Below are 112,444 nucleotides of genomic sequence, written 5' to 3' on the forward strand. Positions count from 1 at the left end.
TTTGTTGCAAACTGTTCTTATTGGCAGCGCATGCTACTGGGGTTAACGCCGCAAACATGTGACAAATGGTTTGCTGTGCATCGCTTTGCAAGCAAGCCAATTGACAACAGCGCTCGAATTGTCAAAGGTCAGTGCGGCAGCCATGCAGGCGGAGTTCTCGCACCAGGGAAGGGGAGGGGGTATTTCGAAGCGCGGCTGGTGTGAGGCGCACCGAGAAGGCACAGAAGGTTAGGCATATCGTTCCGCGCTATGCTTGTCCAGGTGATCTTCTTCAAGAATGAAAAAGCATGAGTACCTACAAAGAACTCCTTGAACAGAAAAATGCTCTGGATCAACAAATTGCTTTGGCGCGTAAGGCAGAAGCGAATCAGGCTCTGGCTACCGTTCACAAATTGATTGCGGAGTTTGGGTTCACCGCGCAACAAGTCTTTCCATGGAGACCTGCGGCCAAAAAGGTGGAAGCTAAGTACCGAGATCCAGAAACGGGGTTGACCTGGAGCGGTAGGGGCAGGGCGCCGAAATGGATAGAAGGCAGGAATCGCGAAGAATTTTCGGTTTGACTCATTCCTCGAACTCTTTGATATGGCAGCTTTAGGCTGGTTGCCGACGCTCGGTGGAAAAACTCAGACGGCAGCTGTGCAACGTTTGCCGTCATTCGTCCCGTACTATCGTCCGGGAGCGAACGTTCACTTTAGTTACGTCGCCGGGTCGTCGGATCGTTCAAAGAGCCTGTCCGCACCGTCCTCCAAAGGGATTTCCTGAGTGACGCGGACGCTGTGCCCGTCGGCAGAGGTGGTCCAGAAGCTTGCGCGCTCAGGCATGCCTTCCAGCAGCCTGTCAATGGAGGTTCTATCACCGCCGAATGCGAGGACCCGAAGAGATTGATTCCACTCCACCGCAAACGACCAAATCTCGGATGTAGTGCACTTGCGGATATAAATCTTGAAGTAACCGTCGGCGCCAATGCCGTGAAACCGTAGATCCCAACTGCTCACCTGCTGAGCGAACCACGTCGCCTCTACGCAACCCCAGTTCCCGCGCCCGTAAGCGCCTAAATGCAGATACTCCCCAAGGAGAAACCCGCCCCGGGCCGTGGTGTCGTCGTAGGTGCAGAAATAGAAGAACGCCCGGAAATGAAGTTCAGCTAGATGATGAATCCGATCGTGATTGATTTGTGGTTGTCCAGCAAAGGTGAATGAGGCAAAAAGACCCGGACTCTGCTGGAGGATTTCAATTTCCTCGTGGCTATTTGCCACTGATTTGCCAGTCCGTCGGCTGCCTGTCTTGCTGGCTCGACGTGCCACTTCTGCCGCAAGCTGCTGCTCAATCGCGGCATCTCTGGGTACAGGCGTCGGCAGCATGGTGATCACGGAAATGTCATTTTCCAGGGCGGCCTTCAGGTTGTTGCACGGACCACAGGCATTGAGTATGAGGTTCCATTGCGCTTCGAGCGACCCCTTTGGCACGAACCTGCGACCAATCACATGTTCTTTGGTCGGGCCGAGCGACGCACCTAAAACACATCCGCAGTACGGACAGTTTCGGTTGTTCAAGAGCAGTGGGCGTTCTGGTCTAAGCTCTTCGTACCCATTCATTGCTTCTCCTTATCGAGATTAAGTCACTGCTAGGTCTTACGGCTCAGACCGCGGCTGGCACGCTCTCGGCGCATCGGCTGTCAGACGTGAACGGGGACCCGTACCGGCAACTGCTGGCGCACCCAGTTCGATTGGACCAGAGAGCGCACTCCATCTGAATGGACCTGGGCATTGCCATCCAACGAACGCAGGCTCACGATCAGCGCGACGTTCACGGGCTCGGCCAAAGGCGGTTCATTGGCGCGAAGCAAGGTATCCAGCTGGATTGCCCACTGATCCCCCGCGACACCTTGTGGGAAACGTTTTCGATGCAATTTGACAGGTGACCATTTGCCTCCATGTTCGATTTGCGCAGCTTCGTAGCCTGTGGTTCCGGCCTCCCCCTCCATGGGCACCTTCCCCGAGATACGATTGCCATTCAGAACGCCAAAACTGACGTTCACGTTGGCGCGGACATACTCCGCGCCAGCGTTGGGATCCAAAGGTGGCGAGTAGGCAGCCGTGATGATCACCTCAGCCCTGAGCTTGCCGTTGTGCAGCAGCGAAGCCGGAATGGGGTATGGCGCCTTCCTCCACTTGAAACCCGGAACGACCAGGGCCTCGAACATCAAGGTGAAGCAATCGTCGCTGTCGTATAGGGCAGATAGCGCGTCCTTGGGGATGCCGCAGCCGAAGTAGCGGCGTTCCACTGCTCCATAGTCGGGAGAGGCAAGCCGCGCTGCATGAATCATCAATGCCTTGACCATGTGTGGTGCTACGGCAAGATCAGCGTGGCCTTCCAGGCTTTGCCAAAGATGCCCAGCAACAGAGGTAACGATAGGCGTCGCAAAACTTGTGCCGAAGCTCCCATACAGTGCATTTGCGGGGCCCAGCATTTGCAGGCTGCTCGCTCCTATGCTCCAGTCCGCATGCACGCCGCCGCCTGCATGGACCACATCTGGCTTCGGGGTGAATACTGGTCCAGGTCCCCTGCGGGAATATGGTGCTGGATGTCCTGCGGCCACCATCGCGCCAGGAGAGTCCACATGAGCGACCGCTCCTACCGTCAGGGCTCGCACAGAATCTCCCGGGCTGCTTAGGCGATCCTGCAGGTCTGCTTCCCCGACCGGCCATCCCCGACGCGGTAAGCCCTTATAGTTGCCAGCCGCCACCACAAAGAGCACCTTGTGCTCATCGCTCAGCGCGTCCAATTGCTGCGCGAAGTAGCTGAATTCGTGGTCCCCAATCTGACCACCGCCCAGCGACAGATTCCAGACCTTCACGTGGGGGGCATTGCGCACGGCGTCGGCGAGGCGAACGATTAAGTCCGTGGTGTTGCCTCCAGCTGCTTCCAATCCACATGTATCGTGAACCTGGCACCGCGTGGGAGGAAGCCAGTCGTGATCTCCATTGATCACCTTGGCGCCCGCGACCAGGGACGCAACTGCGGTCCCGTGAACATAGTCTGTTTCAGGCGGAAGTACGTAAGGAGCTGTGGATGCAATCCATGGACGAAGGCTTGCCGCACTGGCGGCGGTTCCCGTGTCGAAAACCCCCACGATAGGGTGATTGATGCCGGGAGGTGGCGGCGATACCGGCCCGGGAATAAAACCAGGTACGGCAGAGGCGGAGTACATTTTTGGCTCTGGAAAGATAGAGCGCAGACCCGGGAACATGCTGAGCGCTTCGAGTCCCTCATCGCTGATCTGTTCGAGATCTACCCTGAACACAGGGGGGCCCCAGCGCTGGACCATCGCCATGGATGGCATGTTGAATCGCTGCAGCACCGCGCGCAGCGCATCAACGTTTTGTGCCGTAGCGTCGGCCGCGTGGTATCGAAACAAGCTGAGCAGTGCTCTTCCGCGCTCGCGCAGTTCGGGCACCGTGGCGGACAGTCGCCGGTCTTTGTCCCAGGCTTGAATCCGTTCTATGGCAGAAAGATTGGCACGGATTTTTTTGGTCTCGCGGAAGCGAATGAGCCTTGCCAATGAGTCGATGGTCACAGCGTTAGCCGCCACGAGCATTTCTTCAATGCGTCCGACACCCGCAGACAGCAAGCCAGCTTCGGCCACCAAGGTGTTAGGCCGGTGAGATTTGGCGATGGCTTTGTCCCGCAGCTTGAGAATCAGCACCCCTGGGGAATTGGGGTAGCGCGCAATCTCTGGGCGAAGCGCACTTGCCGCTGTCACGAGCGTATCGTGTAACTCTGCCCGGTACTGCCGGGTGACAGTCACCAACTCCTTGGTACCGCCTCCACCGTTTTCTGGCGCCGACAGGTCTGCGCGTTGAAAGGGAATCCGGTGAAACGGATTGGTGTTGCGCGCACTACGCGCTCTCATCTCCTCGGTCGCCATTATCGTTCTCCTCCTCAATCGCGTTTCTGATCTGGCGCTGCGACACCCCATATGCAGCGGCCAGTACCCTCTGAGAAAAGTATTTGGGATACCAATGGCGCAGCCATTGAATCTCTGACTGCACGCTGTGCAGCCGCTGCCCATTGTTCATCGCGACCGTCAAGCCCAGACGGCGGAATACCTCCGTCTCCTCGACATGTGGCTTGGCAGAGAGGATCGCCTTGCGCTTAGCGTCAAGGCACACCTGCTCAATAGCTGCCCCAGAGAGCCCTTCAGACCGCTGTGCCAGCTCCGACAAGCTCAATGGAGACGGTGTATAGGCGCCCAGAAACTGCGCCCACAACTGCTCACGTAGATCCTGATCCGGCAATGGCATGGCTAGCCGGTACGTGAACCGACGCCAGATGGCGTAGTCCAGCAACTGGTCGTGATTTGTCGCTGCCAGCAAAATGGTGTCATCAGGCAGTGCGTCGATGTTCTGCAACAGTGCAATCACGACACGCTGAAGTTCGCCCACATCGCGTTCATTGCCTCGCGCGGTGGCCAGCGCGTCGAACTCATCAAGGAATAGCACGCATGGGACTTCCTGTGCATAGTCGAACACGCGCCGCAGATTCCGGCTAGTTTGGCCCAGCAAACTGCTGATCAAAGTGTCACACCGAACGGTGAGTAGTGGCAACTGGAGCTGTCCCGCGGTCCACCTCGCCGTCTGCGTCTTGCCAGTACCGGGCGGGCCGTGCATGACCAAGCGATTAGGCTGGGACACTCCGGCAGCCAGCAGCTTGTCACGGTGCTGTACGGAAGACAAGAAATCCTGCAGCCGTGCTTGCAAAGCGCTGGGCAACAACAACTGGACCTCCCCAAGAACCGGGTGGCTGACATCAACGGTACTCAACCGGCTGTCTCCATCCACCGGAAGATTGCCCAAAGGAGATCTATGGGCCCCTAGTTGTGCGGACACGAGCGCCGCAGGCACACGCGCCAGGCGCTCGCGAATGGCTGATGCTTCGCGGCGGCTCCCATCACGCTCTAGCTTGTCCGCAAGTAGGCCTGCGTAGTTCGCCGCCATACTCTGATTGGACTTGAGAGCGCCGTCGAGAATTTTAAGGACTTCGGAGAGGTGTTCCACGGGACAAGATCATTAACGATTCAGTTTAGTGGAAAAATGCGTCGAAATACATTAATTTTGATCCGTAAAAGGCGGATTCGGCGCAATATTGTGGCACTTCAATACGCTATCCAGACGATGAGATCCGCTGCTACAGGACGAAGGTAGCCCGGATGGACGCTACAACATCGTGCTGGGTTTTGGCTGCGTTGACGCCGTGGCTCGCGGTGCGAACCGTCCCAACCGTAGCGGGTGTTCCGTCGTACAGTTTTTTTGGAGCAGTGCTAATGTTGTGGGTCTAACAAACAGAGGCGCGATCTTTGATGAAGTCCATTTAGCGGACACGCCAAAGCGGGCTTCGTACACTGCAGCCCGCCGCTGACGTCGAACGTTGAATGCTTGCTCGATTCCGCTAGCGGCGGCTCATGGTCGTCAGTACGCGTTCGATGGCTAGATCTGGATGACGGCCATCGCTGCGAAGCAGCCGCCGATACCATTCGTCAAAGCAGCTTTGCCGCAGGGTTGTCATTGGAAGGGCGGTAGTAGCCCACAACGCTGGCAACGCTCCTGTGTCCTGTCATCGCCATGGTGTCAGCCAGCGGCACCTTCTGCACAGCAGCTTCGGTTACGAACCCTGACCGCAGTGAATGCGCAGAAAACACCTCCGGCAGCCCGGCAAGTTTTGCGCGCTCGCGAACAATATCTCGCACGGCGGCAGGGGAGAGGGGTTCACCAAGGTGACCGCCTTTCCTGACCTGCCTGAATATTGCACCGTCCACGATGCCCGAAGCTGTCAACCAAGCCTGCAGAGCTTCGCCCGCAATGCCCTCCAGCGGTTTGACGTTCTCCGGACGATCCGCTGCAGTCTGGTTGCTTTTGGAATAGGCGAGGGTGTAGGTGAAGCTGCTCGGCCCTACGCGGTGAAGGTTCTTCATCGTCGCCCCCGTCACTTCCGACCGGCGGCGCCCGCCCGATGCCCAGGCAAAGAGGAGGAGGGCGCGGTCACGGATCCCCTTGAGTGAATCATCACAGGTGTCCAGGATGGCCATCAATGGGTCCTTGGTCAGCGCGTCCTTCTTCTGAGGAAGCTCGCCGCGTTTACCGTAGGCTCGGCGAGTCTTGGCCAACAATTCGCGGACTTTGGGATCCTGGCAAGGGTTTTTCAGCTCTCGGAGCTGATGCGCCTTGGACAGCACGGCAATCCGATGGATCAAGGTGTTGAGCGCCATCGGGCCTGGCTTGCCTTTGAATCCCGCATCCACCAGAGCTTGGTCAATTGCTGGCGGTAGCTCGTGAGCCAGGCCATCGGCGGTCGTCCGCTGTGCGTGATCCACGATGAACTGCAGGACGGCGTTCGCAGGCAGCGGCAGCGTGATGCCTTGCCCGTACCGAACGCCAAACCAGGCAGCCCAATAGCGCAGCGCAGAGCGATAGCTGGCCAGCGTGTTCACGGACTCGCCCTCGCGCATCAATTCCTCAACAGCCTTTGCGGTCACTTGCGACAGTGAAGAGGGCTCCAGCGAGGGGCTATTTCTCAGGGACGGCAGGCGCATGGTTGAAACCGAGGTTGTAGACGCGAAATTTCCATAAACGCTACATATGATGTATTGTTTACAACAAATTTTGTTGATGGATAACGATAAGCATCGATTATCGTAGGTAAAAATTAGGTGGAGTAGGGTGATGCAGTCAAAAATTATTCGCGGCCCGCGCGGTGTGCAAATGGAAGAGGTTTGGGCTGCCGCCGACACCGTCCTAGGCCTGGGCGAACGGCCGACGATTGAGCGCGTGCGCCAACAGCTCGGCCGTGGCTCCCCAAATACTGTGGGGCCGATGCTTGATGGCTGGTATGGGTCACTGGCCAAGCGGCTGCAGTCGCCGGTGGATGCAATTGAGCAAGACGATGGCGCCGAAGTCCCCTTGCCCGCCCCTGTTGTCAGGGCTGCAAAAGCCATGTGGGGCAGGGCCCTCCAGCATGCTGATGAGCGTGTGACGGCGCAATTCACCGAAGCTCGCAAAGACCTAAGCGTGCAAGCTGAGGCGCTACGCCAAGCGCAAGACGTGCTAGCACAGGAAACACAGCGCCTAGCCGACCGCAGCGAAGCCTATGACATGGCTATGCAGGCCAGGGATGCGCAGATCGCCGAAATGGGCCGTCTGGTTCAGGAACTGCAGCAGCAGCTTGCGGGAAGCCAGGAAATGCTGGCCGCGTCACGCTCTGAGAGCAAGCAACTTCGCTTGGCAGCGGATGCAGAGCGTCGGCGCCAGGAGGCAAAGGAAGTTGAACACCGGGGCGAACGCACGCGCCTGGAAGAGCGTGCTCAGGCTCAGGAACGCAGACTCAATGCAGAGGTGGATCGGGCGCGCCAAGAATCGAAGCGGCTGGCGCTCAAGTTGGAGGGCGACGCCCGAGCATCTGCCAAGTCTTTGTCGGCCTCGCTGGAGAAAGCGCGGGAGCTGGAGGCCCATGTGGTCACGCTGCAGGCGGAGAAAGCAGGTCTGGTCAAAGACCTGCAGGCCGCCAGAGACGAGACGAAAGACCTGCGAGCAAAGCTTGAGCAGCGCAGCACAGAGATGTTCGCCGTCCTCAGCGAACTGCGCGATCGATTGCCGACGATCCCGACCAGCGATCCGGTGCAGTCCACCTTGAAAACTCGTAAAGCACGAGCTAAAGCGAGCAATCGATCGAACTAGCCAATGTTGGTCCAGCGATTGCGTTGAATCTATCGACCGGCCGTGAGGCTTGACGTTTTCCCTTCATCAGCCTTGACGTTTTCCCTTCAGCGGATGTTTGAGGCAAGACGGAGCGGTTTTTTTCTATGAGTTTTATATTTTACATAATATACATCGTATCAACTATTGATCGTCCTTCACGAACACTCCACAAACCAGCCCAACTGCACCGTCTTTCCCTATGATGTTCCACCTACCGCACCACAAGGCGCCATGAACATCGACACCACGTCTTTGATCCGGGACATGGGCATGAACGCGGGCCTGCTGTGCTTTCTGGCCGCGCTGTACAGCATTGTCCTGAGCGGGCTGCGCCATCCTGATCTGAGCATCCGGAAGGCGCGTCAGCGGTGGTTGCCCTGGATCACGGGGTTCCTGTTTGGGCTGACCGGCATCCTGACCATGCTCGTGCCGCTGCGGTTGGCCGAAGGCGTGATTGTTGATGCCCGGCTGGTGATGGCGGGCCTGGCCGGTGCTTATCTATCGCCCTTGGGGGCTGTCTTGTGCGCGGTGGTGCTGGGGGCCTACCGGCTCAGCCTGGGAGGCATCGGCAGCGGCCCGGCCATGGTGGGGATTGTGCTGACCACGGGCATCGGGTGGCTCTGGCAGCGCCACAGGCCATATTTTTCTCGGCAGCGCTTTGGAGCCTGGTCCGACGGGTTCTGGCTGGTTGGGCTGGGCTTCAGCCTGGCGGCGGGCGGCATGCTGGCGATACAGACCTTGCCGCCGGAGATCGCCCGAGCGGTCACCGCACGGTCCTGGATGGCGGTGGTGGTGATCTATCCCATCGGCACGGTGCTGCTGGGGTTTCTGCTCGACAACACGCAAAAGCTCAACCAGCGCGAAGAAGCCCTGGAGCAGACGGCCGAAACCTTGAAGACCATGCTCGCCGAAGCGCGCCAGGCCGCCAGCGTGTTCGTCAACAGCAAGGACACGATCGCCATCGTGCAGCCGGATGGCACCGTACTGGATGTCAACCCGACCTACACCAACGTGCTGGGCTATTCGCGTGAAGAGCTGATTGGGAAGTCGTCCGCCGTCCTGCGCATTGACGAAGGGGGCGAAGCCACGTTCCTGCGCCGCGTGGCGCATGCTATCGAGCGGGACGGCCGATGGCATGGCGAGCTGGTACGGCGCCGCAAGAATGGCGAGGCTTTTGTCTCTGAAGTCACCATCGAAGGCATCAAGGACCCGGACGGCGTGGTGCGCAAGTGGGTGTCGGTGGGCAAGGATGTGACCGAGCAGCGCCGACTGGAGCAGGCGCTTCAGCAGTTTGGCAACTACGACGCCCTCACCGGCCTGTCCAGCCGCCGCCTGTTTGCCAAGGAACTCAACGCGGCCCTCCAGAAGCACACCGATGCCGCCGGCATCCTGGTTCTGTGTCTGCTGGACATCGACCAGTTCAAGGACCTCAACGAGCAATGGGGCCAGCCGCTGGCGGACCAGTTCCTTCGCGTGTTTGCCCAGCGCCTGCGGGCCGAGGCGGGGCCGGACAACCTCATTGGCCGCATTGGTGGCGACGAGTTTGCCGTGGCACTGAAAGACTGCGCACACACCGAGGCCGCCCTGCAACGGCTGGAAGCCCTGCGCCAGGCACTCGCGCGGACGGCGGTGCTGGACAACGCGCATCTGCGCCTGACCTGCAGCGCCGGGGTCACCTTCTACCCCGACGATGTCGCCGACGCCGACGGCCTGATCCGCCATGCAGACCTGGCGCTGTATGCGGCCAAGGAGCAAGGCAAAGACCGGATCGTGGTGTTCGACATCCAGCAGGGCCAGCGGGTGCAGGCGCGCAGGCACACGGCCAAGCTGGTCGAAGACGCCTTGCTGCAAGGCGAGATGGAGCTGTTCTTCCAGCCCAAGGTCAGGATCTCCGATGGGCAGGTCATCGGGGCGGAATCCCTGATCCGGTGGCACCACCCCGAGCGGGGCCTGCTGGCGCCGGGCGCCTTCATGGATGACATTGTGGGCACCCCTGCGGCCAGCAAGCTTGACTACTGGGTGCTGTCCGCTGCGTTCCAGGCCGGCCTCACCCTCGTCGCCCAGGGCAGCCCCCTGCCCTTGAGCATCAACGTCGCTGTGTCCACGCTCATCGACAGCCGGTTTCAGCAGGAGGTCGGCCGGCTCATCCGGCAGCACCCTTCCCTGCCCCAGCCGTTTCTGGAGGTCGAGTTGCTGGAAACCGAGACCTTCAACGACCTCTCGGCCGTGGCTTATGTCATCCAGGGGCTGGACGAGCTGGGTGTGCAGTGCTCCATCGACGACTTCGGCACGGGCTATTCGTCGCTCACCTACCTGCAGCGCCTGCCCGCGCAGATTGTGAAGATCGACCAGTCCTTCGTGCGCGACATGCTCAATGACGAGCGCGACCGGGCCCTGGTGCGCGGCATCGTGAGCCTGGCCCATGCGTTCCACCGCAACGTGGTGGCAGAAGGTGTGGAAACCCCCGCCCATGCCGAGGCCCTGCGTGACCTGGGCTGTGATGGTTTGCAGGGTTATGGCATTGCCAGGCCCATGCCGCTGCCAGATCTGGTCCACTGGATCCGCGCGTGGCAGCCACCGCCGGAGTGGGGCGGCGCCGGGCAGCCTATGCGCTGACCGCTGAGAGTTGGCCGTCCTGTTCACGCGCTGGCAACAGCGCAAACTGCTGCGTTTCCGGCGCTGCCCTCCTCCCCCAGCCGCTACCATCCACGCCCATGAATCCTTCACGCCCTGCCCCCTCCCTCCCGTCTTCCGTCCACTTTGGCCACACAGGCCGCGTCTGCATCGTCACCGGCGGTGCGCAAGGCATTGGCGAAGCCTGCGTGCGCCGCTTTGCCGCCGAAGGTGCCAAGCCCGTCATCGTGGATGTGGACGATGCCCGTGGCCAGGCCTTGGCTGCCGAACTGGGCGCGCTGTATGTGCGCTGCGATGTGGGCGACAAGGCCCAGGTAGATGCTCTGGTGGCCCAGGTGCTGGCGGCGCATGGGCGCATTGATGTGCTGGTGAACAACGCGGGCATCTTCCGCGCGGCCGATTTTCTGGAGGTGACCGAGGCGGACTTTGACGCAGTGCTGCGGGTCAACCTCAAAGGCGCGTTCCTGGTGGGCCAGGCCGTGGCGCGGGCCATGGTTGCATCGGGTGGCGGCGCCATCGTCAACATGAGTTCGGTCAACGGCGTGCTGGCCATTCCCAACATCGCCAGCTACAACGTGAGCAAAGGCGGCGTGAACCAGCTCACGCGGGTGATGGCACTGGCGTTGGCCGACAGGAACATCCGCGTGAACGCCGTGGCCCCCGGCACCATTGCCACCGAACTGGCCGCCAAGGCGGTGCTGACCAGCGAGGAAGCCAAACACAAGATCATGAGCCGCACGCCGATGAAGCGCCTGGGCGAGCCGTCGGAGATTGCCGATGTGGTGGCCTGGCTGGCCAGTGACGCCGCCAGCTACGTCACGGGCGAGATCGTGACGGTGGACGGCGGGCGTATGACGCTGAACTACACCGTGCCGGTGTAGCTATGCGCTATTGAATTGATAGCTTGAAGGGCAATGCCATCAGGCGGTAGGGCCGGTTTTTATTCGCATTTCAGGCCTGTGCCACGCGCCGCAGCAGCCCCGACATGCTGCGCGGCCAGCCCACCCGGCCAAACCAGGCACCGCCCGCAATGGCCCAGGCGTTGATCAGCCCATACAGCACCAGCGCCCCGCCCTGCGCAGCAAACACGGCCTGCAGCCCGCCGCCCCAGCGCAGGGCCAGCCAGCCCCCGGCCACGGCCACCGCCAGCCGGGCGATGTTGCCGATCACCGGCCACATCAGGCGCCCAGCCCCTTGCGAGGCAAAGTACAGCACCAGGCCCAGGCCAAAGAAGCCATACATCGGGCCAACGGTGCGCAGATAGAGCGCGCCGGATTCGAGCATGGCCGGGTCGCTGTTGAACAGCCGCAGCCAGGTGGCAGGGTAAGCGGCGGCCCAGAGCCCGATGGCCTCGGCCATGGCAAAGGCCATGGCCGCGCCGATCCAGGTGGCGCGCAGCGCCCGCTCGCGCTGGCCTGCGCCAATGCAGGTGCCGACCATGGCCACCAGGGGCGCGCCCAGGCCGAACACCAGCGGCACCAGCAGGTACTCGAGCCGCGACGCCGTGCCATAGCCCGCAATGGCCGCCGTGCCAAAGCCGCCCACCAGCGCCGTTGTCACGCCAATCGCAAGGTTGGTGGCCACGGTGGAGACCGTGCCCACCAGGCCCACGCGCAGGATGTCTTTGAACAGCGCCCAGCGAAAACGGATGTGCGCCAGCGACGGCCGCAGCAGGCTGCGTGGCGACCACAGGTAGGCCGCCAGCACCGCGCTGCCCACCGCGTAGTACGCCATCAGCGCAATGGCGCCGCCCGCAATGCCCAAGCCCGGCAGCGGGCCCCAGCCAAAGATCAGCAGGGGCGACAGCGGCACCAGCACGACCGCGCCCAGCACCGTCACATACGCCGGCACAGCCATGTTGCCCGTGCCACGGATCACGGCCGAGAGGGTGTTGAACAGCCAGACCAGCACCGCGCCCGCAAACACCCAGTTGGAGTAGACCAGCGCCGCCTCCAGCGCCCCGCCCGTGCCGCCCATGCGGGTGTAGAGCCAGCGCCCTCCTCCCACCACGCCCACGGTGAAGACCAGCGCAAACACTGCCGCAATGGCCAGCGCGTGCAGCACCAGCGCATCGGCATCGTCACGCCGCCGTGCGCCCAGCGCGCGCGCAATGGCCGAGGCAATGCCGCCGCCCATGGCACCGGCCGAGGTCATCTGCATGAGCATGACCACCGGGAACACCAGTGCCATGCCCGCCAGCGCGTCGGTGCCCAACTGGCCCACAAAATAGGTTTCGATCAGGCCCACGCCCGCCTGGGCCAGCATGACCAGCACATTGGGCATGGCCAGGCGCAGCAAGGTGGGGGCGATGGGCGCCTCCAGCAGCAGGCGCGTGCGCGGGTCGAGCGCCGGGGTCGCTGCTGCGGTGCTCATGAAGCCGCCCCTGCTGCTGCGGTGGGTGCAGTGAGTGCGGTTGCTGCGCCGGGCCGCCGTGGCACCACGATCCGCACGGTGGACAGCTGCAGCACGTCGCCATGCTGGTTGCGGGTTTCGCTGCGCACCGTGACCATGCCCCGGTCAGGCTTGGATTTGGAAGGCTGGACCTCCATCACTTCGCTCACCACATGCAGCACATCGCTGGCGCGGGTGGGCCGGGGCCAGCTGATCTCGGCCCCGGCGCCGATGATGCCGCCCGCAATCGGCAGCCCCGTGGTCACCTGCAGCCGCATGGTGATGGCCGCCGTGTGCCAGCCGCTGGCGGCCAGCCCGCCAAACAGCGTGGCGCGGCCTGCGGCGTCGTCCAGGTGAAAGGGCTGTGGGTCGAACTGTGCTGCAAATGCCTTGATCTGGGCCTCGTCCATGGCGTGTTCGCCGCTGGTATAGCGGTCGCCCACGGCCATGTCGTCCAGGTACAGCGGGGTGTGCGTTTCGGGCAATGCGGCGGCTGCCGCCAGGGTGGATGTCATGGCAGGTTGCTTTCGATGTCGAAGAAAAATGCGTGGGCGGTCAGGCCGCAGCGGCAGCGGCCCGGCGCGGCAGCGGCGATTCGCGGATGGGCAGGTTCACCAGCGCGGCCCCGGCAGCCAGCGCGATGTCGATGTACCAGACCCAGTCGTAGCTGCCCGTGGCCTGGAAGACGCTGCCACCCAGGTAGGCGCCCAGAAAACCGCCGATCTGGTGCGACAGCATCACGATGCCAAACAGCATCGCCATGTTGGCCGTGCCAAACATCTTGGCCACCAGGCCCGCCGTGGGCGGCACGGTCGAGAGAAAGGTCACGCCCATCACAGCAGCAAACACCAGCACCACGGTGGGCGTTTTGGGTGCTAGCAAAAAGATGAGCACCGCGATGCCCCGTGTGGCGTACAGCAGCGCCAGCAGCGACTTCATGCGCCAGCGGCCTACGGCCCAGCCCATGGCCAGGCTGCCGACGATGTTGAACAGCCCGATCACGGCCAGCGCCCAGCCGCCCACGTCGGGGGCCAGCCCACAGGCGGCGATCACGCCCGGCAGGTGGGTGGCCAGAAAGGCGACATGGAAGCCGCAGACCAGAAAACCCGCCGCCAGATATCGGTAGCTGGGCGTGGCCAGCGCCTGCGCTATGGCCTCGCGCGCAGTCAGCGCCTTCTGGCCCGATGCGGCAGCGGCCTGCGCCGCCAGCGCGTTGGAATTGCCCTTGAGCACCCACACCGCAGGCAGCGCCAGCAGCACCAGCACGCCCAGCCACTGCATGGCGTTGGCCCAGCCCACGGCGGCCGTCAGGCTGATGGCAATGGGCGCCATCACAAACTGACCAAACGAACCACCTGCGTTGACGATGCCGCTGGCTAACCCGCGCTTGTGCGCAGGCACCAGCCGCGCCGTGGCCGCCATCAGCACCGAGGGGCCGGCCATGCCCGCCCCTCCCGCGGCCAGCACGCCAACCGCAAAAATCAGCCCGGCGGTGGTGGTCATGTAGGGGGTGATGAAGGTGCCCAGCGCCACCAGCGCCACGCCCAGCAGGATGACGCGGCCGGTGCCGATGCGGTCGGCCACTGCGCCGGCAAACGGCTGGGTCAGGCCCCACCACAGCTGGCCAAAGGCAAACGCGAGGCTGATGCTGCCAATGCCCAGCGCGGTGGAGGTGTTCAGCGCCGAGAGGAACAGGCCCATGGTCTGGCGTGTGCCCATGGTCAGCGCAAAGGTGCCTGCGGCCGCCAGCAGCACCAGCCACAGGGCGATGGTGGGTGCGGCCGACCTGGTTTGGGTGGGCTGGGTGTCAGTCGTCATGGCCGGTCTCCTGGTTGGGCAGCGCAGCCAGCAACTGCAGTGAATCGTCCACCAGTGCATGCAGTGCCACCACGCGTTCGGCACCCAGGGCGTCGTTCAGGGCCAGCTGGGCGGCTTTCCAGTGGCGCTGGGCCTCGGCGCGTTTGTCGCGGCCCGCGTCGGTGATGTGCACCAGGCGGCTGCGCGCGTCGGTGCCCGCCTCCAGCGTGACCCAGCCTGCGTCCACCAGCGGGCGCAGATTGCGGGTGAGTGTGGAGGCGTCCATCTTCATCTCGGCCGCCAGATCGCCCGGGCGGATCGGCCCGAGCTTGAGCACGTGGGACAACAGCGAATACTGCGTGGTCTTGAGCCCGCAGCGGGCCATTTCCACGTCGTAGTGGTTGGCCACACGGCGCATGAGCTGGCGCAGCTTGAAGTTGGTGCAGCCCTGCGGCACTGCAGTGGTTGCGGCAGAAGCGCCAAGGCGCTGGGGGCTGGTTTCGGCTTGCATGGATTTAATTGTATCTGCAATAATTGCATATGCAAGTCATCGATTTCAACCACGGCAACGACCAGGACACCCCATGACCCAACACAACCACCTCGAACACTGGCTGGCGCAGGAGCGCGACATCCTCGTCACCCTGGACGCAGGCCCCGGCCCGGGTGTGGCCCGGCGCGACCAGATCGCCCACCTGAACGGCCTGCAGCAGATGCAGGCCATGCTGCGCGGCGAGCTGCCCTACGCCGCCATCGCCAAGACGCTGGATTTTTTGATTGTGGAAGTGGGCGACGGCACGGCCGTCTTCCAGGGCACGCCGCGCGCAGAACACCTCAACCCCATGGGCACAGTGCACGGCGGCTGGTTTGCCACCCTGCTCGACTCGGCCCTAGGCTGCGCCGTGCACACGCGCATGGAGCCCGGGCGCGGGTACACCACGGCCGAGCTGGGCATCAACCTCGTCAAGGCAATCACCCCCAAGGTGCAGCGCGTGCGCGCCGAAGGCCGCGTGATCCACAGCGGGCGCCAACTGGCCACGGCCGAAGCTCGCCTGGTGGGGCCGGACGGCACGCTGTATGCCCACGCCACCACCACCTGTCTGGTTTTCGACTTGCCTGCACAATCGAAGGGATGAAATTCCTCCACACGATGCTGCGCGTTGGCAACCTTCAACGCTCGATTGATTTCTATACCAACGTCCTGGGCATGCAGTTGCTGCGCCAGTCCGAAAACCCCGAGTACAAATACTCGCTGGCCTTTCTGGGCTTCGAGGGCGGCAACCCCGGGCAGGCCGAGATTGAACTGACCTACAACTGGGGCGTGGAAAGCTACGAGATGGGCACGGCCTACGGCCACATTGCCTTGGGGGTGCCCGATGCGTATGCCGCGTGCGAGAAGATCAAGGCTTCGGGCGGCAATGTGACGCGCGAAGCGGGCCCGGTGAAAGGCGGCACCACGGTGATCGCGTTTGTGACCGACCCCGATGGCTACAAAATCGAGCTGATCCAGCGCGCCGAGGGCGCCGCTGGCGCAGGCCTGCGTTGATGATTGCTATCAATAATATAGCTGCTTTGGCATGATGGGCGCGCGCAGACGGCTTTTTTGCCCATAAAAAAACCCGGCTTGGCCGGGTTTCTTTATGGAGTGCAGGGGTGCAGTTGTTACAGCGCGCCCAGGCCCACTTCCACGCGGCGGGCTTCGGCATTGCTGCCGCTGGCCGTGGTTTCTTCTGGCTTCTTCAGCTCAATCTTGTCTTCAGCCACACCCAGTGCCTTGAGGGCGTCGCGCACGGCAAAGGCGCGCTGCTTGGCCAGCTCGGCGTTCAGGGCGGCGTCGCCCGTGGCGTCGTGAAAGCCCGAGACCACGGCCTTCTTGCCTTCGGCCACACCCTTGACCACATCGGCCAGGGCCTCGTTGGCACCGCCCGCCAGGTCGGCCTTGGCGGTGGCAAAGTAGAACTTCACCACACCGTTTTCCACCCGCACGCTGGCCTCGTCGGCCGCGGCAGCTGCAGCATCAGCGGCGGGTGCCGCTGGCGCGCTGCTTGCAACAGCAGTGGCCGCAGGCTTGGCCGCGCCCGAAGCGCCGACGCGCTTCACCACCACGGTGCCCACCACGGCCGAAATCACCAGCGCAATCAGCGCAAACAGGAAGCCAAGGGCAAAACGTTGTTGGCTATCGTCGTCAGAACTGGACATGGAAAATCCCCCGAGTGATGAATGAATGGATGAGCGAATGGCCAAGCCTTGGGGCCCGGCCTGCTGAACAAAGCTTTCGATTGTAGAGTGCACCCATGACGAATTTCCCCGTGCCCCTGCGCGATCCGGCCCCGATGCTGGAGCGCGCCCTGCATGAATGGGGCGGCCACCAGGACCTGTGGATCTTTGGCTACGGCTCGCTCATCTGGCGCCCGGATTTCGACTACGCCGAGCGCCGCCCGGCCACGGTGCACGGCTGGCACCGGGCACTCAAGATGTGGAGCCGCATCAACCGGGGCACGCCTGAATGTCCGGGCTTGGTGTTCGGCATGCTCTCGGGCGGCAGCTGCCGGGGCATGGTGTTCCGGGTGGACAAGGCGCATGCCCGCCAGGTGCTCATCAACCTGTGGCAGCGCGAGATGCCCACCGCCGTGTACGACCCGCGCTGGCTCACCTGCCACACGCCCCAGGGCCCCGTGCAAGCGCTGGCCTTCACCCTGTCGCGCAAAAGCCCCAACCACACGGGCGAGCTGCCCGACCACGAATACCGCCGCATTTTTGACGAGGCCTGCGGCCGCTATGGCACCACGCGTGACTATGCCCAGGCCACCTACGATGAGTTGCGCCGCCATGGCATCCATGACCGGGCTCTGGCAAGACTGATTGCGCTGGCCCAAAAAGAGGCATAGTGCACACTTTTGCTGGACGCGTGTGCAGCAGGTGGCGAGACTGTGCCCTTGTGCCGGTTTCAATACCGCGTTCTTTTAGTTATTCATCTGGAGGAGTTGGAGCCATGAAGAAAATCCGTTTTGCTATTGCCCTGTCGTCCCTGGCAGCCGTCGCGCTGGTGGGCTGCGCGTCGCACCTGTCTGGCAATCGCGTAACCGCCAAGCTGGAGCCCACCCGTGGCAACACCACCAGCGGCACTGTGACCTTTGTCCAGACCGGCGATGGGGTGCAAGTGTCTGGCGAGGTGCGCGGTCTCAAGCCGGACTCCGAACACGGCTTCCACATCCATGAAAAAGGCGACTGCTCCAGTGGCGACGGCATGAGCACGGGCGGACACTACAACCCCGGTGGCAAACCGCACGGAGCCCATGGCTCAGGCGAGCACCACACGGGCGACTTGCCCAGCCTCAAGGCTGACAAATACGGCGTGGCCGCATTCAGCTTTGTATCGCGCAGCATCAGTGTGGCAGGCCCTACCAATGACATCACCGGCAAGGGCCTGATCGTCCACCGCGACCCCGACGACTACAAGACCCAGCCCACGGGCAACGCGGGGCCTCGCCTGGCCTGCGCGGTGATCGCCGCCAAGTAACAAATAAATCACGTACCTTTGGGCCTGAACAGCCCCATCTGCAACCCGCCCGCCAGAGATGGTCGGCGGGTTTGTTTTTGACTTCAGGCCGTCTGGCGCATTGCGAGGATGCGCTCAGCCCGCTCCAGGTCCTGCACGGTGTCGATGTCTGTCACCGTGCCTTCATCCTCCACCGCCAGGTTCTGCACCTGCCCCTGTTGCGCAAACTGGCGCACCACGCTGGCCGCGCCTTGCTCGCCCGACAATGCCAGCAGTTCCTGCAGGCATTGCGCGCCAAACCCCACAGGATGGCCGCGCTCGCCATGGAAGAAAGGCACCGTCACCGCACTCTTCGCCACGGCCTGAGCCAACATTTGCAGGGTGTCAGGCCGCACCAGAGGTAGGTCCCCCGGCAACACCAGCCAGCCCGCCGCACCGGCCGTGGCCCGCACCGCCGCAGCAATCGAATCGCCCATTCCCGGGTGGCCCAGGTCCTCCAGGTGCCAGGCCAGCCCACTGGCGCGCACGGCGGCCAGCGTGTGCTGTAGCACGGGCACCCCGGCCAGCAGCGCACGCAGCTTGTGCACCTGCCCGCCCGAAGCCACAAACCGCTCGCCCCGTCCGGAGGCCAGCACCAGCACCACGGGCAGGCCGGGCGGGATCGTGTTAGAGCAAGGGGCGGTAGTGGGCTGGGTAGGCATATCGCACCATGCTAAGCCAACGGCTGGCCCCCTACCCTGTCCAATGCTGCGTCAAGCCAGCGTGTAGCCGCCATCCACCACCAGGTTGTGCCCGCTCACATAGCGGGCCGCCTCCGACAGCAAAAACAGCACCGGCCCCGCCATATCCTCCGGCCGCGCGGGGCGCCCTGCGGGCGATGCCTGCAGAGCGGCGCGCATGTTGTCCTCGCTGCCGAAACCCGCCACCGCCATGGGCGTGACGGTGGGCCCCGGGCTCACGGCATTTACGCGGATGCCCTGCTGAAAATACTCCAGCGCCGCATTGCGCGTCAGGCCCAGCGCCGCATGCTTGCTGGCGGTGTAGGCCGAGATACCCGCAAACGCCACGCCGGACGAGATCGACAGGTTGTTCACGATGGCACCGCCACCAGTGGCCAGCATGGCCGCAATCTGGTGCTTCATCGCGTGGAAGATGCCCATCACGTTGGCCTGCAGCACGGTCTGCACATCGGAGGCTGCCAGCGTGTGCAGCGGCGCGCCCGTGCCCAGCGCCCCCGCGTTGTTGAAAGCGCCGTCCAGCCGACCAAAGCGCTTGATGGCGGCCTCGACGCAGCGCTGCACGCTGGCCTCGTCCGTCACGTCCACAGGCGTCACCCAGGCCTCGCCGCCTGCGGCCCGCACCTGCTCGGCCACGGCTTCGCAGTCGGGCACGCGGCGCGCAGCCAGCACCACCCGGGCGCGCTGCCGCCCCAGGGCCACGGCAGTGGCCGCGCCAATGCCGGACGACGCTCCGGTCACCAGAATGGCCTTGCCGGCCAGATTCCATTCGCTGTTTTGCATGTTGTTTCTCCTTGGATTGTGCAAATCAACGGCTAGCTTATTGACGCATTCATTTCACATAAATAGCCAAAAAATGGATTGTTCGTGAATATGATTCATCAATGAGCCTGGACCTGGCCGATCTCAAACTCCTCAGTACCGTGGCACGGCACCTCAGCTTTCGCATGGCTGCGCAAGAGCTGGACCTGTCGGCCTCGGCCGTGAGCCACGCCGTGCGCTCCATCGAAGAACGGCTGGGCGTGCGCATGTTCAGCCGGACTACCCGCAGCGTGGCCCTCACCCCCGCCGGGCGCCAGCTGCTGGACCGCGTGGGGCCGGCACTGCAGGACATCGCAGCCGCCATCGACGGCATCAACGACTTTCGCGACACCCCGCAGGGCCTGCTGCGCATCAACGCCCCCCGCCCGGCGGGCGAACTGGTGCTGGGCCCTCTGGTGGCGGAGTTTCTGACCCGTCACCCCAAGACCGAGGTGGAGCTGGTGCTGGACGACGGTTTTGTGGACATTGTGGAAGGCGGCTTCGATGCCGGTGTGCGCTATGGAGAGAGCCTGCAGCAGGACATGGTGGCCCTGCCCCTTGGCCCGGCCCAGCGCCTGATGGTGGTGGGCGCGCCCGCATTGCTAGAGCGCGTGGGCACGCCCCACACGCCCCGGGACCTGCTCACCCTGCCCTGCGTGCGCATCCGGTTTCCCAGCGGCGCGCGCTATGCGTGGGAGTTCGAAAAAGCCGGGGAAAAGATCGCAGTCGACGTGGAAGGCCGCCTGACAGTGGGCGAGATGCCGCTCATGCTGCAGGCCGCGCTTGCCGGTGTCGGCTTTGCCTACATGTACGAGCCATACGCTCGTGAGGCCCTGGCCAGCGGCGCGCTGGTCAGCGTGCTGGATGACTGGTGCCCGCCGATTCCAGGTTTCTATCTGTACTACCCCAGCCGCAAACTGCCCACGGCGACGTTGGCCGCGTTTATCGAGATGGTCAAAGCCGCGCAGTGGCCGGGTTGATGGCTAGACGAGGCGCAAGCAGCAGGGGCAGAGATCGTTTGGCCCAGCGGCCCAGCCTTCTCTTCCTGGGCATCACCCCACAAGCCGTTCACCCACCTCGCTACAAATGCCAATGACCGTGACTGGCAAACTGCGCAGCGTTTCACTCGACCCCCATTGGCAGGCAGTTTTTGACCCGAAGCGATCTGTTTGCCACGCAATAGGGATCGGCCATTGGCTGCCGTTCAGTTAAAGTTCTCGCCCTCCGGGTGATTTTTGCCCGTATCGTGCACTTCGCATCCCAAGGGGCATTGGCTCCCCGGTGACGGGGGGGGTGAAAACAAAATCTGCGACTTTTGGGCGGTGCGTTGGCTGATGCGACCGTACAAACTACAACTCGCGGAGCTAGAAAAAATATGTTGTTAACCGATATAGCCGTCGAGCACACGTTGGTGTCCAAGAAAGATGGCGTTCGTCAGACTTTCTTGCTGCATCCTTTTACCGATACACAGCGCGATTCGCTTGGAAAATTCGAACTTGTTCGTGACGTCAGCCAGCCAGGATTCAAAGACGTGAAACGCTCCACCTTCGTATCGTTTCAACAATTAGCGGAGCTGTATGCGAAGGGCCTGCTCGAAGAATTCGAGTTTTCCGTTCGCATGTGTCCGGGCCAAGGTACCTACCCGGCCAAGCTTCCGACCAAAAAGATACTGCCCACCAGCATCAAGCCAGGCTCTTCGTTCGACCTGGCGGTTCAAAAGGTGGATATCTCCAAACCGGCTACTCGCGAATTGAGAACAGCCCTGCTTCGCGCCAACGTCAAAGTCTAAAAGTACCGACGCTGCTGATATGGGAGCCACTGTGAATCCACCCATTGCGCATGCTGAACTGATTGCCACGTTCAAGCGGGCCCAAGCAGATGCCGATCACAAATTCGGGCTGATCAAAGCTGCGGCAAATAAAGGCCCCAAGGCCATCCAAGCCGCCACCGAAACAGCTGCAAAGGCTGCGAAACGCAGGGACTCGTTTGCGGGAAAACTGGAAATTCTGGGGGTGAACCTCAAGGATTAAGCGCCACCAAGCCTACGGCGTAAAACCCACCATTGGCGGCTGTGCACAACGAGCCCTGATCGTCAAAATAAAATTCTGAAACTGAAAACAGAATCGATATGACGGCGGCACTGAGCAAGGTCTAGGAGAAGAATAAGGCGGCACTTATGGCAAACGAAGAGGAAATCCATCGCAACAAACTCACGGGTAAGACCTACATTAGCCCACAGATCCCGACGCTGAACGGGCCTCTTCGCATTGCATCCAAGGTAATCGATTCCGAGGGTGTCTACTACGCCAAGGTGAAGAAGGAGGTTGTCCTTCGTCGTACTCCAACGGCAAGAACCGAGATCGTTGCTAAGTTTCTTGAGGATGACAATAAGCTCACGGTGCTGACATTCCAGCAGTTCAACGGCAACAACGGCCAGCCCCACCGCACGAACTTCTCATTTGTTGGCAGCGAGATCCCAAGGCTTCTGGGCTTTCTCAACGACATTGCGGAGGTGGAGTTCAAGCACACAGGCGCAGCCAACATCACAGACACCGAGTTGCACCGACTGGTGCTCTCCAAGGCTCAGGCTGCGACCTTGGTTCATGACAACCAGGAAGTGTTCCTTGAAGCGCTCAAGTCCGAAGTTACTAAGGATGACATCGTCGCTTTGGGCTATCGCAAGAAGCAGCTTGGCGTGTTCTCTCAACTCCTGAGCGATCCAGAATTTTTTGAACTGTGCAAGAAGCAGAAGTCCATCAAGGGAGATGAGCCACTTTGGCAAGCCTACTTTGAGAAGAATCCATGGGTGTTTGGCTACGGGCTGAGCTACTTTTATGTCACCGGGTTTGAAGAGCGAAAGCTTGAGCAGTTTGTCCAGGGCTACGACCTTCTCAATCGAGGCAAGCGAGCAGATGCTGTACTGAAGACCAGAGGAATCATCAACTCCCTTTGCTTCGCGGAAATCAAGCACCACAACACCAAACTGCTTGAATCAGAAGCTTATCGGGCAGGTTGCTGGGCACCGTCCAAAGAGATGGCTGGTGCGGTCGCTCAAGTCCAAGCTACCGTTGCGATAGCCATGCACAAGCTTCATGGTATGCAGCGCATGGTGGACGACGATGGGAATCCCACGGGCGAAGATTTTTTCAACTTCAAGCCGCGTGCGTTCATCGTGATTGGCTCCCTCAATGAGTTCATGGGCGAGCATGGTGTGAACCAAGACAAGCTGCGTTCCTTTGAGCTTTATCGAACGAGCATCACTGGGATAGACATCATGACCTTTGATGAACTGTTCGAGCGGAGCAAATTTATCGTGGAGTCCGGACAGCCATGATGAACTGGACTGCTCCATACGACGGTCTCTTCAAGCTTCTGGACAGGCCGGGAGAATCTATCCACCAACACTCACCACCGCTTGAATTGGGCCAAAAGCTGCTCACTAAACCAAACCAAACACAAACAGAGCAATGACCCGCACGCCAAACTGGCGCGACCGAATGATCCATAAAAAAGCGCCGGGCTTTTTCAAACCCGGCGCTTTCATGCCATCCAACCCGATCAAGCCAACTTAAACGGCAACTCCCTCGGCGTCTTGCCCGTCAAACGCGCCACCGCATTCGCAAACGCAGGTGCGAGCGGTGGCAACCCGGGCTCGCCCATGCCGGTAGGCGGCTCGGCACTGGGCACGATGTGCACAGCCACTTGGGGCATGTCGGTGATGCGGGGCACGGCGAAGTCGCCGAAGTTGCTTTGCTCCACCACGCCGTCCTTGAGCGTGATGGCGGCACCCGGCAAGCACATCGACAAGCCCATCAGCGCCCCGCCCTGCACCTGGGCTTCCACGCTTTTGGGGTTGACCACCAGGTTGCAGTGCACACCGGCCGTGACGCTGTGCAGCTTGGGCGTGCCGTCTTTGACAGACGCTTCGACCACGTAGGCCACGACGGACTGGAAGGACTCGTGCACCGCCACGCCCCAGGCGCGGCCTGCGGCCAGCTTCTTTTTGCCGTACCCCGACTGCGCCACGGCCAGTTGCAGGGCGGCCTTGTGGCGTGGGTGCTTGTCGCCCATCAGGGCCATGCGGTAGGCCACGGGGTCTTGCTTGGTGGCGCGGGCCACTTCGTCGATGAGCGTTTCCATGACATAGGCCGTGTGGGTAGAACCCACGCTGCGCCACCAGAGCACCGGCACGTTCACATCGGGGTGGTGCACCGACAGCTTCATGGGCACGTCATAGGGCTCTTTCATGCCCTCGATGGCAGTGGCGTCGACGCCGTTCTTGACCATGAAGGCCTCGAACGGCGAGCCCTTAACGATGGACTGGCCCACGATGCTGTGGTCCCAGGCCAGGATCTTGCCCTGCGCGTCAAAGCCGATCTCGGCGCGGTGCAGGTGCATAGGGCGGTAGTAGCCGCCCTTGATGTCGTCCTCGCGGCTCCACAGGGTACGCACTGGCGCGGTGATGCCTGCGGTGCGCGCTGCCTTGGCCACGCCGCAGGCTTCCACCACGTAGTCGCTGGTGGGGATGGCGCGGCGGCCAAAGCCGCCACCGGCCATCTGGGTGTTCACCTTCACGTTTTGCGGCTGCAGACCCAGAGTTTTGGCGGCGGCCATGGCGTCCAGGCCGGGCATCTGTGTGCCCATCCAGAGTTCGGCCTTGTCACCATCCAGCTTCACCGTGCAGTTGAGCGGCTCCATGGGCGCGTGCGCCAGGTAGGGGAAGACGAATTCGGCGCTGATCTTGTGCGCTGCGCCTGCCAACGGCGCCATGTCGGCCTGCATGGCCACGTTGCCGGGCTTGGCGGCCAGTTCGCGGTATTGCGCCAACAGCGCCGTGGTGTCGGGCTTGGCGACGGCGCTGGTGTCCCATTCCACCTTGAGCGCATCGCGGCCCTGCTTGGCGGGCCAGTAGCCGTCGGCAATGATGGCCACGCCCTCCCCGCCCCGGTCGGTGGGCACGCGCAGCACGGCTTTCACGCCCTTGATGGCTTTGGCGGCGCTGTCGTCCAGCGACTTGGGCTTGGCGCCAAACACGGGTGGGCGCGCCACCACGGCCGTGAGCATGCCGGGCAGGCGCACGTCAATGCCGTAGTCCTGCTGGCCGCTCGACTTGGCCTTGGCATCCAGCCGCCCCGTGGGCTTGCCGATGATGCGGAACTGCTTGGGGTCTTTGAGTGTGACTTTCTCGGGCACGGGCTGCTTCATGGCGGCTTCGGCCAGTGCGCCATAGCCCAGCTTTTTGCCGCCGGGGCCCACCACAAAGCCGTTGCTTGTGCGCAATGCCGAAGCGTCCACGCCCCACTGCACGGCTGCAGCCCCCACCAGCATGGCCCGGGTGCGGGCGCCCAGCTCGCGGTACTGGGTGTACGAGTTCTTGATGGAGTTGGAGCCGCCCGTGAGGTGCATGCCAAACGCCGGGTCGGCATAGGCAGGGTTGGCGTCGCCGTGCACGCTGCGCACCTTGCTCCAGTCGGCATCCAGCTCTTCGGCCAGGATCATGGGCAGGCCGGTTTGCACGCCCTGGCCAAAGTCCAGGCGGTTGATGGTGACGGTGACGGTGCCATCGGCGTCGATGCGCACAAAGGCCGAGGGCTGCTCATGCGGCTTGAGGCCCGCAGGCGCCGCCGCGCCCGCACCCTGTGCGGTGGCAGCGAGCGGAAACGCGCCCAGCGCAAAGCCCGAGGCTGCGGTCACCTTCAGGAAGGTACGGCGCGCCATGCCATCGGCTGCGTCGCTTGCTATTAAATCAGTAGCTGCCTGGGATTTATCCATCAGCGCAAGCAGGTTCTTTGGCATGTGGTGGCGTGCGGCAGCCACGGCAGAAGGCTCGAAATGCATGGTGTTCTCCTTCAGTCAGTGGGCTCGGTCAGGCCAGTGCCTTGGCGGCGTCGTGGATGGCGGCGCGGATGCGCACATAGGTGCCGCAGCGGCACACGTTGCCCGCCATGGCCGCGTCGATGTCGGCGTCGGTGGGCTTCTTCTTGCCCTTGAGCAGTGCGGTGGCGCTCATGATCTGGCCGCTTTGGCAATAGCCGCACTGCGCCACATCGTGCTTGACCCAGGCGGCATGCACAGCCTTGCCCACCTTGTCGCTGGCCGTGACGGCCTCGATGGTGGTGATCTTCTGCCCAGCGGCGGCCGAGATGGGCGTGACGCAGGAGCGGATGGGCGCGCCGTTCAGGTGCACCGTGCAGGCGCCGCACAAGGCCTGGCCGCAGCCAAACTTGGTGCCGGTCATGCCCAGCGTGTCGCGCAGGGCCCAGAGGATGGGGGTGGATTCGTCGGCATCGACTGCAGTGTCTTTGCCGTTGACGTTCAAAGTGGGCATCGTGGGACTCCTTGGGGTGAAGGACAGCGCTCAAAAGTTCAGCGCAAGCGGGTGCGGCTTGGGGGATGGGTTTCCGCAGCGTTCTTGTTTTGAAGAATATTTATTCGATTAAAACTGAAATCGAGAATCTGTGCTGGCCTTCAAGTTCTCAGGCCTTGATCGCGTCCCAGCACAGGCTAAAGGCCATCTGGTGCACGGCGTCGTCGTCGGGCAGCACCTGGGTGCGGATCAAGTTGCCCGTCTCGCGCACCGAGCCCACCAGGCTGGCAGTGAGCAGCGGGATGGGCACGGCCTTCAGAATCTCTTGCTGCTGGCCCTCTTCCATCAGCGCAAAAAAGCCCGCCATCAGCCGGGTCGAGAACTCGCGGTTGCCCTCGGTGAACCAGGGCGAGTTGTAGTACTGCTCCTGAAACACCACCTCGGCATACTGGTCCAGCCGGTGGCGCAGCAGGTTGCCCCAGATGCGCCGCACCCGCCCCCGGTAGGGCGTACCGGGCACCACACCTTCCATGATGCGGGCGGCGGTCACCGTCTTGGCGTCCTGATAAAGCTGGCTGATGAGTTCGTCCTTGGACGGGTAGTACACATAGAGCGTGCTGGTGGCCAGTCCCGCATTGCGGGCGATCTCGGCCATAGTCAGGCCACTCAGACCCGTCTGGGCCACCAGCTCGAAGGTGGCCTGGGCTATGGCGCGCTGTTTTTCGTCGTCCTTGGGTTTCATTGATGCGCCAATATAAGCGAATAAGCATTCGACAACAACCCACCCCGCTTGCGACCACCTGGCACCAGCCTCAGGCCCCGAATCCCGGCGTGCACAATCGGGCCCATGACCACCTCCATCGCCGACCTCCGCAAGAGCTACGAGCGCGCCGAACTCAACGAAGACGCCTCGCACGCCGCCCCCCTGCAGCAGTTTGACCAGTGGCTGAAAGAAGCCATCAGCGCCGAAGTGCCCGAGCCCAACGCCATGACCCTGGCCACCGTGGGCAGCGACCTGCGGCCCAGCACCCGCATCGTGCTCATCAAGGGCTACGACGAGCGCGGCATTGTCTGGTTCACCAACTACGATAGCCGCAAGGGCCGCCAGATCGCGGGCAATCCGTTTGCAGCGCTGCAGTTCCACTGGGTGGAGCTGGAGCGTGTGGTGCGCATCGAAGGCACTGTGGAGAAGGTGAGCGACGAGGAGAGTGACGAATACTTCCACAGCCGCCCGCTCGACTCGCGCATAGGCGCCTGGGCCAGCCCGCAAAGCCAGGTCATTTCAGGCCGCAGCGTGCTGGTGGCCAATGCGGCCAAATACGGTGCGCAGTTTTTGCTCAAGCCACCCCGCCCGCCACACTGGGGGGGCTACCGCCTCAAGCCCGACCAGTGGGAGTTCTGGCAGGGGCGCAAGAGCCGCCTGCATGACCGGTTGCGCTATCGGCTGGATCGGGGCGAGTGGGTGCGGGAGCGGCTGGCGCCCTGAGCCCTGCTGCCCGTCGTATCTGGGAACCAGCCACAAGGCATTAAGTAATTCCATGCCCGAAGTCGTCTACCTTCGTCTCGACAAGGAGTCTGAGCTGCCCCAGCTTTCTCTAGGTAGCTTTCGCGCCCTCGTCATGATCGAGTCCGAAGTAGCGGCGCTCTGGCAGAACGCGGTGAGCGACTGGCTGGTACGTTCAGGTTGTCTGCAAATGATGGCCTGGGGTCTTGGCTGCAGTTCCTGGGACGACTCTGTGGACTGGGCAAACATTGAGCAGTTTGCTTTTGGAGATATACCGGACGAGAGCTTTGTCCTGACCTCATGGCATGAGAACCAGTCGCTGCAAGAGGTCATGCATTTCTGCAAGCATTTCGCAGGCCATCCGTTTGCAGAGCTACGCACAACGTTGCTATTGCATATCGCACCTGAGCCTCGCGAGGAGGAAATTTGCAGCTTGTACGGCGATGCGTAGTCGATCAAAGAGGTTGCAGAGCGGTTGATTGGTGCAAAGCGGCAGCGGTCACCCCACCACCCACCGCGTCACCACCACAATCACCACCGGCATAGTCACCAACCCCAGCGCGGTGGACACGGCCACGCTGGCCGTCACCTCTTCTTCTGCCACGCGGTAGCGCTGCGAGAACAAGAACACGTTGGCCCCCACGGGCAGCGAGGCGGCCACGATCATCACCGCCAGCGGCAGGCCCGACAGGCCCAGCGCCCAGCCCAGGGCGGCCAGCACGACCGGGTGCACCACACATTTGACGAGCGCAATGCGCATTGCCGCCTTGAACTGGTGGCCGACCTTGGTGAACGCCAGCGTCACCCCCACCAGTAGCAGCGCAATCGGCCCCAGGGCCTGGCCCAGCAGCAGCAGGGGTTTGTCCACGACCTGGGGCACCACCAGGCCGGTCTGCGCAAACAGCAGGCCCGCAATGATGGGCAGCGGCACTGGGTGCACGATGCCGTTGCGCATGGCCTGCAGCACGGTGCGCCACATGGGCTGCTGCGTGCCGCCCGCCTGCCCCGCGTGTTCGCGCGCCGCGGCCAGCTCGAACACCACCGTGGCGGCCGTGAGCAGGATGAGCGAGTGCACCGAGATCAGCGTGAACAGCGTGACCAGCCCCGCATCGCCAAACACCAGGCCCACCAGGGGCACGCCGATCATCAGCGTGTTGCTGAAGGTGTTGGCCAGTGCCCGTGCCGCGCCCAGCGTGTTGAAGCCCTGCAGCGCCAGCGTGGCGGCATACACGATGCCAAACGCCACAAAGTAGATGCCCACGGGGCCAAAGTTCAGGTCCTGGATGTGCACCGTGCTCATGGTGCGAAACAGCAGCGCGGGCGTGAGCACCATGAACACCAGGTTGGCCAGGTCCTTGACCGACGCCGCACGGATCCAACCACGCCGCCCCACATAAAAGCCGATGGCGATGAACAGGATGACGGGGATCAGCGAGGTGAAAACGGGCGAGTTCAAGGTGGTGGCCGGCGCGCGAACGCGGCGAGAAGGGACAAGCGGGAGGGGGCAAATAGCCAGCAGCAGGGCCCTATTGTGGCCTGAGCGGCCACCCCACGCGCGTCTCGATACTATGAATTCAATAGCTACCAGCGCTTAACCAGAAGGCGCAAGATGGCATTTTGATGCAGAAACTCCGGCGCCAGCGGCGGCCCGCGATCCCTGGCACGGCGTTTTACTGAAACACGCACACGCCCAATGACTGGCTCTTGGCCCGGTACATGGCGGTGTCTGCGGCGCGCAGGTAGTCATCGACCGTTGCCAGCCCGGATGCGCTGCTGACCAGTCCAATGCTCGCGCCACTGATCACGGTGTGTTCGCCGATCACATACGGCGCTGCAAGGGTGGCGGCGATCTGCCCTGCGCGTTGGCGGGCTTCAGCGGGATCAATGGACTCCAGCAGCACATTGAACTCGTCGCCACTCATGCGGGCGACCAGATCCACTGCCCGAACGCAGGATTCGAGCCGCCGCGCCACCTGTTGCAGGAGCTGGTCGCCCACATGGTGCCCGTAGCTGTCATTGACGGCCTTGAACCCGTTGAGATCTAGCAGCAGCACTGAAAACATCGTGGCTCCATCGCGTGTCGGCACGCCATCACCGTTCACTCCGTCGTTCTGCTGCAGCGCAATGAGTTGCGAGAGGCGATCGCGGAACAGCGGCCGGCCGGGCAAGTTGGTCAGCGCATCGTAGGAACTGCCCCGCTCGGCCAGATCGCTCAACGAGCCTGCCATGCGCACGGGAACACCCTCTTCGAACTCGGCGAGCCCACGCCAATTGACCCATACCAGCCGCCCAGCCCCATGGAAGGCACGGAAGTCCACCGAGAAGTTCGGGCTGTTTCCCGACAGGTGCCTGCGGTAGGCCTCCTGCACGCGAGCGCGATCCTCGGGATCGATGAGTTGCTCCAAAAAGCGCCAGCCTCCGTCATACACATGGTCGCGGCTACCCATCCCGACGATCTGGAGAAAGCGCCCGGACACATGCAGGGCGTCCGTTCGCAAGTCCCAATACCAGATGCCATCGTTGGATCCACGGGTCGCCAGCGAATAGCGGTTTTCGGAGCGCACCAACTCCAGTTCGGTGTTCTTCTGCTGGGTCACGTCGATCATCAGGCCGATCATGCGGTTTGGTCTCCCCGGTTCGACCACCGCGCGGCACAGATCGCGCACCCACACGACCTTGCCCGACTTGGCGATCAGCCTGTAGCTCATCTCGTAGGCATGGCTGAGCGTGGCGTTGTATGCAGCATCGTCGATGCGCAGGGCCTCCTCCAGATCATCGGGGTGCACATGCGCCCGCCAGAAGCCCGGGTCAGCCCGCCACTCCTCGACGGAGTAGCCGAACAAGCGCTCGACCTGCGGGCTCAGAAAGGTATTGCCCACTCCGATTTCAGCTTCCCACACCACGCCGTCAATGGTTTCCAGCAAGCGCAGAAAGCGCTGGCGAACTTCCACCAGCACCTGCTCGGTGACCTCGGTGATCTCGATCAGGACACCCTGGCGGCTGATCACCCGCTCCGCTGCATCCGTCTCTGGGTGGAACTGCAGACGCACCCAGCGATAGTCCGCATCGGCAAATCGCAAGCGGAACACCGGCATGCCCGAGCGCATGGTGCCGACGTCGTCGGGATGCACGAACTCCAGCAAAGACCTGCCAAGCGCCGCCGCCACCGAATGGCCGGTGAGCTTGTGCCATGCCGGGTTCAGGTAGGTGATCTGCCACAGCGCATCGGTCTGCACCACCGCCTCGGGAAGCAGTTGCAGCAGGTTGGCGGACGGCGTGGGCGTGGTGGGCATGCAGGGCTATCGCAAAACGGGGCAGATACGGAAAAGGCAACGCAGAACGAGTCCTTTGCGTGTCGCGCTACCCGGCTTGGGGCGGCCTGCTGCGCTGCCAATCCCATTCCAACATCGGGTGCACGCCATCTCCGATGGCTCGGGCTGCGTCGCCTTGACGGATCGGAACATCAACCATCTGAAACCAAGTATGGCATGCATCCAGGCCCTCCTTGGTTTCGGCGGTTTGGGCCAATGACGTGTGCGAGCCAGCAGCGCCCTGCCCCGCCGCTGGCTCGCTCATATCACGGCGGCATCACCCGTCAGAACGCCACCTTCACCCCCACCGTCACATTCCGCCCCATCAACGGCGCGGCGTTCTTGATGAACGAGGTGTGCGCATACGCCAGGCGGTCCGTCAGGTTGGTGCCTTTCAGGTACACCTGCCAGGGCGTGCCGCTGCTGAACTGGCCGTTGTAGGCGAGGCCCACATTCAGCATGCCGTAGCCGGGGGTTGCGGTTTCGAATGCCGCGATGCGGTTCTGGCGCGCCACCTGCACCCACTCCACCTGGCCTTCCCAGGCGTTCCAGTTCGCATCCAGCCGCAGGCCGGCGCGGGTGGCGGGGATGCGCGGCAGATTGCCTGCGTCGTCGATCTTGGCGCGCACGGTGTCGCCGAACAGGGTGACGCCCAGGTTGCGCGTTAGGCGCTGGCGCACCTGGCCTTCGATGCCGGTGAAGGTGGCGTCGGCCTGGCTGTATTGCAGCAGTTGCAGGCCGTCCAGTGCATCGAGCGTGCGGCCGTAGATGTAGTTGTTGATGCTGTTGCGGAACACGCTCACGCCAAAGGTGGTGTCGCCCGCCGTCTTTTTCAGGCTGAGGTCGAAATTCTGCGAGGTCTCGGAGCGCAGGCTGGCGTCGCCGCGCTCGTACGTGCTGGTGGCCATGTGCAGGCCGCGTGCGTACAGTTCTTCGGCCGACGGGGCACGGCTGGCGCGGGTGAAGGAGGCTCCCACCTGGTAGCCGGGCGTGAACTTCCAGACCGCGCCCAGCGATGCCGACGTGCCGTTGTGGCTGCGTTCGATGCCGCTGGTTTCGGCGCGGGCGGTCTGGCGGTCGTGGCGCAGGGCGGCTTCAAAGCGCCAGTCGCCCAGGCGGTATTCCTCCAGAGCAAACAGGCCGGTACGGCGGGTCACCGTGGGCTGCACGTAGGCCTCTTCGCCCTCGGCGCTGAACTTGCGCTGCGAGGTCTGCAGGCCGATCACGCCCTTGAACCCGGCGATGGGCTCGTGCTGCAGCTCGACGCGGGTGTCGTAGGCCTTGTTCTTGAAGGTGGTGCTGACGGCACCGTCTTCCACCTCGTCGTGTACGTAGTCCGTCACGCCCGCGCGCAGGCGCAGGGCCGAGAAGCCCGCAAAGGGGTTGCGCAGCTCGCCCCGGATGTCGAAGCGTTCGCTGCGCAGATCCACCACGGGCACGGCGCCATGGCCATGGTCGTGATCGTGGTCATGGCCGTCTTCACCTTCCTCGCCTTCGTGGGCGCCGCAGTGCAGCTGGTTGCCATGGGTGTGGCAGCCTTCAAAACTGTGGTTGTGGCCCGGCAAGCCGTATTTGGCGGCCTGGCGGGTGTAGGCCGCGCCCAGGTAGCCACGCTCACCCACCCACGACAGGCCCACGCTGCCGGTGTTGGTGCGGTTGAAGCTGCCCAGCACCTTGCGCGTGGCTTCGCCCTCGGGCGCCCAGCCTTTGCCCACACGGTAGTCGCCCGCATCGCGCGCCACGCCTTCCACATGCACGGCCAGGTTGCCGGTGCCGCCCGTCAGCGAAAAGGCCCCTGCCCCTTCGCGTGCGCCGGTGTTGGCACGCAGTTCGGCACTGCCCTCCAGCCCCTTGGCCGGGACGGCGGTGGGCACCTTGCCATCCAGCACATTGACCACGCCGCCGACAGCGCCGTTGCCGTAGATGAGGGCCGAGGGGCCGCGCAGCACTTCGATCTGTTTGGCGAGCATGGGCTCGGACACCACGGCGTGGTCGGGGCTGATGGTGGAGGCGTCGTGCAGCTCGGCGCCATCAGACAGCACCTTGACGCGCGGGCCGTCCATGCCGCGGATGATGGGGCGGCTGGCACCGGCGCCAAAGTGGCTGCTGGTGATGCCGGGCTCGCTGTTGAGTGTCTCGCCCAGCGTGGCCTCGCGGCGGCGCACGAGTTCGTCGCCCTCCAGCACGGTGACAGGCGTGGTCATTTCGCTGGCGCCCAGTTGCAGGCCGCTGGCAGACACGGTGACGGGCGGCAGGCTGGGCGTGGCTTCAGCGGCCGCCGGGGCCGTGGTCTGCGCCTGGGCGAAGGAGCCAGTGCCCGACAGCGCCAGCAGGGTGGCCAGGGCCACGGGGTGCAGGGTGGTGGGGCGGCGGTGTTGGGGCATTGCGGGGCGGGCGAAGGAGAGAGAGGTCATGGTGGTGGCTTGCAACAAAGGCATGCGCTGCGCCACACCGGGCGGGCCGGGTGTGTGCGGGCAGGCAGACAGCTTCACGCCTGGTGGGCGTGAAAATATGAGTAAAAACAGCCTTTTGCGCGCATCTGTATTGCGCTTTCAGCTATGAAATTGGGAGTAATAGGTGCCCAGGGGCGCTTGCGCGCGACGAGACCCTGGCCATGGGGGCCGGGGCCGCACGGCGCAAGGAGGCGCCAACGCGGGCAGGCGCTCAGGCCGCTGGCGGGCCCCGCGCGAGGAACAGCGCGGTGTGCGGGAGCGTGGCGCGCCCGGCGGGGAGACAAGGCTGCGCCTGCGTGGGGGCGGCCTCGGGCAGCGCCAGGGGGGCGCTGTGCAATGCGTCGCCCAGCGCGAGCTGATCGAGCAGCAAACAGTCTGTAGGTGCGTGGCCCGCCACCAGCTGTGCGAGCTGCCCGTGGCGGTGGTCGGCGCTCGCCGTGTCGGTGGCGTGGGCGTGGGTCTGCACCCGGTCCAGCGCATCGCCATGCACCACCTGGTGCAGGCGCCCCAAGGTGGGGGCTGCGACCAGGGCCAGCACCAGCCACACCAGGGCCAGGTGCGCCCACCAGCGTGCTGGCGCGCCCTGCCCCGCGCCGCGCGACAAGGCGGGCAGCCGGGGCTGGAGCGGGCCGAAGCGGTGGCGCGTCATGGGAGGGTTCAGAGTCGGGTCACTTCACCTGCACGGCATCGACCACGCGGTAGTAGAGGCCGTACTGGTCGTTGGTGAGCACGGTGAAGCGGCCCTCGACCACCACGGGCTCCATCGAATAGCGCACGGGGGTCTTGGCCTTGACCTCGACCATGCTTTCGGGCCCGCCGGGCAGGCAGAACGAGCAGGTCATGGGCACGGAGGTGAGCAAAAAGTGCGTCTGCGTGGCCTTGGCGTCCAGCGGCATCATGAAGCCCTGGATGCGCTGCACGGTCTTGTCCATGCCCTTTTGCGCCTCGTTGAACACGGGCACGATGCCGTCCTTGGTGGTCTTGCGCGTCAGATCGGTCAGCACCGACCAGGGCACCACGTCATTGCGCTGGGGCAGCGGCGCGATGGGGCTGTTGGGATTGTGGTAGCCCGCCCCGGTGCCAGATGGGATGCCCGCGGCGGCCCCTGCAGGCAGTGGGGACGAGAGCACGGGGGCTGCGCCCGCCCCGCCCGCCGCCGCAGGTGCTGGAGCGGTTTTGCCCGTAGCCCGCTCGAACGCGCCCGGCTCGGGCTTGGTGGCCAGGGGCTGGCCAGACGCCTGGGCCAGCACGGCCCCGGCGCTGCACAGCAAGGCGAATGCTGCCGCCGCTTGGCGTGTGGCATGGACGCGGCGGGCGGCAGGTTGCCAAAAGGCAGTGGTCAGGCGGGAGGGCTGGTGGGTGGCCATGGCGGGAGAACCTGTGGGTGGAGGCGAACGAGGGGTGAAGCGGTGCGTTGCAGCTCAGTGCGCGTGCTTCATGCCGCAGTATTTTCCGATAGCCAGGTTTTTGCAGGCGGCCTGCAGGTCTTTCTGGCACTGGTCATGGCCCTTGCCGGACTCCAGGCATTTGGCGGCGGCCTCGTGCGCGGCGGCCATGGCGCGGTGGCGTGCGATGTCCTCCTTGGTGTCTTTGTCGTTGTGGGCCTGGGCGTGGGCCAGGGCACCGGCGAGCAGCATGGGGGCCAGGGCGAGAGCGGTGAGGAGCTTTTTCATGGACGGACTTTCAGGTGGAGTTGGTGGAGGGTTTACGGCAGTCAGAACTCGGAGGGTGCATCAGGGCTGACTTAGCAGGTCGGCCACATCGGTGCGGTAGGCCTGCATCGCGGGCAGCAAGGCCGCCAGCGCCGCCACACCCGCTGCCAGCAGCGGCACACCCGCCTCGGCGGGCAGCCAGATGAGGCCGGTAACGGGCAACAGCCCCTGTGCCTGCAGCGCCCAACCCAGGCCATGCGCCAGGCCATGGCCCAGCAGCAGCCCCAGGGCAGAAGCCAGCGCAGCCAGCCACAGCGCCTCCCACAGCACCAGCCCCGCCACGCGGCCGGGCGGCGCGCCCAGCATGCGCAGCATGGCCAGGTCGGCGCGGCGCTCGCGCACGGCGTTCCACAGCGCGATGAACACGCTCAGCGCGGCCACAGCCAGCAGCACGCCGCCAAAGGCGCGCAGCACATCGGCGCCCACGCCCAGCAGACGCAACAGGCGCGTGACCTCAATGGCAGGCGCTGCCGCCTGCATCGATGTGCCGCTGTTGACCTGGCGGGGCAGCGTGACGGCAGCCATGGGCGTGCGGTAGCGCACCAGGGCCACGGTCACCTCGCGCTCTTCCTTCATGATTTCCAGGTCTTCCGCATCGTTGGCGGTGGCGGTCTCGTGCACCATCCAGACGGATTCGGTGCTGGTGAGGATAAGACGGTCAAGCACGCAGCCGCAGGGCGCGAGCACGCCGCTCACGCGGTAGGGGTGGTTGCCATGCGCGTGCCCTCCCCCGCCCAGCCCGTGGCTGCCGACAAAGGTGGCACCTACCAGCGGCGCACCGGCATGGCTGCTTTTGACAATGCCACGCGCCACGCTGGCGCCCAGCACCGCGTCCATGGGCTGCTGCCACAGCGCACCCTCGGCCAGCGCAGCCTCGTAATGCGCCACATAGTCGGGCGTGGTGCCGACGATGCGAAAGCCCTGGTAGCTGTCGCCCAGGCTCAGCGGGATGACCTGCGCCACCAGCGGGTTCTTCTGCAACGCCTGTACTTCTTGCAGCGGGATGTTGCCCGTGGGCACGTCGATGTGGAACACGCCCGCCAGGATCAGCTGCAGCGGGCTGCCCTTGGCGCCCACCACCAGATCGATGCCATCCAGGTCGCGCTCAAAGGCCTTGTCGAGCTGCGTGGCCACCAACAGCACCAGCGTGATGGCGGCCAGGCCCAGCGTGAGCACCAGCAGGTTGAGCACCGCCGCCAGTGGGCGGGACCACAGGTAGCGCCACGACAGGCGGGCCAGTTTTACTATGCTTTTCATAGCTACTCGCGCCCTTCTGTTGCGCGGTAGCCCGCTATTTCATTCAAATCCAGCGTCTGCGCACCGGCCAGTGCCTGCACCACACGCTGGTCGTGCGTGGCGATGACCAGGCTGGCATCGCAGGCGGAGGCGCTCTGCTGCAGCAGTGCCAAGGCGTCGGCTGCAGCCTCGTCGTCCAGGCTGGCCGTGGGTTCGTCGGCCAGCAGCACCTGCGGCGCCAGCAACACGGCCCGCGCCAGCGCCACGCGCTGCGCCTGCCCGCCCGAGAGCTGGTGCGGCTTGCGCGCCGCCAGCTCGGCCACGCCCACCTGGGTGAGTGCGCGGTGGATGGCCGCATCGTCGCGCGGCAGCCCGGCCGCAAAGTAGACCAGCGCGAGGTTGTCGGCCACGGTGAGCGCGCTGCTGAGGTAGAGCTTCTGCGGCAAAAAGCCGATGGTGCGTGCGCGCCAGGCATCGATCTCTGCCCCGCGCTGCGTGCCCAGCTGGGTGCCCGCCACAAACAGGTCGCCCCCGCTGGCACCGCGCAGCCCCGCCATCAGCGCCAGCCAGGTGGACTTGCCGGTGCCCGAGCGCCCGCGCAGCAGCAGCGTGCCGCCCTGGCGCAGGTCCACATCCGGAAACCGCAGCGGCGCGGCGCCGCCCGTGGCGTAGGTATAGGAAAGCCCCCGGGTGCGGATCATGCGGCAGCCTCCTCGGCCGGGTGGGCACATTCCGCACAGCGCCCGTGCACGGCAATGTCCACCGCCAGGCTCTCATGCCCGGCGGTGGCCAGCGCCTGCAGAACCTGCTTGAGGGCGCTCTGCACTTTGGCCGAGCCTGAAGGCAGGCGAAACTGGCGGTGGCAGTCGTCGCACTCAAAACGGGGCGCGGCACCCTCTTCGCCCTGCGGAGCGCGCGCGTAGCGGGTGACGCGAGCCGCATCCACCTGCTTGTGCAGCAGCCCGGCACCGGCAAAACGGTCGAGCATGCGGTAGACGGTGACTTTGTTGACCGGGGCGCCCGCCTCGACCAGCGCCGCTTCGACTTCCGCTTCGGAGAGTGCGGCGTCGGGGCGCGCCTCGTACAGCGCCGCCAACGCCCGCGTGGCGCGGGTGGCGCGCATGCCGGGGGGGAGCGACCAGGGCGGGCTGTGAGGGGATGAAGGGGGGGGCGTGGACATGGCGCGGCGTGGTGGGCAAGCAGGGCTTTTAACGCAATCGGGTTGCATTATGCCGCGCGGCCGCCACCCCAAAAGACATTGCCCCTGCCCACCAGCATCCGCTTCAGCGGCCGATCAGCTCCAGCACCTTGTCCAGGGCCCGGCCATGTCCGTGGGTGAGCGCCTGCGGATCTGCTGGATCGAAGATGACAACCGGCACCGTTGGAGGAATCCCTCGGCCTTCGTGGACGATCCCCCGGGAGTCGGTATTGATTTCATGGGACAGCGTCACGTGGAAAGGCCCAGGCAGTGACTTCTCCAGCTTGTTCGACTGGCTTCCGGCGGTGGGCTGGCCCACATGAACCACATGGGGTAGCTCCCGCATCATCAGCGTCAGTGTCTCGCCAGCGCTGATGGTGAGGTCTGAGGTGAGCAGATACACGGGTTTCAAATACTGCTTCGTACCCCTCGGCTCCACGTACCAGTCCTGCGCTGCCCTGCCCTGGGGGCGGTGCGACCGGGTGGTAAAGGCCAGTCGGCGCCGATCGGAAAAACGCCCCGCGACCTCCGCGCTGACGGCATCCGCACCGCCGTTGTTGACACTGAGATCCAGGACAAGGGCCCGCGTCCCTTGCAGTGCAGAAATGGCTCTGTCCATCTCCGCAGCGATCAGGGCGCGGTCGCGGGTGATGTTCGAGCCGTCCGCATAGTCGATCTCTTGCGATAGGCCGATATAGCCCACATTGCCCGGTAGTACCCCCCACAGGAGTGCTCCATTCAGAAGCTTGCCGCTGCTGCTGCCCAAACGGCTCATCGCGGATTGTTGTATTCCATTGAGAAACGTCAGCTGGAATTCATCGAGCGAATCGACATCGGATTGCTGCTCGAATGCCTGGCGCAGCATTTTGTAGGAGGCCGTATTGCCGCTGTTGAAATACGATACAGAGGTGCCATTTTCCGCGTGCATCACACCGGTGTGGTAGTCATTGAAATCACCCAATGCCTTGACAAAGATTTTTTGCAGATCCTGCGCGCTTTGGGCAGCAGATGCGAGTTTTTCGAGTTCCGCTTTTCTTTCATTCCAATGGATTCCGCGCTCCTTGAAGAAGGCGTAGTCCAGGTCGAAAATATCCCAAAACACATTAAAAATATCCGAGTGGCTGGCACTCATTGGCTGGCGGCAATGGGCTGGGATTTCCTTGACTCTCTCCAGCGTAACGGCAGAAGGCGTGTTGGCTGAGGCATGTATTTCAACCGTGGTTTTCTCGTTTTCTTGTTTCTTGGTAAACAGGAAACCGTCAATAACGTGGGACTGGAGCGTTTGCGGGTCTGGATAACACCGTGATTTCACCTCCTGAAAGAGGTGGAGTCCATCGTCCTTCCAATCGACCAGTTGGCCGGTGCCCAGCATTCGCCATGGGCCCTTCAGTGCAGGATCGAGCCGGCCTTGGGTGAAAATGGGTTGTGCCGCTGCTGGCTTGTCGGCCGAAGGATCTGCTCCGCCCCCGCAAGCGGTCAAGGCAAAAATCAGCGGGAGAGCGATACAGGCGTGCCAGCGCATGCCAAAGGCCGGGGCAAGTTCACGAAGGGTTTTCATCCTGTTCAAAAGAGAGTTGTTGAGAAAATCCATTGTGAAAAACCCCGCCGTGGCCCGCATGTGCCAAAAGGCATGGAGGCGGGCCATGACTTTCGGCACATTCCAAGCCGATCGATATCGCGAGAATGCAGCGGGACCCCATTCAGCAACCCTTTCAACCTTGCAGCTGTTCAGACAACTTTGCCTGGTGGCAACCGGGCTCATGACCGTGGCAGGACTGCTGTCCCTGTGGAACGAGCCCGCACAGACCCAGGTCGGGGCATCACTTTGGGTTCCTCTGCCCTGGTTGGCCGATGTGGCCGCTCAGGCATGGGCTCTGGCCCATCTGGCACCAGCGCCGGAGGGCGCCGCAGCTCCATGGTTGTTCATGGGGGTGTACAGCGCACTCAGCCTGTGTTTCCTTTGGCTCACCGGTGCCCATGGTTGGCGGTCCATGGATGGCGCCGACCATGTGCCTGCGGCGAGCATGCTGGTGCGCATGGGAATCGCCTTTGCTCTGGACCCCTGGGTCAGTCCGGGCCTGTTTTATCTGACGGCGATTGAACTGGCTTGTTGCTATCCCACTGCAAAAGCGCTGCGCATGCTGGTCCTGCAAATGCTGCTTGCCAGCGCGTCGGTGATGGCGGGCGCCTGGAGCGATGTGTTGACCGTGGTCTGTGACGGTGTGGAAGCGGTGAGCGCCTCCGCGTCATGGCTAACCGGTCTGAATGCACTCGAAAGCTGCGCTTTCCAGGCTTTTGTGTTTGTGGTGGGCCTCGTCGCCCACAGTGAAATGCGGGCCAGAAAAGAGCTGGCCACCCTCCACCGCAATCTGAGCCTGGCGCAAGGCCATTTGTCGGAAGCGGTGGCCACAGCCGAAAGAAATCGGATTTCCACACAGATCGATGCCCGTATCAGAGAGCACCTGGTCGCGCTGGAGGCACATGCCAATGCGTCCATCGGGCTGCTGGAAGGGGCGGCGCTGGATGCCGCCCGCACCGTCCAGTCCCTGATCGGGCAGTTGCGGGTGGAAGTTGCCACGCTGGGTGAGTCGCCCCCAGCTTCTGGTGATTTGCGGCAAGCGTTGCTTGTGCTGCAGAAAAATATCCCCACCCCCCGGATCGTTCTGGATATGGATCCAGGCCTGTCCATCGCTTCCCATGCACTGAACCACGCAATCTTCAGAATTGTCCAGGAGGCCACCAGCAATGCGGTTCGGCATGCCGAGGCAGACACATTGAGCATCCAGATTTCCCAATCTGGCAACGGTATCGCAGTCCGCATCCAGGACAACGGGCGAGGCGCCATGGGAATGGACAGAAACAGATTCGGCAGTGGATTAAAGGGGATCAGGGAGCGTGTAGAAGCTTTTGGCGGAACACTCGCGGTTGCCACGCCGCCAGGCGGGGGCTTTGTGTTGTCAGTCCATTACCCATCCCCCGAGGCGTTTGAATGAACGATGCACAGGCGTTGGTGCGCTCGCGCTGGCTGCTGGAGCGGTTCGCGATAGGTATTTATGCCGTCATCGGACTGCGCGCCGTTGTCTCGCTGCTGCCACTGGGTTTTATGCCGCTGCAGCCTTTCCCTGGCCTGCTGCCTTGGCTCGCTTTCCGCTCGGCCTGGTGGGGGCCCTCCATCGTGGCAGGCACTGCAGGCAGTCTGCTGCTGGGTGTCGGGGCGGGGGTCTGGGTTCGCATCCTGCAGGCATGTCCCAGCGCACAAAGACTGACGCTTTTTTATGCCGTGCAAACGGTATTGGCCCTGCTGGTCGATGAGCGCTTTTTCATTCCGCTTGCGGCAGTTTCCGCACTTCTTTTGCCCCGCAGATGGGCGTGGGCGTGGCTGGGATCCCAGTGGGGCGCAACCATGCTCATCCATGCGGCGCTATGGCAAATGGGTTTGCGGCAGTCAGTGCAGTGCGAAATCGCTGCGTCGGGATTGCTTGCGCCCCTGACTGTGCCCTCCTCCACCGCCGCAGCCTTCGAGGACACTTGCATCAGCCTGGTGTCGCAAGGGCTGGCCTTCTGTTTTGGCCTTTTGTGCGCGCGGGAGCAACAACAACGCAAAGAACTGGTGACAACGTACTCACAGGTGCAGGCAACGCAACAGTTGCTTGCGGAAACCGTCCGAACTGCAGAGCGCGCGCGGATTGCAAGGGAGCTTCACGACTCCATCGGCCACCAGCTCACTGCCGTCAGTCTGCATCTTGAATTGGCTTTGCAGGTAAATTCACGCCCCCAAGCTTCCGACACTCTACTTATGGCTCAGGCCTTGGCCCACCGCATTCTTTCTGCCGTCCGACTGGTTGTTCGGGCCGAACGCTCGGGCTCTCACCCCCGGGAGCGAGGGGAAGGGACGCCATGATCCGCATCGTTGTCGTTGATGACCAAACCTTGGTCCGAACGGGCATCCGCAGCCTGCTTGCGCTCAAAGGCGAATTGGAGGTGGTGGGCGAAGCCTCCGATGGCGTGGAAGCGCTGGAAATCATTGCGAAAACAGTCCCGGACGTGGTGCTGCTGGATATCCGGATGCCCCGCCTCTCGGGCATCGAAGTGCTGAAAGAACTCCAGGGGAAACCAGGGATGCCTGCAGTACTGCTGCTATCAACTTTTGATGACGATCATGCGCTGCTGGAAGGAATGCGATTTGGTGCCAGGGGCTTTCTGCTGAAAGATGTGTCGCTGGAAAGACTGGTCGAAAGCATCAAGGCGGTTGTTGCTGGGGGAACCCTCTTCAGACCTGGCGTTACAGAACGCAATCTCGCTTCCATCAAGGATAATCAATCCGCTTTTCTCAAGCTGCCTCTGCCAGATCCCCTGACGTCAAGAGAAAAAGAGGTCCTGGCCTTGATGGCAGGCGGGTTCAACAACCGCGAAATATCGATTGCCTTGAATGTGGTTGAGGGGACAGTAAAAAACCATGTTTCCAGCGTTTTGTCCAAACTGGGGGTGCGCGACAGAACGCGTGCTGTTCTTAGAGGTCTGGAGCTTGCGATTATCTGATTTTTTACGCTTTCAAATTCAATTGCTCCGGAATATTTGAAAATAGAGTAATAAATATTATATGGACATACCCTTATGAAGGCGGCCGCTAATCAGCAACTTTTATACGAATATGTTCAAGACTGGCGACTCCAAACTCTGCACTTTCGTGCTGGTCGCGGTGTGGATCACCTCGCAGTCGAAGAACGCAAGTACCGAGCCAAGGAATGGGTCATCGCGCTGGCCGTCGTCTATGCCGCGCTGATCTCGTTCCGGCATCAGCTCTGGCCGCTTCTGGCCATGGCCTTGATAGCCATCGCCTGGAGAATCCCATCGTTTTTCGCCCAGTTTGGCCTTCTGCGTAAAGCACTTCTGGGAATGCGCCCTTCGTTCCGCAGCCATCCGCCCCGGTCCATCCGACTGGAGGTGTCTGACGAAGGGCTGCGCGAATTCGACTCCGGAATCGAGTCGTTTGCGCCCTGGGCTTCCGTTCGTTCTTTCCGTGCGGACAGGCGGTTCATTGAAATCGAGTTGTCCAACAACCTCTATGCCTATGTGCCCGTCCGGAGGCTCTCGCCCGCCTCGTCAAGTCGGGAGGACTTATTGGCAATGCTGGAAAAGCAAGGGGTAGCCCAGCAAGCGCCTCGTCCATGAACTGATCGGTCGCAGACCACCGCCCAAACCGTCAACTAGTTACCGAACGGCGCCCTACCCCTTCAAGTACTTCGCAAACGTCTTCCTGAACTTCTCTACCTTTGGCCCCACCACAAACGCGCAGTACCCGGCGTTCGGGTGCTTGGCAAAGTAGTCCTGGTGGTAAGCCTCGGCCGCGCTGTAGTTTTGCAGCGGCTTCACTTCGGTGGTGATGGGGGCGCCAAACAGCTTGTCTTGAGACATCTGGCGGATCATGGCGCTGGCGATCTCTCCGTGCTCGGGGTTGCCGTAGTAGATGCCGCTGCGGTACTGCGTGCCCACGTCATTGCCTTGGCGGTTGAGCGTGGTCGGGTCGTGGGTGTGGAAGAAGATTTCCAGGATTTCTTCCAGGCTGATCTCGTCGGCATCAAAGGTCAAGCGCACCACCTCGGCGTGGCCAGTGTCACCCTCGCAGATCTGTTCGTAGGTGGGGTTGATGGTGTGGCCGTTGGTGTAGCCGCTTTCCACGTCGGTGATGCCGCGCACGCGGTCGAACACGGCTTCGGTGCACCAGAAGCAGCCGCCGCCCAGGGTGATGGTTTGCAAAGTCATGGGGTCCTCGGGTTCAAACGGAGACAGGGCCTGTGATTATGAATTGACGCCCTATCCCGTGCTTGCTACATTACTAACCGGTCAGTCATTAACTAAAACGCCTTGTCTCCCACACCCTCCTCCCCTTCGACAGCCGCAGGCACCAAACGCGAGCGCCGCAAGGAGGCCCGCCCTGGCGAGCTACTGGAGGCCGCGCTCGACCTGTTTGTCGAAAAGGGCTTTGCCGCTACGCGTGTGGACGAGGTGGCTGCGCGGGCTGGGGTGTCCAAGGGCACTTTGTTCCTGTACTTCCCCAGCAAGGAAGAACTGTTCAAGGCCGTGGTCCGCGAAAACATCGCGGGCCGGTTTGCCGAGTGGAACAACGAGCTGGAGAACTTTGCAGGCACCACCAGCGAGGTGCTGCGCTACTGCTACCAGGTCTGGTGGGAGCGCATTGGCTGCACCAAGGCGTCGGGCATCACCAAGCTGATGCTCAGCGAAGCGCAAAACTTCCCCGAGATCGTCCAGTTCTACCAGCAGGAGGTGATCTTGCCCGGTCAGGCGCTGATCCGGCGCATCCTTGAGCGGGGCGTGGCGAGGGGCGAGTTCCGCCCCATGAACCCGGATTACGCCGTGTACCTGGTGCTGGCGCCCATGATTTTCTTGATGCTGTGGAAACATTCCATCGGCGCCTGCGTGCCCGATGCCCTGGGCATGACGCCCGAGCAGTACATCGACATGCAGGCCGACAACATCCTGCACGGGCTGTGTGTGCGGTCCGGCACCAACCCGCCCGCCCCCTCCTTTTCAACCCCTGTCTGATCAGATCATGAAACGCTGGATTCCCTGGGTGGCGGCAGCCATCGCCGTTGTGTTGGTGGGCAGTGGGGTCTGGCGTGCCATGGCCGCGCGGCAGGCGCAGCAAAAAGCCCTGAGCGAGGCCACCGCGCAGCGCGTGGCAGCGCCGCTGCAATTGGGTGCCGACGAGGTGCTGCGGGTGGCGCAGGTCAATCTGCCGCTCGGAGTGCCGGTGTCTGGCGCACTGCGGGCGGTGGATTCGGCCATGGTCAAGGCCCGCGTGGGCGGCGAGCTGCAGGGCCTCACGGTGCGTGAAGGCGACAGCGTGAAGGTGGGCCAGGAGGTGGCGCGCATCGACCCTACCGAGGCCCGTGCCCGCCTGCGGCAGGCGCAGCAGCAGGCCGATGCCGCCAAATCCCAGGTGGACATCAACCAGCGCCAGTACACAAACAACCGCGCGCTGGTGGACCAGGGCTTTATTTCGCCCACTGCGCTGGTCACCTCCCAGGCCAGCCTGGAGGCCGCCCAGTCGAGCTACCAGGCGGCCGTGGCTGCCGCCGATGTGGCCCGCAAGGCGCTGGACGACACCGTGCTCAAAAGCCCCATCAGCGGCCAGGTGGCACAGCGCCTGGCGCAGCCGGGCGAACGCGTGGCGGTGGATGCCCGCATCATCGAGGTGGTGGATCTGTCGCGCCTGGAGCTGGAGGCGCTGCTGCCCCCGGCCGACTCCGTGGCCGTGCGTGTGGGCCAGAAGGCGCAACTGTCTGTCGAAGGCATGTCGGCACCGGTGACAGCCACGGTGGTGCGCATCAACCCTAGCGCCCAGGCGGGCAGCCGCACTGTGCCGGTGTACCTGCGCGTGGAGCAGGCCCAGAACGCGACGCCGCTGCGCCAGGGCCTCTTTGTGCAGGGCACGCTCGACACCGGCCGCGCCGATGTGCTGGCCGTGCCGCTCGATGCGGTGCGCACCGACAAGCCCGCGCCCTACCTCCAGACACTGAAAGATGGCCGCGTGGCCTATGCCGAAGTCAAGACGGGCACACGCGCGGTGGTCAATGGCCAGACCCTGGTGGCGGTGGAAGGAGTGCCTGTGGGCACCCCCGTGATTGCTGGCCGCATCGGCCAGTTGCGCGAGGGCACGGTTGTGTCTACCGCCGGGGCGGCCGCTGCGGCTGTCGCTGTGCCGGCAGCCTCCCGCACGGCCCCCTGAGCGCCCCGCCCCGCCATGTGGTTCACCAAAGTCAGCCTGAAAAATCCCGTGTTCGCCACGATGGTGATGCTCGCCATCGTCGTGCTGGGTTTGTTCTCATACCAGCGCCTCAAGGTCGATCAGTTCCCCAACATCGACTTCCCGGTGGTGGTGGTCACCGTGGACTATCCCGGAGCGTCGCCCGAAATTGTCGAGAGCGAAGTCACCAAGAAGATCGAGGAAGGCGTCAACTCGATTGCGGGCATCAACGCCCTCACCTCGCGCAGCTACGAAGGCACGGCGGTTGTCATCATCGAGTTCCAGTTGCACATCGACGGCCGCAAGGCCGCCGAGGACGTGCGCGAGAAGGTGGCCACTGTGCGCCCCAACCTGCGCACGGAGGTCAAGGAACCGCGTGTGCTGCGTTTCGACCCCGCGAGCCGCGCAGTGTGGTCGCTGGCCGTGTTGCCCGACGAAAAATCCGGCCGCAGCGCGGTGGAGCTGACCACCTGGGCCGAGCAGGTGCTGAAAAAGCGCCTGGAGAACGTGCGCGGCGTGGGCGCGGTGAACCTGGTGGGTGCCACCAAGCGCGAAATCAATATCTACCTGAACCCGCAGGCGCTGGAAGCCTTCGGCGTGACGCCCGAGCAGGTGGCCAGCGCTGTGCGCAACGAAAACCAGGACCTGCCCGTGGGCGCCATCCGTTCGCTGGCGCAGGAGCGCGTGGTGCAGATCGACGCGCGCATGGAGCGGCCCGAGGACTTCGGCAAGATCATCGTGGCCCGCAAGAACGGCGCCCCGGTGCGCCTGGACCAGGTGGCCCGCGTGAACGACGGCGCGCAAGAGGTTGAAAGCCTGGCTTTGTACAACGGCCAGCGCACCCTGCTGCTGTCGGTGCAGAAGTCGCAGGGCGAAAACACCATCGAGGTGGTCGATGGCTTGAACGCGGCCGTGGCCGATCTCAAGAACCAGTTGCCCCCCGGCGTGCGGCTGGAGAGCATTGGCGACAGTTCGCGCCCCATCCGCGTGGCGGTGAACAACGTGCGCCAGACGCTGATCGAGGGCGCGATCCTCACGGTGCTTATCGTCTTCCTGTTCCTGAACTCCTGGCGCTCCACCGTCATCACGGGGCTGACCCTGCCGATCGCGCTGATCGGCACGTTTTTGTTCATGAACATGTTCGGCTTCACCATCAACATGATCACGCTCATGGCTTTGAGCCTGTGCGTGGGCCTGTTGATCGACGATGCCATCGTGGTGCGCGAGAACATCGTGCGCCATGTGCAGATGGGCAAGGGCGCGTATGACGCGGCCATGGACGGCACGCAGGAGATTGGCCTGGCCGTGCTGGCCACCACCCTGTCCATCGTGGCGGTGTTCATGCCCATCGGGTTCATGGGCGGCATCATCGGCAAGTTCTTCCACGAGTTCGGCATCACCATCGTCGCGGCGGTGATGATCTCGATGTTCGTGAGCTTCACGCTCGACCCCATGATGTCGAGCATCTGGCACGACCCGAGCATCCACGCGCACGGCCAGAAAACAGAACCCGTCACCCTGTACGACAAGACGATTGGCCGCGTCACCGGCTGGTTTGACCGCGCCACCGATGCCATGGCCGAGGGCTATCAGCACATCCTGCGCTGGTCGCTGGTGCACAAGCTGGCGACCATGGCCATTGCCGTGGCGATCTTCGTGCTGAGCGTGGTCATGGTGCCGCTCCTGGGCACCGAGTTTGTGCCCAAGGCCGACTTTTCCGAGACCAGCCTCAACTTCTACACGCCCGTGGGTTCGTCGCTCGAAGCCACCGAAGCCAAGGCCAAACAGGTGGAAGGCATCCTGCGCGAGATGCCCGAGGTGCGCTACACGCTGTCCACCATCAACACGGGCAGCGCCCAGGGCAAGATCTACGCCAATATCTATGTGCGCCTGGTGGACCGCAAGGACCGCAGCCGCAGCGTGGACCAGATGTCCGACGTGCTGCGCGAACGCCTGAAAACCGTGCCCGGCATCACCATCACCCACGTGGGCCTGCTGGATGCCGTGGGTGGCAACAAGCAGGTGGAGTTCTCGCTGCAAGGCCCCGACCTGCAGGAGCTGGAACGCCTGACCAAGGTGGTCACCGAGAAGATCCGCGACATTCCCGGCCTGGTGGACCTGGATACCAGCGCCAAGCCCAACAAGCCGGTGATTGCACTGGAGGTCAAGCGCGATGTGGCGTCGGACCTGGGCCTGTCGGTGGCGCCCATGGCTGCATCGCTGCGCACCCTGGTCGCAGGCACCACGGTGGGCAACTGGCGTGCGCCCGACGACCAGACCTACGACGTGAACGTGCGCCTGGCCCCTGAGGCCCGCACCCAGCCCGCCGACCTGGAGCGCCTGCCCTTTGCGCTCACGGCCGCCGACGGCACCACGCGCATCGTGCGCCTGAACCAGGTGGCCCGCGTGACCGAATCCACCGGCGCCAACCAGATCAACCGGCGCGACCTGACCCGCGAAGTGGCCGTGAACGCCAACGTGTCCCAGCGCTCGGCTGGCGAGGTGTCGGGTGACATCAAGAAGGCGCTCGACACCGTGGCCTTCCCGCCCGGCTACCGCTACCAGTTCGGTGGCTCCACCAAGAACATGGCCGAATCGTTCGGCTACGCCATCTCGGCCCTGGCCATGGCCATCATCTTCATCTACATGATCCTGGCGAGCCAGTTCAAGAGCTTCCTGCAGCCGCTGGCGCTCATGACCTCGCTGCCGCTCACGCTGATTGGCGTGGTTCTGGCGCTGTTGATGTTCCGCTCCACGCTGTCGATGTTCTCCATCATCGGCGTGGTGATGCTCATGGGCCTGGTGACCAAGAACGCCATCCTGCTGGTGGACTTTGCGATCCGCGCCCGCGAAGAGCATGTGAACGACGCAGGTCAGACCGTGCTCGGCCTGCCCCGTGCCGAGGCCCTGCTGCTGGCCGCCCGCGTGCGGCTGCGCCCCATCCTCATGACCACGCTGGCCATGATCTTTGGCATGGTGCCGCTGGCGTTTGCGCTCTCCGAAGGCTCCGAGCAACGTGCGCCCATGGGCCAGGCGGTGATTGGCGGGGTCATCACCTCGTCGCTGCTCACGCTGGTGGTGGTGCCGGTGGTGTATTGCTACATGGATGATCTGGCCCGCTGGGCGCGCCGCAAGTTCGCCGGTGCGCCTGCAACGCCCAGTAAAATCGAGGGTTTGTCCTAGACGCCCGCCCCACGGAGATATTCCATGAACATGCCCCTGAACACGTCCGCCAACATCAGCGACCCCGTCGCCCAGGCCCGCTACAACATGATCGAGCAGCAGATCCGCCCCTGGAACGTGCTCGACGCCGACGTGCTCGACCTGCTGGCCGTGGTGCGCCGCGAAGACTTTGTGCCCCCAGCCTACCGCAGCATGGCATTCATGGACATCGAAGTGCCCCTGCTGGGCGCCAACAGCGAAGAGGCCGTGCGCCAGGGCCACAGCATGCTGCAGCCGCGCGTGGAAGCCCGCATCCTGCAAGACCTGCAAATCAAGCCCACCGACCGCGTGCTCGAAATCGGCGCAGGCTCGGGCTACATGGCCGCCCTGCTGGCCCACCGTGCCGAGCGCGTGGTGTCCCTCGAAATCAACCCCGAACTGGCCGAAATGGCCCGTGAGAACCTGCGCGACGCCGGCATTCAGAACGCCGATGTGCGTCAGGGCGACGGCGCCCGCGATGCGGTCCCGGACGGCCCGTTCGACGTGATCGTGCTCAGCGGCTCGGTGGCCGAAGTGCCCGCCGCCCTGCTGGCGCTGCTGAAAGACGGCGGCCGCCTGGGCGCTATCGTGGGCAACGATCCCGTGATGCGCTTCACCGTGACGCGCCGCAGCGGCGACCGTTTCGAGACCACCTCGCCCTGGGACACCATCGCGCCCCGCCTGGTGAACTTCCCCGAGCCCTCCGGCTTCACCTTCTGATTACCGTCCTTCGGAGTTCTGCATGATCGATCACGTCCGCCCTGCCCAGCTGTCTGCCTGGTTCGCCACGGCACCCGAAGGCAGCCAGCCCCTGGTGCTGGACGTGCGCGAACCCTGGGAGCTGCAAACCGCCAGCGTGCGCGCTGAGGGCTTCGAGCTGGTGGCCATCCCCATGGGCGAGCTGCCCGCGCGGCTGGCCGAGCTGGACGCTGCCCTTCAGGCGCAACGCCCCATCGCCTGCCTGTGCCACCACGGCGCACGCAGCCTGCGGGTGGCCGCGTTTTTGCAGCACAACGGTTTTGAACGGTTGGCCAACATCACTGGCGGCATTGAGGCCTGGTCGCATGAAAACGACCCCGCCGTGCCCCGGTACTGACGTTTTGCCACGGCCCACGACCGCCCCGCTCGCTCGCATCTTCCATCGAACCGCAGACCCTTCCGAAGGACCTCCATGACACCGTTCCGGCCTCTTTCCCTGTCCCTTCTGTCCCTGGCACTGGGTGCGGCGCTCACCGCCCCGGCGCAGGCCCAGAGCCTGCTGGAGCTGGTGGAGTCGGCCCGCACCTATGACACGGCCTGGCAGTCGGCCCGCGCCCAACTGGATGCGGCCGGCCGCAAGGCCGACCAGGCCCGCGCGGGCCTGCTGCCCTCGGCGGCGCTCACGGGTGGCCTTACCCGCAGCAATGTGGAGCTGAGCAAGCCCAAAATTGAAAACACCGGCACGGCACAGACGGTGGGCATCAATGCCTCGCAGCCGCTGTACCGCCCGGCCAACCGCATCACCCTGGAGCAAGGCCAGCGCGGTGTGGACGTGGCCCAGGCCCAGCTCGATGCAGCCACCCAAGACCTGCTGGTGCGCGTGAGCCAGGCCTACTTTGACGTGCTGGCCGCGCAGGACACCCTGACCTTTGTGCAGGCCCAGAAAGCCGCCGTGTCCGAACAACTGGCCTCGGCCAAGCGCAATTTCGAGGTGGGCACCACCACCGTCACCGACTCCCGCGAAGCCCAGGCCCGCTACGACCTGGTGATCGCGCAGGAGATCGCCGCTGAAAACGATCTGCGCGTGAAGCGCCTGGCGCTGGACCAGCTCGTGGGCATCACCGGCACCCAGCCGCGCCCCCTGGCCCTGCCCCTGCAGCTGCCCAGCGTGCAGCCCGCCAACGTGGCCACCTGGGTGGACACGGCGCGCGACCAGCAGCCCGGCGTGCGCCAGGCCGCCATTGCGCTCGACATCGCCCGGCTGGAAACCAAAAAAGCCGAAACCGGCCACCTGCCCACCGTGGACCTGCAGGCGGGTTACAACGTCACGCGCAACCTCAACGGCACCATCAGTGCCCCCGGCGTGACCAGCCGCAGCAACGCCGCCAGCGTGGGCGTGGCACTGAACATGCCGCTGTTTGCGGGTTTTGCGGTGCAAAACCGCGTCAAGGAAACCCTGGCCCTGGAAGAAAAAGCCACGGCCGACCTGGAAACCGCGCGCCGCAATGTGGCCCAGGCCACGCGCGCGGCCTACTTCGGCGTGCAGTCCGGCCAGGGCCAAGTGCAGGCGCTTGAAGCCGCCGAGGCCTCCAGCCAGAGCGCGCTGGATGCCAACAAGCTGGGCTATCAGGTGGGCGTGCGCATCAACATCGACGTGCTCAACGCCCAGAGCCAGCTGTTCCAGACCAAGCGCGACCTGGCCCAGGCGCGCTACAACGTGCTGCTGGGCACGCTCAAGCTGCGCCAGGCGGCAGGCACGCTCACGCAACAGGACATCGAAGCCATCAACGCGCTGCTGGTGAAGTAAGCCCTCAGATCACCGCATCGGGGATGTTGCTCTCTTCCCCGGCCAGCACCTGCGGGTGCGCGCGCAGCTGGTCGGCCGCCATGGGCCGCCCCAGCAGGTATCCCTGCTGGTAGTCGCAGCCTTCGGCCTTGAGGATTTCGTACTGGCGCCAGGTTTCTACCCCCTCGGCCACCACGTTGAGGTGCAGGCTGTGCGCCATCGAGATGATGGCGCGCACCAGCGAATGGTTGCGGCTGCTCTCCTGCAGGCCCATCACAAAGCTGCGGTCGATCTTGACGGTGTTGAGGCTGAAGCGTGAGAGGTAGCTCAGAGAGGAGTAGCCGGTGCCGAAGTCGTCCAGCGACAGCCCCACCCCGGCGTCGTGCAGGCGGTGCAGCAGCGCGGGCAGGTCTTCCTGGTCGCTGGCTAGCAGGGTCTCGGTCAGCTCCAGCTCGATGCACGCGGGGGGCACGCCATAGCGCTCCAGCAGGGCAAACACCTGGCTCTCAAACCCGGGCTGCGCAAACTGCCGCACCGACACATTGATGCTGACCACCGGTGCCAGACCCGGCTGGGCCCGCCACTGCGCGGCCTGGCGGATCGCCTCTTCCAGAATCCATTGCCCCACTTCCAGGATGAGCGATGACTCCTCGGCAGCCGGGATGAAACGCCCGGGCGGCACCCAGCCGAGTTGCGGGTTTTCCCAGCGCACCAGTGCCTCGGCCTTGGTCATGCGGCCGGTGCTGCAGCTGTAGATGGGCTGGTAGTGCAGGCGCAGCTCCCCGCGCGGCACGGCCTGGCGCAGGGCAGACTCCAGCCGCAGCGATTCGGCCAGGCGTTCGTCCATGTCCGACTCGAAGAAACACCAGCTGCCCCGCCCGCGCGCCTTCGACTCGTACATGGCCACCTCGGCGTGCTGTAGCAGCACCGAGGCCTTGAGGCCCTCGCGCCCCGAAAACGCGACGCCAATAGTGGCTTCGATCTGGTACTCCATGCCGTCGGCGGAACAGAACTGGCGCCGGATCAGCTGCAGCAGCGCCAGCGCACGGGCCTCGACCTCCAGGATGCTCATGAGCGATGGCAGCCCCGCCATCACCAGCGCAAACTCGTCACCGCTCAGACGCGCCAGCAGGTCGCCGGGCTTGAGCTGGGCCTGCAGGGCCCGGGCGATGTCGCGCAGGATCTCGTCGCCGAAGGCGTGGCCCAGCGTGTCGTTCACCTTCTTGAAATGGTCCAGATCGATGAGCAGCACGGCGCACTGCGTGTGCTGGCGGTGCGCGATCCAGAGCACGGCGTCGAGCTGCTGCTCCAGAAAGCGCCGGTTGGGGAGGCCCGTCAACTGGTCGGTGTTGGCCTGGTGCAAGCGCTCCTCCTCGCCCCGCTTGCGCTCGCTCAGGTCGCGGATCAGGCCCAGGATGACGGGATAGCCCAGATCCATGTAGCTGGAGAAGATGATTTCTGCCGGGAACGGCTCGCCCCGCGCAGGGGTGACCGAACGCTCCAGGCGCATGGGCTCGTCCATGGGGCCCGACTGGACCATGGCATTGACCTTGCGGAACATGGCCTCGGCCTCTTCCTGCTCCTGGGTCAGCAGCGGCACCTGCTGGCCCTCCAGCTCTGAGGGGGAGGTGTGGCCCGCCAGCTGGGCAAACCGGTCGTTGCAAAACAATATCTTGCCGTCGAGCCTGCGGGCCACCAGCGCGTCGGGCAGGTGCTTGATCACGTTCGACAGCCGCTGCCGCGTCTGCGCAATGGCTGCGTCCACCAGCACCAGCCCCAGCAACACGCTGGAGACCCAGCCCACGGCCAGGATGTCCGGGTTCTGAAACGGCGTGCCAATGGTGGACGGGTCCAGGAAGTAGAGCAGGAAGGCCCCGGTCTTGAGGGAAAACGCCGCCGCCAGCAGCCGGTAGTGCATGCGCAGGCAGAGGTAGGCCGACACCCCGTACACCAGCATCATCAGCCCCAGCACCAGGATGCTTCCCGCGTTTTTGTCCCCCCCAAAGCCCACCACCGCGATCAGAAACGCCACGCCCAGGCTGCGCCCGATCAGGGTGCCGGGGCCGATGATGCGGCCCCTGAGGAAGTTGGTGCCCCCGTGCAGGCTGGCCAGAAAGAAGCCGGTGAGCAGCGTGGCCACCGCGCCCAGCCACGGCGATTCAGGCTGCAGGTGGTAGCGGTAGCCGGTGAAGGTGGCCCCGGCGAGCGACAGGTGGGCAATGCCCCAGAGCAGCGTGGCCTGGTTCAGGCGGGCACTGCTCCAGCCGATCAGGAACGCCACGCCCAGAATCGCGAGTGCCGCAACGCCCAGGTCGTGAACAGGAACCACAGGACACCGCCAGTTACAGTTGTTTCACGCCATCCTAGCGGGTGCGGCTTACTTTGTGCTTAGGGTCTGCCGCAATCAAGCGATGGCAAGCCGATGATGGGCGGCCCGTGTTTCACGGGCGCCAAGCCGTCACCGGCGCTGCACCAGGCCCAGCACGGCCTGCGCCGTGGCCTGCGCCGCCCCCCGGTGGGCGGTGGAAAAGCGGCTGGCGCGCTCACTGGCCGCCGCGTGGGCGGCCGGGTCCAGGGCCAGACCTGTGGCCTGGGCGATGCCCTCGGCCATGTCGCCAACGCGTTGCGCAGCGCCAGCGGCGCAGGCCAGTTCGGCCGCCTCGGCAAAGTTGAAGGTGTGGGGCCCCAGCACCACCGGGCAGCCGCAGGCGGCGGCTTCGATGAGGTTCTGCCCCCCCAGCGGGGCAAAACTGCCGCCCAGCATGGCGACATGGGCCAGGCCGTAGTACAGCGCCATCTCGCCCAGCGAGTCGCCCAGCCATACGTCGGCGGCGCCGGGTGCGCCCGTCCAGGTGCTGCGGCGGGACACGGTGAGGCCTGCCTGCAGCAGCAGCTGGTGCACCTCGTCAAAACGCTGCGGGTGGCGTGGCACGATGAGCCACTGCACGGGGTGTACGGTGCGTGCGGCGTCCTCTCTATCCTCAGTCGATGGTGCTTCACTATTGATAGCGGCTTGGGCAAGCTGGACGCTCGCAGAGGCCGTTTTTGACCTCAATTTTTCCAGCCACAGCGCCTCTTCACCTTCGCGGCTGCTGGCGAGCATGACCACGGGGCGCTGCGCCTGTGCGCGCCAGCTGCGGCCCTGCGCCAGTTGGGCGGCGTCGGGCACCACGTCGAACTTGAGGTTGCCGAACACGCCTGCCACCCGTGCGCCGATGGCACGCAGCCGCTGGGCGTCGTCCTCGGTCTGGGCCCAGACGGCGGCCAGGTTGCTGTAGGCGGGGCGCGCCAGTGCGGCCAGGCGCTGCGCGTTGCGCAGGGATTTGGCATTGAGCCGCGCATTGGCCAGCACCAGTGGCACCCTGTGCGCGCGGCAGCCGGCCACCAGGTTGGGCCAGACCTCGGTCTCCATCAGGATGCCGATGGCCGGGCGGAACTTGCGCAGGAACCGCGACACGGCGCCGGGGGTGTCCCAGGGCTGCCATACCTGCACGTCGCCGGGCTGCAGCAGCTTTTCGCCTTCGGCCCGGCCGGTGGCGGTGCCGTGGGTGAGCAGCAGGCGCATGCCGGGCAACTGCTCGCGCAACGCGGCCAGCAGGATGGCTGCGGCCCGCGTTTCGCCCAGGGATACCGCATGGATCCATACAAACCGGCCCAGCGGGTCGGAGCCGCTGTGCATCATCAGGCTGTCGATGGGCGCGGGATAGCGGCCAAATCGCTCGCCAATGGCGACACCGTACCCTGGCTCGGCCTTGGCGCGGCGGCGCAGCTTGCGGCGCAGCAGGGGCTGGGCGCCCCAGGTCACCACCGAGTACAGGGCGCGGGCGGGGTTCATGCCACGGCGGCCAGGTGCTGGAGGTCCACGGCCACCACGCCGCCACTCCAGCCGCAGTCGCCCCGGGCAGCCCAGACGATGCAGGGCGCATCGCCCTCGGCCGCCACCACGCAGCGGCCGCCGGGCTCCCAGACCGCGCTGCGGCCCGCGCTGACGTAGCCGCCGGACGGCCCGCTGTAGTTGGCCAGCAGCACGGCCATGGCGTGCTCGCGTGCGTAGTCCTGCAGCAATGCCGATTCGGGGCCGTAGCCCTGGTGGCTGATCAGGGCCCCGGCCGCATACAGCGCTGCGCCTGCGCCATGCGCGGCACGGGCGTGTTCAGGGTGGGTGATGTCTGCACACACCGCCATGCCCGTGGGCTCGCCCGCGAGCAGATGCACCTGCGCGTCGTGGGTGCCCGCACTGGCAAAACGCTCTTCGCTGGTGTGCAGGTGCCGCTTGCGGTACAGCGCCACGCTGCCATCGGGTGCCAGCACCCAGGCGCCAATCGCAGGCAAGGCGCCCGCCTGCACGGGCGCTGCGGGCCCACCCACCACGATGGCCATGCCCTGCTCGCGCGCAGCCTGACGCAGGGGGGCCAGCGCTGCATGGTCGGCATCCAGCACGTTGGCGGCCAGCACTGCGGGCTCGTAGCCGGTGAGCGACAGTTCGGGGAACACCAGCACCTGCACGCCCTCGCTGGCTGCCACCCGCACAAAAGCCAGGTGGATCAACACATTGCGGGCCACGTCCCCGGGGACGGACGGCGACTGTGCAGCGGCGATGCGCAGGGGGGTGGACACGGTGGGGTTGTTCACGCGGGCAGCTCGGTCAGGAAGGTGGCGAATACGGACTTATCGAAGCGCGCTCAGTGGCTGGCCGCGCCCACATGGGCGTCGGGCTTGACCTTGTGCAGCAGCGCCAGCATGGCGGCCTCGATGCGCGCCAGCGCCTCGGGGGTGTGGCCTTCAAAGCGCAGCACCAGCACGGGCGTGGTGTTGCTGGCGCGGATCAGGCCAAAACCGTCGGGCCAGTCCACACGCAGGCCGTCGATGGTGCTCACCGTGGCGGGCCCGGCAAACTGGCCTGCGGCCAGGGCCTGCAGCTCGGCCGTAAGCCGGTGGGGTTCGCCCTCGGCGCAGGCCACGTTCAGTTCGGGCGTCGAGAAGCTGGTGGGCAGCGCGTTGAGCACGGCGCTCGGGTCCTGGGACTTGCTCAAAATCTCCAGCAGGCGGCAGCCCGCATAGGTGCCGTCGTCAAAGCCGTACCAGCGCTCCTTGAAGAAGATATGGCCGCTCATCTCGCCGCCCAGTGGGGAGTTGGTCTCCTTCATGCGGGCCTTGATGAGCGAGTGGCCGGTCTTGAACATCACCGGCACGCCGCCAGCGGCCGCCACGGCAGGCGCCAGGCGTTGGGTGCACTTCACGTCAAAGATGATCTCGCCGCCGGGCACGCGAGAGAGCACGTCCTGCGCAAACAGCATCATCTGGCGGTCAGGGAAGATGTTGGTGCCGTCCTTGGTCACGATGCCCAGGCGGTCGCCGTCGCCGTCAAAGGCCAGGCCCAGTTCTGCGTCGCTGGTCTTCAGGGCATCGATCAGGTCGCGCAGGTTCTCGGGCTTGCTCGGGTCGGGGTGGTGGTTGGGGAAGTTGCCGTCCACCTCGGAGAACAGCTCGATCACCTCGCAGCCCAGGGCCCGGAAGATGGCCGGGGCCGAGGCGCCCGCGATGCCGTTGCCGCAGTCCACCACAATCTTCATGGGGCGGGCCAGCTTCACGTCGCCCACGATGCGTTCGCGGTAGGTGGGCAGCACATCCACGCTGCGCACCGAGCCGCCGGGCAGCAGCTGCCAGCTTTCCTGTTCCATGGTGCGGCGCAGGCCCTGGATTTCTTCGCCATAGATAGCGCGGCCATTCAGCACCATCTTGAAGCCGTTGTAGTCCTTGGGGTTGTGGCTACCCGTGACCTGGATGCCGCTGTTGCACAGCGTGCTGGCCGCAAAGTACAAAAGCGGCGTGGTGACCAGGCCCACGTCGATCACTTCGATGCCCGCCTCCACCAGCCCCTGGATGAGCGCCGCCGACATGGCGGGGCCCGACAGGCGCCCGTCGCGCCCCACGGCCACCGTGGTCTGCCCCTCGGCGCGGGCGGCGGTGCCAAAGGCCCGGCCCAAGCCCAGGGCGACTTCTTCGTTCAGGGTGGAGGGCACGATGCCACGGATGTCGTAGGCTTTGAAAATGGCGGGCGTCGGTTGCACGTCGAAAGACCTTTAGCGATGGGTGTTGAAGAGCCGGCTGCATTGTAGGCGGGGCCCCTGCCCGGGCTTCCCCTGCCCGCTCCATCGGAGCGCCCTCAGGCACATGTCCGAAAACGGCCAGTGCAGCCGGGCCCGCTCTCTATGATCCAGCCCATGACCTTGCCTCCCCTGCCCGCTGCGCCCGGCGCCGACACCCCCTCGGACGAGGGACGCTACCTGGCCGTGCTGGCCCGGGACGCGCGCTTTGACGGGCACTTCTTCACGGCCGTGACGTCCACCGGCATCTACTGCCGCCCGGTGTGCGCCGTGCGCGCGCCCCGGCGCGAGAACTGCCGCTTTTTTGCACTGGCCGCGCAGGCCGAACACGCGGGTTTTCGCCCCTGCCTGCGCTGTCGGCCCGAGCTGGCGCCCCAGGCGCTGGTGTGGTCGGTGCAGGACGCAAGCAGCATCCTGGTGCAGCAGGCCGTGCGCCTGCTGGATGCGCCCGACCTCTGGCCCACCCCCCCCGCACCGGGCGAAGGCAGCGCCACCGTGGCCCGCCTGGCCGAGCGCCTGGGCGTGAGCGACCGGCACCTGCGCCGCATTTTTGAAGCGGCCCTGGGCGTGTCACCCCTGCAATACCTGCAGACCCGCCGCCTGCTCACGGCCAAACAACTGCTCACCGACACGCGCATGCCCGTCACGCAGGTGGCGCTGGCCAGCGGCTTTGCCAGCGTGCGGCGCTTCAACGCGGCGTTTGCGGGGCACTACGGGCTCAACCCCACCCAGCTGCGGCGCAGCGGCACCACCACGGCCGCATCGGCAGCGACCGAAGGCGGCAGCACGCTGCTGCGCCTGGCCTGGCGGCCACCGTTTGATGTGGCGGCGCTGCTGGCGTTTTTTGAACGGCGGCAGTTCCATGGCGTGGAATGGGTGCTGCCCGAAGTGGCCACCCTGCGCCGCACAGTGCGCCTGCCCGCCAGCGTCACCGGCCTGGGCCAGGAGACCACCGGCTGGTTCAGCGCCCGTTTTGACGTGGCGCGCCACCAGGTGCTGCTGCAGACCAGCGACAGCCTGTACCCCGTGCTGCCGCTGGTGATCCGCCGCGTGCGCGCCATGCTGGATCTGGACGCCGACCCGGCCGCCATCAACACCGTGCTGCACAGCGCCTTCCCCAACGGGGACGGCCTGCGCGTGCCCGGCGCGTTCGACGGCTTTGAGCTCGCCGTGCGTGCCGTGCTGGGCCAGCAGATCACCGTGGCCGCTGCACGCACCCTGGGCCAGCGGTTGGTGGAGCGGCTGGGCGAGCCCATCGAAACGCCCTGGCCCGGGCTGAACCGCCTGTTCCCCACCGCCGCCACGCTGGCCGTCGCCGAAGGCGACACCCTGGGCCAGCTGGGCATCGTGCGCCAGCGTCAGGCGGCCATCGTCGCGCTGGCCCGGGCCGTGGACAGTGGTGGCCTCGCCCTGCACGCAGGCGCCGATGTGGCCAGCACCACGGCCGCGCTGTGTGCGCTGCCGGGCATTGGCGACTGGACGGCGCAGTACATCGCCATGCGCGTGCTGCGCTGGCCCGATGCCTTCCCGGCCGGGGACGTGGCGCTGCACAAGGCGCTGGGCGTACAGGGCCAGAAGAACCCGGCCCGGGCGGCCACTGCGGCATCCGAACCCTGGCGCCCCTGGCGCAGCTACGCCGTGCTGCGCGCGTGGGCTGCATTGCCCCAATAGCTATCAAAACAATAGCTACTAGCGCTTACCCATCGCGCGCAGAGGCCCTTTTTTACCGAAAAAGCACAGACAACCGCCATGCAATACCACCCCCACACCGTGCAAGCCCGCGCGGACACGGCCCTTGGGCCAGTGCGCCTGGCCGCCTCGCCCACCGGCCTGTGCGGCATCTGGTTCGAAGGCCAGCGCCACGAGCCCAGCCAGCAGCTCTATGGCAGCGCCGCCTGGGCCGAGGCGGACGGCCACCCGCTGCTGCAGGCGGCCGCCAGCCAGCTGCAGCAGTACCTGTGCGGCGAACGCGATGGCTTTGATCTGCCGCTGGACCTGTCGGGTGGTACGCCCTTCCAGCAAGCGGTCTGGCAGGCCCTGCTGGCCATTGGCCGGGGCGCCACGCGCAGCTATGGCGAGCTGAGCCAGCACCTGGGCCGCCCGCGCGCCGTACGGGCGGTGGGCGCTGCCGTGGGGCGCAACCCGCTCTCCGTGGTCGTGCCTTGCCACCGCGTGCTGGGTGCCGACGGCAGCCTGACCGGTTACGCTGGCGGGCTGGACCGCAAGGCCGCGCTGCTGACGCTGGAGAATGCGCTGGCACCGGCCCAGCCATCCCTTCTCCCTCACACCCCAGGCCAGACAACAGTGAAAGGCATGTCATGACCCCATCCGGCCAACAGCCCGTCTCCAGCTGGATCGCCGAATTCATCCTGCTGGCGGCGCTGTGGGGTGCGTCGTTCTTGTTCATGCGCATGGGCGCCTCGGAGTTCGGGCCCCTGCCCATGGTGGGCCTTCGCGTGGGGCTGGCTGCCGTCTTCCTGTGGCCGATCATGCTGCGCCAGGGCCACTATGCGGCGTTTCGCCAGCATTGGCGCCCCATCATGCTGGCTGGTGTCATCAACTCGGCCATTCCGTTTGCCCTCTTCGGCTGGGCCGTGTTGCACATCCAGACCGGGCTGGCGTCCATCCTGAACGCCACAGTGCCACTGTTTGGCGCGCTGGTGGCCTGGCTGTGGCTGGGCGACCGCATCAACCGGCTGCGCTGGGTGGGGCTGGCGCTAGGCTTTGCCGGGGTGGCCCTGCTGGCCTGGCGCGCGCCTGCGGGCACGGGCTTCAAGACCGACAGTGCCGCCTGGGCGATCGGCGCCTGCCTGCTGGCCTCGGCGTTCTATGGGCTGTCGGCCAGTTTTGCGCGGCGCCACCTCACAGACATCCCGCCCCTGGCCACGGCCACGGGCAGCCAGCTGGGTGCGGCGCTGGGCCTGGCGCTGCCCACGCTCTGGTTGTGGCCTGCGCAGATGCCCGGGCTGCGCGCCTGGGGCGCCATCGTGGCCATTGCCGTGTTGTGCACCGGCATTGCGTACATCCTGTACTTCCGCCTCATTGCCAGCGCAGGCCCCAGCCGCGCCCTGGCCGTGACCTTCATCACACCGGTGTTCGCGGTGCTGTATGGCGCGCTGTTCCTGGGTGAAACCATCACGCCCTGGATGATTGGCTGCGCCCTGGTGATTGTGTGCGGCACGATGTTGTCAACCGGGCTTATCAGGGGGCGCGGTGTCCCCGCCACCACTGCCGAACGCGCCTAAACTCGGTGCATGGTTTCTGCGCCGGGTTCATGCTCTTACCCCACGGCTGTGCCGTGGCGAGACACCGGGTTGGAGGCGTGCCTGTGCGCCCTGCCCGGGAGGTTGAGCACACGCCCCTGCCCTGAGCCAACGCTCTCTCTGGCGCGGGCCGTTCACCATGGCCCATAACGCACTGCTGGCTGGCGGACTGCTGCTCCTGATGGTGCTGGTGCTCGCGCACCTGCAACCGACCGAAATCCTGACCCCCTCCCGCCGCACGCAGGTGCTGGTGGGTGTGACTGGCGGCGTGGTGTCCGCCCTGGTGCTGGTGGTGCTCAACCTGAACGCGCCCGAGCTGGGGGTGGTGGCCTACCCCACGGCCACCGCATTCATGACCTTGTATTTCGGGCCCATCGCAGCGGTGATCACCGCCGTCCTGGCGCTGCTGGCCATGGTCTGGAGCGAGGGCGCTGTCTGGCTGGCAGGCCTGGCCACGCTGGCGGGGGCGGCCGCCTTGGGCGCGCTGTGGCGCACGGTGGATGCCCGCCCTGGCGCCAACCCCTGGCTGGCCATTGCGGGCATGGCGGTCACCCTGCCCCTTGTGGTCTCGCTGTGCCTGGTGGCCACGGGCGGTGCCCCGGTGCCGGGCCCGGCCATCGACTGGCTGCGGCAGCTGCCCTGGTACCACGGTGCGGGCATGCTCATCCTGGGCACGGGCCGGCAGCTGCTGGTGGGCAAGGCGCAGTCGGTGGTGGCGCTGGAGCAGGCACACCGCACGCTGGAAGAGCGCGAGCAGCAGTTGCGCCTGGCCCTTGACTCGCTGGGCGGCGGGCATTGGGAATGGGATGTGCTGGAGCGCCGCTTCCGCTGCGATGGCCACTTTTATGAGGCCTACGGCATCACCCAGGCCGATGCCGACGCCCCCGACCTGTGGACACGCTGGTATGCCCGGCGCCACCCGGCCGACGCCGAGCGCAATGCCGCCAAGCTGGCGCGTGCCATGGACGGGCTGGAGGAAAGCTATGAGGCCGAGTTCCGCGTGCGGGACACGGAAGGCCGCTGGCGCTGGCTGATGTCGCGCGGCACCGTGTCGCGCCGCGACGCACAGGGCAGGCCCACCGCGTTGATCGGCATGGACGTGGACATCACCGCCCACCGCGCGGCCGAGGACGCGCTGCGCTCGTCCGAAGCCAAGTACACCACCTTCTACCAGACGCTGCCCGACCCGGCGGGCATATCGCGCATTTCGGACGGCCGCTATGTGGACGTGAACCCGGCCTTCTGCGAGGTGCTGGGCCGCCCGCGCGAGGAGGTGCTCGGGCGCACCTCAACCGAGCTGCAGATCTGGGCCACCGAGCAGGAGCGCAAGCGGCTCATCGAAGCCTTCAAGCGCGACGGCAAGGTGGACCGCCTGCCGCTGGTGGCGCAGAGCAACGGCGTGCGCATCCCGGGCCTGATGTCGGCACGCTCCGTGCTTGTGGATGGCGAAAACTGCTTTGTTTTCGTTTTCCACGACATGACCGAAGCCCAACGCACCAGCGACGAACTTCGGGCGCTGAACAACCAGCTGCAGCAGGCCGGCCGCCTGGCCCGCCTGGGCGCCTGGGAGGACGAACGCGGCAAGGGGTTGGTGTACTGGTCGGAAACGTGTTTTGACATCCATGGCCTGGACCCCGGCCAGCCGCCGCCCGGCGACTACATCGACCGGCATGTGGCCCCCGCCTACCGCGAGGCGCTGCGCGAAAGGTTCCGCGAAAGCATTCGCTCGCGCACCGCCTGGAGCATGGAGATGGAGGTGCAGCACGCCGACGGCCACCTGCTGTGGATACGCGCACGCGGCGAGCCCGTGATCGAAAACGGCCGGGTGGTGAGCGTGCGCGGCGTGATGCAGGACATCGACGAGGCCAAACGCGCCGAGCAGCGCCTGCGCCAGTCCGAAGAGCGCTTTTCGCGCATTTTCCACCTCATGCCCTACCCCATGGGGCTGTCCCGGCGCAGCAACGGTCAGTATGTGGACATCAACCCCGCCTGGGTCGAGATGCTGGGCATCCCGCGCAATGAGGCGATTGGCCGCACGGGCATCGAGCTGGGCATCTTCACGTCCGAAGAGCGCCAGCACCTTATCGACCAGGTGGACGCCAGCGGCCAGGTCAGCGACCACGAAATGACGCTGAACGTGCGTGGCGGCCTACCCCGCACGGTGTTGCAGTCCATGCGCGCGACCGAATTCGACGGCCAGCCCTGCTGGCTGTTCTCGGTGCACGACATCACCGACCGAAAGCGCGAGGAGGAACAGGTGCGCGAGCGCGAGGAGCTGCTGTCGCTCACCTTCTCCGCCGCGTCGCTGGGGCGGTGGGACTGGAACCTGCAGACCGGCCTGGTCACGGGCGACAGCCGCTGGCGTGCCATGCGCGGCCTGGAGGCCCCTGGCAACGCGCCCTTGTCGGTGCAGTGGACCAACGCCGTTGCGGCCGATGACATCGAACGCATCCAGGCTGAACTGGCGCGCCACACCACCAACCCGGGCACTCCATTTGATGCCACCTGGCGCGTGAACCCGCCCGGCGAAGCCACCCGCTGGGTGCGCAACCTGGGCAAGATCGTGGGGTTTGACAGCCACGGCAACCCCGCCCGCATGCTGGGCGTGGCCATCGACGTGACCCCCCAGCGCGAGCAGGAAGTCATGCTGCAGCGGCTGGCGCTGTTCGATGCCCTCACCGGCCTGCCCAACCGCGTGCTGCTGGCGCGCAAGCTGCAGGAAAGCATGGACCTGGCCCGCGAGAACGGCACCCAGCTGGGCGTGGCCTACCTCGACCTGGACGGCTTCAAGCCTGTGAACGACCGCCTGGGCCATGGCGCGGGTGACCGCTTGCTGGTGGTGGTGGCGGGCCGCCTCACCCGGGCGCTGCGGGGGCTGGACTGTGTGGCACGCCTGGGCGGCGACGAGTTCGTGATCCTCATGCCCGGGCTGGGCTCGGTCAGCGACTGCGAGCGCCTGCTCGAACGCGTGATGGAAAGCATCTCGGCCCCCTACACGCTGGATGCCGAGCGGGTGGTCGTCACGGCCAGCATTGGCTACACCGTGTTTCCGCAGGACGACGCCGATGCCGACGCCCTGCTGCGCCATGCCGACCAGGCCATGTACGCCGCCAAACAGGCCGGGCGCAACCGCTTTCACCAGTTCGATGCGGAACAGGAGCGCTCGGTGCAGCTGCGGCGGGCCCAGGGCCGCCACCTGCGCGACGCGCTGGCAGACGCGCAGTTCACCCTGTACCTGCAGCCCAAGGTGGACATGCGCAGCGGCACCGTGGTCGGCGCCGAAGTGCTCTCGCGCTGGCAGCACCCCGAGCGTGGCCTGGTGCCGCCAGGCGATTTCCTGCCGCTGCTGCAGGGCACCGAGCTGGAGATCGGCTTTGGCGAATGGGTGGCCGAGGCTGCGCTCACGGTGCTGGAGCAGCTGCAGGACCGGGGCCTGCCCATGCCGCTGAGCATCAACATCGCCGCCCAGCACCTGCAGCAGCCCGGCTTTGCCCGCTGGATGGCCCAATGCCTGGCGCGCCACCCCAAGGTGCCCACGCACCTGGTCGAGATCGAGATCACCGAAAGCGCCGCGCTGTACGACCTGTCGGCTGTGGCCGCCACCCTGACCGAACTGCGCGCCATGGGCGTGACGGTGTCGCTGGATGACTTTGGCACAGGCTACTCGTCCCTCACCTACCTGCGCCGCCTGCCTATGGACACGCTCAAGATCGACCAGAGTTTTGTGCACGGCATGATGGGCGACCCCGGCGACCTGGCCATCGTGCAGGGTGTGATCGGCCTGGCCCGCTCGTTCGGCTACCGCGTGATCGCCGAAGGCGTGGAAACCGTGGAACAAGGCCAGATGCTGCTGCAACTGGGTTGCACCCAGGCCCAGGGCTACTGCATCGCCCGGCCCATGCCGCTGGAAGACTTCATCGGCTGGACGCCGGGGTGGCAGCCGCCGGCGGGGTGGCAGCGGAACCGGCCGGTTTGATCAATTTTCAGTTTCTTTCACTTCAAGTGCTCTCCGAGGTTGAACGGAGCACCATCCAACGACTCACCCCGAATCCGCCATGCCATTGGAAACGACCTTGCACTTTGACCAGGACCTCGTTCGCCATGCGGTTGCATGCTTTTGGCGTCGTACGGTAGGGAAAAGAACTCTTCTTGTCGTTTGTGCGCTTGCCGTTTGGTGCGGCATCCTGGTCGCACGCGGAGACCATTCTTGGCAAACCGGTGTTATGGGAACAATCGCAGCAATGGGGTTGTTGCTTTGCGCGACCATCTACGTAGTTCACTACCGAAATGCCATCGCCAAACTGCGAAGCATGGGCTCCCCATCGGCCACGATGAGGGCAGATACCGACGCATTTACTTTTGTCTCGGGTGCTGGCGCCGCCACCCTGCCATGGTCAAGCGTGAAGGAACTCTGGCAGTTCGAGCGGGTGTGGCTTTTAATGTTTTCGCCTGCGCAGTTCAGCACGCTGCCTGTGGCCGATCTGTCACCGGAAATGCAGGCCCTCGTCACGGACCGAATCCAAGCATCGGGTGGGCGTATCCGATAACCCTGAATCACAGTAAAAATAGGCGCTCTGTTTACCCCACCAGCTCCTTCACCTGCTGCAACGCAGCCGGATCTTCCATCGTCGTCAAATCGCCCGGATCACGCCGCTCGGCCACGGCCTGCAGGGCGCGGCGCAGCAGCTTGCCGCTGCGGGTCTTGGGCAAAACCGTCACAAAGTACACGCGCGCCGGTCGGGCCACGGCGCCGAGCTGGCCGTCCACCTGTTTCATCACCTCGCCTTCGAGCTTGAGGCGCGCAGCGTCGTCCGTCAGGCCTGAGGCATCGCGCGCCACGGCAAACGCCATGGCGACCTGGCCCTTGAGGCTGTCGGCCACGCCCACCACGGCCACTTCGGCGATGTTGGGATGCGAGGCAATGCTTTCCTCGATTTCGCGCGTGCCCAGGCGGTGGCCGGCCACGTTGATCACGTCGTCGGTGCGGCCCAGGATGAAGTGGTAGCCGTCGGCGTCGCGGATGCCCCAGTCAAAGGTGCTGTAGATCAGGCGGCCGGGGATGCTCTTCCAGTAGGTGTTCACAAAGCGGGCGTCGTCGCGCCACACGGTCTGCATGCAGCCGGGCGGCAGCGGGCCCTCGATGGCGACCACGCCCTTTTGGTTGGGCCCGGTCAGTTCCTCGCCCGTGGCCTCGTCGAGCAGCTTGACGTGGTAACCATAGACCGCCTTGCCCGGGCTGCCCCAGCGCGCGGCGTTGGCTTCGATGCCGTTGGCCACCGCCAGGATGGGCCAGCCGGTTTCAGTCTGCCAGTAGTTGTCGATGATGGGGATGTTCAGCGCCGCGCCAATCCAGCGTGCCGTGGGTTCGTCCACCGGCTCGCCCGCGAGCCACAGGGCCTTGAGGCTTTTCACGTTGTACTGGGTGAGGAAGGCCGGATCCTGCTTTTTGAGCACCCGCACCGCCGTGGGGGCCGAGAACATGTGCGTGACCTGGTACTTCTCGACAATGCTCCACCACACACCCGCATCGGGCCGGATCGGCAAGCCCTCGTACAGGATGGTGGTCATGCCGGCCAGCAGCGGCCCGTAGATGATGTAGCTGTGCCCCACCACCCAGCCGATGTCGCTGGTCGCGAAGTACACCTCCCCGGGCTTGGCATCGAAGATGTGCTTCATGCTGGCGGCCAGCGCCACGGCGTAGCCGCCGGTGTCGCGCTGCACGCCCTTGGGCTTGCCCGTGGTGCCGCTGGTGTACAGGGTGTAGCTGGGATGGGTGGACTCGACCCACTCGCAGGGCACCGCGGTGTTCAGGTGCTGCTCGCGCAGCGGCGCCCACTCATGGTCGCGGCCCGGCTGCAGGTGCATGGGGGCCAGGCCCCGGTTCACCATCAATACAGCGGCGGGTTTGTGTTTGGAGAGCGCAATGGCCTCGTCCAGCAGCGGCTTGTAGGGCACCACCTTGCCGCCACGCGACCCGGCATCGGCGCTGACCACGGCCACGGGCTCGGCGTCTTCGATGCGTGAGGCCAGCGAGCCCGAGGCAAAGCCACCAAACACCACCGAGTGCAGCGCGCCAATGCGCACGCAGGCCAGCATGGCAAAGGCAGCCTCGGCAATCATGGGCATGTAGATGAGCACGCGGTCGCCCTTCTTCACGCCCAGGCCTTGCAGCACGGCCGCCATGCGCTGTACTTCAGCATGCAGCTCGGCAAAGCTGTAGCTGCGTTCGGTGTCGGTTTCGGTGGAGATGGCCACCAGCGCGGCCTGGCTGGCGCGCGTGGCCAGGTGGCGGTCTACCGCGTTGTGGCACAGGTTGGTGGTGCCGCCCACAAACCATTTGGCAAACGGCGGGTTGCTGTAGTCGCACACCTGCTGGGGCGGCGTCTTCCAGTCGATCAGCTTCGCCTGCTCGCCCCAGAAGGCGTCGCGGTGGTCGATGGACTGGCGGTAGAAGTCGGCGTAGGTGCTGTGTGCGGTCATTGTGGGTGTCTCCTCGGCATCTCTCTCGCCCTGCCAGGACAGCAGGTTTTGAATTCATAATTATTCATGACGGGCTTGCGGCAAACTGACGTTGCGGCGCTGAATGCACTGTGATCAGCGCCTTGCTCCTGCTGCTGCGCCACGTATCCTTGCGCCCTCCCGCCCCTTGCACGCTGGCCACGCCAGTCCTCCCCCGCCTTGTAGACCCTGAAGCATCTCGCACGCAAGGATTCTTTGACTAGAACGATATCAAAAATAGAAATATATATTTCACAAAGTAAAGCATATACTTCATTCATGTGGTCCGCCCTCATCATGACTCTGCCTACACAGCCCAACGCCGTACGGCTGCGTGTGTGGCGCAATCTCAAGGCACTGGGCTGCGCCGCCCTGCGCGACGGCGCCTACCTGCTGCCGCAAGAACACGCAGGCCTGCTGGCCCCGATTGCAGCCGAGGTGCGGGAGCATGGCGGCACGGCCATGGTGCTGACCCTGACGGCCAACGACACCACACAGCGCCAGGAAATCGAAGCGCTGTTCGACCGCACCGAGGCTTTCACACAGTGGCGGGACACAGCCACCACCTTTCAGTCCGAGCTGCCGCAGCTCACCGAAACCGACGCCCGCCGCCGCCTGCGCAGCATTGCCGACGCGCTACAGGCGCTGCACCGCACCGACTACTACCCCGGAGCCGCCGCCGCACAGGCCGACGCCGACCTGACCAGCCTGCGCCAGGCACTGGACGCCTGCTTCTCACGCGGGGAGCCCGCCGCCCTGCCCGCCCATGGCATCCCGCGCCTGGACGCCGCCCAGTTCCAGAACCAGCGTTGGGCGACCCGCGCCCGGCCCTGGGTGGACCGCCTGGCCAGCGCCTGGCTGATTCGCCGCTTCATCGACCCGGGTGCACAGTGGGTGTGGCTGACCGACCCAGCCTCAGCACCCGCCGATGTGCTGGGCTTTGACTATGACGGTGCCCGGTTCACCCATGTGGGCGCCCTGGTGACCTTCGAGGTGCTGATTGCCAGCTTCGGGCTCGAAACCGACCCCCGCCTTCAGCGCCTGGCCCGCGCCGTGCATTACCTGGACGCGGGAGGCATGCCCGTGCCCGAGGCCGCCGGGCTGGAGGCTGTGCTGGCTGGCCTGCGCGAAGTGCATGCCGACGACGACACCCTCACCCAGGTCGCTGCACAGGTGTTTGACGCCTTGTATGCAGTGCCCCCGCCGTCCCCACCCTCACCATCCACTGTGCCCGGCGCCGCCCCATGACCCCCCACACTTCTTCTGCCGACGCCCCCGTCGCGCTGGAGCGCCCCGCTCCCGCAACCTTTGGTGCGGCCTTCCTGTTCTGGCTCAAGCTGGGCTTCATCAGCTTTGGCGGCCCGGCAGGCCAGATCGCGATCATGCACACCGAGCTGGTGGAGCGCCGCCGCTGGATCAGCGAAAAGCGCTTTCTGCATGCCCTCAACTACTGCATGCTGCTGCCCGGCCCCGAGGCCCAGCAGCTGGCCACCTACATCGGCTGGCTCATGCACCGCACCTGGGGTGGCATCGTGGCCGGGGCCTTGTTTGTGCTGCCTTCGCTGTTCATCCTGATCGGGCTGTCGTGGGTGTACCTGCGTTTTGGCGATGTACCGGTGGTGGCGGGCATCTTCTACGGCATCAAGCCGGCCGTGACGGCGCTGGTGCTGCATGCCGCGCACCGCATCGGCACCCGCGCTCTCAAGAACGGCTGGATGTGGGGCATTGCCGCTGCGTCTTTTGTCGCCATTTTTGCGTTCGACACGCCCTTCCCCGCCATCGTGCTCGCGGCGGGCCTCATCGGCTACTTTGGCGCGCAGCGCTGGCCTGCGGTGTTCGCCCTGGGGGGCGGCCATGCCAATGGGCACCAGGGCTACGGCCCGGCTGTGATCGATGACGACACCCCCACACCCGCCCACGCGCGCTTCTCGCGCAGCCACCTGGCCAAGGTGCTGGCGGCGGGGCTGGCGCTGTGGCTGACAACCATGGGCTTGCTGGTGGCTACGCAGGGCTGGCAAGGCACGCTCACGCAGATGGGCTGGTTTTTCACCAAGGCTGCGTTGCTCACCTTTGGCGGTGCCTATGCCGTGCTGCCCTATGTGTACCAGGGCGCGGTGGAGCACTACCAGTGGCTCAGCGGGCCGCAGATGATCGACGGCCTGGCGCTGGGCGAGACCACCCCGGGCCCGCTGATCATGGTGGTGGCCTTCGTCGGTTTTGTGGGCGGCTGGCTGCAACAGGTGTGGGGCCCCGATGCGCTGTTTGCAGGTGCCGCAGCCGCCGCCACCGTGGTGACTTTCGTCACCTTCCTGCCCTCGTTCATTTTCATCCTGGCGGGTGGCCCGCTGGTGGAAGCCACGCACGGCAAGCTCGGCTTCACCGCGCCGCTGTCGGCCATCACTGCCGCCGTGGTGGGTGTGATCCTGAACCTCGCGCTGTTTTTTGCCTACCACCTGCTCTGGCCCCAGGGCTTTGGCGGGGCGTTTGATGCCGTGTCGGCAGTGATCGCCGTGGGCGCACTGGTGGCGCTGTTCCGCTTCAAGCTGGGGGTGATGCCGCTGCTGGGCCTGTGCGCGGCGGTGGGGCTGGCAGTGACTTTCCTCAAACCCTGGCTGGCCTGAGCGGCCATCCCCTCCTCCCTAAGCCCCGCCATGCAAGCACGTCCTCAAGCCCTTCCTTTTGACCCGGCCACGCTGCCCGGCCTGTCTGAAAAGCTCCTGCGCAGCCACCACCAGAACAACTATGGCGGCGCGGTGGCACGGCTCAACGCCATCCGGGCGCAGCTCTCAGGCCTGGACTTTGCCTCCACGCCCGGCTTTGTCATCAATGGGCTCAAGCGCGAGGAGCTGATCGCCAGCAATTCCATGCTGCTGCATGAGCTGTACTTCGCCAGCCTGGGCGGCGATGGTGCTGCCCCCGCACCCGCCATGCTGCTGGCGCTGGCGGCCAACTTTGGCAGCGTGGAGCGGTGGCGCGAGGAGTTCGTCGCCATGGGCAAGGCATTGGGCGGCGGCTCTGGCTGGGTGTTGCTGGTGTTCCAGCCGCGCGAGGGCACGCTCGTCAACCAGTGGGCCAGCGATCACACCCAGGTCGCGGCGGGAGGTGTACCCATCCTCGCGCTGGACATGTACGAGCATGCCTACCACCTTGACCACGGTGCCGCAGCGGGTGCCTATGTGGATGCGTTCATGGCAAACATCCACTGGGCCGCCATCTATGAGCGCTACCAGCATGCAGTACACGCCGCGAGCGAAGGACTGCAAGCGTCCATCCATGACGCGCAAGCGGCGGCGCAACTGATTGATGTGCGCCGCGCCGGTGTGTACGAGGCGGCCACCACCGCCATCCCCAACGCCCGCTGGCGCGACCCTGCCGCCATCCACACATGGGCCCCGGAGCTGTCTGCCAGCGAAGACGTGGTTGTGTACTGCGTCTATGGGCACGAAGTCGGCCGCTCGACTGCGTTGCGCTTGCGCGCAGCGGGCTTCAAGGCACGCTTTCTGCAAGGGGGCATAGACGGCTGGGCCGCCTCCGGCAACGCGGTGTGTGCCAAGGCAGAGGCGCTGCGGGCGGGGTGAATCGAAGGCGGCGATGAACCGAATCGCCGGTGGGGTTTCAGCGGCGCGCCTCTCCCACCGCCTCTGGGTTGATTTGCTATTATTTCAATAGCCATCAGCGCTTAATGGACGAGCGGTGGAGGCTAAAAATCCCCCAATTATTTACTTGATCAGCCCCAGCACATCCTTGAACGCCGGGTGCTCGCAGCTGCCCAGCCATTCAAACGCCACCATCTCGGTAGTCACCAGCTCGGCGCCTGCGCCGGCCAGGCGGTCGAAGGCGGCGTCGCGGTTGCGTTCGGTGCGCGAGCCGCAGGCGTCGGTCACCACCCACACTTCAAACTCATCGTCGATCAGGTCGAGCGCGGTCTGCAGCAGGCAGACATGGGCTTCACACCCGGCAATGACGATGGTGCCGCGCTCTGCCGCCAGCGGTGCGGGCTTTTGCAGGTGCTTGGGCAGGCTGCGTGCGTTGCCGCCCTGGGGCTTGGCGGGAGGGCGCAGCCATTCGCCCAGGCCTTCTTCGGCGGCGCTGAAGTGCATCTTGGCCAGGGTCTTCTGGCACAGGGCACGCAGCGCGGCGTCGTTGGCGCCCAGTCGCGAGGGGTTTTGCTCGGTGCCCCACACGGGCACATCCATCATGCGGGCGATCTCGGCCAGGCGACGGGCGTTGGCCAGCACGGCGGGGCCTTCGTGGATGGCGGGCATCAGGCGCTCCTGGTAATCGACCAGGACGAGTTGGGATTCGGTGGCGTCAAGCAGCATGGTGGGACCGTTTCTGTGTTCGTTGAATCGCTGGGTGGGCGCAGCGAGGAAGGCAATGGCACATTGTCGCAGCCCGAGCCCGGGGTTTTCAGGTGCGAAGGACGGACTGCAGCGCCGAGGCCAGCGGCCCGGCCATGGCCACTGCGTTGCTCGGGTGCGGAATGCAGTCCGTGCTCCACACCTCCCCGACCCCGGCGTCGTGCAGCACCTGCAGCGCATCGCCTGCAAACAGCGCATGCGTCACAGCCACATCCACCGAGGCGGCACCCGCCTGCAGCAGCAGCCGTGCGGCCAACGCCAGCGTGCGGCCGGTGCTGGCCATGTCGTCCAGCAGCACCACGGCCCTCCCCAGGGCGTCGAGCGCGGGCAGTTCAATGGCCACATGGCGGTCGCCATGGCGCACCTTGGTGCAGACGGCATGGTCAAAGCCGTGGCGCGCGGCAGCCTGGGCAATCCACTGGGCGGATTCGCCGTCGGGCCCCACCAGCAGCGCGTTCGTGCGGCGTTGAGCAATCAGATCGGCCAGCGGCTCGGCACCGCTGAGCACCACCGTCTGCTGCACCGGAATGGCCTGCTCCAACCGGTCGATGCGGTGCAGGTGCGGGTCCACGGTGATGACGGCGTCGAACAGCCCGGCCAGAAACCTACCCACTACCTGCTGGCTCACGGCCTCACCGGGGTGGAAGGCGATGTCCTGCCGCATATAGGCCAGGTACGGCGCCACCAGTGTGAGGTGCTGCACGCCGAGTTGGCGGGCCGTGCGTGCGGCCAACAGCAGCTCCACCAGCTTTTCGTTGGGCTGGTGCAGGCTGCGCAGCAGCACGGCGTGCCGTGGCAGGCGGCCAGTGGTCTCGTTCACCGGCAGGCGCAGCTTGAGTTCGCCATCGGGAAAACGGTGGCGTTCGATGGCCTGGGCAGGCAAACCGGCGGCCTGCGCCAGGCGCAGCGCAGGTGCGGCTTCGTCATCGAAATACAGCACACAGGGGGCTTCGGGCGGTGTCATGGTTAGAACTCCACAAACACGCGTGGCACCTCGTCGGCCGTGCCCAAGCGGTAGCCGCTGTCCCGCTCGCACGCGTGGCGCGCAAACTCGAGGTCGGCCGGGTAGCTGGCGTGCACGCGGTACAACAGGTCGCCCGCCGCCACGGTGTCGCCCAGCTTGTGCATCAGGTCCACCCCGGCGCCCGGCACCTTGGGCGCCCCGGCCAGCCGGGCCACGCGGGCGATCTGGTAGTTGTCGATGCCCGCCACCACGCCGCTGGCGGGTGCGACCACGTCCAGCGTGAGGGCTCCGAGCGCCGGGTGGTTGTGGTCGAACCCCGTGCTGCCCTGGGCGGCGATGATGGCGTTCATGCGCGCCAGCGCCCGGCCCGAGTCGAGGATGTCGCGCGCAATCGCATAGCCGTCACCGCCGCGCACATCAGGGTCGCACTCGATCAGGCGCCCGGCCAGGCGCAGCGCCTTTTGCCGCAGATCGTCGGGCGCGCGCGGGTCGTTTTGCAGCACGCGCATCACATCGCGCGCCTCCAGCACCGGGCCCACGCCGTTGCCCACGGGCTGGCGGCCGTCGGTGATGACTACGTCCAGCGACAGGCCCATGCGCCGCGCCACATATTCAAACAGGCGGCGCAGGCGCTGCGCGTCGGGCATGGACCGCACCTTGGCCGTGGGGCCGATGGGAATGTCGAGCACCAGGTGCGTGGCACCGGCCGCCACCTTCTTGGAAAGAATGGACGCGACCATCTGCCCGGCCGAGTCGATGGACAAAGGCCGCTCCACCGAGATCAGCACATCATCCGCAGGCGACAGGTGGGCCGTGCCGCCCCAGGCCAGGCAGCCCCGGTGTTCGCGCACGATGTCGGCCAGTTGCGCAAGCGGCAGCTCCACCTTGGCCAGCACCTCCATGGTGTCGGCCGTACCGGCGGGCGATGTGATGGCACGCGAAGATGTCTTGGGGCACAACATGCCGTGCGCCGCGACAATGGGTACGACCAGCATGGTGGTTCGGTTGCCGGGGATGCCGCCGATGCAGTGCTTGTCCACCACCAGCGGTTCATGCCAGTCCAGCCGCCTGCCGCTGGCGACCATGGCGTCCGTCAAAAAGAAAACTTCTTCCCGGTCCAGCTCGCTGCGGTGGCAGGCCACCACAAAGGCGGTGAGTTCGATCTTGGAATACCGATGGTCGGCAATGTCGCGCACGATGGCGCCAAAGTCCTCGCGGGTGAGGCGCTCGCTGGCGATCTTGCGGAACAGCGCGCCCATGGACTCGGGCGGTTCGGCCTGGGCGACCGACACGGTGTGGCCGTTGTCCACACCCAGCTGGGCAAACGCGTCTTCCGACAGGCCCAGCTCCTGGCAGCCCACGATGGCAGGGTCGTCCACCACGTTCACCGTGGCCAGGATGCGGCGGCCATTGGCGCGCACCTCGATCTTGGACAGGGCCTGGAAGCCCTCGGCCCGATACACGGCGCAGTCGCGGTGCAGGTAGGCCACGTTCTCGCGCCAAGTGTCGATGGCCACGCGGCGCAGGGCCAGCTGGGACCGGGGTGGCGCGTCGGCCGGGGCAGACACAGGAGCAGAAGCAGGGGCGGGAGAGGATGGCTCGGCATGCATGGCGCCAGCCTAAACCCAAAGCGCTGGCAGACACCTAGTGAACACCCCGCGCCAGCGCGTTGGTAGGGCGAAAACTGCGGGCGGCATGACCTGGGTCAAGCCGCCCCGCTACCGCCGTCAGTCGGGCTGCAGGCGCAGCAGCCGCCCCTGGGGGCTGTCGGTCACCATATAAAGAAGGCCGTCCGGGCCCTGGCGAACATCGCGGATGCGCTCGCCGTTGCCTTGCAGCAGTTTTTCTTCGCGCTGCACCTTGCCGCCCGCCACCTCCAGCCGGTGCAGGGTGCCAAATTTGAGCGACCCCACAAACAGGCTGCCCTGCCAGGCCGCGCCATAGCGCGCGCTGGTCAAAAACGCCATGCCCGAAGGCGCGATGGAAGGCGTCCAGTGGTGCAGCGGCGGCTCCATGCCCGCCTTGGCCGTGCCTTCACCGATCTTGCCGCCGCCGTAGTTCTCGCCCAAGGTGACCACGGGCCAACCATAGTTGCGGCCGGGCTGGGGCAGGTTGATCTCGTCGCCGCCTTGGGGGCCGTGTTCGTGCATCCAGAGTTTGCCGTCCGGCCCCAGCGTGGCGCCCTGGGGGTTGCGGTGGCCGTAGCTCCAGATCTCGGGCAAGGCGCCGGGCTGGCTTGCAAAGGGGTTGCCAGGGGGCACCGCACCGTCGGGAGTGATGCGGATGACCTTGCCGTGGTGGTTGTCCAGCTTTTGCGCATCGTCCTTGCGGTGGTAGCGCTCGCCCAGGGCCACCAACAGGTTGCCGTCCGGGGCCTGCACGATGCGGCAGCCAAAATGCAGCGCACTTTCAACCTTGGGGCGCTGGCTAAAGACCACGCGCACGTCCTGCAGGCTGCGCGCATCGGCTGCCAGGGTGGCGCGTGCCACGGCCGTGCTGTTGCCCGCTCCGCCGGCTCCGGGTTCTGAAAAGCAGAAGTAGATGCGCCGGCTGCGCGCAAAGCCGGCATCCGTCACCACATCCAGCAGGCCGCCCTGCCCGCCTGCTGCCACCGGGGGCACCCCGGCCAGGGCCGAGCCCACCTGGCCGGTGGCGCTCACCACCCGCATGCGCCCCGGGCGTTCGGTGACCAGAAACTGCCCGTCCGGCAAAAAGGCCAGCGCCCAGGGGTTGGCCAGCCCGGTGGCCACCGGGACCAGCGAGACGGCTGGCCCGGTGTTTTGGGCGCTGCTGCTGGCCGCACAGCCCAAAGCTATAAAAAACATAGCTGCCTTGGCTTTCCTGGTGCGCCGAAAGGCCGATTTTTTCATGAAGTCCATCGCAAAAATCCTCCGTCCCCAGGAAAGGCAGCCAAGGGCGCGCAGCCACCAGCTCTGCGCGGCAAAACGGCCCGCCAGCGCGCCGCGCTGCAGCCTCCGCGCGAGGCCATCGCCATTTAGTTGAATCAAATCAATGGCTTGCAAAACAGCTTATTTTTAATAAGCAACCATACCGTGTTACCCTTCGCCCCCATGTCCAGATGGTTTTGCCTCCTCCTCCTGGTCTGCGCCACCACCGCGCAGGCAGCCCCCCAGACGGCCAATTCTGACGATATGGACCGTTTGCTTGCCGACAAAGGCCTGCTCACACGGCTGGAAAACGTGAGCCACCAGATGGCCGACAAGGCCCACTCGGTGGCCGGTCAGGCCTCCGAACTGGTGGTCAACGCCATGGGTTTCCTGGGCGTGCCCTACAAACGGGGCGGCAACAGCGCCGAAACCGGCTTTGATTGCAGCGGTTTTGTGCGCGCCATGTACGAGCAGACGGTGGGCCTGCTGCTGCCCCGCCGCGCTGACCAGCAGGCGGCTGCCACCCAGGTCATCGACAAAAAAGAACTGCAACCCGGCGATCTGGTGTTCTTCAACACCATGCGCCGCAATTTCAGCCATGTGGGCATCTACGTGGGTGACAACAAGTTCATCCACTCCCCCCGCAGCGGCTCGGAGATCCGGGTCGAGGACATGGGCGTGGCCTATTGGAAGCGCCGCTTCAACGGCGCACGCCGCGTGACCTCGACCGAGGGTGCCACCAGCAGCGCCCAGGCAGCGCAGCCGCAGTAAGTCGCCGCTGCGCCATCGCCTGCGGGCAGTGGGAGCAAATCAGGGCTTGATTTCGTACACCGTCTCGGTGCTGCGGATCGGCCCACCCACCACATTCACCGGCCCGGCAGACGGGTCCTTCAGTAGCGCCTTGGCGGCCGCCATGTCGGCCTGGTAACGCGCGCGGGCCTGGGACTCGCAAGCCTTGCGCTCTGCAGCGGCCATGGCCCGGCATTCCTCGAGGCTGACCTTGAGCCCGCCACCTGCTTCGCGGATGGCCGACTGGTAACGCTGCTGGGGTGTGGTGTCCGGCACGGCGCCCCGGGCCAGCGAGGCCTCATCGCCTTTCGATTGCGCCAGCGCCCCGGTAGGCAGGGCCAGCAGGCCCCCCAAGGCGCAGGCAGCCGCCGCCAGGGCGGCACCAGAGCGGGTCCAACGTGGATAGGTCATGGGAGTTTCCTTTCTTGGTGGATCGGGACAGGCCGGGGGCGGCGGGCAGCCTGTGAAGGCCACGCCACCGGGCCCTGCGGCACGGAAAACCCCACTGTAGTTCTGCGGCCGGACCCTGCCCCGCCAGCAGGTGCCGCGCTACCATGTCAGACACCACCCACATACCGCCGCCATGCACCACCCTTCTGCGCCACCCGGGGCCCATGCCCCGCACGACAAGGACTACCTGCGGCGCCTGCTGGCAGAGCGCAACCAGACGCCCGCCAACGCCGCTGGCATTGACGCCGCCATCGAACAGGCCTTTGTGCGCAACGTGGCCATCTTGGTGCTGGACATGTGTGGCTTCTCGCGCATCACGCAAAGCCACGGCATCATCCATTTCCTGGCCATGATTCACCAGATGGAGCAGGCGGCCCGCCCCGCCATCCGGGGCAATGGCGGCGAAATCATCAAACAGGAGGCCGACAACCTGTTTGCGGTGTTCAACACCCCCGATCAGGCGCTGGAGGCCGCACTGGACACCTTGCGCGCCCTGCAGGCCATGAACACCGTGCTGCCGCCCGAACGCATCCTGAACGTGAGCGCGGGCATTGGCTTCGGCCCCACGCTGGTCATCGCCCAGCAAGACCTGTTCGGCCCCGAGATGAACTGCGCCTGCAAGCTCGGCGAGGACATCGCCGGTGCCAACGACATCCTGCTGACCGAAGCCGCCCACGCAGGCTTGCCACCGGGCCGCTACATCTGCGACAGCACCAGCTACCAGATTTCGGGCATGGACCTGCACGCGCACCGCTTCGGGCACTGCCTGTTCGAGCGCCCCTTGAACTCACCGCCGCCGGGCGCCACCTCCCCCCGGTGACGCACACAGGGGGTGTTGTCCGACAGCAGGGGCTCCCGCCCCTTCGGTACAGTTCCCCGGTTCGCTTTCATCACATCCATCCGCAAGCTCCAACAAGCTCGCACAAGTTCACAAAGGGGAAAACATGCTGTCAATTCTGGGAACGCTGCTGGTCGGTCTGGTCGTGGGTTTCATTGCCCGCGCCATCAAGCCCGGGGATGACAAATTGGGCTGGATCATGACCGCGCTGCTGGGCGTGGCGGGTTCCTTCCTCGCCAGCTATGTGGGCATGGCGATGGGCTGGTATGCCCAGGGCGACTCGGCCGGCTGGATCGCCTCGGTGCTGGGCGCCGTAGTCCTGCTCGTGGTGTACGGCCTGGTCAAGGGCAAGTCGTCCTAAACCGCCAAACTGGACTGCCCCATGCCCAGCTCATCGCAGATGGCCGCCGGTGACCCGGACCTGGCCGCCGCCGTGCGGCGCGCCCGCAAGCTGCTGCACCGGCGCGCCCTGGTCGCCGCCGCCGCCAGCATGGTGCCCGTGCCGGGCCTCGACTGGGCCGTGGATGCGGCCCTGCTGTCCCGACTCATTCCGCAAATCAGCGCCGAATTTGGCCTGACCGCCGGGCAGATCGACCAGCTCGACCCCAGCAAACGTGAACAGGTGCAAAAGGCCGTAGGCCTGGTCGGTTCGGTGCTGATCGGCAAGCTGATCACGCGTGAACTGGTGCTGCGCGCCGCGCAAACAGTGGGCCTGCGCCTGACCACCAAGCAGGTGGCCAAGTACGTGCCCCTGGCGGGCCAGGCCGTGGCCGCCACCTTGGGCTACGCCACGCTGCGCTACCTGGGCGAACAGCACCTGCGTGACTGTGTGCAGGTGGTGCAGGAGGCCCGGCTGCAACTGCCCGCTCCTGCCTCTATCTCTACTGCCCGCAAGTAGCCCAGGTCAGGGTTACTCTGCCACGCAGACAAAGCTGCTGGCGTCCTCCACATTGCCCGCGCCCTTGTACTTGGCAAACTGGGGATAGGGGCACAGCGGCCGGGTGCGATTGGGCATGAAGGTGTTGGCAGGCAGTGCCTTGGCGGCGATGGTGTCGGGCGCCACGCCCTTCTCTACCCAGTCCACCATGGCCTGGATCGAATCAAAGTTGTCGGTGGCCGGGCCGCCCGAGCAGTGGTTCATGCCGGGCACGAGGAAGGTGCGCGCAAAGCTCTGCGTGGCCGCCATGCCACCGTTGTTGGCCGCCAGGCGTTCGTAGTAATCCATGGTGTCCAGGGCCGAGAAGATCGGGTCGGACATGCCGTGGATGAACAACATCTTGCCGCCGCGCTGCTTGAAGGCCGTGAGCTTGTCATCCCGGTAGGTGTCATAGATGGCCGAGTAGGCCTCCATGCGCGCCGGGTCGGTGTCGAAGTTGAAGGCAAGCGGGTTGAAACTGAGGTCTGGCGGCGTGAAAAACTCGTTCACCAGCGCATCCACCATCAGCGTGATGTAGCGCGCATCCGGCGTGGCGGTGGTGGAGCTGCCCAGCGTCCAGGTGCGCCAGCCGGGGGCGGCCAGGCCTGGGTCCCAAGGTTGCCCGGCATACAAGGCTTTGCCGGCAGAGTTGCGCGGGCCCGAAAACACGCTCTTGAGCGCGCCCACCTGCGCGCTGCTCAGGCAGCTGGCGCCCTTGGCACCATTGCACTGCAGCACCGCCGGGTCAAACTTGCAGGCCTTCACGTTGTTCACCAGGCCGTCTGCCACACCATCGGCCGCGTCGCACGACGCCTTGACCGCATCGGCCACCAGGTTCAGGTCGGCGTTGCTGAACGCCTGCGACAGGATGCGCTTGCCCGATGCGTCCTGCGGGGCGATGGCATCGAACTGGATGGTGTTCCACATCGCAGCCACCGTGGCGCCGCTGGACACCCGCATGGCGGGCGCGCCGGCCGTGATGGCGTCAAAGTAGTCTGGGAAACGCTGCGAAAACATCATGCCCTGGCGCCCGCCGCCCGAGCAGCCCGAGAAGTACGAATGGTCCGGCTTGCGGCCATAGCGCGTGGCAATCAGCGACTTGGCGGCCACGGCCGTCTTGTCATAGGAGTTGTAGGCATGGTCAATGCGCGCCTGCGGGTCGGCGCCGAAGCTGGCCGTGGTGCCGGTATGCCCGGCGTCGGTGGACACCACCGCAAACCCCTGCCCCAGCGGCGACGGCGTGCCGCCCGAAATGCTGGAGCTGAGCGAGGTGTCGCGCAGGATGCCGTCGTTGCCGCCGCCACCGATGAACAGGAAACGCCCGTTCCAGTTGTCCGGCAGGCTCAGCTGAAAGCCGATGGCGTAGTTCTTGCCATCCACGCCCACACGGGGGTTGATGGCGCCCGTGACCACGCAGTGGCCCGACAGAAAGGCGCCGGTGGCCGCGCCGCCCGGACGCTTGGTGTCTGCCGCCACATAGGTGGTGGTGAGCGTGGTGGCCGCCAGCCCGGCCTTAGTCGATAGCTCGGCGCAGGCCGCAGCGGGCGTGAGCTGCTGGGCCGACGCATCACCGTTGCCGCCACCGCAGGCGGCCATCAGCAGGGGCATGGTGAGTGCGGCGGGCAACAGCTTGCGGCGCAATCCCGCAGCCGGGGGGCTGGCAGGCTGCAGGGTGTGGAAAAAGGACATGGTGTGTGCCTCCGGTCGTGTTGTGGCTGGAATGAAAGTGGAGCGCGTGCCCGGCCCCAGGCATGGCTGCGCCCCGGCCCGTGCCGCCTGCAAATGGCAGGTGCGCGGGTCTGGATGCGAGGGAAATGTGTTGAGGAAGCCGGGCGCTCAGTCGGCCTTGAAGCCGGTGGCGGCCACGGCCTTGCCCCAGGTCACCGTGTCGGCGGCGATGGTGCGGGCAAAGTCCTGCGAGCTGGTGCCTGTCACGCGGAAGCCGGCCTCTTCCATCTTGGCCTTGCCCTCGGGCGACTGCACGGCCTTGACGATGTCGGCGCTCAGCTTGGCGACGATCTCCGGTGGCGTCTTGGCCGGGGCCACGATGCCGAACCACGAAGAGAACTCCAGATTGGCGTAGCCCTGCTCCTTGATGGTGGGCACATCCGGCAGCGCGTTGGTGCGCGTGGCGCCGGTGGAGCCCAAAGCAATCAGCTTGCCCGCCTTCACGTTAGGTGCGGCCAGGCCCACGCTGGCAAACACACCCTGCACGTCGCCGCTGAACAGGCCACCCAACGCGTCCGCCGTGTTCTTGTAGTGCACCGGCTCTGGCTTGAGCTTGACCGCATCGCCAAACATGAAGGCGCCAAAGTGCCCCGGCGTGCCCGCGCCAAACGTGGCCAGGAACAGGCCTTTTTGCTGCTTGGTCCAGTCCACAAACTCCTTCACGTTGCGTGATGGCACCTTTTGGGGATTGACCAGCAGCACAAAGTCGGAGGTGACGACCTGGCTCACCGGCACGAAGTCCTTGGCCGGGTCGTAGGGCAGCTTGTTGTAGCTGCTGGGGGCAATGCTGAGCTGGCCGGTCTCGCCCAGCATCAGCGTGTAGCCATCGGGTGCGGCGCGTGCGGCCTCGCTCGCTGCAATGAGGCCGCCCGCGCCGGGCTTGTTGTCCACGATCACACCCGCGTTGCCCCAGCCTTCCGAGAGTTTTTGGGCCAGCAGGCGCGCCACGATGTCCGGCCCCGTGCCCGCCGGGAAGCCCACGATGATGCGCACGGGCTTGTTGGGGTAGGCCGCAGCCCCTTGTGCCTGGGCCCCCGCCCAAGGCATGAGCCCGGCGAGGATGGATGCAGCCACCAGGGCGCGGCGCAGGGGTTGGGTGGTGTTTTTCATGGTGTCTCCAGGTCTTGTACGTTGGGAAAGGTCAAAAAAATCAGAAACGGGGCAACAAGGGCGGGCCATTACCGCAGTTCAAAAAAGCGCATGGCCACGGCGTCGGGGTAGCGTGCGCCCGTGCCCACAAACATGCGCTCGGCTATCCAGGACAGCGCGGGCGACGCCGTCTCGAAACTCGGGCTGCAGCGGAAGTAGACCTGCGCCGGGTCCACCAGCTCGCCGCGTACCAGGCGGGCAATCAGCTCGGCCGGGCCCGAGCGCACGGCACGGTTTTGCACATAGATCAGGTCGCCCCCATCGGTCTCCAGCACATAGCGCGCGTCCAGCTCCGACAGCCGGTCGTTCACGATGAGCTGGAAGTCCGCGCCACCGGGCAGCACCCGCGCGCTCCAGCCATCGCCGGTGGCGGTGCCACCCAGGATGGGGATCAGCCTGCGCAGGCCGTGCACGGTGTGGCCTACCTCCTGAGGGGTGCCGACCTCCACGCGGAGGTCGGCAAAGAATTTGAACTGCGGATTGGGCAAAGGCATGGGTTCAGACATGGACCTAGCGTAAGTCCCGTTGCTGGTGCGGCCTGTCATCCCAGAAGATGACGGGATAACCCCAGTGCCCTGCCCCGGCCTGGGCCGTTTTTTCAGCGCACACTCCACGCTTTGGCCCACCGTCACACCCCCAATTTCTGACCAGTTTCATGCGGCAGTGGCTTCCCCCCTCCTTGCAGGCGGCACCTGGCCGCCAGGTGCTGAACAGTACGGCCAGCCAGACGCTGGCCAGCATGGTCCACCGCCTGGGTGGCCAGGGTTTTGCGCCCGGCCTGCTGGAGGACCTGGAGCCCGTGCTGCCCGCCGCGTCCTGGTCGGTGTACCGCACCGGCCACCGCTGCAAGCCCACGCTGTTCATGTCCGCCAGCCGGGGCGTGCCTGACACCACGCAGGACTGCTGGTGGGCCTACCTCTCGGGCCCCTACCGCAGCGACCGCACCTGGGGCCGCTCTTTCGACGAAGTGCCGCTGGCCGCCCCCGAGACGCGGCTGTGCCACGTGACTGCGACCGAGGTGGAGGGCGAACACCGCGCCCGGGTGTACGAAGCCCATGGCGTGGCCGAGCGCGTGTCGGTCGTCGAATATGAAAGCGATGGCTCGGTATTTGCCGTCAACTTCTACCGCCACCAGCACCAGCGCGCCTTCAGCGACCGTCAGATCAGCGCCTTCGAATCCGTGGCACCCGTGCTACTCGCGCTCACGCGCAAGCACATCGACCTGTCGCACCCCCAGGCCCCCGCAGCAGCGCCTTGGCACGAGGCCACCGGGGCGGACTTGGCGCAGGCATTGGCGCTGCCCGTCGACGCAGCCCTGGCACCCCTGGCCGCCGACGGCCTGCCCGTGCTGCGCATGCGCCTGGTGCGCCTGCAGGCCGAGCTGACCGACCGCGAACTGGACGTGTGCGCCCGCCTGCTGCAGGGCATGACGCACGAGGGCATCGCCACTGACCTGGGACTGAGCGTGCCCACCGTCAAGACCTACCGCAACCGGGCCTTTGCGCGCCTGGGCATCCACTTCCGCAACGAGCTGTTTGCGCGGGTGCTGGGCGGCTGACGCTGCTCTGCAGCCCTTTCACTCAGATCAAACGCCTGGAACCCAGGGCGGCGGCCGTCGCCGGATGGTCTGCGCCTTCACGATGGCCGTGTTGGTCTGCGCCTTGTCGGCAATGCGGTCCAGCACCCCGTCCAGCTGCTCGATGGACCGCACAAACACCCGGGCCACAAAACAGTCGTCGCCCGTGACCTTGTCGCATTCGCAGAACTCGGGGGTGTCGCGGATCAGCTGCTCCACCGCCGCCAGCTGGCCCGGCAGCGGCCGGATGCGCACGATGGCCTGCAGCTGGTAGCCCAGCGCGCGTGGCTCGATGTCTACCGTGAAGGCACGCACCACCCCGCGTTCTTCGAGCCGCCGCAGGCGCTCGGACACGCTGGGCGACGACAGACCCACCCGCTCGCCCAGCTCCTTGAGCGAAGTACGGGCGTCCTGGTGCAGCTGGGTCAGGATGGCTTGGTCGATGGCGTCCATGGTGCAGAGGTGAAATTGAAGAAATGCCTCAGATTATCAGGAGAGGATAAAAAATCACCTAATACAAGGCATTCACTGCACGGCTTCTGTTTCCTATAGTTCTGCCATCACCACACAGGGCAACAGGCACACAGGTATGGACAAGAAAACACAGGGCACGCTGGAGATGAGCGCCGCCATGGCCATCTCAGGGACCATCGGCTGGTTTGTTGTGCAGTCGGGCCTGCCCGCGCTGGAGGTGGTGTTCTGGCGCTGCGCTTTTGGCGCCGTGGCCCTGGGCCTGGTGTGCTGGGCCATGGGGCTGCTGCGCGGCATGACCTGGCGCATCGCCCGCTGGGCCGCGCTGGGCGGCGTGGCCATCGTCACCAACTGGCTGCTGCTGTTCGGCGCCTACTCCCATGCCTCCATCTCCGTCGCCACAGCGGTCTACAACACGCAGCCGTTCATGCTGGTGGTCTTTGGCGCCCTGCTGTTTGGCGAGCGCGTCACGCTGGCCAAACTCGGCTGGCTGGCCATGGCCTTTGTGGGCATGCTGCTCATCGTGCAGGCCAAGCCCGGTGCGGGCCTGCCGGGCGGCGACTACGCCCTGGGCATTGCCATGGCGCTGGGTGCGGCGTTCTTCTGGGCCGTGGCCTCGGTCATTGCCAAGCGGCTCACGGGCACACCGCCGCACCTGATTGCGCTGGTGCAGGTGGCTGTGGGCGTGCTCATGCTCGCGCCTTTTGCCCGGCTGGGCACCCCGCCGCAGGGCGCCAGCACCTGGCTGCTGCTGGTCACCCTGGGCGTGGTGCACACGGGCCTCATGTACATCCTGCTGTACGGCGCGGTACAAAAGCTGCCCACCTACCTGCAGGGGGCGCTGTCGTTCATCTACCCGGTGGTGGCGATCGGCGTGGACTTCGTGGCGTTCGGCCACCGGCTGCAGCCCGCGCAGTGGCTGGGCGCAGCGGCCATCTTGCTGGCCGCCGCCGCAATGAACCTCCAGGCCACCCGGGGCCGCCCCGCCGTGCAGCCCGCCCCTACTGGGATTGGCAACACCAGGCCCCGGTAGCCCAGCGGTGGCTGCGGAACAGCCACGTTTTTCATCCCCAGTCAGCGCCCCCGGACCTGCTCCGGCGTGGCGCTGGCGGCGCTTCATGTCCACTTAATCTTGACCGCGCCCAATGCAGTTCGTGGGCAGTCAGTCCACATCTTCACCAACACGGACACAGAAACCTCACCATGAAACTGCACATCACCGCCCTTGTTCTTGCACTCAGCTCCGCTGCCGCACTGGCAGGCCCCGCCTGCAATGCCCCCGAGGGGACATGGATGAAGGAAGCCGACTTCAAGGCCGGGCTCGAAAAACAGGGCTACCAGATCCGCACATTCAAGGTCAGCAAAGGCAAGTGCTACGAAATCTATGGCCTGGACAAGGCGGGCAAGAAGGTGGAGATCTATTTCGACCCCGCCACCGGCGCCGAACTGGAGCGCAAGTAAGCGGCAGCGCCCGCGCCTGACAGACCTGACGCAGCGAGTTCCGCATGAACCTTGCCCACTCCACACAAGCTCCCGAAACCCACCGGGTGTGGGACCCCTTCGTCCGCATCTTCCACTGGAGCCTGGTCGCCTGCGTGGTCCTGAACCAGTTTGTTCTGGAGGATGGCAAAACCGCCCACGAGTGGGTGGGCTACACCGCCAGCGCGCTGGTACTGGCGCGCGTGCTCTGGGGCTTTGTGGGCACCCGGCATGCGCGCTTCAGCGACTTCTTTCCAACCCCCACGCGCCTGGCCGCGCACCTGCGGGCCCTGCAGCGCGGCGAGCATCCGCACCACGACGGCCACAACCCGCTTGGGGCCGTGATGATGCTGGCGCTGATGGCGCTGGTGCTGGCCCTGGGTGCCACGGGCTGGATGCAGACGACCGACGCTTTTTTTGGCGAAGAGTGGCTGATGGAGTTGCACGAAGCCTTGGCCCACGGCTTGCTGTGGGCGGCGGGGCTGCACGCGGCGGCGGCCATCGTCATGGGTCGGCTGGAGCGGGTGCGCCTGGTGCGCGCGATGGTCACCGGCGTGAAGCAGCGCTTCTGACGCGGAAGAAAAGGAAACGCGTGCGATTGCTGCTGCTGGAAGACGACCCCACACTGGGCGAAGGACTGCGGGATTTTCTGCAGCACGACGGCCACCGGGTGGACTGGTGCACCACCCTGGCGCAAGCCAGGGCCCTGGTGTCCGAGCCCTATGACGCCTGGCTTCTGGACTGGAACCTGCCCGATGGCTCGGCACTGGACTGGCTGCGCAGCCTGCGTGCCAAGGGCGGCCGGACACCCGCCCTGGTCCTCACGGCGCGCGACATGCTCAGCGACCGCATCCATGGCCTGGACAGCGGGGCTGACGATTTTCTCGTGAAACCGTTTGCGCCCGAGGAACTGTGCGCGCGGCTGCGGGCCCTGTCGCGCCGGATCACCGGTGGCGCACCCTGCAAGGCGTTTGGCGCCGTCGATGTGCGGCTGGCCGACAAGGAGGTGCGCCTGCACGGCCTGCGGGTGGAGCTGACGGCGCGCGAATGGGCTGTGCTGGAGGCCCTGGTGCTGCGCGCGGGGCGCACGGTGTCGGCGCCTGACCTGCAGGCGCTGGTGCTGGGGCTGGACAACGACCTCAATAGCAATGCGCTGCAGGTGCATGTCTTCCACCTGCGCAGCAAGCTGGGCAAGGACCTGATCCAGACCGTGCGCGGCCTGGGCTATCGGATGGCCGCCCCCGGCCTCCCGGACTGAGTGCAACCACCACATGGTCAACAACACCCGATTGCCGTCCATCCGGGGCCGCCTGATCCAGTCGCTGCTGTGGTCCTCGGTCGCGTTCGGCCTGCTGACGGCCCTGGTGGTCTGGTTGGTGATCGCCCACGAAATGGGCGAACTGATGGACCAGGAACTGCGCGAAACCTCGGAGATATTCCACAACGTGCTCGCAGCCCAGCCCGGCTTTGCCTATGGAGCTTCCAGCGCCACCCAGCATTTCGACTACGAAAAACACCTGATCTGGCAGGTGGTCGATGCGTCCACAGGCCAGGTCCGGAGCCGTTCACACAAGGCCCCCGCCACGGCCCTGCAGACAGCGCCTACGGCCCAGGTTGCGTGGACGGCCGATGGCCGGTGGCGCGCGTTTTCGTCGGCCTTCCCACAAAGCCCCCGGCACTTTCTGGTGGTGGCCCAGAGCCGGCAAGAGCGCAACGAGGCGCGCAGCGAGGTGGTGCTCTACACCCTGGTGGCCGCCCTGTCCATGGGCCTTTTTTCTGCGCTGTGGATGAACTGGCGCATCCGCCAGGAGCTTCGGCCCCTGGCCACCCTGAGCCACGACGTGCAGCGCTACGACCCGCTGCACCCCGACACCGCGCCCCGCGTTGAGCCCAGGGCCGAGCTTTTGCCCATCGAGCAGTCCATCGCGGACCTGGGGCACCGGCTGGCGCGGCGCATCGTCAGCGAACGCGCCTTCACCGCTCATGCTGCCCATGCCTTGCGCACGCCCGTGGCGGGCATCGACGTGCAGCTGGCTCTGGCGATCAAGGAGGCGCCCGAACCCCTGCAGCCCCGGCTGCAGCGCGCACGCGAGGCGGCAGGCCGGCTGGGGCGCGTGATGCAGGCGCTGCTGACGATGTTCCGCAGCGGCGTCGAGCCACAGCGCCAGGACGTGGATCTGCGCCAGCTGGTCGATGCGCTGGCCTTTCACGACATGGCGATCACCATCCACCAGCACACGCGGCTCGCGGCCGACCCGGACCTGCTGGCGGCAGCCCTGCTGAACCTGCTGGACAACGCGCACCGTTTCCATGCCCGACAGGTCACCATCACCACACTGCAGGCAGGCGCACACAGCATCCTGCGCGTACAGGACGATGGCGATGGCTGCCCGCCCGCCACCTGGGCCCTCTTGCAACAGGCACTGCAGCAGCAAGCCTATGGCGACGGCAGCGCGATGCGCGGCCTGGGCCTGGTGCTGGCAGACCTGGTGGCCCGCGCACACGGCGGCCAGACCGTGTTGCCAGAATGTGTATCAGGCTTCACCATCGAACTGCACTGGCCCGCCCCATGAGCCCGCATCCGAGCCAAACAACAACCCCAAGAGCCGCCCGATGAAAAGCCGTCACCAACCCCGCACCCCCTCCCGCATCGTGCCCTGGTGCCTGGCGCTGCCGTGTATCGCCGGTGCCCTGCATGCCCATGCCGAAGCGCCCATGCACACCGACGATGCAGGCACGCTGGCCCAGGGCGCGCTGAAACTGGAAGGCACCCTGGGCCGCGACGCCCAAACCCGCAGCAGCGAGCTGCTGTTTGGCATGGGGCTGCTGCCCGGCCTGGAGATGGAGGTGTCGCTGGCCCACGGCCGCGACAAGGGCCAGAGCCCGGCCACCACGCTGCAGGGCCGGGGCTGGGGGGTGAAGTGGGTGCCTATCCAGAACGATGCGGGCTGGTCGCTGGGCGCCCGGGTCGACCTGGGCCACACCCGCGTGCGCGACGACGCCACCCCGGCACATTTTTCAGAGCGGGCTGTCACCATCACCGGCCTGGCCACCTACCGGTTTGCCAACGGCCAGGCGCTGCACCTCAATGCGGGCCACCACACCGTCCGCGTGCAGGGCGTGCGCCACCGCGCCGCCACCTGGGCGGTGGGGCACGAACTGCCGCTCACCGCCCAGCTGCGCCTGACCTCTGAGGTGTTTGGCGAACAACGGTCGCGCCCCGACAAGGCCCTGGGCCTGCGCTACGAAATTGCCGAAGGGCTCAAGGCGTCCGTAGCCGTGGGCCGTGGAAATGGGCGCAACTTCAGCCAGGCGGGCTTGGCTTGGGAGTTCTGACCGGGGCGCCGTGACTGCCACGGCACAATCGGCGGCCTATGCCTGCCGCCGGTCACGACCCTGCCCCTCCCGCGCCCCCTGATCAGCCCCGGTCGAACCGGGCTGCCCTGGTCGCCGCCTGGGCCCAGGCCCTGCGCCAGCGCGCCGATGCGGCCACGCTGCAGGCGCTGGCCCCGCTGACCGACGCTGAGGCTGCACGCGTGATGGCGCTGCTGCGCGACGGGGCCGCACCAGCCTCTTCTGTGGCCCCCATCGCTTCGTCGGCGCCAGCCCCTGCGGCATCCGGTGTGGTCGCAGGCCAATTCCGCCCCCGGCTCACCCTCATGACCCTGGGCCGGGGCGACGGCCTGCTGGGCATGGCGCCGCAGGGCAAGCTGGGGCCGCGCGGCGACAGCGTGACCCTGGCACAGATCGACTGGACCTACCGCACCGATACCGGCGCGCAATGGGAGACCGCCGCGCCCACCTCGGTGCTCAACGCCCGCCCCGCACCCGTGCAAGACCTGTACGACACCGGCGGCCCCGTGCTGCGCATGCAGCGCAACCTGGCCGCCGAGGCCGACGCCATGGACCGCGTGTGGGACCTGGGCCTGACCCCCGTGGACCCCAAAAGCCTGCAGTGGCGCCACCGCGCGGCCGCCGCCACGCTGGGCCCCGTGTGGACCCTGGTGCAGGAGGCGCACTTTGGCGACTTCTGGGCCGACATGGTTCCGCAGTTGCGCGCCGAGGGCTGGAGCGTGGTGGTGCACCCCGGCTTCGCACACGAAAGCGTGCCCGTGTCGCGCTGGAAGCTGGTCATCGCCCCCGACACCGGCGAGCTACTGGCCAAAGAGGTGGATGGCCCGCTGGGCACCCGCCAGCGCCCCGTGCAGAAGCTGCACCTGCCCGAACGCGAAGGCGCCTGGCTGCTGAGCCTGGGCATCGAGATCGACGGCGTGGTGCTGGACCTGGCCCCCATGCTGGCCGACCTGCTGCGCCGCGACGTGCGCTGGCTCAACGCGCGGCAGATGGCGGCCATCGACGACATCGCCATCATCTCGCTGCGCGCACCAGGCGGGCGCCGCATCGACGCACCCGCCGGGCCGCTCAAGGCCATCGTGGGCGCCATGGTGGACCTGTTGACGGACCCCACCCGCAAACAGCTGAAGGACGGCGACCCGCTGCGCCTGGGCGCCTGGGAGGCCCGGCGTATCGAGGCTCTGCGTGCCGGGCTGGTGCAAGCGCACCGCGTAGGCACGGTGAACGGCTGGAGCAACGACTGGCAGCTGCAGGGCGACGCGGGCCTGGCCCAGCTGGCGCAGCGCCTGCGCCGCATCGGCACACCGCAGCCCGTGGCCGCGCCGCAGGGCCTGCAGGTGCAGCTGCGCCCCTACCAGCTCGACGGCCTGGCCTGGCTGCAGTACCTGCGCGCCCAGGGCCTGGGCGGCATATTGGCCGACGACATGGGCCTGGGCAAAACCGCACAGGCGCTGGCCCACGTGCTGGCTGAAAAGGAGGCCGGCCGCCTCACCCGCCCCGCCCTGGTCGTGCTGCCCACCTCGCTGCTCTTCAACTGGCAGGCTGAGGCCGCGCGCATGGCACCGGGCCTGCGGGTGCTGGCCCTGCATGGCGCGAGCCGGGGCCAGCGCTATCTGCAGATTGCCGACCATGACCTGGTGCTGACCACCTACCCGCTGCTCTGGCGTGACGTGGATGCGCTGGCGGCAGAGCCCTTTCACCTGCTGATCCTGGACGAAGCCCAGATGGTGAAGAACGCCGGCAGCCGCAGCGCCCGCGCCCTGCGCAAGCTGCAGGCGCCACACCTGCTGTGCCTGACGGGCACGCCGCTCGAAAACCACCTGGGTGAGCTGTGGGCGCAGTTCGACTTTTTGATGCCCGGCTTTCTGGGAGACATGCGCAGCTTCAACGCGCGCTGGCGCAAGCCCATCGAAGAGAACGGCGAAACCCTGCGCGCCCAGCTGCTGGCCCAGCGCGTGCGCCCCTTCATCCTGCGCCGCCGCAAGCAGGATGTGGCCACCGAGCTGCCGCCGCGCACCGAAACCATCTTGCGCGTGCAGCTGCAGGGCAAGCAGCGCGAGCTGTACGAGGCCGTGCGCACCACGGCCGACAAGCAGGTACGCCGCGCGCTGGAGCGCCAGAGCTTTGATGGCGCGCAGATCACCATCCTGGATGCACTGCTCAAGTTGCGCCAGGTGTGCTGCGACCCGCGCCTGGTCAAAGGCGCGAAGATCCACCCCGGCACCGAACGGGCCAAGCTCGAACTGCTGGCCGACATGCTGCCCGCCCTGGTCGAAGAAGGCCGACGCGTGCTGGTGTTCTCGCAGTTCACCGAAATGCTGATGCTGGCCGCCGAACAGCTGGACGCGCTGGCCCTGCCCTACCTCACCCTCACCGGCCAGACGCCACCGGGCCAGCGCGGCGCGGTGGTAAAACGTTTTCAGGCGCAGGACGCGACCAGCGCACCCGTCCTGCTGGTGAGCCTCAAGGCCGGCGGCACAGGCCTCAACCTCACGGCCGCCGACACCGTGATCCACCTCGACCCCTGGTGGAACCCCGCCGTGGAGGAGCAGGCCACCGCCCGCGCCCACCGCATCGGGCAGGACCAGCCCGTGTTCGTCTACAAGCTGGTGGTGGAAGGCAGCATCGAAGAGCGCATGCTGGAGCTGCAGGCGCGCAAGGCGGCGCTGGCCAGCGGCGTGCTGGGCCACGACGCGGCCGGTGCGCTCAAGTTCAGCGAGGCCGATCTGCAAGCCCTGTTGGCACCACTGGCCGAGCCCGCCGACAACCCGCTCGCCATTCCGGGTGAGGATGCGAAACGTTGGGGTGGCACCGGCCAGCGCCGCCCGCGCCCGATGCAGCCACCAGAATATGAATAAAAATGGCCTCTACCGCCTGATAGGAATGCCTTTATAGCTATCAAAACAATAGTATTTGATGGGCGAACAGGGGCAACCGACGGCGCACCCAGTCGAGGTGCAGAATTCAAAAGCAAGCTTCGGAGTGCGCTCCGCGCGCGCCGTTTCTACAGTGAGGGCATCGCAACGCCATCTGTTCGCACCCCGTGTGTGAACAGGTTCTTTTCGGAGCCCTCACCATGCAAGCCCTAGCCACCGTAGTTTCTTCACCACCCCCACTGCCCATGCCAACCCGCCCGGCACCCCGACGCACCCAGGCAGCGCAACAAGCCGCCGCCACCCAGGCCGACCCGCGCTGGGCGGCGGTGCTGGCGCGCAGTGCGGCGGCAGACGGCAGCTTCTGGTATTCGGTGTTGTCCACAGGCGTGTACTGCCGCCCCAGCTGCGCGGCGCGCACGCCCCGGCCCGAGAACGTGCGCTTCCACGCCAGCTGCGCCGACGCAGAAAACGCAGGCTTTCGCCCCTGCCAGCGCTGCAAGCCGCAGCAGCCCTCCGCGGTGTCGCACCATGCCGAATGGGTGACCCAGGCCTGCCGCTTCATCGAAGCCGATGCGGCCGAGGGCCGCGCACCCACGCTCGATGCGCTGGCCGCCCGGCTGGGACTGAGCAGCTCGCACCTGCACCGCATCTTCAAGCAGGCCACGGGCCTCACGCCCAAGGCCTACGCCGCCGCGCAGCGCGAGCAGCGCGTGCGCAGCGCACTGGGGCACACCACCGATTCGGTGACCGAGGCCATCTACGGCGCGGGCTACCAGTCCAGCAGCCGCTTCTACGAAAAATCGGCCCAGGTGCTGGGCATGACCCCCGCGCGCTACCGCGCCGGCGGCGCGGCGCAGCGCATCCACTTTGCCGTGGCGCAATGCTCGCTGGGTGCCCTCCTCGTGGCGCACAGCGGCCAGGGCTTGTGCGCCATCCTGCTCGGCGACGACCCGGATGTGCTGGTGCGCGATCTGCAAGACCGGTTTGCCCAGGCCCAACTGGTGGGCGGCGACGCCGGTTTTGAATTGCTGGTGGCCCAGGTCGTGGCCTTTGTCGAGGCACCAGGGCGGGGGCTGGATTTGCCGCTGGATGTGCGGGGCACGGCCTTCCAGCAGCGCGTGTGGCAGGCGCTGCGCACCATCCCACCCGGGCAGACAGCGAGTTATGCCGAGATTGCAGCGCGCATCGGCGCCCCTGCCGCCACCCGCGCGGTGGCGCAGGCCTGCGGCGCCAACGCGCTGGCCGTGGCCATCCCCTGCCACCGGGTGGTGAGGAGCGACGGGGCGCTCTCAGGCTACCGCTGGGGTGTGGAGCGCAAGCGTGCGCTGCTGGAGCGCGAGTCCGGCGCCGCCGCACCCACGCGCCTGCAGGAGAAGGCCGCATGAGTGGCTTGAGCGCCCTGCCCCACAGCACACCCGGGGCCAGCAGCCCCTGGCCCGGGCGCGTGGCCGCGCTCGACTGGGCCCAGGCCACCGACGACCTGCACACCCAGGGCCACACAGTGCTGCCGCAACTGCTGAGCGCTGAGGAATGCACGGCCCTCGCCGGGCTCTATCGCCAACCGGGCCCACCTCTGTTCCGGAGCCGGGTGGTCATGCAGCGCCACGGCTTTGGCCTGGGCGAGTACCAGTATTTCAGCTACCCGCTGCCGGACATGGTGGCCGGGCTGCGTGACGCGCTCTACCCGCAACTGCAGCCCATCGCCAACCACTGGAATGCCGCCATGGGCATCGACGTGCGCTACCCCGCGCAGCACGCCGACTTCATCGCCCGCTGCCATGCGGCCGGGCAACTGCGCCCCACGCCACTGCTGCTGCAGTACGCACCGGGCGACTACAACTGCCTGCACCAGGACCTGTATGGCGAACATGTGTTCCCGCTGCAGGTGGCCATCCTGCTGTCGGAGCCCGGCCGCGACTTCACCGGCGGCGAATTCGTATTGACCGAACAACGCCCCCGCATGCAGTCGCGGGCCGAGGTCATGCCTCTGCGCCAGGGTGACGCCGTGGCGTTTGCCGTGCACCACCGCCCGGTACAGGGCACACGCGGCACCTACCGCGTGAACCTGCGCCACGGCGTGAGCCGCGTGCGGTCAGGGCAGCGTCACACAATGGGCATCATTTTTCATGATGCTGAATAGGTGGCGATGACCCTCGGCCTGTTTGACGACCTGCCCGCCACGCCCCAGGCCCCCGAGTGGCTGGAGCCGGGTGCCGTGGTGCTGCGTGGCTTTGCCCTGCCGCAGGCAATTGAGTTGCTGCAGGCCGTCGATGCCATCACGGCCCAGGCGCCCTTCAGGCACCTCATCACGCCCGGCGGGCAGCGCATGTCGGTGGCCATGAGCAACACTGGCGCGTTGGGCTGGATCAGCGACCGCAGCGGCTACCGCTATGGCCCCACCGACCCCACCACCGGCCTGCCCTGGCCGCCCATGCCTGCGCTGTTTCGCCAACTGGCCCGGGAAGCGGCCGAGGCGGCGGGCTACCCCGGCTTTGTGCCCGACGCCTGCCTCATCAACCGCTACGCGCCCGGCACACGGCTGTCGCTGCACCAGGACCGCGACGAAGGCAACTACGACCACCCCATCGTGTCGGTCTCCCTGGGGATCCCGGCCATCTTCCTGTGGGGCGGTGCCGAGCGCGCTGACAAGGCCCGGCGTGTGGGCCTGTGGCATGGCGACGTGGTGGTGTGGGGCGGCCCGGCACGGCTGCGCTTTCATGGCGTGGCGCCGCTGGCCGACGCCAGCCATGCGATGACGAGCGGGTTGCGCATCAACCTCACGTTTCGCAAGGCATCAGGCTGATCGCCCCCGCCGGCCGGGCTCAGCGAATGGGGTAACCCGTGGCGCTGCCGATGGCTGCGAGCATCCGGTCGGCGTCCTTGCGCCCCTGCAGGTCCTGCGCCACGGTGATCTTCTTGCCGCTGCGCAGCTCGGCCTCGATGCGGTAATACACGTTGCGGCGGTTGTTGCTCTCTACCGTGTAGCTCTCCACCACACGCAGCCGGGCGATTTCGGGGCCGGGCACCTGGTGCCACTGCAGCATCAGGCCCAGCAGGCGCCGCTCGGTGCGCAGGCCCTCGTGGTCGATTTGCACGCGCAGGCTGTTGGCCAGCGCATAAAACGCGGCCACCAGCACCGCGCCCCCCAAACCGCCAAACCCCAGGCGAAAAAGCCAGGGCGCGATGTCGGACTGGGCTTCCTGCTCCCAGGGCACCAGCGCGCCCACAGCCAGAAACAGCGCCCCCACCATGCCCAGCCCCAGCTTGAGGCCCCACCAGCGCCCAGCCGGAAAGTGCATCTGCACCCCGCCGGGGATTTTTTCGAGCTTGCCGGGAGCGCCCGCTGCAACGGCTTTGCTCGCCTGCTGGTTGAGCGGCTTGCCCCCGCGCAGCACAAACACCAGCAGGCCCACGCCCACACCGCCAAACAACACCACAAACACCATCTTGAACGCCAGCAGCCCGGGCCGCAGGCTGCGGTCGATCACGGCATCGGCCGGGTGCGAGGGATTGACCCAGACCTGCACCGGCTGCCCGGCACGCAGCGCCTGCTCCAGCCGCTCGCCCAGCGCCTCCTGAAAGTCGCCCACGTTGTCGCCGCCACCGCTGATGGCCACACGTTCGCCCTCGTACGCCCGGCCCGCCACCTCGTAGCGGTAGCGCGCCGTCACGTGGTACGAAGTGGATTTGCTGCTGCGGCTGCTGTTCAGGCTCGCGGCCAGCAGCGTGGCGTTGACCGGCTGCCAGAACTGCATGCGCGACCAGTCGTACAGCGTGGGCAACACGCTCAGCAGCAGCATGCCCACGCCCACGGCGGCAAAAGGCAGGGCAAACAAGCCCATTACCCAAAGGCCCGGCTGTTTCTTGCCCGGTTTGTCCATAGGCATCTCCCGCACCGCACTGCGGCGGCTGGGGTGATTCTGCGGGCAAAGCCAGTCTTCTGGCCAGTTTTTGCAAAGGCGCAGGGCTTGCGAGCGTCAGCCCCTCAGCGCTCGATCACGTCGTTGTTGCTGCCATTGCGCGAGATGCGCGACTTGAACCCCACAGGCACGTAGACGGTGTTGCCGCTGCCATCCAGCTCGATGCGCTCCACCGTGGCGGTCTTGAGCACAAAAATGCGGTTGTTCATGCCCGCCACGATCAGCCGCGCCACCGTGTTGCCCGCGGCCACCGTCACGTCGTTGCGCGCGCCGGTCACCTCCAGGTCGTAGATGCCGGTCTTGTCAATGGTCTTGTCCATGCTGATGCCGTCCACGGTGACCACATGTCCTTCGTCCGACGTGCCGCCGCAGGCCGACAGCACAGACATGAACAAGGCGCACACCAGGTTGCGCGGCGAAAACAGGGTGATGGCGTTTTGCAGATTCATACGGAAGCCCCCAGCCGGGGTGAAAGAAACAGAGAAGCCCGCAGTCTGCAAAGACCCGCATGAAGCCCCCATGAAGCCGCCGCCGTGCCGGGCGCCCCAGATGAAGCTTTCATGAACACCCACTGCGCGTGCCCCCCTGCGCGGCACGGCCCGCTCCTAGAATCGCCGCGACCGCCCCATTTCTCACCCCTCACACCCTGTCGCATGGCCAGCATCCTTCTTGTGGAAGACGATCTCCCTCTGGGCAACTCGCTGCAGCGCGTGCTCACCGTGGCGGGCCACCATGTGGTGTGGCTGCGCACCTGCGCCGATGCACGCCGGTTTCTGCAAGAACAGACCTTTGCCCTGGTGCTGCTGGACATTGGCCTGCCGGACGAGACGGGGCTCAGCCTGCTCGCCTGGCTGCGCGCCCAGGGGCAGGCCACGCCAGTGATGCTGCTCACCGCCCGCGACAGCGTGGGCGAGCGCGTGCTGGGGCTGGACGCGGGGGCCGACGACTACCTGGGCAAGCCGTTTGCCATCGAAGAGCTGCTGTCGCGCGTGCGGGCTCTGCTGCGGCGCCACAGCGGGCAGACCAGCAGCGTGTGGCAGATCGGGCCGCTCAGCATCCACACTGCGCGGCGCAGGGTGCAGGTGCATGGGCAGGACGTGCACCTCTCCGCCCGCGAATACGACATCCTGCGCGCCCTGGCCGAAGACCCGGGCCGCGTGCTCACCCGCGCGCAGATCGAGGCCAGCTCCAGCCCTGCCGACACGCTGGACAGCAACGCCACCGACGTGCATGTCTACAAACTGCGGCGCAAGCTGGGCAACCACCTCATCAGCACCGTGCGCGGCGTGGGCTATGTGCTGGAGGCGCCCACACCCGCCATGGACCCGGCACCATGAGCGCAGCCGCCATGCACGCCGCACGCGCGGCCACGGCAACGGCCCCCGGCGCACCCCGCCCGCCCTCGCTCATCCGCCGCCTGATCGCCTGGCAAGCCCTGGCGCTGGTCGTGGCCTGGCTGGCGCTGGCCTCGGTGATGACCTGGATGGCGCTGGAACGCAACCCCGAAGACATCGACACGCGTCTGCGCGAAACCGCCCGCATCCTGGCCGAGGCCGCCGCTGGCCCCGAGGCCACCCTGCCCGCCCGCATGTTGGCCGCCCAGGGCGCGTTGCTGCGCATCACCGGCCGCGACCTGCTCGGCATGGCGGGCCTGACCCACACCCGCGTGTTGAACACGCAGGGCCAGGTGCTGTACCGCAGCAGCGAAGACGTGCCCTGGCCGGACACCGCCACGAAAGCCACCACAGAAACCGCCCCGGCCCCACCCGGCAACCCGCCCTGGCACCTGCACACCCAGGCCGCCAGCGACGGCAGCGTGGTGGTGCAGGTGGCCGAGCCCGGCGCGCTGCAGCTGGCCGCGCTGCTGCCCGTGCTGTGGCTGGTGCTCAAAAGCCAGCTGGGCGTGTTTTTGTGGCACGGGCTGGTGGTGTGGGTCACGGTGCGCAGTGGGCTGGCGCCGCTGCGGCAACTGGCGCAGCGCATCTCGCGCCGCCGCGCGAGCGACCTGGCGCCCGTGCAGGTGGACAGGCTTTATGCCGAAACCGCGCCCGTGGTGCACGAACTCAACGCCCTGCTCGCCCACGAGGCCCAGCGGCTGGAGGCCGAACGGCGTTTTCTGGCCGACGCCGCGCACGAGCTGCGCACGCCCCTGGCCGCCATCAACGCCCAGGCCCACCAGCTGCTGACCGAGCCCGACCCCGCAGCGCGGGCCGACGCCGCCCACGCGCTGCAGCAGGGCATCACCCGCGCATCGCACTTGCTCACCCAGCTGCTGACCCTGGCCCGCGCCGACGCCGCCGCCCAGCCCGCTGCCCCGGCTGTGCACCCCACGCTGGACCTGGCCGACCTGCTGCGCAACCGCGTGGCCCTGCTCGTGCCCCTGGCGCGCGCACGGCGCATCGAACTGGCCCTGAACGCCCCCAACCACCTCCACGCCCAGCTGGACCGCGAAGGCCTGTGCTCCGTCATCGACAACCTGGTGGACAACGCCATCCGTTACGGCGTGGCCGGTGGCAGCGTGGAGGTGACCCTGGGCACGGATGACGCAAGCACCTGCGGCCCTATCGTGCTGCTGGTGCAGGACAACGGCCGGGGCATCGCCCCCGAACACCGCGCCCGGGTGTGGGAGCGCTTCTACCGCGTGCCCGGCACCAGCGAGGCGGGCACGGGCCTGGGCCTGGCCATTGCACAGCGCGTGGTGCAGCGCATGGGCGGCACCCTGGGCTTTGCCGACGGGCTGGGCGGGCGCGGCGTGGGCCTGCGCTGCGTGCTGCCGCGCGAGCCGCTGACCGCGCCGGGGGCGTTGCCCGGCACGGCAGCAGCGGAAAAATATGAATAAAAACAGGCTCTACCGCGCGATGGATATGCCCAACCAGCTATCAAAATAAAAGCAACCCAACTCCGGTATCCACTGCGCAGCCCAAAAGTCGTAGTTGCCCTTTGCCAGAATGGCGCCATGAACGCCACCCCACACCGCCCGCCGCGCTACTGGCTCATGAAGTCCGAGCCCGAGGAATGCTCCATCGACGACGCCCTGGCCGCCCCCAATGCGACCGTGCCCTGGACAGGGGTGCGCAACTACCAGGCGCGCAACTTCATGCGCGACGAGATGCAGGTGGGCGACGGCGTGCTGTTCTACCACTCCAGCTGCCCCGAACCCGGCATCGCGGGCATCGCCCGCGTGGCCGGCGGCACCCGGCCTGATCCCACGCAGTTCGACCCCGATTCGCCCTACCACGACCCCAAATCCAAGCCCGACCAGCCCCGCTGGCTGCTGCTGGACGTGCAGGCCCTGCGCAAGACCCGGCTGATCTCATTGGCAGAGCTGCGCGAGCACCCGGACCTGGCGCAGATGCGCGTACTGCAGCGGGGCAACCGGCTGTCGATCACGCCGTTGGAGGCGGTGGAGTGGGAGGCGATTACTGGGCGGTTGCTGGGGGGCCGCTAACGGCACCCACCGGGCCACTTAGGGGTGGCACTCACCGGCTGCGCTCGGCCGACACATGCCCCTTGTTTTCGTACATGGCGTGGTCGGCGCGGCGCAACAGGTCGGTGGCGTTGGTGCCGTCCTGGGGGTAGATGGCGGTGCCCACGGCGGCAGACACCCGCACCAGGCGGCCACCGCCCAGGTCGATGGGTTGTTCGATGGCCTTGAGCACGCGCTCCATGGCCCGGGTGATCTCGGTGGGGGCGGTGACGGCGGTGAGCAGCAGCACAAACTCATCGCCGCCGATGCGCGCGGCGGTGTCGTTGGCGCGCAATTGCTCTTGCAGGCGCTGGCCGGTCACGCGCAGCACCTCGTCGCCCATGTCGTGGCCGTACTGGTCGTTGATGGGCTTGAAGCCGTTGAGGTCCATGTAGCACAGCGCGGCCATGCTGCCGGTGCGGTCGCACAGGGCCAGCGCCTGGGCCACACGGTCGGCCAGCATCAGGCGGTTGGGCAGGCGGGTCAGGCTGTCGTGGAAGGCAATGTGCTCCACCTGCTGCTGGTACTGCTTCATGGCCGTGATGTCCTGCATCAGCCACAGGGATTCACCGTCGGCGTTCAACGCCACGCCGTTCACGTCGATCCAGACTTCTTCGCCATTGAGCTTGCGCATGCGGCGCTGCTGGCGGTAGTGCTGGCCCGAGGCCAGCACGGCATAGGCTTCGCGGCCAAAGGCCAGGAAGTCCTCGCGGCTCACATACATCTCTTCGGTGGTGCGGCCCTGCAACTGGCCGGGGGCGTAGCCAAAGATGCGCTCCAGCGCCGGGTTGCGCCACAGGATGACGCGGTCCTTGATCTTGGCGATGCCGATCAGGTCGTTGTGCAGCATGGCCTGCTGCTCCTCGTTGAGGGCATGCAGCGCCTGCCGCGCCGCATGCAGTTCCGACACGTCGTACATGATGGAGCGGCTCATCACAAATTCGCCCGCCGCATCGCGGATGGCGGTGGCGGACACACACACGCGGCGGGGCGCGGCACTGCGGCCCAGCAGGGTCAGCTCCAGGGGGCCGATGTGTCCGGTCTCCTTCAGGATGGGGAAGTACTTTGCGAACTGCGCCTTGCCTTCGGCATCAAAAAAATCGGCCACCCCCAGCTTGCCCACCACCTCCTCGCGGCTTGCGCCCAGCCAGGACAGGGTCTGCTGGTTGATGTGCACGTACTTGCCGTCGCGGTCGAGCGCGTAGTAGCCGCAGGGGGCGTTGTCGTACAGGTCCTGAAAGCGCTCTGACGCGCGGGCCAGGTCGGCCTCCAGCTGGCGGCGCTCGGTGATGTCGCGGCCCACCGATTGCCATTCCACCAGCTGGCCGTCTTCGTCAAACAGTGCCCGGTTGCTGAACTGGCACCAGCGCACGGCGCCGTCGCCTGCAAACACCCGGTTCTCGACCACCACCATCGGGTTGGCGGGTGTGACGGTGGCCAGCTTCTGCGCGACCAGCGGGTAGTCGTCCGGATGCACCACGGGGGCCCACACGCGGCCCAGCAGGTTCTCGCGCTTGAAATCGAACAGCCTGCAAAAGGCGTCATTCACAAAGGTCAGGCGATTGCCGCTGTCAAAGCGGCAGATGATCTCGGTCTGGTCCTCCAGGATCGAAAGGTAGCGCTGCTCGCTCTGGTGCAGGGCCTCGGTGCGCTCCTGCACGCGGTGCTCCAGGTCGGTGTTGGCGCGCTCCAGCGCGGCGCGCCCATCGATCAGGCCCTGGGTCATGTTCTGCAGCGCAGAGCGCAGGTGCTGGAACTCCACCGTCTCGGTCTTGAAGTCCAGCGCCACAAACCGCCCGGTGGCCTCCACCTGCCGGGCCGCTTCGGCCAGCTTTTCCACCGGCTGGCTGAAGCGCCGCGCGGCCCAGTAGGCCACGCCCACCAGCATCACGGTCATCAGCACCAGCATCACGGCCACGATGGTGTGCAGGCGGTTGATGGGCTGCAGCGCCAAGTCCAGCGGTTGGCGCGCCACCAGCAGCCAGCCCAGGTCGGTGATGGTCTGCGAGGGCACGGGCACCAGGCCAGTGAGGTAACGCTGGCCCGGCGACTCGCCCCAGGACATCACCTGAAACCGCCCCTGGCTGGGCAGGATGGGCAGCGCAGAGCGCGGCAGCTCGATGGCCCCGGCCGCATTGAGCACGCCTTCCTTGTTGACCAGCAGCACCTCCATGCCGCTGCTGGCCACCGCCCCGGGGCTGGCGCGGCGGATGATGTCCTGCACCCAGGCCCAGTTCACGTGGGCCGAGATCACGCCCTTGAAGGCGGAATCCTGCCCGCGCACGGGCGAGGCGTAGTCCATGAAACGCAGGGGCACGCTGCTGCCGGGCTCGCGCAGGTGCTTGTCCAGCAGCACGGCGTCGTGGGCGTCGCCCACGTAGGGGCCGTTTTTGCCCGCATTGAACCAGGGCCGCTGCGACACGTTCTGGCCCAGCAGCAGGTTGCCGGTGGCCACCTGCACCACGCCCGCCTCGTCGGTCAGGCCGAGCCACGAATAAAAGGGGTAGGACTGCCGGATCTGCTCCAGGTGGGCCTGCAGTTGGGGGCCGTAGGCCTCGGGCCGGGTGACCATGGGCAGGTGGCTGAGCAGCGAAATTTCGCGCTCGCGCTCCAGCATGCCCTGCGAGAGCGCCAGCGCAATGGGCTGGCTGGCGTTCATCAGCGACTGGCCGCTGAGTTCGGTGAGGTGGCGGCTCAGCACCTCGTCGGCCACAAAGCCGATGGCCAGGCCCGTGAGCACGGCCGTGCCCCCAAACAGCAGGGTCAACCGGGCGCGGGTGGTCTGCAGCCAGTGGGAAACGTGGGACACGATGGTCATGAAAACGGCTGCGGCTGCAATTTCTGTAGTGAACCATTGTGGCACCGGGGCATCGCACCGAAACTCGTGAAACCCCTCGTGCAAACCCGTGGCCGCAGGGGCTTCGTGCAGCAGCCCGCCCTCTTCCCCAGCGACTATGCTGCGCGCATGCCCGCCACCAAAACCCTGCTCATCGTCTACCACTCCATGACCGGCGGCACGCGCCAGATGGCCGAGGCCGCCTGCGCCGCCGCCCGGGCGGCCGAGCCCACCGTGGCAGTGCGCCTGTTGCATGCCGCAGAGGCCCACGCAGCCGATGTGCTGGCGGCCGACGGCTACCTGTTTGCCACGCCCGAGAATCTGGCGGCCATCAGCGGGCAGCTCAAGGACTTTTTTGACCGCTGCTACTACGGCGCGCTCGACCAGATCAATGGCCGCCCTTATGCCCTGCTGGTTTGCGCAGGCAGCGACGGGCAGAACGCAGCGCGGCAGATGGCGCGCATCGCCACGGGCTGGCGCCTGAACGCGGTGGCTGAGCCGCTGATCGTGTGCACCCATGCGCAAACGCCCGAGGCCATCCTGGCGCCCAAACACATCGGCGCGGACGATCTGGCGCGCTGCCAGTCGCTGGGCGAGGCCCTGGCGGTGGGGCTGGCGATGGGGGTTTTCTAACCCTGGGCGGTCGGTTCCAGCTCGGGCGCCTGGTACACCAGCACCTTGAGTGCCCGGCCGGGCTCCAAGTCGGCAAACACGGCCGGGTTGGCCACGCGTTCGACAAACTGCAGCTCGGGCGCCAGCTCGTGCATCTGGTCCTGCAAAAAGTCCACGCCCAGCTCGGGCGCATTCAGGCACAGCAATGCGTGGCCGCCGGGGGCCAGCAAATCGGGCAGGCGGCGCATCAAGCGCGCGTAGTCCTTGGTGGCCACAAAGCTGCCCTTCTGATAGCTGGGCGGGTCCACGATGACCAGGCCATAGGGCCCGCTGCGCGTGATCTTGCCCCAGCTGCTGAAGATGTCGTGCGGCAAAAAGGCGGCGCCCGCGGTGATGCCGTTGAGCTGGTGGTTCTGTTGCCCGATGCCAATGGCGCCGTGGCTCATGTCCACGTTGACCACCTGCCTGGCGCCCGCCTGCAGCGCCACCACCGAAAACGCGCAGGTGTAGGCAAACAGGTTCAGCACCTTGAGGCCGTAGCGGTCTGCACTGCGCGCGGCGGCATAGTCGCGCACCCAGCGGCGGCCTGCAGCCATGTCGAGGAACAGGCCGTGGTTCTGCCCGCGCAGCACATGCACCCGGTAGCGTGCCCCGGCCTCGGTCACGATGTGCGGATCGGGCACGGCACCGGCCATCAGCCGCGTCTCGCTGCGGCCCTCGATGCGCAAAGCCTCACCCCGGTGCTGGAACACCCAGTTCAGCACCTCGCCCGCCGGGGCGATCTGCGCCCAGCGGGCCTCCAGCGCGGCGCCGATGGCGGCCAACTCGTCCTCGGTGGCGGGCGCAAAGCTCGTCAGCACCAGCACCGGTGGATAGGCGTCCAGCACCCACTGCTCTGCCCCCGGGTGCAGCCCGCCCCGGCCATGAAAGATGCGCTGCGCCTCAGAGGGCAGGGGCATGGCGGCAATGGCGTCGAGCAGGGCTTGCATGGGTGGTGGTGTGTGGATGGTCTGAAAAAATCAAGCAAAAAAGGCTGCTACCGCCTTCTGCATATGCCTTGATAGCTACGGATTCGATAGCACACTCAATTATCGCCGTTTGTGTGGGTACCCAGCCATTGCTTGCGCGTGGTGCGCAGCTTGAAGCGCTGGCGGTAGGCCCCCGGGGTGGTGCCGCTCACGCGGTGGAAGATCTTGCGAAAGCTGCCCGTGTCGCTGTAGCCGCATTGCTGCGCCACGGCGTCCACGGTGAGGTAGGTGGTCTGCAGCAGCGCCTGGGCCTGGGCGATGCGCAGGCGGTGCAGGTAGTCCTGCGGGCTCTCGCCATACACCTGGGCAAACCAGCGCAGCAGCGTGCGCGGGCTGGTGGCGGCGGCGCGGGCCGTGGCCTGCAGGCTGTAGGGCTCGTTGCAGTGGTCCTGCAGCCAGCGGCGGGCCTGCTCCAGGCTGCCCGCACCCATGGGGGCACCGGTGGGCGTTTCCATGGTGGCGGTGGCCGTCAGCTGGCGCGGCGCATCGAACAGCAGCACATGCGATGCGGCCTGGGCCAGTTCGGCAGCGGGGGTGTGGGCCAGCAGGTCCAGCACCACGGGCAGGGTGTCCTGCGGCGCGGCCGATGTCCAGACGGGGCCGTCGCGCAGCCAGGGTCTGTCGCGCTGCCAGGCCACCTCGGCCGGGGGTGAATGACCCTGAGCGCTGGTGCCCGACTGCAGCACGATGGACGGCGCAAACGCCCAGGGCAGCGCCACCTGGCGCCCGGCCAGCAAGCCGCAGTCGGCCAGCAGGCTGGAGCCATTGAACAGCGCCGCCACCACCCCGCCGCCCGCGACATGGGCGCGCAGCAGGTCGCCAAAGTATTGGTGGTGGCGGTGGCTCACCTCGCGCAGCTGGGGCCCGGTGGGCACCAGCCAACCGGGGATGACGATGGCGTGCAGGTGGCCTTGCAGCGCCCCGCTGTCGGGCACAGGCGGCGGCGCGGCGCCGTCCTCGCCCGGTGCCAGCAGCCAGTGCCAGCGCACGGGCGCCTCGGCACCACCAGCCCGCATCGCGGCCAGCATGTTCATGGCCCGCAGGGCATCCACCACCGCAGCGGCCGTGCTGGCAATGCTGCCCGGCCCCCAGACGATGCCCACGTTCACCCCCAGGGGCGACGGGGTGGCGGGGGCTTCGGGTTGGTCTCTAGGCATGGTGGCGATATTGCCATTGTTTGTGGCCAAAACGCCATCGTGTCCAGATGTTACCCGGCAGTAGCATGGCGGCGCGAACAACAGCGCCCTGCCCTGGCCAAGACCAACGGCAGGTACCACACGACACGACGCGACACCTGGAGACACCCACCCATGCAACAGAAAACCGGCCTGCCCACAGGCATGACCCGCGCCCGCACCCCACTTACCGCCCTGGCCGCCGCCAGCGCCGCCCTGGCCCTGGCGGGCTGCGCGGGCACGCCCGTGGGCACCAGCGGCAAAAGCAGCAGCGTGACCATCGAACGCACCACCTTCGGCATCCCGCACATCTCCGCGCAAGACCCGGAGACCCTGGCCTACGGCGTGGCCTATGCCTATGCGCAGGACAACGTCTGCATGACGGCCGACCAGCTGGTGACCGCACGTGGCCAGCGCAGCAGCCACTTCGGCGCCAAGACCATCGGCCTGCTGGGCCGCCGCTACATCCCCAACGAACAGATCGACCTGTTCATGGCCGCCCATATGGACGACGCCCTGCTTGCGCGCAGCTGGGCCCGCGCCAGCGCCCAGGTGCAGAGCATGGCGCGCGGCTACGTGGCGGGCTACAACCGCTATCTGGCCGACAACGCCGCCACCCTGCCCGACGCCTGCCGGGGCAAGCCCTGGGTGCAGCCCATGACGCTGGCCGAATACCGCCGCATGGCCGAGGTGGTGGCCGTGCAGGCCGGCATTGCCGCGCTGGCCGATGGCATGCTGGGTGCGCAGCCCCCTGCCGCCAAGGCCGCCCAGGCACCCGCCCCTGACGTGAATCTGGCCGATGCCGCCCAGGCCATGCGCGACGTGGGCCTGCTCGACTCGCCCCTGGGCTCCAACGCCTGGGCCTTTGGCAAGGACGTGACGGCCAACGGCAGCGGCATGCTGCTGGGCAACCCGCATTTCCCCTGGAGCGGCCCCAACCGCTTCTACGAGATGCACCTCACCATCCCCGGCCAGATGGACGTGATGGGCGTGGGCATCGGCACCTATCCCATGGTCTCCATCGGCTTCAACAAGGACGTGGCCTGGTCGCACACCGTGTCCACCGGCAAACGCTTCACGCTGTACGAACTGGCCCTGGTGCCGGGCGACGCCACCAGCTACCTGGTGGACGGCAAGCCCGAGAAGATGACCGCCCGCAAGGTCAGCGCCCAGATCCCCGGCGCCGATGGCCAGCCCCAGACCCGCGAACACACCGTGTGGAGCACCCGCTGGGGCCCGCTGGTGGTGGTGCCCCGCGCGGGCCTGGGCTGGACCGACAAGACCGCCTACGCCCTGCGCGACGCCAACACCGGCAACACCCGCATGATGGACGCCGCCCTGGCCTTTGCGCGCGCCACCTCGGTGGGCGAGATGCACAAGGCCCATGCCTCGCTGGGCCTGCCCTGGGTGAACACCCTGGCGGCCGACCGCCACGGCCGCGTGCTCTACACCGACACCAGCGTGGTGCCCGATGTGGACGCCGCCCAGCTGGAACGCTGCGCCCCCAGCAAACCCGCCGCCGCGCTGCGCGGCGCAGCGGGCCTGGTGGTGCTGAACGGCGCACGCGCCGACTGCGCCTGGCGCGAAGACAGCGCATCGCCCGTGCCTGGCCTCATCCCCATGGGCCGCATGCCCGTGGCCCTGCGCAATGACTGGGTGCAGAACAGCAACGACAGCTTCGTCTACACCCACCCCACGCAGAAGTTTGAAGGCATCTCGCCCCTGGTGGGCGACGCCAGCCTGACCCGCCCCCGCACCCGCGCCAGCCTGGCCGAGATCCCCGAGATGCTGGGCCGGGGCAAGGTCACCTTGCAGGCCATGCAGGACCAGCTGTTCCAGAACCGCAACTTCATGGCCCAGGTGGTGGTGCCCGACCTGCTGGCCGCCTGTGACAAGGCGCCCACGGCCGAATCCCGCGATGGGTGCGCGGCCCTCAAAGGCTGGGACCGCCGCAACAACGTCGATGCCCGCGGCGCCCATGTGTTCCGCGAGTTCTGGCGCACCGCGCGCAACATCCCCGGCGTGCACCGCGTGCCCTTTGACTCTGCGCAACCCGTGGCCACCCCTGCAGGCCTGAAGATGGACGACGCCGCCACCGCCGCCAAGGTGTGGGAGGCGCTGGACGGCGCCGTCAAGGCCATCCGCACCAGCGGCTACACGCTCGACGCCACTCTGGGCAGCGTGCAGCGCCCGGCCATCACCGAAGAACCGATTGCACTGCACGGCGGCGAGGAGTTTGAAGGCGTGCTCAACAACCTGGGCCGACAGGAGCCCGCGCCCATCAACAAGGCAGGCCTGCGCATCGACTACGGCACCAGCTACGTGCAAACCGTGACCTTCGACGCCAAGGGCCCGGTGGCCCAGGCCATCCTGGCCTACGGCCAGTCCACCAACCCTGCATCGCCCCACGTCAACGACCAGATGCGCGAGTTCTCGGCCAAGCGCTGGCACACCCTGCCCTTCCACCGCGACGACGTGGTGAAGGCGCGCGTGGGCGAGCCGCTGCGGCTGGTGCGGCCTTGAGCGGCTCCACGGCCAGAAATTTGAAGGCTTTTAGGCTTTTACCGCCCGTCCATCATAGCTTGATAGCTATCAAAACATGAGCAAATACTTCTACCCGCTTCTCGCTGCGGGCGGAGGCCTGGCTCAGCGCAGCCCCAGCCGCGTGAGCTTCTTGACCAGGCCCACGCGCGAGATGCCCAGGCGGCGGGCGGCTTCGGACTGGTTGCCGCCTGCGGCGGCCAGGGTGTCGCGCACCATGCGGGTTTCCAGCTCGGTCAGGGCGGCGTCCAGCGGGCCGGTGCCTGCGGGGGCTGGGGAGGTTTCAGTGCCAGGTGTCGGAGCCTCGGTCGCCATGTCGCCGCTGGCCAGTTGCAGCAGGGGCGCGTCCACCTCGCGCTCTGGGGGCATCAGCAGCGCACCGGCGGATTCGACCACCGCTTTCAGCTCGCGCACGTTGCCGGGCCAGTCGCGTGCCATCAGCCAGGCCAGGGCATCGGCCGACAGCCGGGCGTTGTGTGCCACGCGGTGCAGAAAGCGCGTGGCCAGCAGCGGGATGTCGGCGGGGCGTTCTGCCAGCGAAGGGGTGCGCAGCACCACGCCCTTGAGACGGTAGAACAGGTCTTCGCGGAAGCTGCCTTCGCGCACCATGGCCTCCAGGTCGCGGTGCGTGGCGGCCACCACGCGCACGTCGGCGCGCTTTTGTGCGCGGCCGCCCACGGGCACAAAAGTGCCCTCCTGCAGAAAGCGCAGCAGCTTGACCTGCATGGGCGGGGGCATTTCGCCCACTTCGTCCAGAAACAGCGTGCCGCCGTGCGCGGCCTCCACCAGGCCCGCCTGGTCGCGGTAGGCGCCGGTGAAGCTGCCCTTCATGTGGCCGAACAGCTCGCTCTCCAGCAGCTCGGCCGACAGCGCGCCGCAGTGGATGGCCACAAACGGCGCGGTACGGCGTGCGCTGTGGGCATGCAGGGCGCGGGCCACCAGCTCTTTGCCCGTGCCCGTGGGGCCCAGCACCAGCACACTGACCTGGGTGGGCGCCACACGGCGCACCAGCGCGCGCAGCTGCACCGTGGCCGTCGCCTGGCCCACCAGACCCATGTCGTCCAGCCCCTGTGCATCCAGCGCCTGCCCGGCCCGCAGCGTTGCCAGCTCGGCATCCAGGCGGGCCTTGTGCAGCCCGCGCGCCACCACAAAACGCAGCATGTCGGGGTCGATGGGTTTGGTGAGGAAGTCCCAGGCGCCCAGTTCGGTGGCGCGCAGGGCCAACGCGTGGTCGCCATGGCCCGTCAGCACCACCACGGGCACGGGGGCAAAGCGCGGGATCAGCTCCAGCCCCCTCTCGGGGTCCATGTGCGGGGGCATGGCCAGGTCCAGCAAGACCAGCTCGGGGCGGCGCTGGGCAAAGGCGGCCAGGGCCTGCACACCATCGCCCGCCAGCGTGACCTCGTGGCCCAGGTTGCGCAAGAAGGCGCCCCCCAGGCGCTGGAAAGCGGCTTCGTCGTCCACCAGCAGCACATGGCCGTGGCCTGGCGCGCTGGGGGTATCAGCGCCACCCGCGATGCTCTGCGCAGGCGGGTGGCCGGAGGGTTCGTGGAAGGCTTGGTTCATGGGGCGGGTGTGCGAGGAAAGCGCAGCGTGAAACAGGTGCTCCAGGGCGCACGCTCGGTCAGCGCCACCGTGCCGCCGTGGGCCGCCATGGTGCGGGCCACGATGGCCAGGCCCAGCCCGGTGCCGCCCGGGCTGCGCGAGGCAAAGGGCTCAAACAGCCGGTCGCGGATTTCGGCGGGCACGCCGGGGCCGGCGTCGCACACATGCAGCAGCACGGCGGTGGAGGTGGTTTCGGCGTCGATGTGCACGTGGCTGTGGGTGGGGGTGTGGGCGGCCGCCGGGGCTGTGGCATCGCTGCCGGGGGCGGTGGCCGTGCGCGCGTTTTCAAACAGGTTGGTCAGCGCCTGGTCCACACGGCGCGGGTCGGCGCGCAGCCACAGCGGTTGGTCCAGCCCCGGCCCGAAGCTCACATCGGGCAGGCGCATGGCGGCGTTGCGCACCTGGGCTGCCAGGTCGATGGTGCTGGGCGCCAGCGTCCAGGGCTTGGCAAAGTCCAGCAGGTCGTGCGTGAGGTGCGCAATGCGGGCCACCTGCTCGGCCACTTCACGCCGGGTGTCGCCCGGCGCAGCGGCCACCGCCATGGAGATGATGTTCAGCGGGTTGCGGATGTCGTGCGCCACCGTGGCCGCCAGGGCCCCCAGCTCGGCCAGGCGGGCCTGCAGCTGGCGTTCGCGCTCACGGGCGGCAAACTGCTGGGCCTGCTCCACACGCTCGGCAGCCTCGGCCACCACGGTGCCAAACAGCTCGGCCACATGGCGCGGCCCGGGGGGCGCGGCATCCCAGCCCTGCAGCGACACGGCCCAGCCATCGCCCTCGCGGCCACATACCAGCTGCGGCGTGCTGCTGGAGGCGGGCGGGGCATCGCCAATGTGGACCTCGACCTGCGTGCCGGTGCGTGCGCTGAGCAAGGCGGCGGCCTGTTCGCCCAGGGCCTGGGGCGTTTCGGCCGACCCCAGCGTGCGGCGCCAGGCGGCCAGGTCAGCGGCCGACACCTCGGCGCCCGGGTACACCAGCCGCTCGGCCACGCGCCGCACGGGGCCATTGAGCGCGAGCACACTGGCCGCCACGGCCAGGCCGCCCAGCCAGCGCGACTCCAGTGGCAACAGCGGCGTGAGCGCCACCACCACCAGCCCCAGTGCCAAAAGCAGCGCCCACACCAGGGCACGGCGCGCCCAGGCATTCGCCACAAACACCCCATAGCGCAGGATGCCGTACACCAAAATCAGCGAATAAAACGGCAGGCCCAGCAGCGGAAACGGGTAGATCGGCCAGTCCAGCACCGCAATGCCATAGCCCGCCAGGCACAGCAGGCCCCACAGGCAGGATGCGGTGACGGCCGCAATCTGCCGGAACTTCTGCCCGTCACCCAGGCGGCGTGCGCGCAGCAAGGCATGCAGCAGCACCCACACCCCGCCGATACCCAGGATGACCCAGGCCATGCTGGCCACCACTCCCACCTCATCAGCCACCGCAATCCAGCCGATGTCGCGGTGGTGCACCAGGTGCGCGGGCACCAGCAGGATGGAAACCACCGAGGCACCACCGCCCAGCGCATAGGCAGCCGCCACACCCCAGCGCCCCAGATCCACACGGCAGAACACGGTGCAGAAGTGAAAGAACAGCGCCGACGTGAAGGGCGCCGTGGCCAGCAGGCGCATGGCCACCGGTTCTGTTTCAGGGCCGATCCAGTTGGGCAGCTCGTTGCCCACCATCCACATCGAAATGCCGGTCAAGAAGGCCGCCAGCAGCCGTGCACCCGCCACGCGGTCGGCCCAGGCCAGCAACAGGGCGGCCAGCACCAGGGTTTCGAGCACAGAAAACCCGAGGACGGCGTGGATCAGCATGCAAGAACCGATGGGGGGGGAGCGCTGCGCATGGCGGAGACCTGTTCCTGGGGTTAACGGTTTGGGCTGCGCGCACTGTAAACCAAGTATGCAGGTCGGTCTGCTGATTTCAATGAAATCAAGCACTTGCAGTGCATTCAGCACCTGGCCCGGGTTTCGCAATAGGGAGTGCAACCGCCACTCTTGCCCAGCCCGCCATGTTTGCCCTTTTCAACCCCGCCCCTCGCCCTTGCGATGCCGCCCCGGCCCACCCCGCCACCGCGTTGGACCTGCGCGCCATGGTGGGCGCCGCAGCCTGGGCGCGCCTGCCCGCCGCTGTGCAACGCCGCTTTGGCACCGCACATGCCGATGTGGCCTATGAAGGCCAGATGGACCTGCGCTGCTCGCTGGTCGGCCATGTCTATGCCGCGCTGACCCGGGCTTGGGGTGGCCCACTGACCCACATCAACACCACCGCCCTGCCCGCCACCGTGCGCGTGAGCGGCAACGGGTGCGGTGGCGTGGTGTGGGAGCGCTGCTTTCACACCAGCACCGACAGCGGCGCGGGCCGCACCGTGCGATCCACCAAGGAGCTGGGCCCCGATGGGCGCCTGCTGGAGCGCACCGACGGGGGCCTGGCCATGTCGCTGGATGTGCTGGAAGAAGACGGCGCGCTGGTGTTTCGCAGCCGCCGCTTCTGGTGGGTGCGGGGGCGCCTGCGCATCCCCGTGCCTGCCCTGCTGACCCCAGGCACCTGCCGCGTGGCGCACACCGACCTGGGCGGCGGGCAGTTCCGCTTCACGCTGAGCATGGTGCACCCCTGGTGGGGGGAGACCTTCCACCAGTCCGGGGTGTTCACCGACCCCTGCACCGAACCCGCCAGCCCTGACTATTCTTCTTTGAACGCACTTTGAACAAGGACACCCGACCATGAGTGCCATGACCCCCGTTTTTATGCTGCTCTCCGTCCAGGCCGCCATGGGCGCGTTTGACAACTGGTGGCACCACGAGCTGCAGGCCCGCCTGCCCCATCGCCCATCGGCCCGGTATGAGCTGGCGCTGCATGCGGCGCGCGAGGCGATCTATGGCGTCGTCTTTTTCGGGCTGGCCTGGTTTGCATGGCATGGCGCCTGGGCCGCATTGATCGCGGCGCTGTTGCTGACCGAGCTGGGTATCACCCTGGCGGATTTTCTGGAAGAAGACCGCACCCGGCGCCTGCCCCCGCTGGAGCGGGTGCTGCACACGCTGCTGACCATCAGCTACGGCCTGTTCCTGGGGCTGATGGCGCCCGTGCTGTGGAGCTGGCTGCAGCAGCCCACCGCCCTGGTCGTGGCGCCCCATGGCTGGGTGTCGTGGCTGTTTACCGCGTTTGCGCTGGGGGTGTGGGCCTGGAGCGTGCGCAACCTGCGCGCCGTGTTGCGCCTGCGGCGTGCGGCGGCAGCACCTGCAGCCGAGCCCCAGGCTGTGCCGGGCGACAGCCAGCACCACACCGCCCCCGCCACGCTGGTCACCGGCGCCACGGGGTTCGTGGGCAGCGCCCTGGTGGCGCAGCTGCTGCAGGGTGGCCAGCGCGTGATCGTGCTGACGCGCGATGTGCTGCAAGCCCGCGCCAGCCTGGGCCCGGGCGTGTGGGCGGTGGACACGCTGGATGCGATCCCGCCAGAAACCCCCATCGACGCGGTGGTCCAGCTCGCCGGGGCGCGGGTGCTGGGCATGCCCTGGACGGCTGCGCGCAGGCGTGTGCTGTTGGCCAGCCGGGTGGACACCACCATGGCCGTGGTCGCGCTGATGCGGCGCCTGCACCACCGCCCCCGGGTGCTGGTCAGCGCATCGGCCGTGGGGTTCTATGGCGCATCGCCCAACGCCTCGATGGAGCCGCTGGATGAGAACGCGCCACCGCGCCCGGGCGAGTTCCAGTCCGACCTGTGCGCCGCCATCGAGCACGAGGCCCGGCGCGCCGAAGCACTGGGTGTGCGCGTAGTGCGCCTGCGCCTGGGGGTGGTGCTGGGCAACGGCGGTGGTGCCTACCCGATGCAGGCGCTGAGCGCCCGCCTGGGCCTGGGCGCCGTGCTGGGGCATGGCCGCCAGGCCGCGCCGTGGATCCACCTGGCCGATGCGCTGGGGCTGATCCGGTTTGCGCTGGCACGCAACGATGTGCAGGGGCCCATCAACGCGGTGGCGCCCGGTGCCGTGCCGCAACGCAGTTTTGTGCAGGCCCTGGCCGCGTCGTTCGGGCAGCGCGTGTGGCTGACCATGCCGGCCGCCCCGTTGCGCTGGGCGCTGGGCGAGATGTCCACCTTGCTGCTGGACGGGCAGAACGTGGTGCCCCAGGCGGCGCTGGCCCTGGGTTACCAGTTCGTGCACCCCGATCTGCCAGGTGCCCTGCGGGACCTCGCAGGAACTCGCACAGAGACTGAGGCGCGGTAATGCAGCGGCCGGGTGGCAGGCTACGGCGCCCGGCCCCACCCCAGCGCCACATGCTGCAGCAGCATGATGGTCTTGCCGTCCTGGATCGTGCCGTTGGCAATGCCTGCCAGCGCGTCGGCCAGCGGCATCTCGATCACCTCGATGTCCTCGCCCTCCCCCTCCAGGCCGCCCCCGCTGCGGATGCGGTCGCCGGGTTCGTATTCGGCGATGAAGAAGTGCAGCTTTTCCGTCACCGAGCCCGGGCTCATGTACGCCTCGAACACCTTGCGCGGCTGGCGCACGCGGTAGCCGGTTTCTTCCTCGGCCTCGCGGCGGATGCAGGTTTCGGGGTCGTCACCGTCGAGCAGGCCTGCGCAGGTCTCAATCAGCAGGCCGTCGGCGCAGCCATTGAGAAAGGCGGGCAGCCGGAACTGGCGGGTGAGCACCACCATGCTGCGGCGCGGGTCAAACAGCAGCAGCGCGGCGCCGTTGCCCCGGTCATAGGCCTCACGGCTCATCGTCTGCCATTGGCCGTCGCGCCTGCGCAATGAGCAGGTGACCTTGCGCAGCACATACCAG

At 66.2% G+C, this 112,444-nt stretch carries 102 protein-coding genes (1 of these 102 cut by a window edge); 55 read left to right on the top strand and 47 right to left on the bottom strand.

Translation table 11 applies throughout. The features are described 5' to 3' along the window. Together CBY09_RS23940 and CBY09_RS02315 are read left to right on the top strand one after the other, a co-directional pair. The coding region (locus CBY09_RS23940; protein WP_205734080.1) for a hypothetical protein at positions 1–204 on the top strand (204 nt) is incomplete at its 5' end. Between the two features lie 83 nt (positions 205–287). Next, complete coding sequence (locus CBY09_RS02315) at positions 288–560, top strand: H-NS histone family protein (RefSeq protein WP_094286009.1); 273 nt, start codon at positions 288–290, stop codon at positions 558–560. Positions 561–695: 135 nt separating this feature from the next. On the opposite strand, the gene CBY09_RS02320 is transcribed toward CBY09_RS02315, so the two are convergent. The 4 genes from CBY09_RS02320 to CBY09_RS02335 form a co-directional block, all read right to left on the bottom strand. Further along, on the bottom strand, positions 696–1,595 hold the full coding sequence (locus CBY09_RS02320) for an HNH endonuclease signature motif containing protein (protein WP_133066225.1): 900 nt from the start codon (positions 1,593–1,595) through the stop codon (positions 696–698). Between the two features lie 80 nt (positions 1,596–1,675). Next, on the bottom strand, positions 1,676–3,928 hold the full coding sequence (iteS, locus tag CBY09_RS02325) for a S8 family anti-phage peptidase IteS (RefSeq protein WP_094286013.1): 2,253 nt from the start codon (positions 3,926–3,928) through the stop codon (positions 1,676–1,678). Beyond that, entirely contained in the window at positions 3,900–5,057 is a 1,158-nt protein-coding gene (gene iteA / locus CBY09_RS02330; protein WP_240515551.1) for an anti-phage ATPase IteA, read from the bottom strand. Before iteA ends, iteS begins: the two co-directional genes overlap by 29 nt. A 479-nt stretch (positions 5,058–5,536) precedes the next feature. Beyond that, positions 5,537–6,589 (bottom strand): site-specific integrase, encoded by a 1,053-nt coding sequence (locus tag CBY09_RS02335; protein ID WP_094286015.1) that lies wholly within the window; start codon positions 6,587–6,589, stop codon positions 5,537–5,539. Positions 6,590–6,719: 130 nt separating this feature from the next. Here CBY09_RS02335 and CBY09_RS02340 point away from each other — a divergent pair, with 130 nt between their 5' ends. The 3 genes from CBY09_RS02340 to CBY09_RS02350 all read left to right on the top strand — a co-directional run bounded on the left by CBY09_RS02340 (position 6,720) and on the right by CBY09_RS02350 (position 11,266). Further along, the gene (locus CBY09_RS02340) at positions 6,720–7,730 is read left to right on the top strand and encodes a DNA-binding protein (protein WP_094286017.1); all 1,011 of its coding nucleotides are present in this window, start codon (positions 6,720–6,722) and stop codon (positions 7,728–7,730) included. A gap of 252 nt (positions 7,731–7,982) precedes the next feature. Continuing rightward, a complete protein-coding gene (locus CBY09_RS02345; RefSeq protein WP_094286019.1) occupies positions 7,983–10,367 on the top strand; it encodes an EAL domain-containing protein in 2,385 nt (794 codons plus the stop codon). Between the two features lie 98 nt (positions 10,368–10,465). Next, positions 10,466–11,266 (top strand): SDR family NAD(P)-dependent oxidoreductase, encoded by an 801-nt coding sequence (locus CBY09_RS02350; protein ID WP_094286021.1) that lies wholly within the window; start codon positions 10,466–10,468, stop codon positions 11,264–11,266. 70 nt (positions 11,267–11,336) lie between these two features. Here CBY09_RS02350 and CBY09_RS02355 read toward each other — a convergent pair whose 3' ends face one another. The 4 genes from CBY09_RS02355 to CBY09_RS02370 are packed head-to-tail and all read right to left on the bottom strand — an operon-like array spanning position 11,337 to position 15,084. Further along, positions 11,337–12,758 (bottom strand): MATE family efflux transporter, encoded by a 1,422-nt coding sequence (locus tag CBY09_RS02355; protein ID WP_094286023.1) that lies wholly within the window; start codon positions 12,756–12,758, stop codon positions 11,337–11,339. Further along, positions 12,755–13,291: a MaoC family dehydratase gene (locus CBY09_RS02360; RefSeq protein ID WP_094286025.1), complete on the bottom strand. Its 537-nt coding sequence runs from the start codon at positions 13,289–13,291 to the stop codon at positions 12,755–12,757. The genes CBY09_RS02355 and CBY09_RS02360 overlap by 4 nt, the downstream gene beginning before the upstream one ends. 40 nt (positions 13,292–13,331) lie before the next feature. Further along, a complete protein-coding gene (locus CBY09_RS02365) occupies positions 13,332–14,594 on the bottom strand; it encodes an MFS transporter (RefSeq protein WP_094286027.1) in 1,263 nt (420 codons plus the stop codon). Continuing rightward, complete coding sequence (locus CBY09_RS02370) at positions 14,584–15,084, bottom strand: MarR family winged helix-turn-helix transcriptional regulator (protein WP_094286029.1); 501 nt, start codon at positions 15,082–15,084, stop codon at positions 14,584–14,586. The genes CBY09_RS02365 and CBY09_RS02370 overlap by 11 nt, the downstream gene beginning before the upstream one ends. A 73-nt stretch (positions 15,085–15,157) precedes the next feature. Here CBY09_RS02370 and CBY09_RS02375 point away from each other — a divergent pair, with 73 nt between their 5' ends. Both CBY09_RS02375 and gloA read left to right on the top strand, forming a co-directional pair. Then, positions 15,158–15,709 carry a PaaI family thioesterase gene (locus CBY09_RS02375; protein WP_094286031.1) on the top strand — a complete coding sequence of 184 codons (552 nt, stop codon included), beginning with the start codon at positions 15,158–15,160 and terminating at the stop codon, positions 15,707–15,709. Then, positions 15,706–16,119 carry a lactoylglutathione lyase gene (gene gloA, locus CBY09_RS02380; protein ID WP_094286033.1) on the top strand — a complete coding sequence of 138 codons (414 nt, stop codon included), beginning with the start codon at positions 15,706–15,708 and terminating at the stop codon, positions 16,117–16,119. Before CBY09_RS02375 ends, gloA begins: the two co-directional genes overlap by 4 nt. 116 nt (positions 16,120–16,235) lie before the next feature. Here the strand turns inward: gloA and CBY09_RS02385 are convergent, their stop codons facing one another. Beyond that, positions 16,236–16,772 carry an OmpA family protein gene (locus CBY09_RS02385; protein ID WP_094286035.1) on the bottom strand — a complete coding sequence of 179 codons (537 nt, stop codon included), beginning with the start codon at positions 16,770–16,772 and terminating at the stop codon, positions 16,236–16,238. Positions 16,773–16,867: 95 nt separating this feature from the next. Here CBY09_RS02385 and CBY09_RS02390 point away from each other — a divergent pair, with 95 nt between their 5' ends. After that, on the top strand, positions 16,868–17,461 hold the full coding sequence (locus tag CBY09_RS02390) for a gamma-glutamylcyclotransferase (RefSeq protein ID WP_094286037.1): 594 nt from the start codon (positions 16,868–16,870) through the stop codon (positions 17,459–17,461). A 104-nt stretch (positions 17,462–17,565) separates the two neighbouring features. Beyond that, positions 17,566–18,093: a superoxide dismutase family protein gene (locus tag CBY09_RS02395; RefSeq protein WP_094286039.1), complete on the top strand. Its 528-nt coding sequence runs from the start codon at positions 17,566–17,568 to the stop codon at positions 18,091–18,093. Positions 18,094–18,176: 83 nt separating this feature from the next. On the opposite strand, the gene CBY09_RS02400 is transcribed toward CBY09_RS02395, so the two are convergent. Together CBY09_RS02400 and CBY09_RS02405 are read right to left on the bottom strand one after the other, a co-directional pair. Further along, positions 18,177–18,773, bottom strand: coding sequence for a nucleotidyltransferase family protein (locus tag CBY09_RS02400; RefSeq protein WP_094286041.1), 597 nt, complete (start codon positions 18,771–18,773; stop codon positions 18,177–18,179). A gap of 51 nt (positions 18,774–18,824) precedes the next feature. Further along, a complete protein-coding gene (locus tag CBY09_RS02405; protein ID WP_094286043.1) occupies positions 18,825–19,592 on the bottom strand; it encodes an SDR family NAD(P)-dependent oxidoreductase in 768 nt (255 codons plus the stop codon). 101 nt (positions 19,593–19,693) lie between these two features. On the opposite strand from CBY09_RS02405, the gene CBY09_RS02410 reads away from it, so the two are divergent. From CBY09_RS02410 to CBY09_RS02425, 4 genes are all read left to right on the top strand, one after another. Then, positions 19,694–20,590 carry a LysR family transcriptional regulator gene (locus tag CBY09_RS02410; RefSeq protein ID WP_094286045.1) on the top strand — a complete coding sequence of 299 codons (897 nt, stop codon included), beginning with the start codon at positions 19,694–19,696 and terminating at the stop codon, positions 20,588–20,590. A gap of 395 nt (positions 20,591–20,985) precedes the next feature. Next, positions 20,986–21,399 carry a hypothetical protein gene (locus CBY09_RS02415; RefSeq protein WP_094286058.1) on the top strand — a complete coding sequence of 138 codons (414 nt, stop codon included), beginning with the start codon at positions 20,986–20,988 and terminating at the stop codon, positions 21,397–21,399. 31 nt (positions 21,400–21,430) lie between these two features. Next, on the top strand, positions 21,431–21,640 hold the full coding sequence (locus tag CBY09_RS02420) for a hypothetical protein (RefSeq protein WP_094286304.1): 210 nt from the start codon (positions 21,431–21,433) through the stop codon (positions 21,638–21,640). Positions 21,641–21,786: 146 nt separating this feature from the next. After that, on the top strand, positions 21,787–22,944 hold the full coding sequence (locus tag CBY09_RS02425) for a Shedu immune nuclease family protein (RefSeq protein ID WP_094286060.1): 1,158 nt from the start codon (positions 21,787–21,789) through the stop codon (positions 22,942–22,944). Between the two features lie 224 nt (positions 22,945–23,168). Here CBY09_RS02425 and CBY09_RS02430 read toward each other — a convergent pair whose 3' ends face one another. The 3 genes from CBY09_RS02430 to CBY09_RS02440 form a co-directional block, all read right to left on the bottom strand. After that, complete coding sequence (locus tag CBY09_RS02430) at positions 23,169–25,448, bottom strand: xanthine dehydrogenase family protein molybdopterin-binding subunit (protein WP_094286062.1); 2,280 nt, start codon at positions 25,446–25,448, stop codon at positions 23,169–23,171. A gap of 28 nt (positions 25,449–25,476) precedes the next feature. Then, positions 25,477–25,938 carry a (2Fe-2S)-binding protein gene (locus CBY09_RS02435; protein WP_094286064.1) on the bottom strand — a complete coding sequence of 154 codons (462 nt, stop codon included), beginning with the start codon at positions 25,936–25,938 and terminating at the stop codon, positions 25,477–25,479. Positions 25,939–26,086: 148 nt separating this feature from the next. After that, complete coding sequence (locus tag CBY09_RS02440) at positions 26,087–26,659, bottom strand: TetR/AcrR family transcriptional regulator (protein WP_094286066.1); 573 nt, start codon at positions 26,657–26,659, stop codon at positions 26,087–26,089. A gap of 105 nt (positions 26,660–26,764) precedes the next feature. Here CBY09_RS02440 and pdxH point away from each other — a divergent pair, with 105 nt between their 5' ends. Both pdxH and CBY09_RS02450 read left to right on the top strand, forming a co-directional pair. Then, complete coding sequence (gene pdxH, locus CBY09_RS02445) at positions 26,765–27,403, top strand: pyridoxamine 5'-phosphate oxidase (protein WP_094286068.1); 639 nt, start codon at positions 26,765–26,767, stop codon at positions 27,401–27,403. Positions 27,404–27,455: 52 nt separating this feature from the next. After that, positions 27,456–27,872, top strand: a complete 417-nt coding sequence (locus tag CBY09_RS02450) for a DUF7684 family protein (protein WP_094286070.1) — start codon at positions 27,456–27,458, stop codon at positions 27,870–27,872. Positions 27,873–27,920: 48 nt separating this feature from the next. Here the strand turns inward: CBY09_RS02450 and CBY09_RS02455 are convergent, their stop codons facing one another. The 10 genes from CBY09_RS02455 to CBY09_RS02500 all read right to left on the bottom strand — a co-directional run bounded on the left by CBY09_RS02455 (position 27,921) and on the right by CBY09_RS02500 (position 38,976). Then, positions 27,921–28,877: an AEC family transporter gene (locus CBY09_RS02455; protein ID WP_094286072.1), complete on the bottom strand. Its 957-nt coding sequence runs from the start codon at positions 28,875–28,877 to the stop codon at positions 27,921–27,923. Positions 28,878–29,091: 214 nt separating this feature from the next. After that, entirely contained in the window at positions 29,092–30,714 is a 1,623-nt protein-coding gene (locus CBY09_RS24205; RefSeq protein ID WP_094286074.1) for a sensor domain-containing diguanylate cyclase, read from the bottom strand. 302 nt (positions 30,715–31,016) lie between these two features. Next, positions 31,017–33,116 carry a TonB-dependent receptor domain-containing protein gene (locus tag CBY09_RS02465; protein ID WP_094286306.1) on the bottom strand — a complete coding sequence of 700 codons (2,100 nt, stop codon included), beginning with the start codon at positions 33,114–33,116 and terminating at the stop codon, positions 31,017–31,019. Positions 33,117–33,396: 280 nt separating this feature from the next. Beyond that, positions 33,397–33,834 (bottom strand): hypothetical protein, encoded by a 438-nt coding sequence (locus CBY09_RS02470; RefSeq protein WP_094286076.1) that lies wholly within the window; start codon positions 33,832–33,834, stop codon positions 33,397–33,399. 19 nt (positions 33,835–33,853) lie between these two features. Further along, positions 33,854–34,552, bottom strand: coding sequence for a DUF3299 domain-containing protein (locus tag CBY09_RS02475; RefSeq protein WP_240515555.1), 699 nt, complete (start codon positions 34,550–34,552; stop codon positions 33,854–33,856). Positions 34,553–34,606: 54 nt separating this feature from the next. Then, on the bottom strand, positions 34,607–34,858 hold the full coding sequence (locus CBY09_RS02480) for a hypothetical protein (RefSeq protein WP_094286078.1): 252 nt from the start codon (positions 34,856–34,858) through the stop codon (positions 34,607–34,609). Positions 34,859–34,918: 60 nt separating this feature from the next. After that, positions 34,919–36,154, bottom strand: coding sequence for an FtsX-like permease family protein (locus CBY09_RS02485; RefSeq protein WP_094286080.1), 1,236 nt, complete (start codon positions 36,152–36,154; stop codon positions 34,919–34,921). 2 nt (positions 36,155–36,156) lie between these two features. Beyond that, positions 36,157–36,834 (bottom strand): ATP-binding cassette domain-containing protein, encoded by a 678-nt coding sequence (locus CBY09_RS02490; protein ID WP_094286082.1) that lies wholly within the window; start codon positions 36,832–36,834, stop codon positions 36,157–36,159. Continuing rightward, a complete protein-coding gene (locus tag CBY09_RS02495; RefSeq protein WP_094286084.1) occupies positions 36,831–37,256 on the bottom strand; it encodes a Fur family transcriptional regulator in 426 nt (141 codons plus the stop codon). The genes CBY09_RS02490 and CBY09_RS02495 overlap by 4 nt, the downstream gene beginning before the upstream one ends. A 160-nt stretch (positions 37,257–37,416) precedes the next feature. Next, complete coding sequence (locus CBY09_RS02500; RefSeq protein WP_165773859.1) at positions 37,417–38,976, bottom strand: S41 family peptidase; 1,560 nt, start codon at positions 38,974–38,976, stop codon at positions 37,417–37,419. On the opposite strand from CBY09_RS02500, the gene CBY09_RS02505 reads away from it, so the two are divergent. From CBY09_RS02505 to CBY09_RS02520, 4 genes are all read left to right on the top strand, one after another. After that, positions 38,975–40,324: a sensor histidine kinase gene (locus CBY09_RS02505; RefSeq protein WP_165773860.1), complete on the top strand. Its 1,350-nt coding sequence runs from the start codon at positions 38,975–38,977 to the stop codon at positions 40,322–40,324. The two genes, CBY09_RS02500 and CBY09_RS02505, sit on opposite strands and share 2 nt — an antisense overlap. Further along, on the top strand, positions 40,321–41,232 hold the full coding sequence (locus CBY09_RS02510) for a sensor histidine kinase (protein ID WP_094286088.1): 912 nt from the start codon (positions 40,321–40,323) through the stop codon (positions 41,230–41,232). The genes CBY09_RS02505 and CBY09_RS02510 overlap by 4 nt, the downstream gene beginning before the upstream one ends. Beyond that, on the top strand, positions 41,229–41,870 hold the full coding sequence (locus CBY09_RS02515) for a response regulator (RefSeq protein WP_094286090.1): 642 nt from the start codon (positions 41,229–41,231) through the stop codon (positions 41,868–41,870). The genes CBY09_RS02510 and CBY09_RS02515 overlap by 4 nt, the downstream gene beginning before the upstream one ends. 75 nt (positions 41,871–41,945) lie before the next feature. After that, complete coding sequence (locus tag CBY09_RS02520) at positions 41,946–42,503, top strand: hypothetical protein (protein WP_133066226.1); 558 nt, start codon at positions 41,946–41,948, stop codon at positions 42,501–42,503. Positions 42,504–42,557: 54 nt separating this feature from the next. Here CBY09_RS02520 and msrA read toward each other — a convergent pair whose 3' ends face one another. Further along, a complete protein-coding gene (msrA, locus tag CBY09_RS02525) occupies positions 42,558–43,094 on the bottom strand; it encodes a peptide-methionine (S)-S-oxide reductase MsrA (protein WP_094286094.1) in 537 nt (178 codons plus the stop codon). Positions 43,095–43,196: 102 nt separating this feature from the next. On the opposite strand from msrA, the gene CBY09_RS02530 reads away from it, so the two are divergent. The 6 genes from CBY09_RS02530 (at position 43,197) to CBY09_RS02555 (ending at position 50,806) form a co-directional block, all read left to right on the top strand. Further along, positions 43,197–43,895, top strand: coding sequence for a TetR/AcrR family transcriptional regulator (locus CBY09_RS02530; RefSeq protein WP_094286096.1), 699 nt, complete (start codon positions 43,197–43,199; stop codon positions 43,893–43,895). 7 nt (positions 43,896–43,902) lie between these two features. Continuing rightward, positions 43,903–45,081: an efflux RND transporter periplasmic adaptor subunit gene (locus CBY09_RS02535; protein WP_094286098.1), complete on the top strand. Its 1,179-nt coding sequence runs from the start codon at positions 43,903–43,905 to the stop codon at positions 45,079–45,081. A 15-nt stretch (positions 45,082–45,096) separates the two neighbouring features. Next, positions 45,097–48,282, top strand: a complete 3,186-nt coding sequence (locus CBY09_RS02540; RefSeq protein WP_094286100.1) for an efflux RND transporter permease subunit — start codon at positions 45,097–45,099, stop codon at positions 48,280–48,282. 24 nt (positions 48,283–48,306) lie between these two features. Beyond that, entirely contained in the window at positions 48,307–49,020 is a 714-nt protein-coding gene (locus CBY09_RS02545; RefSeq protein WP_094286102.1) for a protein-L-isoaspartate O-methyltransferase family protein, read from the top strand. Positions 49,021–49,042: 22 nt separating this feature from the next. Continuing rightward, positions 49,043–49,396, top strand: a complete 354-nt coding sequence (locus CBY09_RS02550; protein ID WP_094286104.1) for a rhodanese-like domain-containing protein — start codon at positions 49,043–49,045, stop codon at positions 49,394–49,396. A 75-nt stretch (positions 49,397–49,471) separates the two neighbouring features. After that, positions 49,472–50,806: a TolC family outer membrane protein gene (locus CBY09_RS02555; protein WP_094286106.1), complete on the top strand. Its 1,335-nt coding sequence runs from the start codon at positions 49,472–49,474 to the stop codon at positions 50,804–50,806. 4 nt (positions 50,807–50,810) lie between these two features. Here the strand turns inward: CBY09_RS02555 and CBY09_RS02560 are convergent, their stop codons facing one another. The 4 genes from CBY09_RS02560 to CBY09_RS02575 all read right to left on the bottom strand — a co-directional run bounded on the left by CBY09_RS02560 (position 50,811) and on the right by CBY09_RS02575 (position 56,856). Beyond that, positions 50,811–53,114 (bottom strand): putative bifunctional diguanylate cyclase/phosphodiesterase, encoded by a 2,304-nt coding sequence (locus CBY09_RS02560; RefSeq protein ID WP_133066227.1) that lies wholly within the window; start codon positions 53,112–53,114, stop codon positions 50,811–50,813. A gap of 129 nt (positions 53,115–53,243) precedes the next feature. After that, on the bottom strand, positions 53,244–54,620 hold the full coding sequence (locus CBY09_RS02565; RefSeq protein WP_094286110.1) for a 3-deoxy-D-manno-octulosonic acid transferase: 1,377 nt from the start codon (positions 54,618–54,620) through the stop codon (positions 53,244–53,246). Continuing rightward, entirely contained in the window at positions 54,617–55,417 is an 801-nt protein-coding gene (locus CBY09_RS02570; protein ID WP_094286112.1) for a carbon-nitrogen hydrolase family protein, read from the bottom strand. Before CBY09_RS02570 ends, CBY09_RS02565 begins: the two co-directional genes overlap by 4 nt. Before the next feature lie 50 nt (positions 55,418–55,467). Further along, positions 55,468–56,856: a phosphomannomutase/phosphoglucomutase gene (locus CBY09_RS02575; RefSeq protein WP_094286114.1), complete on the bottom strand. Its 1,389-nt coding sequence runs from the start codon at positions 56,854–56,856 to the stop codon at positions 55,468–55,470. 153 nt (positions 56,857–57,009) lie between these two features. On the opposite strand from CBY09_RS02575, the gene CBY09_RS02580 reads away from it, so the two are divergent. From CBY09_RS02580 to CBY09_RS23430, 5 genes are all read left to right on the top strand, one after another. After that, positions 57,010–58,563, top strand: coding sequence for a DNA-3-methyladenine glycosylase 2 family protein (locus CBY09_RS02580; RefSeq protein WP_094286311.1), 1,554 nt, complete (start codon positions 57,010–57,012; stop codon positions 58,561–58,563). Between the two features lie 78 nt (positions 58,564–58,641). Then, positions 58,642–59,214, top strand: coding sequence for a methylated-DNA--[protein]-cysteine S-methyltransferase (locus CBY09_RS02585; RefSeq protein WP_094286116.1), 573 nt, complete (start codon positions 58,642–58,644; stop codon positions 59,212–59,214). After that, positions 59,211–60,137 carry a DMT family transporter gene (locus CBY09_RS02590; protein ID WP_094286118.1) on the top strand — a complete coding sequence of 309 codons (927 nt, stop codon included), beginning with the start codon at positions 59,211–59,213 and terminating at the stop codon, positions 60,135–60,137. The genes CBY09_RS02585 and CBY09_RS02590 overlap by 4 nt, the downstream gene beginning before the upstream one ends. 157 nt (positions 60,138–60,294) lie before the next feature. Continuing rightward, positions 60,295–64,131: a GGDEF and EAL domain-containing protein gene (locus tag CBY09_RS02595; RefSeq protein WP_094286120.1), complete on the top strand. Its 3,837-nt coding sequence runs from the start codon at positions 60,295–60,297 to the stop codon at positions 64,129–64,131. 79 nt (positions 64,132–64,210) lie between these two features. Continuing rightward, positions 64,211–64,702, top strand: a complete 492-nt coding sequence (locus CBY09_RS23430; RefSeq protein ID WP_108723906.1) for a YcxB family protein — start codon at positions 64,211–64,213, stop codon at positions 64,700–64,702. Between the two features lie 31 nt (positions 64,703–64,733). On the opposite strand, the gene CBY09_RS02605 is transcribed toward CBY09_RS23430, so the two are convergent. After that, a complete protein-coding gene (locus CBY09_RS02605) occupies positions 64,734–66,635 on the bottom strand; it encodes a propionate--CoA ligase (protein ID WP_094286124.1) in 1,902 nt (633 codons plus the stop codon). A gap of 315 nt (positions 66,636–66,950) precedes the next feature. Between CBY09_RS02605 and CBY09_RS02610 the strand changes: the two genes are divergently transcribed. The 3 genes from CBY09_RS02610 to CBY09_RS02620 are packed head-to-tail and all read left to right on the top strand — an operon-like array spanning position 66,951 to position 70,231. After that, positions 66,951–67,901 carry a chromate resistance protein ChrB domain-containing protein gene (locus CBY09_RS02610; RefSeq protein WP_240515556.1) on the top strand — a complete coding sequence of 317 codons (951 nt, stop codon included), beginning with the start codon at positions 66,951–66,953 and terminating at the stop codon, positions 67,899–67,901. Next, a complete protein-coding gene (gene chrA, locus CBY09_RS02615; protein ID WP_094286128.1) occupies positions 67,898–69,274 on the top strand; it encodes a chromate efflux transporter in 1,377 nt (458 codons plus the stop codon). Before CBY09_RS02610 ends, chrA begins: the two co-directional genes overlap by 4 nt. Positions 69,275–69,304: 30 nt before the next feature. Beyond that, positions 69,305–70,231 (top strand): Fe-Mn family superoxide dismutase, encoded by a 927-nt coding sequence (locus CBY09_RS02620; RefSeq protein WP_094286130.1) that lies wholly within the window; start codon positions 69,305–69,307, stop codon positions 70,229–70,231. Between the two features lie 141 nt (positions 70,232–70,372). Here the strand turns inward: CBY09_RS02620 and CBY09_RS02625 are convergent, their stop codons facing one another. From CBY09_RS02625 to CBY09_RS02640, 4 genes are all read right to left on the bottom strand, one after another. After that, positions 70,373–70,975, bottom strand: coding sequence for an isochorismatase family protein (locus tag CBY09_RS02625; RefSeq protein ID WP_094286132.1), 603 nt, complete (start codon positions 70,973–70,975; stop codon positions 70,373–70,375). Between the two features lie 88 nt (positions 70,976–71,063). Beyond that, entirely contained in the window at positions 71,064–71,978 is a 915-nt protein-coding gene (locus CBY09_RS02630; RefSeq protein WP_094286134.1) for a ribose-phosphate diphosphokinase, read from the bottom strand. Positions 71,979–71,980: 2 nt separating this feature from the next. Beyond that, complete coding sequence (locus tag CBY09_RS02635) at positions 71,981–73,588, bottom strand: thymidine phosphorylase family protein (protein WP_420807435.1); 1,608 nt, start codon at positions 73,586–73,588, stop codon at positions 71,981–71,983. A gap of 117 nt (positions 73,589–73,705) precedes the next feature. Next, positions 73,706–74,857, bottom strand: a complete 1,152-nt coding sequence (locus tag CBY09_RS02640) for a PQQ-dependent sugar dehydrogenase (protein WP_205734081.1) — start codon at positions 74,855–74,857, stop codon at positions 73,706–73,708. Between the two features lie 192 nt (positions 74,858–75,049). Here CBY09_RS02640 and CBY09_RS02645 point away from each other — a divergent pair, with 192 nt between their 5' ends. After that, positions 75,050–75,637, top strand: a complete 588-nt coding sequence (locus CBY09_RS02645; protein ID WP_094286136.1) for a C40 family peptidase — start codon at positions 75,050–75,052, stop codon at positions 75,635–75,637. Between the two features lie 39 nt (positions 75,638–75,676). Here CBY09_RS02645 and CBY09_RS02650 read toward each other — a convergent pair whose 3' ends face one another. Next, positions 75,677–76,066, bottom strand: a complete 390-nt coding sequence (locus CBY09_RS02650) for a hypothetical protein (protein WP_094286138.1) — start codon at positions 76,064–76,066, stop codon at positions 75,677–75,679. Positions 76,067–76,238: 172 nt separating this feature from the next. Between CBY09_RS02650 and CBY09_RS02655 the strand changes: the two genes are divergently transcribed. The 3 genes from CBY09_RS02655 (at position 76,239) to CBY09_RS02665 (ending at position 77,841) form a co-directional block, all read left to right on the top strand. Next, complete coding sequence (locus tag CBY09_RS02655) at positions 76,239–76,925, top strand: adenylate/guanylate cyclase domain-containing protein (RefSeq protein WP_094286140.1); 687 nt, start codon at positions 76,239–76,241, stop codon at positions 76,923–76,925. Between the two features lie 124 nt (positions 76,926–77,049). Then, positions 77,050–77,304: a GlsB/YeaQ/YmgE family stress response membrane protein gene (locus tag CBY09_RS02660; protein WP_063460216.1), complete on the top strand. Its 255-nt coding sequence runs from the start codon at positions 77,050–77,052 to the stop codon at positions 77,302–77,304. Between the two features lie 21 nt (positions 77,305–77,325). After that, the gene (locus CBY09_RS02665; RefSeq protein ID WP_094286142.1) at positions 77,326–77,841 is read left to right on the top strand and encodes a hypothetical protein; all 516 of its coding nucleotides are present in this window, start codon (positions 77,326–77,328) and stop codon (positions 77,839–77,841) included. A gap of 12 nt (positions 77,842–77,853) precedes the next feature. Here CBY09_RS02665 and CBY09_RS02670 read toward each other — a convergent pair whose 3' ends face one another. The 3 genes from CBY09_RS02670 to CBY09_RS02680 all read right to left on the bottom strand — a co-directional run bounded on the left by CBY09_RS02670 (position 77,854) and on the right by CBY09_RS02680 (position 81,242). Further along, on the bottom strand, positions 77,854–79,548 hold the full coding sequence (locus CBY09_RS02670) for a tannase/feruloyl esterase family alpha/beta hydrolase (protein ID WP_094286156.1): 1,695 nt from the start codon (positions 79,546–79,548) through the stop codon (positions 77,854–77,856). Between the two features lie 147 nt (positions 79,549–79,695). Further along, positions 79,696–80,697 carry a Bug family tripartite tricarboxylate transporter substrate binding protein gene (locus CBY09_RS02675; protein ID WP_094286158.1) on the bottom strand — a complete coding sequence of 334 codons (1,002 nt, stop codon included), beginning with the start codon at positions 80,695–80,697 and terminating at the stop codon, positions 79,696–79,698. Between the two features lie 68 nt (positions 80,698–80,765). Continuing rightward, positions 80,766–81,242: a DUF3237 domain-containing protein gene (locus CBY09_RS02680; RefSeq protein ID WP_094286160.1), complete on the bottom strand. Its 477-nt coding sequence runs from the start codon at positions 81,240–81,242 to the stop codon at positions 80,766–80,768. Between the two features lie 149 nt (positions 81,243–81,391). Between CBY09_RS02680 and CBY09_RS02685 the strand changes: the two genes are divergently transcribed. Beyond that, on the top strand, positions 81,392–82,294 hold the full coding sequence (locus tag CBY09_RS02685) for a helix-turn-helix transcriptional regulator (RefSeq protein ID WP_205734082.1): 903 nt from the start codon (positions 81,392–81,394) through the stop codon (positions 82,292–82,294). A 27-nt stretch (positions 82,295–82,321) separates the two neighbouring features. Here CBY09_RS02685 and CBY09_RS02690 read toward each other — a convergent pair whose 3' ends face one another. Continuing rightward, positions 82,322–82,765, bottom strand: coding sequence for an Lrp/AsnC family transcriptional regulator (locus CBY09_RS02690; protein WP_063460211.1), 444 nt, complete (start codon positions 82,763–82,765; stop codon positions 82,322–82,324). A gap of 136 nt (positions 82,766–82,901) precedes the next feature. On the opposite strand from CBY09_RS02690, the gene CBY09_RS02695 reads away from it, so the two are divergent. The 10 genes from CBY09_RS02695 to alkB all read left to right on the top strand — a co-directional run bounded on the left by CBY09_RS02695 (position 82,902) and on the right by alkB (position 93,295). Then, positions 82,902–83,816, top strand: a complete 915-nt coding sequence (locus tag CBY09_RS02695; RefSeq protein ID WP_094286162.1) for a DMT family transporter — start codon at positions 82,902–82,904, stop codon at positions 83,814–83,816. Positions 83,817–83,986: 170 nt separating this feature from the next. Then, positions 83,987–84,244 carry a PepSY domain-containing protein gene (locus tag CBY09_RS02700; RefSeq protein ID WP_094286164.1) on the top strand — a complete coding sequence of 86 codons (258 nt, stop codon included), beginning with the start codon at positions 83,987–83,989 and terminating at the stop codon, positions 84,242–84,244. Between the two features lie 44 nt (positions 84,245–84,288). Continuing rightward, complete coding sequence (locus tag CBY09_RS02705) at positions 84,289–84,834, top strand: cytochrome b/b6 domain-containing protein (protein ID WP_094286166.1); 546 nt, start codon at positions 84,289–84,291, stop codon at positions 84,832–84,834. A 20-nt stretch (positions 84,835–84,854) separates the two neighbouring features. Next, positions 84,855–85,520, top strand: a complete 666-nt coding sequence (locus CBY09_RS02710; RefSeq protein WP_094286168.1) for a response regulator — start codon at positions 84,855–84,857, stop codon at positions 85,518–85,520. A gap of 13 nt (positions 85,521–85,533) precedes the next feature. After that, complete coding sequence (locus CBY09_RS02715) at positions 85,534–86,835, top strand: sensor histidine kinase (RefSeq protein ID WP_094286170.1); 1,302 nt, start codon at positions 85,534–85,536, stop codon at positions 86,833–86,835. Positions 86,836–86,875: 40 nt separating this feature from the next. Beyond that, on the top strand, positions 86,876–87,598 hold the full coding sequence (locus tag CBY09_RS02720; protein ID WP_240515557.1) for a hypothetical protein: 723 nt from the start codon (positions 86,876–86,878) through the stop codon (positions 87,596–87,598). A 38-nt stretch (positions 87,599–87,636) separates the two neighbouring features. After that, positions 87,637–90,474, top strand: a complete 2,838-nt coding sequence (locus CBY09_RS02725) for a DEAD/DEAH box helicase (protein ID WP_094286172.1) — start codon at positions 87,637–87,639, stop codon at positions 90,472–90,474. Positions 90,475–90,737: 263 nt separating this feature from the next. Beyond that, positions 90,738–91,877 carry a bifunctional DNA-binding transcriptional regulator/O6-methylguanine-DNA methyltransferase Ada gene (gene ada, locus CBY09_RS02730; protein ID WP_240515558.1) on the top strand — a complete coding sequence of 380 codons (1,140 nt, stop codon included), beginning with the start codon at positions 90,738–90,740 and terminating at the stop codon, positions 91,875–91,877. After that, positions 91,874–92,632, top strand: a complete 759-nt coding sequence (locus CBY09_RS02735) for a 2OG-Fe(II) oxygenase (RefSeq protein WP_094286176.1) — start codon at positions 91,874–91,876, stop codon at positions 92,630–92,632. Before ada ends, CBY09_RS02735 begins: the two co-directional genes overlap by 4 nt. A 6-nt stretch (positions 92,633–92,638) precedes the next feature. Then, complete coding sequence (alkB, locus tag CBY09_RS02740; protein WP_094286178.1) at positions 92,639–93,295, top strand: DNA oxidative demethylase AlkB; 657 nt, start codon at positions 92,639–92,641, stop codon at positions 93,293–93,295. Positions 93,296–93,314: 19 nt separating this feature from the next. On the opposite strand, the gene CBY09_RS02745 is transcribed toward alkB, so the two are convergent. After that, positions 93,315–94,373: a DUF3592 domain-containing protein gene (locus CBY09_RS02745; protein ID WP_240515559.1), complete on the bottom strand. Its 1,059-nt coding sequence runs from the start codon at positions 94,371–94,373 to the stop codon at positions 93,315–93,317. Between the two features lie 104 nt (positions 94,374–94,477). After that, positions 94,478–94,861 (bottom strand): hypothetical protein, encoded by a 384-nt coding sequence (locus CBY09_RS02750; RefSeq protein WP_063460201.1) that lies wholly within the window; start codon positions 94,859–94,861, stop codon positions 94,478–94,480. Between the two features lie 204 nt (positions 94,862–95,065). On the opposite strand from CBY09_RS02750, the gene CBY09_RS02755 reads away from it, so the two are divergent. The 3 genes from CBY09_RS02755 (at position 95,066) to CBY09_RS02765 (ending at position 97,860) form a co-directional block, all read left to right on the top strand. Next, positions 95,066–95,749 (top strand): response regulator transcription factor, encoded by a 684-nt coding sequence (locus CBY09_RS02755; protein WP_094286182.1) that lies wholly within the window; start codon positions 95,066–95,068, stop codon positions 95,747–95,749. Continuing rightward, positions 95,746–97,251: an ATP-binding protein gene (locus CBY09_RS02760; protein WP_094286184.1), complete on the top strand. Its 1,506-nt coding sequence runs from the start codon at positions 95,746–95,748 to the stop codon at positions 97,249–97,251. Before CBY09_RS02755 ends, CBY09_RS02760 begins: the two co-directional genes overlap by 4 nt. Before the next feature lie 117 nt (positions 97,252–97,368). Continuing rightward, positions 97,369–97,860, top strand: coding sequence for an EVE domain-containing protein (locus CBY09_RS02765; protein ID WP_094286186.1), 492 nt, complete (start codon positions 97,369–97,371; stop codon positions 97,858–97,860). A 31-nt stretch (positions 97,861–97,891) separates the two neighbouring features. Here the strand turns inward: CBY09_RS02765 and CBY09_RS02770 are convergent, their stop codons facing one another. Continuing rightward, the gene (locus CBY09_RS02770; RefSeq protein ID WP_094286188.1) at positions 97,892–100,696 is read right to left on the bottom strand and encodes a PAS domain S-box protein; all 2,805 of its coding nucleotides are present in this window, start codon (positions 100,694–100,696) and stop codon (positions 97,892–97,894) included. 147 nt (positions 100,697–100,843) lie between these two features. Between CBY09_RS02770 and CBY09_RS02775 the strand changes: the two genes are divergently transcribed. Then, the gene (locus CBY09_RS02775; RefSeq protein WP_094286321.1) at positions 100,844–101,347 is read left to right on the top strand and encodes a flavodoxin family protein; all 504 of its coding nucleotides are present in this window, start codon (positions 100,844–100,846) and stop codon (positions 101,345–101,347) included. Here CBY09_RS02775 and CBY09_RS02780 read toward each other — a convergent pair. Next, positions 101,344–102,315 (bottom strand): class I SAM-dependent methyltransferase, encoded by a 972-nt coding sequence (locus tag CBY09_RS02780; protein ID WP_094286190.1) that lies wholly within the window; start codon positions 102,313–102,315, stop codon positions 101,344–101,346. The genes CBY09_RS02775 and CBY09_RS02780 overlap by 4 nt on opposite strands. Before the next feature lie 95 nt (positions 102,316–102,410). Further along, positions 102,411–103,511: a GlxA family transcriptional regulator gene (locus CBY09_RS02785; protein WP_094286192.1), complete on the bottom strand. Its 1,101-nt coding sequence runs from the start codon at positions 103,509–103,511 to the stop codon at positions 102,411–102,413. A gap of 183 nt (positions 103,512–103,694) precedes the next feature. On the opposite strand from CBY09_RS02785, the gene CBY09_RS02790 reads away from it, so the two are divergent. Beyond that, a complete protein-coding gene (locus CBY09_RS02790) occupies positions 103,695–106,052 on the top strand; it encodes a penicillin acylase family protein (protein WP_094286323.1) in 2,358 nt (785 codons plus the stop codon). Between the two features lie 123 nt (positions 106,053–106,175). Here the strand turns inward: CBY09_RS02790 and CBY09_RS02795 are convergent, their stop codons facing one another. Further along, positions 106,176–107,636, bottom strand: coding sequence for a sigma-54-dependent transcriptional regulator (locus tag CBY09_RS02795; RefSeq protein ID WP_094286194.1), 1,461 nt, complete (start codon positions 107,634–107,636; stop codon positions 106,176–106,178). Beyond that, positions 107,633–109,480 carry a sensor histidine kinase gene (locus CBY09_RS02800; protein ID WP_094286196.1) on the bottom strand — a complete coding sequence of 616 codons (1,848 nt, stop codon included), beginning with the start codon at positions 109,478–109,480 and terminating at the stop codon, positions 107,633–107,635. The genes CBY09_RS02795 and CBY09_RS02800 overlap by 4 nt, the downstream gene beginning before the upstream one ends. A gap of 197 nt (positions 109,481–109,677) precedes the next feature. Here CBY09_RS02800 and CBY09_RS02805 point away from each other — a divergent pair, with 197 nt between their 5' ends. Both CBY09_RS02805 and CBY09_RS02810 read left to right on the top strand, forming a co-directional pair. Continuing rightward, entirely contained in the window at positions 109,678–110,373 is a 696-nt protein-coding gene (locus CBY09_RS02805; RefSeq protein ID WP_094286198.1) for a DUF4166 domain-containing protein, read from the top strand. A gap of 16 nt (positions 110,374–110,389) precedes the next feature. After that, the gene (locus CBY09_RS02810) at positions 110,390–111,886 is read left to right on the top strand and encodes a TIGR01777 family oxidoreductase (protein ID WP_094286200.1); all 1,497 of its coding nucleotides are present in this window, start codon (positions 110,390–110,392) and stop codon (positions 111,884–111,886) included. Between the two features lie 20 nt (positions 111,887–111,906). On the opposite strand, the gene CBY09_RS02815 is transcribed toward CBY09_RS02810, so the two are convergent. Continuing rightward, on the bottom strand, positions 111,907–112,444 hold the 3' portion of the coding sequence (locus CBY09_RS02815) for an NUDIX domain-containing protein (RefSeq protein ID WP_094286202.1). Its footprint extends 92 nt past the window's final position; only the last 538 of its 630 coding nucleotides appear in the window; its start codon lies off the right edge, out of view; it ends in the stop codon at positions 111,907–111,909.

The sequence above is a fragment of the Acidovorax kalamii genome, from assembly GCF_002245625.1.
GTDB classification, from domain to species: Bacteria; Pseudomonadota; Gammaproteobacteria; order Burkholderiales; family Burkholderiaceae_C; genus Acidovorax; species Acidovorax kalamii.

Coding starts and splice junctions, on each gene's coding strand:
- CBY09_RS02370 (WP_094286029.1), bottom strand. CDS start 15,084: ATGCAAGCCGAAACCAGCCCCCAGCGCCTTGGCGCTTCTGCCGCAACC.
- CBY09_RS02795 (WP_094286194.1), bottom strand. CDS start 107,636: ATGAACCAAGCCTTCCACGAACCCTCCGGCCACCCGCCTGCGCAGAGC.
- CBY09_RS02785 (WP_094286192.1), bottom strand. CDS start 103,511: ATGCCTAGAGACCAACCCGAAGCCCCCGCCACCCCGTCGCCCCTGGGG.
- CBY09_RS02505 (WP_165773860.1), top strand. CDS start 38,975: ATGACTTTCGGCACATTCCAAGCCGATCGATATCGCGAGAATGCAGCG.
- CBY09_RS02350 (WP_094286021.1), top strand. CDS start 10,466: ATGAATCCTTCACGCCCTGCCCCCTCCCTCCCGTCTTCCGTCCACTTT.
- CBY09_RS02690 (WP_063460211.1), bottom strand. CDS start 82,765: ATGGACGCCATCGACCAAGCCATCCTGACCCAGCTGCACCAGGACGCC.
- CBY09_RS02515 (WP_094286090.1), top strand. CDS start 41,229: ATGATCCGCATCGTTGTCGTTGATGACCAAACCTTGGTCCGAACGGGC.
- CBY09_RS02660 (WP_063460216.1), top strand. CDS start 77,050: ATGCTGTCAATTCTGGGAACGCTGCTGGTCGGTCTGGTCGTGGGTTTC.
- CBY09_RS02805 (WP_094286198.1), top strand. CDS start 109,678: ATGTTTGCCCTTTTCAACCCCGCCCCTCGCCCTTGCGATGCCGCCCCG.
- CBY09_RS02510 (WP_094286088.1), top strand. CDS start 40,321: ATGAACGATGCACAGGCGTTGGTGCGCTCGCGCTGGCTGCTGGAGCGG.
- CBY09_RS02400 (WP_094286041.1), bottom strand. CDS start 18,773: ATGCCTACCCAGCCCACTACCGCCCCTTGCTCTAACACGATCCCGCCC.
- CBY09_RS02450 (WP_094286070.1), top strand. CDS start 27,456: ATGCCCGAAGTCGTCTACCTTCGTCTCGACAAGGAGTCTGAGCTGCCC.
- CBY09_RS02680 (WP_094286160.1), bottom strand. CDS start 81,242: ATGTCTGAACCCATGCCTTTGCCCAATCCGCAGTTCAAATTCTTTGCC.
- CBY09_RS02540 (WP_094286100.1), top strand. CDS start 45,097: ATGTGGTTCACCAAAGTCAGCCTGAAAAATCCCGTGTTCGCCACGATG.
- CBY09_RS02800 (WP_094286196.1), bottom strand. CDS start 109,480: ATGCTGATCCACGCCGTCCTCGGGTTTTCTGTGCTCGAAACCCTGGTG.
- CBY09_RS02485 (WP_094286080.1), bottom strand. CDS start 36,154: ATGAAAAGCATAGTAAAACTGGCCCGCCTGTCGTGGCGCTACCTGTGG.
- CBY09_RS02580 (WP_094286311.1), top strand. CDS start 57,010: ATGACCTTGCCTCCCCTGCCCGCTGCGCCCGGCGCCGACACCCCCTCG.
- CBY09_RS02745 (WP_240515559.1), bottom strand. CDS start 94,373: ATGGACAAACCGGGCAAGAAACAGCCGGGCCTTTGGGTAATGGGCTTG.
- CBY09_RS23430 (WP_108723906.1), top strand. CDS start 64,211: ATGCCATTGGAAACGACCTTGCACTTTGACCAGGACCTCGTTCGCCAT.
- CBY09_RS02355 (WP_094286023.1), bottom strand. CDS start 12,758: ATGAGCACCGCAGCAGCGACCCCGGCGCTCGACCCGCGCACGCGCCTG.
- CBY09_RS02335 (WP_094286015.1), bottom strand. CDS start 6,589: ATGCGCCTGCCGTCCCTGAGAAATAGCCCCTCGCTGGAGCCCTCTTCA.
- alkB (WP_094286178.1), top strand. CDS start 92,639: ATGACCCTCGGCCTGTTTGACGACCTGCCCGCCACGCCCCAGGCCCCC.
- CBY09_RS02725 (WP_094286172.1), top strand. CDS start 87,637: ATGCCTGCCGCCGGTCACGACCCTGCCCCTCCCGCGCCCCCTGATCAG.
- CBY09_RS02665 (WP_094286142.1), top strand. CDS start 77,326: ATGCCCAGCTCATCGCAGATGGCCGCCGGTGACCCGGACCTGGCCGCC.
- ada (WP_240515558.1), top strand. CDS start 90,738: ATGCCAACCCGCCCGGCACCCCGACGCACCCAGGCAGCGCAACAAGCC.
- CBY09_RS02385 (WP_094286035.1), bottom strand. CDS start 16,772: ATGTCCAGTTCTGACGACGATAGCCAACAACGTTTTGCCCTTGGCTTC.
- CBY09_RS02620 (WP_094286130.1), top strand. CDS start 69,305: ATGCAAGCACGTCCTCAAGCCCTTCCTTTTGACCCGGCCACGCTGCCC.
- CBY09_RS24205 (WP_094286074.1), bottom strand. CDS start 30,714: ATGCCCACCACGCCCACGCCGTCCGCCAACCTGCTGCAACTGCTTCCC.
- CBY09_RS02365 (WP_094286027.1), bottom strand. CDS start 14,594: ATGACGACTGACACCCAGCCCACCCAAACCAGGTCGGCCGCACCCACC.
- CBY09_RS02375 (WP_094286031.1), top strand. CDS start 15,158: ATGACCCAACACAACCACCTCGAACACTGGCTGGCGCAGGAGCGCGAC.
- CBY09_RS02780 (WP_094286190.1), bottom strand. CDS start 102,315: ATGCAAGCCCTGCTCGACGCCATTGCCGCCATGCCCCTGCCCTCTGAG.
- CBY09_RS02700 (WP_094286164.1), top strand. CDS start 83,987: ATGAAACTGCACATCACCGCCCTTGTTCTTGCACTCAGCTCCGCTGCC.
- CBY09_RS02470 (WP_094286076.1), bottom strand. CDS start 33,834: ATGACGCGCCACCGCTTCGGCCCGCTCCAGCCCCGGCTGCCCGCCTTG.
- CBY09_RS02550 (WP_094286104.1), top strand. CDS start 49,043: ATGATCGATCACGTCCGCCCTGCCCAGCTGTCTGCCTGGTTCGCCACG.
- pdxH (WP_094286068.1), top strand. CDS start 26,765: ATGACCACCTCCATCGCCGACCTCCGCAAGAGCTACGAGCGCGCCGAA.
- CBY09_RS02790 (WP_094286323.1), top strand. CDS start 103,695: ATGACCCGCGCCCGCACCCCACTTACCGCCCTGGCCGCCGCCAGCGCC.
- CBY09_RS02345 (WP_094286019.1), top strand. CDS start 7,983: ATGAACATCGACACCACGTCTTTGATCCGGGACATGGGCATGAACGCG.
- CBY09_RS02490 (WP_094286082.1), bottom strand. CDS start 36,834: ATGATCCGCACCCGGGGGCTTTCCTATACCTACGCCACGGGCGGCGCC.
- CBY09_RS02480 (WP_094286078.1), bottom strand. CDS start 34,858: ATGAAAAAGCTCCTCACCGCTCTCGCCCTGGCCCCCATGCTGCTCGCC.
- CBY09_RS02495 (WP_094286084.1), bottom strand. CDS start 37,256: ATGCGCGCCACCCGCGCCACGCGGGCGTTGGCGGCGCTGTACGAGGCG.
- CBY09_RS02630 (WP_094286134.1), bottom strand. CDS start 71,978: ATGACACCGCCCGAAGCCCCCTGTGTGCTGTATTTCGATGACGAAGCC.
- CBY09_RS02610 (WP_240515556.1), top strand. CDS start 66,951: ATGACTCTGCCTACACAGCCCAACGCCGTACGGCTGCGTGTGTGGCGC.
- CBY09_RS02585 (WP_094286116.1), top strand. CDS start 58,642: ATGCAATACCACCCCCACACCGTGCAAGCCCGCGCGGACACGGCCCTT.
- CBY09_RS02810 (WP_094286200.1), top strand. CDS start 110,390: ATGAGTGCCATGACCCCCGTTTTTATGCTGCTCTCCGTCCAGGCCGCC.
- CBY09_RS02565 (WP_094286110.1), bottom strand. CDS start 54,620: ATGAACCCCGCCCGCGCCCTGTACTCGGTGGTGACCTGGGGCGCCCAG.
- CBY09_RS02760 (WP_094286184.1), top strand. CDS start 95,746: ATGAGCGCAGCCGCCATGCACGCCGCACGCGCGGCCACGGCAACGGCC.
- CBY09_RS02625 (WP_094286132.1), bottom strand. CDS start 70,975: ATGCTGCTTGACGCCACCGAATCCCAACTCGTCCTGGTCGATTACCAG.
- CBY09_RS02535 (WP_094286098.1), top strand. CDS start 43,903: ATGAAACGCTGGATTCCCTGGGTGGCGGCAGCCATCGCCGTTGTGTTG.
- msrA (WP_094286094.1), bottom strand. CDS start 43,094: ATGACTTTGCAAACCATCACCCTGGGCGGCGGCTGCTTCTGGTGCACC.
- chrA (WP_094286128.1), top strand. CDS start 67,898: ATGACCCCCCACACTTCTTCTGCCGACGCCCCCGTCGCGCTGGAGCGC.
- CBY09_RS02340 (WP_094286017.1), top strand. CDS start 6,720: ATGCAGTCAAAAATTATTCGCGGCCCGCGCGGTGTGCAAATGGAAGAG.
- CBY09_RS02555 (WP_094286106.1), top strand. CDS start 49,472: ATGACACCGTTCCGGCCTCTTTCCCTGTCCCTTCTGTCCCTGGCACTG.
- CBY09_RS02715 (WP_094286170.1), top strand. CDS start 85,534: ATGGTCAACAACACCCGATTGCCGTCCATCCGGGGCCGCCTGATCCAG.
- CBY09_RS02605 (WP_094286124.1), bottom strand. CDS start 66,635: ATGACCGCACACAGCACCTACGCCGACTTCTACCGCCAGTCCATCGAC.
- CBY09_RS02695 (WP_094286162.1), top strand. CDS start 82,902: ATGGACAAGAAAACACAGGGCACGCTGGAGATGAGCGCCGCCATGGCC.
- CBY09_RS02720 (WP_240515557.1), top strand. CDS start 86,876: ATGAAAAGCCGTCACCAACCCCGCACCCCCTCCCGCATCGTGCCCTGG.
- CBY09_RS02390 (WP_094286037.1), top strand. CDS start 16,868: ATGACGAATTTCCCCGTGCCCCTGCGCGATCCGGCCCCGATGCTGGAG.
- iteS (WP_094286013.1), bottom strand. CDS start 3,928: ATGGCGACCGAGGAGATGAGAGCGCGTAGTGCGCGCAACACCAATCCG.
- CBY09_RS02320 (WP_133066225.1), bottom strand. CDS start 1,595: ATGAATGGGTACGAAGAGCTTAGACCAGAACGCCCACTGCTCTTGAAC.
- CBY09_RS02520 (WP_133066226.1), top strand. CDS start 41,946: ATGAAGGCGGCCGCTAATCAGCAACTTTTATACGAATATGTTCAAGAC.
- CBY09_RS02735 (WP_094286176.1), top strand. CDS start 91,874: ATGAGTGGCTTGAGCGCCCTGCCCCACAGCACACCCGGGGCCAGCAGC.
- CBY09_RS02435 (WP_094286064.1), bottom strand. CDS start 25,938: ATGCCCACTTTGAACGTCAACGGCAAAGACACTGCAGTCGATGCCGAC.
- CBY09_RS02705 (WP_094286166.1), top strand. CDS start 84,289: ATGAACCTTGCCCACTCCACACAAGCTCCCGAAACCCACCGGGTGTGG.
- CBY09_RS02775 (WP_094286321.1), top strand. CDS start 100,844: ATGCCCGCCACCAAAACCCTGCTCATCGTCTACCACTCCATGACCGGC.
- CBY09_RS02750 (WP_063460201.1), bottom strand. CDS start 94,861: ATGAATCTGCAAAACGCCATCACCCTGTTTTCGCCGCGCAACCTGGTG.
- CBY09_RS02395 (WP_094286039.1), top strand. CDS start 17,566: ATGAAGAAAATCCGTTTTGCTATTGCCCTGTCGTCCCTGGCAGCCGTC.
- CBY09_RS02655 (WP_094286140.1), top strand. CDS start 76,239: ATGCACCACCCTTCTGCGCCACCCGGGGCCCATGCCCCGCACGACAAG.
- CBY09_RS02590 (WP_094286118.1), top strand. CDS start 59,211: ATGACCCCATCCGGCCAACAGCCCGTCTCCAGCTGGATCGCCGAATTC.
- CBY09_RS02640 (WP_205734081.1), bottom strand. CDS start 74,857: ATGGACTTCATGAAAAAATCGGCCTTTCGGCGCACCAGGAAAGCCAAG.
- CBY09_RS02475 (WP_240515555.1), bottom strand. CDS start 34,552: ATGGCCACCCACCAGCCCTCCCGCCTGACCACTGCCTTTTGGCAACCT.
- CBY09_RS02675 (WP_094286158.1), bottom strand. CDS start 80,697: ATGAAAAACACCACCCAACCCCTGCGCCGCGCCCTGGTGGCTGCATCC.
- CBY09_RS02755 (WP_094286182.1), top strand. CDS start 95,066: ATGGCCAGCATCCTTCTTGTGGAAGACGATCTCCCTCTGGGCAACTCG.
- CBY09_RS02685 (WP_205734082.1), top strand. CDS start 81,392: ATGCGGCAGTGGCTTCCCCCCTCCTTGCAGGCGGCACCTGGCCGCCAG.
- CBY09_RS02465 (WP_094286306.1), bottom strand. CDS start 33,116: ATGCCCCAACACCGCCGCCCCACCACCCTGCACCCCGTGGCCCTGGCC.
- CBY09_RS02635 (WP_420807435.1), bottom strand. CDS start 73,588: ATGCATGCCGAGCCATCCTCTCCCGCCCCTGCTTCTGCTCCTGTGTCT.
- gloA (WP_094286033.1), top strand. CDS start 15,706: ATGAAATTCCTCCACACGATGCTGCGCGTTGGCAACCTTCAACGCTCG.
- CBY09_RS02430 (WP_094286062.1), bottom strand. CDS start 25,448: ATGCATTTCGAGCCTTCTGCCGTGGCTGCCGCACGCCACCACATGCCA.
- CBY09_RS02315 (WP_094286009.1), top strand. CDS start 288: ATGAGTACCTACAAAGAACTCCTTGAACAGAAAAATGCTCTGGATCAA.
- CBY09_RS02545 (WP_094286102.1), top strand. CDS start 48,307: ATGAACATGCCCCTGAACACGTCCGCCAACATCAGCGACCCCGTCGCC.
- CBY09_RS02360 (WP_094286025.1), bottom strand. CDS start 13,291: ATGACATCCACCCTGGCGGCAGCCGCCGCATTGCCCGAAACGCACACC.
- CBY09_RS02765 (WP_094286186.1), top strand. CDS start 97,369: ATGAACGCCACCCCACACCGCCCGCCGCGCTACTGGCTCATGAAGTCC.
- CBY09_RS02440 (WP_094286066.1), bottom strand. CDS start 26,659: ATGAAACCCAAGGACGACGAAAAACAGCGCGCCATAGCCCAGGCCACC.
- CBY09_RS02770 (WP_094286188.1), bottom strand. CDS start 100,696: ATGACCATCGTGTCCCACGTTTCCCACTGGCTGCAGACCACCCGCGCC.
- CBY09_RS02415 (WP_094286058.1), top strand. CDS start 20,986: ATGTTGTTAACCGATATAGCCGTCGAGCACACGTTGGTGTCCAAGAAA.
- CBY09_RS02405 (WP_094286043.1), bottom strand. CDS start 19,592: ATGCAAAACAGCGAATGGAATCTGGCCGGCAAGGCCATTCTGGTGACC.
- CBY09_RS02595 (WP_094286120.1), top strand. CDS start 60,295: ATGGCCCATAACGCACTGCTGGCTGGCGGACTGCTGCTCCTGATGGTG.
- CBY09_RS02650 (WP_094286138.1), bottom strand. CDS start 76,066: ATGACCTATCCACGTTGGACCCGCTCTGGTGCCGCCCTGGCGGCGGCT.
- CBY09_RS02410 (WP_094286045.1), top strand. CDS start 19,694: ATGAGCCTGGACCTGGCCGATCTCAAACTCCTCAGTACCGTGGCACGG.
- CBY09_RS02670 (WP_094286156.1), bottom strand. CDS start 79,548: ATGTCCTTTTTCCACACCCTGCAGCCTGCCAGCCCCCCGGCTGCGGGA.
- CBY09_RS02645 (WP_094286136.1), top strand. CDS start 75,050: ATGTCCAGATGGTTTTGCCTCCTCCTCCTGGTCTGCGCCACCACCGCG.
- CBY09_RS02500 (WP_165773859.1), bottom strand. CDS start 38,976: ATGGCCCGCCTCCATGCCTTTTGGCACATGCGGGCCACGGCGGGGTTT.
- CBY09_RS02425 (WP_094286060.1), top strand. CDS start 21,787: ATGGCAAACGAAGAGGAAATCCATCGCAACAAACTCACGGGTAAGACC.